Origin of the sequence: Paenibacillus auburnensis (assembly GCF_927798115.1) — a bacterium.
GTDB classification, from domain to species: Bacteria; Bacillota; Bacilli; order Paenibacillales; family Paenibacillaceae; genus Paenibacillus_AQ; species Paenibacillus_AQ auburnensis.
The window spans coordinates 115,343-199,042 of record NZ_CAKMMG010000011.1 but is presented as its reverse complement, the minus strand read 5'-3'; the positions used below and the strand labels follow the sequence as shown (position 1 = coordinate 199,042).

Genomic DNA, 83,700 nt, shown 5'->3' with positions numbered 1-83,700 from the left:
CGACTTGCATGTATTAGGCACGCCGCCAGCGTTCGTCCTGAGCCAGGATCAAACTCTCCAAATTGGTATTTAGAAAGAGCGATTGCTCATTTTGAAACATCTGACGAGAATTTGCATTCTCAAGATGAATTTCTAAAGCGTACAAGACGCTGTGAAAATCATCAGTTTTGGATCTCACCGAAGTGATTTCCGATACTCACTCGTTGTTCAGTTTTCAAAGATCAAATTCTCTTTTTCGTTATCGTTGCTTGTCAGCAGCGACCTTTATAATATATCATGCAGCCCTCGTTTTTGTCAACATCTTTTTTTGATTTCTTTTTTTCGTTGATCATCGTTTGCTTTGCAGCGTTACGATGTGTCGGAGGGACGAGTTATAATTTAACACAGTATTAACACAGGAGTCAACTCTAAATATTCCCAATGGTTATCAGCTCATTCTGATTAAGGGCAAATAAAAAAAGAGAGCGAACATCCTCTCCTTATCTTGGCCTATTAAGCTTAATTAATCCCCGGGTGAGCTGCTATATATTTATAGTGTGTATCGAACCGTATGGCCTTCAGAAGCATCATCCGCCCAAGAGGTGATTTCCCTAATCAGAGAACGGGATACCATCTTACGAAGCACGAGCGGCAATTCGGCTCCAAGCGGGCTAAGACCTGAATGCTGCAGCAGTTCTTTGATACTCCAGGACTCGTTGCGGCTCCCGAGAATATCCAGCAGCATCGTACAACAGTCAGACATCTTCGACATAATCGCAAATTCACAGGCAAGCAGAATGAGCTCTACTCTTTGCTCAAGCGTTTCGGTGCTGACCGTCAGCTCTTCATAAAGCTTGTGAACGGAGGTATTCAGGCTTTTAACCTGCTCCCAAACGGCCGGATCGGGAAAACATCCAGCTTCACTGACTTCAATCCGGGCCCAATGATACAAAGCTATAAGTACACAGTTGTATGCATCCATGGTAAAGCCTGCTTCACTGTAACGCTTAGACTTCACATACATATGCAGGAAGCGGGCAAATTCCATAAACAAGACCCGTTCCTTGAGCGGTCCCTGGAATTGTGTGATCTCCCGGCGCATCTCTCCCAAAATCCCTTTGGGATCCCAAATGACTTCCCCAGCTATAAGGCTGGTAAGGAGTTCATTATTATCGCCCGCCATCACAGCCCGCTCCAAAGCAGATATACCTACGTGTACAGACTGCGTTCGTCTCTCACCGGCTATGGTATGGGTTATAATCCGTTCTTTCTCTTGTTCCTCGTGCAGCATCAATACCACCATATCAAAATCGTGGAGCAGCGCGCTCTGAAATGGAGCATTGCCCTTCTGCCGCAAAGCTACGGCCCCCAGAACATTCTCATCGAATGTTTCTCCACTCAATAGGGTCAAATTGGATAGTTCCATACTTCCCTCCATCAAATTTGGCGATTTTGCGTCCAGTCAGTTATAATTCTCTTAAATATTAATATTCTACATATTCATGGCAGTTCCTTCTGGACGTCCGAACTATATTTTAGTTAGGAGCAAATAACTCATGAAGATGAAATCGGCTAAAATCAACGCTTTTCGCACTTGGGGATTACTGCTCACTATGCTTGGGATGGGACTCATGATTCTTGGAACGGCCGGAATTGTATTCTGGGGCTCAGCAGGTAAAGTATTTGCTGCGATAGGACTCGTTATCGGTCTGATCTCGATGATGGCCAGTCTGGCAATATACTTTTGGGCAGGTATGCTGTCTACGAGTGCGGTTCAGCTGGAATGCCCGGAATGCCACAAGCTGACCAAGATGCTGGGCAAAACCGACCGCTGCATGTTCTGCCACACCATCCTCACCCGCGATCCGGCACAGGCAACCATTACAGCAGAGCAGTTAGAGAGCCAGCAGCAATAATGAAATCGGCATTATGTAAGTGAATACCAAAAACAAGGGGCTCCGTTTCAGGAGCCCCTTGTTTTTTTTACAACCCCTATTTACTTATCTCCTGCAAAGCCTCCCACGCCTCAAGTGTTCCAAAGCTGCGGGTCCAGGAAGCTACTCCCCCAAGTCCAAATGACTTAGCGAGCTCAACTCTCGATTTCAGGGAGACCTTATCCTCAATCCAAATTTTGTGAAGAGCGCCGTCTTCCTTGTACTCGATATAGTTCTGGCCGGCGTCATTGTCAAACTTAGGCGTCAGTTTTTTCTCGGACAGAATCTCCTGAATGGCAGACATGCCAACAGCCTTAGAGCTGACTTTCGTCTCTCCCTTTTCCGTGGTCTCTGTCCAGATGCGGGTATACAACGGAACACCGAGAATCAGCTTCTCAGCCGGCACCTTATCTTCGTCAAGAATACGGCTTATAGAGCTCTCCACCCAAGGCAAAGATGCTACAGAGCCTGCTGTGGGGCTAGATGCCCAATGCTCGTCGTAAGCCATTACAATGAGAAAGTCCGCTACCGAACCAAGCGCTTTCCGGTCCAGGAACAATGACCACATTTCACTGTTTGACTTGGGTGTGACGTCTATGGAGACGATGAGGTTTTTGGCCTGGGCCATCGGCTTCAGCTCCCGCATAAACTGAGTGACATTCTCTCCATCCTTCGTATAAACGTTCTCGAAATCAATATTGATCCCATCCAGATCATACAGATCTGCATATTCCAGCATCTGAACGATCGTAGTCATCCGTTTCTCATAGCTTGATAACGCCTGCGTGGTAAGATCCGCCTCGAAGCTGTTGCTCAGCAGTCCCCACACCTCCATACCTTGCTTGTGAGCCCATTGCACATAGGCACTATCCGCCTGACTGCGTACATTACCCTTCACGTCTACAATCCTGAACCAGGTCGGGCTGACAACGTTAATTCCAGGCAGTTCACCGAATTTTGCAGGGTTAGGCTTGCGCTCATATACGGCCTCCCAGAACATGTTCACCGGTTTACCTTTCCAGCTGCGCTCTGCACGGGAAGGCTCTGATACCTTTTGTTCCACTGTCTTCTGCCCGTCTGCTGTAATGTCGCCAGCCTTCACATACCCGGCATAACCGCTGCTCATCTGCACATACAGCCAGTCCTCATTATCACTATTCCAGATTCTGACGGTTGTTCCGGGGGCCATATCCGCAATAATTGGAGCGTGAATTGTCGCTTCACTGCGGAGCGCCTTCGTCCGGCCGCCCTCCTCGCCTTTAACTGTGCCAAGTGGCACACTTTCTCCGGCAGTCATCAGCAGAACAGCACCTGTACTAGTATCTTCCTCAATTTCAAAGCCATACAATTCTTCAAGGGTATCGGCCGGAAGATACGTCACTCCATCCTGTTCTTCAGGAGCAAGCCGGAGCTGGATCGGCTTATTGTTCAGACTCGCGGAAGTTGAATCCTCTTGCATATACAGCAGGTCATTATCCGTAGAGAGAATAACCGACTTGCTGGCTTCCTCATACCGGATCGCCGAATCAACATACTTTTGTAAAAGGGGAAGCGGTAAAAGCAGACCGTCGCCGGTCCCTGCGGCTGAATAGCCGGTTAGTTCACCTTTAACGAACACAGGCTTCTCAAGGCTTTTCCAATCCGGATCGATATGCGCACGGTTTGGCAGTACATAAAAAACAATCCAATAGGCGGCTGCGGCAATAATAACAAGCCCTAATAAACGGCGAAAGCGACTTCCACGCTTGTTAATGCGTCCCTGTCTCTGTCTGCTATCCAAAATATATATCCTCCAAAACTATCAATAAATTTAAGTGCAGGTAGTCAATCTTAAGTATACGTTATGTTCATCCTTTTGGTTGCGCTAATCTGCTGGAAGACCAGACATTAAATGGCCGCTATACTCAATAAAAAAACGTGTGGCTTCCGTCACCGGATTCCGCACGTTATAAATTTGCCTATTAAGCTATGCTACTCTTGGTGCCTCAATGCCGTTTCTCGCTGCAGCATTTACAAACCCCGTACAATTCTAAGCGTAATCCATGAATTTTAAAGCCAGTCGCCTGTTCGGCAGAATGCTCCACCTCATGGAGTGAAGAATAACTGAAATCTTCGATTTTACCGCATTCTTGGCAGATGACATGATAATGATCGGACACATTGGCATCAAAACGGCTGGAATTATCACCGTAGGTTAATTCGCGTACCATACCGGCTTCCATGAACATTTTCAGGTTATTATACACTGTCGCCACACTCATGCTCGGAAACTGCGGCTCAAGCGCACGGTAAATATCGTCTGCCGTAGGATGATTCAACGCTTCCATCAGATACGTAAGAATCGCATGACGCTGGGGTGTAATACGGACACCGGTAGTCTTCAATTGTTCCAATGCATGTTGCACGCCACTACCCATCAATTCCACCACCTCTAAATTAAATACCATAATAAAATAACTATACTGCAATTGTAGAACCCGGATTTGAATGTTGTCAACGTGCCAAGTACATTATATTCATTATTATATAATAAAAATTACTTTTTTCAATATTTCCTCACATTTAGGTTGCTGTTCCCTTCAACATGCAGCTTAAACTCGCCGGTTCCTACTTCGCCGGAAATTGTCTTTTTATCGATGGTAAGCTCAGGGAAGTCCGAGTTAATATCCCCGTAGCCGCTTGATCCGTCTACTTTGTAATTCCCTGCCTGGGGCAGATACAGATCAATGTCTCCCACCGCGCTGTACACATCCCAGTCCCCGCCAAAAAACTCGGAGCGGATAGTAACTTTGCCGTTCAGCGATTCGGCGTGCAGCTTCGCTCTTGCACCGTCAATCTCAAGATTGCCGTTCTTGCTGGCAAGATTCACTTCATCTCCGCTGCCTGTTACCGAAATATTGCCTACAGCCGTAGACAGCTTCAGAGCTCCCGTAACATCCCAGGCATTCATCTTTCCGCCGCTGGTGGTCAAATCCACACTTCCCTGCACTGTCCGGGCACGAACCGCACCGTTCAGTGTTTTTCCCTTCACATTCCCGAATATGCGGTGCAGAATAAGCTGTCCGTTCCCCGTCTCCAAGGCAATATCCTCGATTGCCTCCACGTTCTGCAGCGTGATACCGCCATTCATCGTCCGGACATCCAGATTAAAGCGGCGGTCCTCAGGAAGCGAAATCTCAAGATCCATCCGCGGCTGCCGTTTGCCGGAGTCACCATAGGTTTTATATTGAGGGGTGATCTTTATGGTTGGCCCCTCGGTTACTTCTACGAAGGATTGCTCCGATATCGCTTCAGCCTGTGCCCCTTCCAGCTGGTCCACCCATACAGTGGCTGTAATCTCAATATCTTCTACTGGGGCACGATGAATGAGAATATCACCGTTGATGCCATCAACAGCAATTTTAGAGGTACTCAGTTCGACGGGTACAATCAGCGGAGCTTTTTCAAACCGGCTGCCTTTGGCTTCGCCGTAATCCACTGCCGCTACAGTAAGATTCATGCTGACCCGGTTCCATAAATGCAGGTAATGCTCTTGTTCCGCTACGATAAATACGCTGGCACCCAGTATAACCGCCGACAACAGTCCGCGCAGATCCATTCTTGCTCTCGGGCCTTTAGGCACAGAACCTCTGCGGCGCGCTAAAAAGGAAATGAGCAGATACTCCACACCCCATAACACAGGGATCAACGGCCACCATTTTAACAGTAGCATCATGTTATCCGCATCATTCCGCCAATCCAACAGCAGGATAATCCCCACCACCGTGAGCAGCACTGCTGCGGTATATCTGCCGACACGCCGGGGGCGCCGTTCATTGCTTTTGCGGATAATCAGCCCTTTGGCAATTTCACGTGCTCCCAGCCACAACCCCCCGCATATCAAAAGTCCTGCAATCACTGCACTCGCGTACATCTCAATGAATTGCTGGAGCCAGACCGGTTTTTGCCGGAAAAGGAACATCAGCGCTCCGCCAAACAGCAGCATGAGTCCAAAGGAAATACCCGGCTCGCTGATAAGGGCACGATGCCTAGAAGTTTTAGTTGTTGTTATTGGCAGTTCAGGATCGGTCTCCTCAGGGAAGCGAAGAATCCGGTCTACCGATTGCAGCACATCATACACATTATAGAAATAAATGACTGGAATCAGCAGGGCCAGTAAAATAAGCAGCGGCACATTAATTTGCATACCAATGGATGAGAAATACAGCATCGCCGCGATGTCCAGCAGTATGATGAAGATGAAAGAAATCCCTTTGCGGAGAAACCCGAAATAGAGATGTCCGGTTCCGGGAATCAGGGCCGCCAGCAGCCCGGCAATAAATTTGCGCTTGCGGGGGCGCTTTTTCTGGCGCGGAGGTATTATAGGGGGATTGGGCACCATGACAGATTCATCCTTCTGCTCGGAACTCATCTCGGGAGTCCTCCTTCCATAAAGTTTATGTTGTTTCCTGTTCAAAGCTTACCACTCCGATAAAATTCGATCAGTTCTACACCTGGAGCCACTTCCTCAACACCGGCAGGAATAAACCCATGCTTGGTATAGAGTGTAACCGCCGGAATATTGAGCTTGCCCGTAGATACAATGAACTGCGCCATCCGGGAATAATGCTGAAAAATAAATTCCAGCAGGCCTCCGGCTACCCCCTTGCGGAAATGATCCGGATGTACCATCATCCGGGTTACCGTCAATTTGCCCGTTGACTCTTCCAATACAGCAACAGCGCCCATCAGATCACCACTGTCGTCAAAGCAGCCGTAGAACTCCTCTGTAGACCCTGCCAGCATGTCTCTCGTCTCCAGCAGCGGCGGAATCTCGTTAAAGCCTATCAGCTCAGCTTCCAGCCGGTAGGCCTTGTGCTGCAGGCTCCAGAGCTCGCTTAAGATGAAGGCATCCTTCAGGTCCAGCTTAATTATTGTATCCATCCGTACAGTCCCCTTATATGCCGCTTCAGGGCCTGCCGTTGCCGACAAGCCCTGAAACTTGAGATCCTATAATAAATTACCCAAAAACCGGATCTAGCTGTTAAGCACTTCAGCCAGCAGCGTGTTCACCAGACCCGGATTAGCTTTACCTTTACTCTCTTTCATTACCTGTCCTACCAGGAATCCGATCGCCTTCTGTTTACCCGCTTTGTAGTCCTCAACGGATTGCGGATTCGCAGCTACGACATCTTCAACGATTTTTTTGATTGCACCTTCGTCGCTGATCTGCACCAGGCCCTTTTCCTCAACGATCACAGCAGGCAGCTTTCCGCTTTCCAGCATTTCTTTGAATACGGTTTTGGCGATCTTGCTGCTGATCGTACCGCCTGCAATCAGGCCGATCATTTCACCAAGCCCCTGTGGTGTAATCTTCACTTCCGATAATTCCAGATTGCTTCCGTTCAGATAAGCGAGCAAATCGCCCATCATCCAGTTGGCTACTGCCTTGGCATCCTTAGTATAGGCAAGGCTGCCTTCAAAGAAATCTGCCAGCAGCTTGGAAGACGTCAATACACCTGCATCATAGGCGGTAAGCCCGTATTCCTCACTATAGCGGGCCTGCCGCGCATCCGGCAGCTCCGGAATCGTCTGACGGATGGATTCTTTCCAGGCATCGTCAATATGCAGCACAATCAGATCCGGGTCCGGGAAGTAGCGGTAATCATGGGCTTCTTCCTTGCCGCGCATGGACAGGGTTTTGCCCTGGGCTTCATCCCAGCGGCGGGTCTCCTGTACCACAACACCGCCGTCATCAAGGATTTCCCCCTGGCGGAACTGTTCATATTCAAGGCCGCGGAGCACACCGCGGAAGGAGTTCATATTCTTCAGCTCGGCGCGGATGCCGAATTCCTCCTGACCCGCAGGACGCAGGCTGATGTTGGCGTCACAGCGCATCGAGCCTTCCTCCATCTTCACATCGGACACATCGCAGTACTGCATGATGGCACGGATCTTCTCCAAATAAGCACGGGCCTCTTCAGGCGAGCGCAGATCAGGTTCGGAGACGATTTCAATCAGAGGTGTTCCTACACGGTTGAAATCGACCAACGACGCAAAGCCGCCGTCCACATGGGTTAGCTTACCGGCATCTTCCTCGAGATGAAGACGGGTAATGCCAATCCGCTTCGTCTCACCGTTCACTTCAATATCGATCCAGCCGTTTAAGCCAATAGGCTGGTCGTACTGTGAAATTTGGTAAGCTTTGGGCGAATCGGGGTAAAAATAGTTCTTGCGGTCGAACTTGCTGACGTCCCCGATCGTGCAGTTCAGCGCCATCGCCGCTTTCATTGCGTATTCCACCGCCTGGCGGTTAAGTACCGGCAGTACACCGGGATGCCCGAGACAGACCGGACAGGTATGGGTATTGGGCGGAGCACCGAATTCCGTGGAGCAGCCGCAAAAGATTTTGGACTTGGTATGAAGCTCCACATGAACTTCCAGCCCGATGACCGTTTCGTATTTAGACATAAATGATCTCATCCCTTAAAAGTTTTGTGAGCCAAAAACGCTTATCCGGCGGGAATTACAGCTGTGGGCGCTCTTTATGATAGTCTGTATTTTGTTCAAAGGCATGCGCAACACGCAGCACGGTGCTCTCGTCAAATTCCTTGCCGATAATCTGAAGGCCGACAGGCAGCCCTCCGGCAAAGCCGCAAGGAATGCTGACCGCAGGAATACCGGCGAGATTGACCGGAATGGTCAGAATATCGTTCAAATACATCGTCAGCGGATCTTCCGTCTGAGAGCCCAGCTTAAAGGCAGTCGTCGGAGCCGTCGGCCCGATAATCACATCATACTTTTTGAAGACCTCATCGAAGTCCTGCTTAATCAAGGTACGCACCTTCTGCGCCTTCAAATAATAAGCATCATAATATCCTGAGCTCAGCGCATAGGTTCCCAGCATAATCCGGCGCTTCACCTCAGGGCCGAAGCCGCGGCTGCGGGAATTGTGGTACAAATCAAGCAGACCGCCGCCTTCATCGACGCGGACGCCGTAACGGACACCGTCGAACCGGGCCAGGTTGGAAGAAGCTTCCGAAGAAGCAAGCAGATAATACGTCGCTACCGCATATTCAGTGTGCGGCAGAGAGACCTCTTCCCAGACGGCGCCAAGGCCTTCCAGCACCTTCAGTGCCGAGAGTACCGTCTCGCGGACAGAAGCATCAACGCCTTCGCCGATATACTCTTTCGGCACCCCGATGCGCAGTCCGGAAATGTCACCGGTCAGTGCGCTGAGGTAGTCGGGAATATCAACTTTGGCCGAGGTGGAATCCTGGGCATCATATCCCGCGATCGCTTGCAGCACATAAGCGGAATCCTCAACGTTACGGGTAAGCGGGCCAATCTGGTCCAGTGAGGAAGCAAAGGCAACGAGGCCATAGCGGGATACCAGCCCGTAAGTCGGCTTAAGGCCAACCACTCCGCAGTACGAAGCGGGCTGGCGGATCGAACCGCCGGTATCCGAACCAAGTGCAAACAACACCTCTCCGGCAGCTACCGCAGCCGCAGAGCCGCCGCTGGAACCGCCTGGAACATGCTCCAGATTCCACGGGTTACGTACAGCCCCATATGCGGAATTCTCATTGGAGCCGCCCATGGCAAACTCGTCCATGTTCAGCTTGCCGATCGTTACCGCATCCGCCTGGCGCAGCTTGGAAACAACGGTTGCATCATAAATCGGCTGGAAATTATCAAGAAACTTACTGGCACAGGTAGTGCGCAGCCCCTTGGTGACAATGTTGTCCTTGATCCCGGCAGGAAGTCCAAACAGCAGGCCGCGCGCTCCACCGGAAGCCAGCTTGTCATCCAGCGCCCGCGCTGACTGGCGTGCCCCCTCCTCATTTAACGTTAGAAATGCGTGCACTTTATCGTCACGCTCTGCGATGGCAGCCAGCGATTGTTCGGTCAGCTCACTGACGGAAAGTTCTTTGTTGTGCAGCATGTTATGTAGTTCAGGCAATCGATATTGAAACAGGCTCAACATTCTTCCTCCTTTCGGTATAGTTATTCCAGTACAGCCGGAACCTTGAAGTGTCCGTCTTCGTCTTCCGGTGCGTTAAGCAGAGCTTCTTCCTGGGACAGGCTCTCCTTCACGACATCATCGCGCATGACATTGCTGACCTGCAGCACATGCGTAGTCGGCTTCACATTCTCCGTATCCAGCTCATTCAATTTCTCAGCATATTGTAATATAGCATTCATTTGTTCAGTAAAAGTAGCCTCTTCTTCCGGGCTTAGTTGCAGTCTGGCCAGCTTGGCCACATGCTGCACATCTTTGACAGTAATGCTCATAAGGAATATCCCTCCTGTTTAAAGGGCTAAAGCGCCCGGATAACGTTTTTAATTATATTGTAGAAGCCTGGACAATTCAATGCGCTTGTCATTTCAGGAGGCTGCCCTAGCACAACAGCCCCACCGAAGTGAGGCTGTCCGTCCTGCTCATTACTTTTATGTTATCATCTCATAATTTCTGTTTAAGCAAAAAGAAAAGGCTTATCCGTCCTGTTTAGGACGGTATCCGTTTCTGCGAGAAATAGAAGGATAATTTATAGCGTAAAACATATAAATTCTTATATTACAAAAAGGCCGGCTTTCGCCGGCCTCCCTTAAATCCAAGCACGAAGATTCACCTGTTTGATGAATTCCGCCTGGGACAAACCTTCTTTGGGTGCTGTTTCCGCTTCTTCCGTTTCCGCATCCTCGCCGTTCATTAGATGATGAAACAGCTTCTCATTGTGCGTCGACAAAGCATAATCGATCAACGCCTCGTGCGTAGCTCTCTCCGCTTCCGCTACCAGCAATTGTTCTTCCGCCTCAATATCCTCAGCGGTAACGTAAAAATTTCTGTTGGCCTGAGGGACACGGATGACGTAATCAAATGCATTGTCGGGATTGCGGTCATAAGCAATCAGGTAGCCGTAGTCTCCGATAGGAAGACTCTGTTCAAAAGCATCCGCAACAATGACAATTTTCTCTCCTAACCGCAGCATCGTCCTACCTCCTGCTTCAAAATCTATCAAGGTTCTACTTGTTTCAACAGTCTACTAAAAAAAGCTAGAGCTGTCCAGCAGCAGGAGGGATGTTTAATGAAAATTCACAAATATTTTCTGAAAACGAGCAGAAGCACCCGTTAACAGCCACAAATTTTGCATTAATCTTTCAGTCAGGCAATTTATTCCTGCCCATTAGCATTGAAGCGCCGGCAATACAAGCAAGAATCAGCAGTACGGCTGACAGTACCGGTCCAAACCAGGCAACACTGCCTTCCGTTAGCTGTCCGGCTGATAAATCAGGTAAAGCCGCCGGCAGCCAGTCAAAGTCCGACGGGAGCAGACTGTAGAGCAGTGACATGCCCGCTGCGGACAGGAGCGCAAGAAAGGCAGCGGCCGGCCCGCGCATAAAAGCACTGAAGAGCAGAGTTAATGAAACAGCACTAAGCAGCCATAAACTGTAAAGACCCGCAGCTGCCAGACAATCACTTACAGAAAGTGAACCCATTAGCTGTACGGTATAGTAACCTGCTGCTGCGGCACCAAGTCCTAGAGCGATAAAGAGCACAGTTAAATGTGCCGCCCATTTAGCAAAAATAATCACCGCCGGAGCAATCGGCTTGACCATAAGCAACTCAGCCGAGCCGCTGCTACGTTCCCCGGCCAGACTGTTCATGGCAGCCAGCGCAAGCACCAGCATGCCGATGGTTCCGTACTGTCCAAGCGCCTGTGCCATTACTGCAGCAGCACCCGGCATTTCATAGCCTTCCAGCATTCCGGGCGGCATATCTCCTGAAGCCTTGAGAATATCCGGAAGGTAATACGTAGTAAGCGGCTGCATAATGCCCAGAATAATGAACACTACCGGGATCCATACCAGCCGGTAGCTTCGTAGCGACTCCAGCATCTCCTTCGAGTAAAGCGTCCAGAACTTCCTCATGATCCCACCACTTTCATAAACAGATCCTCCAGTGTAGAGGATCCGGCTTCAAAATGCAGCAGCGGAATGTTAAGTCCGACCGCCTCCTGCAGTATGGCCCGGCGCGCCAATGCTACATCAGCGACATTAAAGACGGCTTTCCCGCCTGATATTTGCGAAGCTTGAATAAAGGGTTTCAGGGCAAGGCTCTCCAGCCATCCGGCTGCTGCACTTCCAGTCTCCACTGACAACCGGATCACTGGCAGGCTATATTGCTGACGGAGTTCTGACAGTTCTCCCTGCACTGCGATCGTACCCTGATTCATCAAAATAACGTTATCGCATATTTCTTCGGCATCGTGCAGCACATGAGTAGAGAAAATGACGGTGGTCTCCCCGCGGATTTCCCGCAGCAGCTCCATCACCTCCCTGCGGCCGATCGGATCAAGCGCCGAGACAGGCTCATCGAGCAGCAGCAGCTTGGGCCGGTGAACCAGCGCCTGTGCCAGGCCCAGACGCTGCTTCATCCCTCCGGAGTAGCCGCCTATGCGCCTGCGGCCAGCGGCGGCAAGGCCTACCCTCTCCAGGGCTGCAGCAGACACCTTAGCCGCCTCCCGGGAAGGAATGCCGCTCAGCTTGGCTGCGAAGACCACGTATTCCAGTCCGCTCATCCAGCGGTACATAGCCGGTGATTGCGGCAAATATCCCAGCTCCTTACGGTAATCGGTTCCCGGCAGGCTGCCGTTAAAAGAAATCTGACCCGCGGAAGGCGGCAGAAGCCCGGCAAGCATTCGCAGCGTTGTTGTCTTTCCCGCACCATTCGGACCCAGCAGGGCAACACATTGCCCCGCTTCGATTACAAAGCTGATGTTGTCTACGGAGCGTTGCTTGCCGTAGCTCTTGCTTAATCCAGTCACTTCAAGCAGCGTCATCAGCTTTCCTTCCTTCCAATTGTGAAATACGCTATGCTGCCCAGAAGGTTGCCGAAGAGCAATATAAGTACCCATAGCCACTTTGGCCCCCGGACCTGTTCCGCCTTAGCCAGAGAAAACAGTCCGATAATTGCCAGCAAAGCCTGTAAAGCCACCAACGGCCAAATCAACCCCCAGTTCACCTTGTCCATGTTTCCATACCCCCAAAGCCCTTTATTGTATTCTTCTAAGCAAGTTAAGATTATCTAGGTCAGCGCTTCTGCCCCGTTCTCCATCGGTCCGGTAAAATGACAACCAGGAGATAGACAATTATCGGAGTAGGCGCCCCGGTCAGTCCCCACAGACCCCAAAACCACGCCATCCTTCCTTTATCCCGCTTACGCGCATCGCGGAAAAGCCAGGTTCCCTGCAGAAGCAGCACAGCCGCGATACACGCCCACAGCCAATAAGGCACGTCCTGCAGCTCCTTCACCGTTCCCCATCCTCCCGTCGCTGTCTGAACCGAGTTACTGCATAGCCACCGAGTGCAGCGAGGGGAAAGGCTGCCTGGAGTATCCAATAGATTACAGGTGCATTGCCCAGAACAGTCAAGATGATCATGAGCAGGAACAAGGCCACAAACCAAAACAGCAGCAGTTCCTTACGGCTCTGATGGCGCCGGCGAAGGGCTTCCGCGGCAAGAAACTGCTCCACTGCCGGCAAGGATGGCGGGGAGATATCGTCATACTGCGCATCCAGGCGTTCAAGCCCGGCTGACAGCTTATTCAGCAGTTCCTGATCTATATCATTTCTCATCCTCTTTCAGCTCCTTTCGCAGTTGATGAAGACCTGCAGACACACGCGATTTAACAGTGCCGGCAGCAGTCTCAACAATAATGCCGATCTCCTCATAGCTATAGCCGTAATAATGTTTCAGCAGTACAGCAACCCGCTGGGGTAAGGGCAGCCTGGAAAGCGCATCAAGCACTTCACTCCACTCCATATTGCGGCTCTCAAACCGCCACCGGATGGCCGCCGCACCCTGCTCCTGGCGGAACCACTGCGTCTCCCGCTTCCAGCGCCGTTTACGGTCAATATATAACCGGGTAGCAATCGTGATCAGCCAGGAGGAGAACGACGAGGACCCGTTATAAGTACTGATCTTCTCCATGCAGCGCACCATGGTATCCTGGGCAAGCTCTTCCGCCAGAGAGGGATCCATAGTAGCTTTGATTAAATATTTGAACAAGAAGGTATAATGTTCCCGCAGCAGCTCAGCCAGCGCCGAAGCATCGCCCTGCTGCGCCCGCTTGATCAACTCCAGCGTCCCGTCGCTCATTGGCCCCTACATTCCCTTCTTCATTCATTCACATCTGTAATACGAACAGGTACAGCAAATCGTTCATTCACGGTCCAAATAATTTTGCAGTTCCCACAATCTGCGCCGCCAAGGCTGAATACTCCCGTGTCCGCCGGGAAACCTCCAGAAACACAATCTGCTCCGTGTCTTCTCACCGCCTGAAGCATCATTAACAACCGGGGGATAATATACGGTATCTTCAGCGCTCTCTCCCGTTGTTTTCTGCTGTCCCTGATCCAGACGATAGTATATATCGTTCTTCAATGCTCTGCCTCCCATACGAACTAAACCTGTGTATAAACAAAAAAAGAACGCAAACCGGGATTAATTTCCGCAGTCTGCGTGCTTCGCGAGGTAAATGTTACATTTAATTAACAGTATTGTAGCAACTTTGTATCTTTCTGTCCATCTCTATTTTCCCGCTTTTTGTCGCTTAGTATAGAATAGCCTCACTGCATAGGCACATAAGGGTTGTTCTGCCGCTCGAAACCGATGGTCGTCCGCGGGCCGTGTCCCGGGTACACCTTCACCTCTTCGTCCAGGCGGTAGAGCTTACCCCGGATGGAATCGATCAGATCCCGCTCCCGGCCTCCGGGCAGATCTGTGCGTCCTACACCGAGCTTAAACAGGACATCCCCGGAAAACAGGTCATTCCCGCACAGGAAGCTGACGCTTCCCGGTGAATGGCCCGGGGTATGAAATACACGGAAGGTAAGTCCGAGCAGCTTCAGGGTCTGACCCTCTGCAAGATCATATTCCGCAGGTAGCGTACTTATCGGAGATGAGGCATCCGGCCACATCAGTGAACCGTTCAGCTTGGGGCTGCCGAGCCATTCACTCTCCAAGGCATGCAAGTATACAGGGCAATTCTTCGCTTTGCGGATTTGATCCACACCGCCGATATGGTCAAAGTGGGCATGCGTCAGCAGGATCGCTTCGATTTCCATACCTTCTGTGGCACGCACAAGCGCAGCCGGATTCATGCCGGGGTCGATAATCACGCCGCGCTGCGGATCAGCTCCGGTTAACAGATAGGCATTGGTCTGGAGCGGTCCCAGATTATAGGAACGAATATTCAGCATACCGATCAGAAGCCGGAAATCAGGCTGCGCAGCTCTTTGGCAATAACCGCGTGTGACTCCGTTCCTTCCCCGTAGGCCTGCCCCATTGCCTTGCGTACCTCCGCGATTTTGCTCTCATAGTCGGCTGCTTCCCGGTCTGGGTTCTCCTGTTTAAACGTGCGCATCAGTGACTGCACATGTTCCGGACGGGGCCCCCAGTGACCCAGAACATAACCGCCGGTATCGGCAAAAATAACAACAGGCACGGATCTTCCGCCCATGGTCAGAAAATCATCCATAACTTCCTGGTTTTCTTCCAGAATCAGCACTTCAGTCTTGATGCCTGCGGTCTCCAGAATCCGGAACACGACCGGCACATTGCGCACAACGTCCCCGCACCAGTCCGCAGCCAGAATGAGCACGCGCAGGTCATCGCGGTGGTTCAGGCTCTCGAAATATTCACGGTCTTCCCCGTTGTCCCAGGCAAATTTCTCGTACCAGGACTCAAAGGCCTGCTGATTTTTGGTCATGCTCTCTACGAACTGGCGCGGAGTCAGGCCCTTACCAAATTTATGAGCTACATTCTGTTTCATACTGCACTACCTTTCTTTTTGGATTTGTACCATTTGAACAGGAAGTATACAACGATAATAGCAATTGCGGCCAGAATCAGCTCATGGGTATATTTAGCGGCGACCTCATCAATCGTCTCCCATTTATCGCCAAGGGTGTAGCCCAAATAAACAAAGAGGGTGCTCCACGGGAGTACTGCAAGTGTTGTAAGCAAGGTGAATTTACCCAGCGGCATGCGTGAAATTCCGGCAGGCACAGAGATGGCGTGACGGACAACCGGAATAAAGCGTGCGGTAAAGATGACACCAGTGCCGTACTTTTTGAACCATTCCTCGGAATGATCGATATGTTTTTTCTTGATAAAAATGTACTTGCCGTACTTCTCCAGCACAGGCCTTCCGCCATAACGGCCGATCCAGTATACAAAAATCTGGGCAATCACACCGCCAACCGTACCAAAAAGAATCGCTCCAAAAAAATTAATATCACCTTGTGAAACCAGATAGCCGCCGTACGCGAGCACAATTTCACTCGGAATCACTTCAATCATCAGCCCGATCATAATCCCAAAATAGCCAAGACTTTGAATCCATTCGAACAAATGCGAGATCAGATCAGAAATAAAGTGCATATGCAGCTCCTCCTCCCGTTTTATACAGAGTTTATCCGGCTGAGAACCCGGCCTTCCTCTGCTCTATGTACCCAGCTTCTCCTAGCCTATTCTAGCATATGCAGGGTTACGACTTCTACTTGAGGCCAAGCTGCGGCAGCCGCCTGCTTCTGAGTCTTTAAATATAATGCTGAGCCGTACCGGTCACGGATTGTTATCCCGGATAATGAAGGGCCAGATTCCTTGTCTGGAATACAGCTCCTTTGACTAAATGCATCCAGGTATTGACAGTTGATAAATTCAATGCGATTATACATTTAGATAATTATTTAAATATCGAAAGGTTGGATAGAGAATGAACGAATCTTTCAAGGCGCTCGCTGATCCAACCCGAAGACAGATTATCCGGCTGCTGCGTGAAAAGGACCGGACCGCCGGAGAAATCGCCGATTATTTTCAGATGACCAAGCCCAGCATCTCGCATCACCTCAGTGCCTTGAAGCATGCCGGTCTGGTACAGGATGAGCGCAAGGGACAGTTTATTGTATATTCGCTCGATACGACTGTGCTTGAAGAGGTGCTCGGATGGTTCCTGGAATTAACCGGCACAGGGAAAAACAGTTCTGACAAGGAGGACTAGTATTATGAAGGATTTCAAATGGAAATGGCAGGACACGCTGATTGTGATTTTCGGAGGGCTCGCACTGGGTTATGCACTGATCAATTACAGCAAACTGCCCGCGCAGCTCCCTTCCCATTTCAGCATTACCGGAGAGGTCAACTCCTATTGGCCCAAAGGCTCGATCATTGCACTTGGGGCATTTATGGGCCTTGTTTTTCCTATTGCTATGCAGTTCATCCGCCGGATTGACCCCAAGAGAGAAAACTACAGTAAATTTGAAAATGCTTATAAAATGATCCGCCTAGCTGTAGGAGTACTGTTCGATGCCGTCCTGGTGCTTTCTGTAGCCAAGGGCCTGGATGAGCATTTTGCGGCAGGTAAAATAGCTATATTGGCTATCGGTGTATTATTTATAGCACTCGGCAATTATATGCCGCAGATTAAAGATAACTATTTCACTGGCATCCGGACACCGTGGACGCTCGCAAGTCCTGAGGTGTGGCGGAAGACCCACCGGTTCTCCGGATATATGTGGACGATCGGCGGATTGCTGATTGTGCTTGGTGCTTTTATGCCGAAGAACCTATCTATCAGCCTGATTGTCACAGCCCTGCTGATCGCGACAATCATTCCCTACGTTTACTCCTGGCTTATCGCCCGGCAGATGAAGGTATGAACCGGCTTAAACGGATCCCGCTTGCAGCTGCTTGCTCAGCGTAAACCGCTGCAAGCAGCTCCTCCAGCTCCATATTCAGCATATCCGCCGGCTCGATATATTCGAACCGGCGGTCATTGTGCTGCCCCCCTTTACTACGCTCCTGTACTGCCAGCAGACGGTATTGCCTCAGCAGCTCCAACCCTGCAGAAGCGCTGGCGGCAGCTCGCTGCTGATCCCCCTTCACCAGATTCCGCCGCCCCAGCTCCAGCATGCCTTCTGCCGCTTTTGCCTGCTTGGCAGCATTAAAGCCGTCAAGCTGCAAGCTTCTCCGCACCCAGTATAGCGCCTTCCCCGGATCATCGCCTCCCATATACGACCCCGCCAGTGCCCAATGTAAACCGGGGTCCTCCGGAGCATAGATCAGACTGCTCCGCAGCAGATCTCTTCCCTGCTCTCCTGGAAGCAGCCCCGCGAGAACCACAGCAGCCTTGGAATCCCGCGGATTCCATCCAAGGGATTCCCGGAGCAGCGTTATCTGAGCCGCAGGCTCAGCGGTCCGGACTGCCTGACTGTACAATTTTTCGCCCATCCTCATCTGAAAGGAAAGCCAACTGAACGTCAGACAAATACAAATTAGGATTAGCCGCAGTCCCGCCCGCTTCACCCCCATGAAGCCGCGTATATGAGCTCGGCGGTTAAAGGCAGGTCGTAAGAGGACAGCGTGTGTTCCAGAGACGGCGGTTACGCGCTGCCGGGATTCGGCATGCGCCATCGCCAGCAGCAAAAACAGCAGCAGCCAGCTCAGGCCGTAGCTCCAGTCGAAATCGGCCGCGGCATGCAGGACAATCACCAACAGCGGAGGCAGCAGCCTTAGGGCGTCCCTGCCGGTCATCCAGACTGCTGCCAGCAGCAAGAGCAGCAGAACAGCAACACCGGCGATTCCGAGGTTCAACAGGAAGTCGAGATAACCGCTATGCACCTGGCTGCCTACGTAGGGGCGGGACTGGGTGGCGAGGTATGCGCTGTGCCACGTCTCGCCCCCCTGCCCCAGCCAGGGGGCTTCCCCCGCGAGCTTCCAGGCATCGCGGTACATCAGTCCGCGAGCACTGACCGTCGCAGATGGTCCGCTGATCCGCTCGCGCACTTGGCTGAGGACGGCGGTACCCGCCGCCGTCCAGAGCGCCGCCGCAAGCAGCAGCAGCGCGGCGCGGGTCCCGCCCGCTGCTAGCCGGCTGCGGCGGCACAGCCACAGGCCGGCAAGCAGCGCGCCGGCCCAGAACCCGGCCAGCAGCAGCAGGCCGGGCAAGGGCTCTACCGCCAGCCCGGTGCGGGCCAGCTGGCGGTAGAACAGCGCCGCGGCGGCTACGGGCGCGGCGCCGGCGGCAAGAAGCGGCGCGGCCAGCCGCCGCTTCCAGAGCAGGGCTGCGGCTGCTGCGCAGGCCGCAGCTAGCAACGCGCCGCGCGACTCGCTGAGGAGCAGCGCGGCGGCATACGGGAACAGAGGCAGCATGCGCAGCGGCTGCCTCGCGGCACGGAACGCGCGGTGTTCCCCGCGCGCGTGATGCCGTGCAGCGGCTTCACCGGGGGCGAGCGCAAACATCCGCTCCAGCAGAAAAACTGCCATCACGGCGCCAAAGGCGTTCGGGTACTGGAGCAGCCCGCCCAGCCTGGCCCCCGTCACACTGACCTCCGGCGATGCCGTATAGGCAACAGCAAAGCGGAGCGGCAGTCCGCCGCACACAGTCAGCAGAGCACTGAGGCTGATTGTTATTCCCAGCCCGTGCCAGACTACTGCTAGCAGCCGGAATCCCCGGCGGGTTCCCGCGCACAAAAAAGCAAAAAAGGCGAAGCTGGCATAGAGTCCCCAGCGCAGCAGCTCATTAACCGTGCCTTGCACGGATAAGGGGCTGTGCAGCAAATGAAAAGCATACAGTACAAGGATCAGCAGCGGACCACCCAGTACGATTTTCACCGCGGTCCCGCCGCTTTTGTATCCTCCATTGATATAGATTGAACTTGCGGCAATAGCAGCACACAATACAAACCATACGGCCAGCATGCCATACATCTCCCGGGCAAAAAACATCCCGCGCAGCAGGCAAGCGGCCGCCGCGGCCGTTATCACCAGTATTCCGCTCCCCCAAACCGCAACAACCTGCGGCCGTCCCATTCCCCTATTTCTCATCTCATTACTCCCGGATGGTCAAGTTGCTAATAAGTATTTCCAGATTCACCCTTAAGCAACAACAAGCATAGAGAAAACCCTGCACACAAACAAACAGGACAGCCGCCCCGCTTGGAGGCATGCTGTCCTGTACGTTATTATGCGATATTTTTATCAAATCCGCTTATGCATTACCCGTCCGGCTGTTCCGGCAGCCTTCAGCTCTGAGCCGTAGTCTCTACAGGCAGCAGGTCGGCGCAGACACGTTCAAGGTAAGGCTTGGCCCCCAGAAAATCGCGGAATGCGCAGTATTCGCGCCATTTGGCGGCATTGTCGCCGCCGGTGCTTTTGACGGCACGGATAAGGATATTCTTCGGGGTATGCTCCATATCGATGAATTCCAGCAGCTGGCTGCGGTAGCCCATAAGGTCCAGCAGTTTCGCCCGGATGGCATCAGTGGCCAATGCCGAGAAGCGTTCCTTCAGAATTCCATGCGACAGCAGCGGGCTAAGCACGTCATTCTCAATCTGGTTAAACAGCTCATGCTGGCAGCATGGTACAGAGAGGATGACCGAAGCGCCCCAGCGGACCGCTTTTTCCAGAGCAGCGTCCGTTGCTGTATCACAGGCATGCAGCGTTACAACCATATCCACCTGATCCAGCTCATTGTAATCGGCAATATCGCCCACCAGGAAGCGCAGCTGGCTGTATCCAAGCTTGGCTGCAAGCTGGCTGCAGTGCTCAATCACATCCGCTTTGAGGTCAAGGCCGACAATATTCAGCTCCCGCCGCTCGCGGACAGCCAGATAATGATACAGCGCAAACGTGAGATAAGATTTACCGCAGCCAAAATCAACAATCGTCAGCGGCCTTCCGGCCGGCAGATCGGCCAGCACATCCTCAACCATCTCCAGGAAGCGGTTGATCTGGCGGAACTTGTCGTACTTCTTGGCGAGCACCTTGCCTTCGCTGTTCATAATGCCCAGCTCGACCAGGAACGGCACCGGCTCTCCCTCATCCAGCACATACTGTTTCTTGCGGTTATGGGCTAAGTCAGGCGCCTCCTGCTTGCTGGCTGATTTCGTCAGGATCGATACCTTGTACTTTTTGCTGATCAGCACCTGGTAGTCCGCTTCCACGGTACACAACAGCGCCTGGCGGAATGTTGCCCGCAGCAGCGACATCATTTCTTCTGCAGCTTCCTCCGCAGGAATATTCCGGTGCTCAACCTTCGGTCCGGTATAGTAGGCAAACTGATAATGCAGCTTCCCTTTAAGCTCAACGGGTTTGACCTGCACCTTGGTGTAGGTCACCTCACCTTTGCTGCGCAGCTGACTTAAGGTTGCCGTAATTAAGGTGCGGCTGTTAATCACCTGCACTATTAATGTATTTAAAGATTCCACAGGGTACATCTCACTTTCGCAATTAAAAATGAAGAGCAGGCTCTCCTTAATATCATTATATTATAGCATGCCCGGCGTGCTTAGAGCAGATTCGTCTCTTGCCTAACGGCAGCGGTGAGCTTCTCCCACTCGGCCTGCCCCTGTCTTACTTCTGCCAGCGGCAGGCCGCCAAGCTCCAAAGCCTCCGGCGCCGTGAGCAGCAGCCGGCCGTAGAGTTCATGCCCTTCTGCCGCAACATCCTCGCCCTGCTCCCACAACCGGTACAAACTGTCTTCCGCCTTGGCATAGCGGCCAACAGATTCCAGATACGATAGCAGCAGCCGTTCTGTTTTGACCGGAAGCCGGTAAGCCTCAACTTCATTCAGAAGCTCATCGATTTCCTTCGTCATATGCATCAGATCCCGGTCGGCCCCATGAAGGTCAGCGTACAAAAACAGATGCAGTGACCGCATTGACCGGAACAGCGCCGCTTCGGTATTTCCTACTGCCGCATAAATGCTGCCTTCCTCCTTGAGCAGCCGGGCCACACCCTGCAGCTTGTCGGACTCAATGATGCCGCCTAACCGGTACATATCAATAATATCCTCTACGGATAAGGAGTTTAACAGACGGGAGTTGAGGCGGAAATGCCGGCCCAGCAGCTCATCTACTTCCCATAAGGCTTCTGTTGTTTTCTTTTCCTGCTTCAGCGCAAACACTTTGGCCACCATGGCCGTCATATCCTCAATCATCCGGACGATATAATCTCTTCGGAACATACTGTACACCCTCCCCGAGGCTGCGTCCTGTGCATATTTCCCAAAATAGCCGCAGTTACCAGATTATTAGATTGCCTTAAAATCATCTTAAACCATTCTATCCTTGTGCGCCACCGGAGGTCCCAGAGGTCGAAAAGCATCATCGTAAAGAAATTTGAAATCATTGACAGAAAAAGAAAACTGCCGATATAATGAGTTTAATCTAACCGATCTGGATTACAGATCGAACTATTATATAGATCATACGGATATAACCGACCCAGATAAGCGGATAAGGAGCGTTATGAACATGAAAGATCCAAAGATTGGGCAAACACAGGAGCACCAGGATTCTGAACAGCCGTATGATCGTTTCCTGCCTCCACTCTCCATCACAGAGGAGCAGAACAAACTGCTGGAAAGCGCACTTCGGATCAAAATCATGCATGCGCTCGCGGATGAGCCGCTGACCTCCAAACAGGTAGCCGAGAAGCTGCACAAGACCCCCGGCAACATCCACTACCATATTATCAAGCTGTTTGAAGGCGGGTTGCTGGAGCTCGTCCGTACGGAAGTCGCCGGAGGGATCATTCAGAAATTTTACCGCTCCAAGGGGACCTTCTTCCATTCTGAGAACTTTAGGGGCTTTCAGTTCCGCAATGAAGACAAGATTGAGCATTTCACAACCCGGCTGACCTTATCCTCCGCCGAGCTAGCCGCTTTTCAGCGGGAGCTCATGCAGGTGATCACCGCCTGGGAGTCCAAGATTACTCAGGGTGATGAGTACGGCATGGAGTTTATCATCGGGCGCCTGCCTCATACAGATTCTTCGTCAGAACCGGAGGTGAGTCCCTGAATGAATCCGGTAACTGCAACCGAATCTGCCAGCCGAAATCCCATACGGAACTTTGCCGCCCTGTTTGCGAATTCGCGTGCTTTCCCGTACTTGTGGCTGGGAAATCTGATTTCCTTCCTGGGCAGCTCGGTGACTATGGTGATTCTGCCTGTTCTGGTCTATTCCATTACTGGCTCAACGAAGACGATGGGCTTCGTAATGGCCATATATATGCTGCCCAACGTGATTATGCTGCCGATATCCGGTCATATTGTGGACCGCTACGACCGGGTCAAGATTATGATGGCGGTTGATATTGCCCGCTTCGTTATTATGGTTGCAATAGCTGTATTCTCATTGACCGGTATATTAAGCATACCGCTGCTGTACATATTCATGGGATTCTACGGCCTGCTTGACGGCCTTTTCCGGCCTGCATATTCTGCGACTCAGGCTACTGTGTTCACAGCCGATATCCGGATTGCAGCCAATTCACTAACCCAGATGAGCACTCAGACCGTCCGGCTGATCGGCCCTTCTCTCGGCGGGCTACTTGTTACACATTTGTCTGCAGGTATCGGCTTCGGGATTGATGCATTTACCTATGTAATCTCCCTCTACTGCCTGATCTATCTTCGCAAAGCACTGATGCCGAGATTGCAGCCGCAACACTCTGCTAACTCCATCCGCAACCTTGAAGCCGCTGCAGCCCCGGCCGCTGCCCCTAACTGGAAGGAGGATTTCAAAGAAGGCATTGCTGTGCTGCGCAGCCATCCCTGGCTCTGGATCACAATCCTTACCTTCTCCTTCTTCAATATCTGTTATGCCGGAGTCACCAGCATCCTTATTCCCTGGCTGTTCAAGGTTCATCACGGCTGGGCCCCTTATGTATACGGACTTGCCGTCACCTGTTCCGGTGCCGGAGCTATTATTGCAGGGCTGCTATACAGTCTGCGCCAGAAATGGACCCATCGGGGAATTATGGCCTACGGCGGCGTAATCCTCAGCTGTCTCGCCCTGTTCCTGATGCCGTTTATTCCGAATGCAGCGGCGGCTATCGCCTTATTCGCGGTAGAAGGCTTCGGTCTGATGATCTTCGGCCTAATCTGGGAAATCAGTCTTCAGGAGCTCGTTCCGCAGGAAGCCTTCGGGCGTGTAGCCAGTCTGGACCTGCTGGGTTCCTTCGCTTTACTGCCGGTCGGCTATATTGTGGTCGGCTGGCTGGCTGATCTTATCGGCGGCATTCCGACTATTGCGATCTTCTCAGGACTTGGATTGCTCTGTGCTGCCTTTGTACTCAGCATTCCGGCAATCCGCAAGTTTCAATAGAACGTTTACTACAAGTGCTAATAGAAAAAACAGAGCAGTAATTCCTCCTTAACGGGAGAATTTACTGCTCTGTTCGCTTGGTGACTATGTCTTATTTCTTGGTTACCGGTGCATGAACAAAATCCTTGATGACTTCGGCCAGACGTTCCGGTGCTTCATACATACTCATGTGCCCTACCCCGGAAATGGTCGCCTTGGTTACGTTAGCCTTGTCCGACGTAAAGGTTCGTTCGGCCGGCACCAGGGTGTCTTCTGCACCGGCTACGAGCAGCACCGGAAGTGCTGTCGCAGAGATCACATCACGGCGGTCCGGGCGTTCCCGCATCGCCAGAGCGGCACCTGCTGCACCTTGCGGCGGTGTCTTGTAGCCGATTTCCTTAGCCCGTTCCAGCAGCAGCGGCGCTGCTCCCGGGGCAAACAATCCGGGTACCAGACTATCCACAAATGCTGTAATCCCGTCGTTCTGAATAGTGCTGACACTTTTCAGGCGTTTCTCCTTCGCCTCGTCGCTATCCGGGTAGCCCGTGGAGTGAATCAGCCCGAACCCTTTCAGGCGGGAACCATGGCGCTGCGCAAAGGATAGTGTGATATAGCCGCCCAGAGAATGACCGAGCAGATACACATTAGAAATTTCCAGGGCATTCAGCAAGGAAAGAACATCATCTGCCATCTGATCAATGCTGTATGCACCCAGCGGAGCATCCGATGCCCCATGACCGCGCAGATCGGGAGCAATGACCCGGTAGCTGCTGCTCAGGAACGGAATGACCTGCTCAAAATACGCAGAGCTTCCACAGAAGCCGTGCAGCAGTACAATGACTTCGCCCTGCCCTTGATCACTGTAACAAATATTACTTCCTTCACAACGAACATTTTCCATGACGGCTTCCTTCTTTCTATGTAGTAACTCAATTCCGCATTGAGCTTATCTTAATTATTAATCAGATCACATCAACTTGAAACGAACCCGAAGCCTTTAGCCGCAGCCAGTGCAATCTGCTCAGCCATGACCATTACCCGGTACAGTGGTGTCGTCTGCAGCGTCCGGTACGGCCGCGGACCATTCACATCTACAATGGCAGCCAGACTGTAGTTCCCTACTTCAGGCAGGCTTAAGCCTACTGACTGTGCCGGACGCAGCGGCTGACTGGCAGCAAAATAAAAACCGAGTGCAGCAGGCGGTCCAAGGCAAGCATCAATAGCTATAATAAGCTGCCCCTCCGGGATCTCCGCCATTCGCCTGATGAGATTATCCGCATCACAGGGTGCCGGCATCGTGCCGATGACATGCGGAAATCCATACTCCAGTAACCTGCTGCCGGTCAAGGGACCCAGGGCATCTCCTGTGGACCGGTCTGTTCCGATACACAGAAAGGTGATGCTCTCAGCCGAATGCCGGGCTGCGATCTCCTGGAAGAAGGTACTCAGCTTGCCTGCATCCATTTTGATCCGTTTTCTGCTTTCTTGTTCCCTGATTGCCACCTCTCCTAGCCCCCTTTTCATGATGATACCTGCGGTTAATTCCCTTTAATTTAACATGATTTCAGATAGCAGACAAAAAAATGGTGTTTCCTTGCCCAGTCATGATAAAATACATCAGAAGAAACGATTGAATGACCTTCGCGGAAGAGCCTTTAAACCAAATCATCATACGCAGAAAGGACTGTTTGCACTCCATGGATTTAACACAGCCCAGCCAGGAAAATGTGGAATATATGATTGAGGGCATCAAGAGCAAGCTCAAAATGGCCAGCGCGGCAGCCATGCAGGCATCCGCTTTCTCGGTAGACAACTATGAGGATATACTTGATATTTATGAGGTAGCCATGGGCAGTGACAGGCTAAGCATCTCCCAGGTGGAGGCACTTGTATCCGAGCTTGGCCGCCTCCGGCACAAATAAGCACCCCGGATATGAACAGAAGCTCCCCGCCTTACGAACCCATCCGCTGGATGGCCATAAGGCGTGGAGCTTCTTTGCTGTTTGTAAGACTATTACTTCATCCTTACGGAAGATCGATTAGAAGGAATTCCGCTTCACCTTGGCTGCTGGTACCCTTCAGGGTCAGATCACAGCTTTTGCGGATACGGGCGGCATCGCCGGGCTGCAGGTGGAAAATGCCTTCGCTGCAGCTTACCTCCAGATGGCCGGAGATCAGATAAATATGTGTGCGCCTATCTTCCACCTGCGGATAATGAAGCTCCCTGTTCGTCTCGAGTACAGACAGGTAAATCGTGACGTCCTCTCCCAGCTCAAGTGCTCCTTCTGCACCCATTCCGGAAGCCACCGGCAGCATCTTATTGATTTTCATTTCACGGGGATAAAATTTCGCATCCCATGTCGGAGGAAGCCCCGGGCGGTCCGGAAGCAGCCAGATCTGCAGGAATCGTACCTCTTCACTGGCCGACGGGTTGGTTTCCGAATGATTAATCCCCGTCCCTGCACTCATGACCTGCACGCTGCCTGCCTGGAGATCGGCATGATTGCCGAGGTCATCCTGATGTTTCAGGACCCCGGAAACAACATAAGTGATGATCTCCAGGTCATGATGCGGATGTTCATGCATCCCTTGCTCCGGCTTCAGCTCATTATCATTATGGGCCAGAAGTAGGCCAAAATGCGCATTGCTGGGATCATCATAATCGGCAAACGAAAAGCTGAACTCACTGTGTATCCATTCTCTATTCGAAGTGTGGCGCTCTGCTGATGTAACTACTTTAATCATAATTTCTGCACCTCCAAAGATGTGAGTATCCTTATTCTTAAATAAGGGAGCTTCCCCCCGCTTTCTAGGGTGATAGGCGCTTTGATTATGTATTTCTTACCCCCTTCACTTCTCCGTCAATCATTATATTTTCAATAATATTCCAGCAAAACACGTTATCAGCTTTATAGGTCTTGAGCCGTTTTTTAGGGGATCATAATCTGCTATCCGAATATTTTGTAAAGTCCCAAATACCGCTGTTTACATGACAACAGCCTCTATTTATTCTCTAATCCTCCTCTATGCTTGGGTAATCTTTCCTATGCTGCTATGCTGTTTCAGCCTATACCTCAACGTTTATATACGAAGTAAGAACTTCAGGGCCATCCTGAACCCCATATTTTAATGAGGAGTGATTGGTGATGAATAAAGCAGAGACAGAATTCCCGGTAGAAAGCGGAAGCACTTTCTTCAAAGGTATCTTTATCGGAGGGTTGCTCGGAGCCGCAGCGGCGCTGTTGTTCGCACCTAAGCCCGGCCGTGAAATGCGCAGTGACTTGTCCGATAAAATCACGCTGGCTACTGACAAAACCAAAGAAGTTGCTGGCGTCGTAACCGACAAAACCAAGTCTATTGCCACTACTGTTGGAGAAAAGGCCACAGATCTGGCGAGCACGGTATCGGCTAAAGCCTCCGATATCCTCACCACAGTGAGCGACAGCAAACAGCAAATCGCGGCTACCTTGCAGGAAACCGGCAAAAAAATCGGGGACACTGTATCCGAGGCGTCTGGTGATATCGCTTCTGATGTCAAAGATGCCTCCGCCGATGTGGCCGAAGAAGCCACAAACTCTTCCAAAGAGGTTGCAGATGATGCTAAGGATGCCAAAGAGGAAGTTAAAGCCTCCTACAAGTCTTCCTACTAAACGGCTGTGACTTGCGGCTCAATTTAAATTTGAGAACAGCCAGCTCACTGCAGCTGGCTGTTGTTATGCAAAATGCAGCTTCATCGCTTAGGAATGAAGCTGCATTTTTATCAAAGCCTTTACAGGCTAAAGAAAGCGGGGAGACCTTATGGGAGATGCGGGCAGCAAGACCAAAGCATACGAAGTCGATGAGCATCCCTTCGAATTGCGTCATGAGGTCAAGCGTCTAAACGCACGGCTGGATAAAATCGCCGACTCACTGGAGAAATCGGAATTCAAGGATATCCTTGAGAATTATACGGACCCCAAAAAACGGATTATTACCAACCTTATGGCTGGCATATCCAGAGGTCTGGGATTATCGCTCGGTACCTTTGTCATTCTGGGTTTACTCGGCTACATCCTCAGCCTGTTCCTGGATGTACCTGTTATTGGCGAATACCTTGGAGAAATAAAAAAGTATATTGATGCGAACAGCTGACCTTCTTACCCTGGTTCCCCCCGCTTACAGCCCGATAACCGTACGGACTGCAAGCGGGGGGAATAGCTATGCCAGGAAGAATTGAACCGACACAAATAAGGACATGCCTGATCCGGAAGGATAGGCATGTCCTAATCTTGAGGACTAACGATAAGAATCAATAGGAAGAGTTCGCCATGATCTGTTTCAGCTTCTCTGTAGCCCGCTTCTGGATGCGCGATACACTCATTTGCGAGACACCCAGCTTCTGGGCGATAGCGCGCTGGGATTGACCATCCTGGAAAGCCAGCAGCAGCACCTGCTGCTCTTGTTCCTTAAGCTGGCCCAGCGCCTGTTGGAGATCCATACGTTTCTCCACAGTTTCATAATCGTTGGCATCCGAGCTGATCAGCTCGCCAAGTGTAGCACCTGTTTCCTCTTGCGAGAGAGGGGAATCGAGCGATACATAATGATAGCATTCCCGCCCGGCCAGCACTTCCACAGTTTCTTCAACGGTAAGATCCAGATAATGAGCAATTTCTTCTACAGCAGGGGAACGTTCCAGTCTGATGGTTAGCTCATCGATGGCCTGCTGAACAAGTGCCCCCTTTTCTTTAATCCGTCTTGGAACCTGTATGTACCAGGATTTATCCCGCAGGAAATTCTTCATATGCCCAATCATGCTTTTCATCGCATAAGGCTCGAAGGGAATTCCTAGACTGATGTCATATTGCTGAAGCAGTCTGATCAGCGCCATCTGTCCTACCTGGTACAGATCTTCATATAGATCCGGACGGTTGCGGGCAATTTTGCCGGCAGCCATCTTTACCATCGGTTCGTATTTACGGATCAGCACGGTGGCAATTTCATTATCTTTGGTCTGCTGGTATTCCCAGATCAGGCTTATCGCTTCATTCATGGACTCTGGGGGAGTCACTTTATCACTCATACTTTCTCCTCGCTGAAATTAAGCCGCTTAGTCAGGGTAACGACTGTCCCTCTCCCTGCTTCACTCACGACGCTAACGTCATCCATGAGTGCCTGCATAAGATAAAAGCCCAGTCCGCCTACCTCAACATCATTCAGCTCTTTATCATGCAGCGTCATGCGTGCTTCAGGTGTATCCATTCCGTCAAAGCTCTCCCCTTCATCTTTGACTGTAATGGATAAGGCACTTGGTCCTACTTCAAAAATCACATCGACAAGCCCGTCTTCCTGACCGTAAGCATACAGCACGGAGTTGTTACAGGCTTCCGAAACGGCTACTTTCATATCCTCAATGTCCTCATAGGTAAAGCCCATCTTCGAGGCAATTCCATATAAATTCAGTCTGACGATATCGACATATTCTGCGCTGGCGGGTAACTGAAGAACTACTTTTTGCACGTCATCACTCATCCTTAGTTCGATCCTTTCCTAGTGGGAATTCTCTTGGGGGGCAAAAAATTTGGAAATGCCGGTCATATCAAACAGTTTTTGAATTTGCGGCGGTACTTCTTCGACCGAAAACTTCACATCCATGCCGTGTCTTGCTTTGAGGATCGAGAGCAAAATCCCAATACCGGTGCTGTCAATATATCTCAAGTCTTGTAAATTAATAACGAGATCAAGCCCCGTATCTCCCACAAGCGGCTCCATCACCAGACGAAAATCTGGAGCGACGGATAAGTCGAGTTCTCCAATCAGATAAACCGTACATACATTGCCTTCAGTTTGGGTCTTTGCGTGGAACTTTTCGCTTTTATGTGTATTCATAGACAATCTCTCCTGATTAAGTGTTTTCTTTACCAATAACCCTAAAGGCCTAGTTTTGAAACAAAAAACGGACATCCTGCTATAAGGTAATTCCTGGATGTCCGTTAAAAGAGGGAGGCGTTCCGTTCTATATTCGGGTTGCCATGGGGAGCATAACGGATGATCATTTGCTTAATACTGCTCAACTTCAGCGGCTTGCTGATATATCCGTCCATCCCTGCCGCCTTACAGCGGCTCTGGATGCCCTCCATGACATTTGCCGTCATAGCGATAATTACTGCCTTCTCGGCAGACACGCCGCTGCCCTCGCGTATTCTGGCGGTGGCTGTAAGTCCGTCCATTACCGGCATCTGCAGGTCCATAAATATGAATTCATAAGCATTCTGATTTGCCAGCACCACTGCCTGGCTGCCGTCCTCAGCCACATCAGAGTCATACCCCAGCTTGTCCAGCATACTGACCATGAGGCGCTGATTAATCGGGTGATCATCCACGACAAGAGCTTTCTTCCGCGCTTTCGCCTTTTGAACTGCATCATGTGGCTCTTCCACTTGAAAACCTCTGGCCAGCTCATCTTCAGGCATCGACGCCTGAATGGTAAACACAAAGGTTGCACCCTTCTCCTCCATAGATTCGACGCGAATCTCCCCGCCCATCATCTCGACCAGAGACTTACAAATCGCAAGGCCAAGTCCGGTTCCCCCGTATTTGCGTGTCATCGAGGAATCCAGCTGGGAGAAGGGCTGGAACAGACGGTCACATTTCTCCGGCGAAATCCCGATTCCGGTATCCTTAACCGTAAATTCTACTATCACTTTATGGTCGGTGGAAGGCAGCCTGGAGGCAACCAGATATACACCTCCATGATGGGTGAATTTAACCGCATTGGCAATAAGATTCATAAGAACCTGCCGCAGGCGGGCCATATCCCCATAAATCAGCCTTGGCAGGCTCTGGTCGACGAAATAAGCCAGCTCCAGATTCTTTTTGCCGGATTCTGCAGAGAACAGGCTGAATACCTCTTGGATGGTGGTCTGGAGATCAAACAGCTGTTCCTCCATTTCCATTTTCCCTGATTCCATTTTTGTGAAATCAAGAATATCATTGATCACGGTAATAAGCGTGTCGGCACTTTTACGGATGATTTCCGTGTACTCTTTTTGGTCAGGAGCCAGATCGGTCTCCATCAGCAGGTCGATCATGCCGACGACACCGTTCATCGGCGTGCGGATTTCATGGCTCATCATGGCAAGAAACTCTGTCTTGGCATTGGCGGCAATTTCCGCGGCCTCCTTAGCTTTGATCAGCTCACCGTTGATTTTTTCCAGTTCCTGTGTTTTTTGCTGCAGCAGCATAGACTGCATCTGATGCTTTTTGTTCGTAATATGCATATTGACGAAGCCCTCAATTTTGGACTTCAAAATCTGCGGGATGAAGGGTTTGACCATATAATCAATTGCGCCGGCAGAATATCCCGCAAACAAATGCTCTGCTTCTTTGCTGTTTGCGGAGATGAAGATAATCGGAATATCCTTCGTCTTCTCACGGGCTTTTATTAATTTGGCGGTTTCAATTCCATCCATGCCTGGCATCTGTACGTCCAGTACAATCACTGCGAACTCATATCGTAATAAACTCCGCAGTGCTTCTTCACCGGAATTTGCTTTGACAAGCTTGTAATGCTGACTCTCAAGCACTGCTTCCAGTGCCAGCAGATTTTCAGGACGGTCGTCAACGAGCAGTATATGAATTGGTTCTTGAACCCCCATAGGCCCCTCCTATCCCGTTACTGATTTTTACGGTAGATTTTTTCTACTCTGTCCAGGGGCTCGTAGCTGTCGCTAAACCTGGTGAAATGTATAGATTCCTTGGAACCGAGTACCAGCACTCCGAACCGGCTGAGGCTTTCATGGAACAAGCCATGCACATGGTCGCGGAGCTCATCGTTGAAATAAATCATAACATTGCGGCAAAAGATAACATTGAATTCATTAAATGAAGTGTCTGTCGCCAAATTATGCTCCGCAAAAATAATATTTTTACGCAAGTAAGGCTGCAGAATCACTGAATTGTATTTCGCTGTATAGTATTCAGAGAACGCGCGGGTTCCCCCCGCCTCCATATAATTCTTAGTGTATTGCTTCATCTTGCTGATTTCATAAACGCCTTCTTTGGCTTGCTGCAGGGAGCGGGCATTCATATCGGTGGCATAAATACGCGCCTTGTCATAAAGGCCTTCCTCATGCAGCAGAATCGCCATCGAGTATACCTCTTCGCCTGTAGAGCAGCCCGCATGCCAGATCCGGATATACGGATAGGTTCTCAGCAAGGGTATTACCTTCTGGCGGAAAGTCAGGAAAAGGCCAGGATCACGGAACATCTCCGTGACAGGGATAGAAAGGCTGTAAACGAAGCGTTCGAAGCAGGCACGGTCATGCAGCACTTTCTCCTGCAGAGCGGAGATGCTTGGAACATTCTCGGCATGAACATGATGCCAGATACGCCGTTTCAGGGACGGCAGCGCATAATTTCTGAAATCATATCCGTACAAGCGGTGAACACCGTTCAGAAGCAGCTCAATTTCAATTTGCTCCAGCTCCTGTTTGCTTCCCGCGCTCTCCGACTGCTCTTCATATCCCCGTTCCATCGCTGTCATAGTTATCCCTACTTCCTTGATCCTTCCGTATTTCCCGGACTGGTGAATTGCTCTTGCTGTAAGCTATTACCCCAATTTTACACTTACGAATACAGCCAAACCCGCATTAACGAAAGAAGCTGGTCTGTACTGATCGGTTTCTTCATATAATCGGAGGCTCCGGCTTCAATACACTTGGCCCGGTCTTCCTTCATAGCTTTGGCTGTCAGGGCGATAATCGGCAATTTTTGATACTGCGGCATCTCCCGGATCCGGCGCATTGCCTCATATCCGTCCATTTCCGGCATCATCATATCCATAAGAACCAGATCGAAATCATTCTGTTCAATCATCATATCCAGTGCCTCCCGGCCGTTCTCTGCAAACTTAACCTCCATGTGATACCCTTCGAGCACGCTGGAGAGAGCAAAGACGTTACGGATATCATCATCTACGAGCAGAATTTTTTTACCTTCGAACAGTTCCTCCTTATTGTGCAGCTTTTGCAGAATTTTACGCTTATCTTCCGGAAGATTGGCTTCCACACGGTGGAGGAACAAGGTGGTCTCATCCAAAAGCCTTTCGGGCGAGCGGACATCCTTGATGATAATGGATTCTGCATACTTGCGTAGTCTTGTTTCCTCTTTGCTGTCCAGATCCTTGCCTGTATAAATTATGATCGGCAAATCATTCAATTCTTCATCGTCACGGATCTGATCCAGCAGCTCAAAGCCGGTCATATCATCCAGCATAAGATCAAGCACCATGCAGTCATATCTCTGCTTGCGCAGCTCACTCAGTGCTTCTTGTCCGGTGGATACCGCCGTGATGGCGACATCATCATGTCCGATAAGCTCCATAATGGACCGGCGCTGAATTTCATCATCCTCTACAATCAGCAGATGCTTCAGAGTGCTGGCAGTGTAATTCTCAATTTGCGAGAAGGCACGGTCCAGCGCTTGTCTGGAGGAAGGCTTTCTTAAATAAGCCATAGCTCCCATCATCAGCCCCTGCTTCACCTCATCATTGACGGAGATAACGTGCACAGGAATATGGCGTGTCTGTGACGCGCCTTTGAGCTCGTGCAGAATCGACCAGCCGTCCATAACCGGAAGCTGGATATCCAGGATAATCGCATCCGGCAAAAAGGATTTGGCCATTTGCAGTCCTATATCTCCCTGCAGGGCAACCAGGCCCTTAAAGCCGCGTCCGCGGGCCATTTCAAGCAAGATTTTAGCGAAGCTCACATCATCCTCAATGATCAGGATTACTTTATCTTCACCACTCAACCCTTCGCGGTCATCTTCCAGGCTGACAGGTGACAGCGGAGCCGGAATAACATCCCCGGTCTTCACCGGAAGCAGTTCCCCCACATATTCAGCCAGCGTTGCCGCTTCTTTGGCTGCTGCAGCCTCTACAGCTCCCGGAAGAAGACTGAAGTGCCCTTTGACAGGCAGATACAGGGTAAAGCTGCTTCCCTGTCCTTCACGCGACTCCAGCCCGATGGCCCCGCCCATTAAACGGGCTAGTTCGCGGCTGATCGACAAGCCCAGGCCCGTTCCGCCATATTTGCGGCTGGTTGTACCATCCACCTGCTGGAACGCTTCGAATACAATCTCCGTCTTGTCGGAAGGAATCCCTATACCGCTGTCCTTCACGGCAATAGCGACATAATCAAATTCGGATGGCAAATAGGCAGGCAGACGGCCAGGCACTGCACGGCTTACCGAGAATTCCACGAATCCTTCACTCGTAAATTTAAAGGCATTCGACAGCAGGTTGCGCAAAATCTGCTTAAGCCGATGACTATCCGTATATAAGGTGTCCGGCAGCGGCTCATCGAAGGATATCCGGAGTGACAGGCCTTTCTTAAGCGCTTGTGGAGCGAAATTCTGCTTCACGAAAACTTTGAGCTCAGTCATCGGGATTTCTTCGTAATTCAGCTCCATCTTCCCGGCATCGACCTTGGACAGGTCAAGAATTTCATCAATCATCTTCAGGAGATCGGCACCTGACATATAAATTGTATGTGCAAATTCCACCTGCTTCTCCGACAGATTTCCTTCTTTGTTCTCCGTGAGAAGCTGGGAAAGAATGAGCAGGCTGTTCAGCGGAGTCCGCAGCTCATGAGACATATTCGCCAGGAACTCCGATTTATACTTACTCGTAACGGCAAGCTGCATGGCTTGCTTCTCCAGCTGGGCACGGGCGTGTTCAATTTCGTCCTTCTTCTCCTCTACCTCCTGAACCTGCTCTTCAAGCGCCCGGGTTTTGGAGACCAGCTCGGTGTTGAAGTGTTCCAGTTCCCCCTGCTGCCGCTGCAGCAGCTCTTCGGAGCGCTTAAGCGCATCCGTCTGCTCCTCCAGATTCTCATTGGAACGGCGCAGTTCCTCCTGCTGGGTCTGAAGCTCCTCCGCCTGGCATTGCAGTTCCTCTGTAAGCGACTGAGATTCCCGCAGCAATTCTTCAACCACCATCCGGCGGTTAATATTGTTCAGGATAATACCGAGATTATTGGCAAGCTGGTGCAGAAGCTCACTGTGCAGTACAGTAAACGGTGTAAAAGACGCAAATTCGATTACACCAAGAAGCTCATCCTCAAAAAGCAGAGGATAAATTGAAATATGGTCAGGACGGGAATCGCCGAAGCCCGAGGATACGGAGATATAATCATCCGGTGCCTGGTTCAGCTTAATCACCTTCTTGTCCAAGGCGCTTTGCCCGACAAGACCCTGGCCTATTTCGAAGCTTGCCTTCACCTTGATCCCGGACTCACCGCCGTAGTAGCCTGTAGCCGTGAGCAGATTAGGATTATCCTTGTCCTTCAGATAGACCGCACCAAACTGGGCCCCAAGCACAGGCGTGAATTCACTAATGAAGGTCTGTGAGACCTGATCAAGCGAACTGACGCCGCGCAGCAGCTCGGTCACCCGGGCAATATTAGCATTCAGCCAAGCCTGGTCACTTTGAGCCTGGGCATAGGCCTTCTCCAGCTGCTGCTTCTGTTCAATGTCCTCTGCCATCCGCTGAAATACACGGGCTACTTCGCCGATTTCATCCTGGGAAGCCACCTTGATCCGGCGGATCGCCCGCATCTTGCCGTTCCCAAAGCTGGTAATCATCATGGACACCACATTAAGGCCGCGCGTGATGCTCGGAATTACCCACAAAATAACTCCCAGCCCAAGCAGCAGCCCGGTTATCATTATTAGGGTTACCATCTGAACCGATCGTTCATAAGCCTTCTGGGCGGCAGCACTTTCCTCATTCAACCGGTTGGCATTATAATTCGCCAGAGCATTCAGACTATCCAGCACCTCTTCCTGGATCGCTTGTCCCTCCACATTGCGGTAAGTATTCGCATTCTGGAAATAACCAGCCTTGAGCATTTCAAGCGCCTTATTCTGATAGTTTAGATAAGCGGTATACGCATTCTCAATCCGGTTCAGCAGTTCCAGCTCTTGTGCCGAGTTCTTCGAGGATAACATGGCTTTCAGATAGGCGTCTGCCTTAGTGACCTTATTCTTAATTTCAGTTTGCTGGGCCGCAACCGACAGTGTATCTTCATTTAGCATCGACGTTGTCAGAATACGTGCCATATCATTCACTTCACCGCGCAGTCCCGAAGTGGAGCGTCCTTTGCTTTCCCTGGCCTGGAAGCTATCCAGCTGATTGCTCATATAATTAAGCCGATCGTATCCAATCAGCGTCAGTGCCAGCATGATGGCCAGCATCGCACTGAATCCGATCAGCAGTTTGGCCTTGATCTTCATTCTTTATCCGTTCCTTCCTTAAGCGAGATCCATACCAGACACTTGTCGTCATCGCGCTCCTGGTTAGAGTCATCTACGAAGAAAACATCACGCATAGCTTCCTCCCGCCACTCATGCCCTCCGTTCAAATGCTCCGTCATAAACCTCAGCTGATCTTCCTGTTCCCCCTCAGCCATTTCCAGCAGCCCGTCGGTATACAGCACCAAATGCCCTTCCTCTTCAAAGCTGAGACTCTGGGGCAGAATGTCAATCCGGTCAAATAAACCGACAGGGTGGCAATTGCTCTCCAAGAGAACAGGCTGCTTAGTTTCTCCTTCGAAGAACAGCGCAGGAGGATGGCCGGCATTCACATAATCAATGCGCTTCATCCGGGTATCAATAACAAGATAAATCGCCGTAAAATAATACTGGACCAGCTGCTTCTCGATATACAGCTGGTTGAAGCGGCGGTTCAGCTCCTGAATCACCTTTTCCGGTTCTACATACGTAGTTACTGTATCTTTGAGCACAGAGGCCAGGAACATACAGAAAAGCGACGAGGAGATCCCGTGCCCCATCATATCGAGCAGAATCACGGCGTATCTGCCGTCTCCAAGCGGATACCAGGCATATAAGTCACCAGCCAGTTCAAAAGAAGGCTGGTAGATCGCATGAACTTCAAAGGTCTCGTCCATAACCGGCAGGCTGAGCACCGCATTCTGTACAAGCGCAGCCAGCTTCAGTTCATCCTGTATCCGCTGATCCCGCTCCTTATGCCAATCCTTCTCCCGCTTCAAACGGAGCGCCAGCCGGATGCGGGCCATCAGCTCCACCTTGTTTATCGGTTTCGTAACATAATCAACAGCACCTGCATCAAGGGCTTCCGCCAATTTCTTGGAGTCCCCCACGGCGGTAACCATAATAATAGGAATGTCCTTTAAATGATCGTACTGCTGGACTACCCGGCAAGCCTCAATTCCGTCCATCTCCGGCATCATCATATCCAGTAAAATCAGGTCAATGTCTGAAGCACGCTGGCGACCGTTCTCACCTTCGGCACCGATCCCCAACAGTTTCAGCATCTCTTTAGCGGACGAAGCCGTTATAAAATTCCGGTAATCTTCTTTTTTCAGGATTTCACGGATAATTATTACGTTAGTCGGATTGTCATCTACGATTAATATTTTCAAATACCTTCACCTCGCACGAATAGTAGTACTTCCGTAACAATCCATAGCAGTCTATCACTCTATGATACGATATTTAAACGGCCTCTTTCCAACATTGAATAAATTGGCAAATAAGTTAATGAGTGTTTCCTCATTCAACAAAGTAACCTCCAGCCCCACTACATTTTAGTGGGGCTGGAGGTTACGCTATTGTGCTATAGATCCGGCATGCCGGAGACCGGCTTTATTGTGGGTTTTTTTTGGCAATGACAAGAACCTTGCCCGAATCCAATTCCTTCTCGTAAAAGGTAGCTTCTGCGCTGCTAAAGCCTAACGCAGTGATTTTGAAACGCAAGGCATCCCCGCGCGAACGAAAGAGATTGGCAATCGCGCCAAATAACCCTTCTTCGCCTAAGCCGACCTCATTGATGTTCGCCGCATCAACAATACGAGTTTCACGGTCCTGATCGTGACTAATAACATAAATGTTATCCTTCGTATAGCCGCTGCTGCGCAGCCGGTTCACCTCTTCTATCGCCTGAACACCGTTTTCCAAAAGCTTGGCATACGACTGTGCACCGATTAAACTCATGAGATCACGCTCCTTACGCTTAGATTTGTGAGGTTTGTCTCTTTAAAGACAACTGATAGTTTATTAACCTCACTAGGAGCGTGTGAAACACCTCAAGAGGCGTTCGCATCAAATAAGTCAATTCCATCCCATTCACCGGAATGTGCATTGCGGTATATCTTCAGGGCAGCGCTGCCTCTGATATACACATCACCGTCTTCGGCAACATAGTCCGGCGTTCCAAGAAGCTCACCTACATTGCTATTGGCCGGGTCCAGTGCTTCCCCGTTCAGCTTCAGCCCATACTGTCCGGCCTGTGCCGGGGTGACATGAATATAAGTGACTACACCCTCACATATTCCGGCCGACATATCGGCGTATTGGTATTCCAGACATTCCTGCCACGGATCAGGGGCAATGTTAAGCGGCGTCCCCTTATCCAGCAGAAGCTCTTGCTTACTCATATAAAGCGAAGCTCCGGCTAAAGAATCAAAGCTGTTAATCCGGGGACTTGGAGCCACACTGTGTTCAAAGGCCAGGATCACCTCAGGCTGTACTGAAAAAAAAGCGGCAGGGACATGTTCCTGCTCCCCTGGGGAAGCAACATAAGAAGAAAGCAGACTAAGGAATAGAATGATAACGTTCATATGGCCGTCCCTCCTTTCCAGTTTCTAAGGTGCGCTCCTACAATGTGACTTTCACAGCCTTAATGACGAAATTTCTGCCAGATCGCTGCTGCCGTATCCACGCCTTTAAGCGCCATTGCTATTTTCCCCGGAGTTTTTTTGGCGTATGCGGCATCATAGGATGTCACCGTGCGTTCTTCGGCCGGGGTCAGCGGCTTTTCTTCTATAGAGACTGCTCCGGCCTTTGCCTTCAGCTCACGGGATTTGCGGTATTTCTCAATCACAGTGACCGACACCTGCTTGACCGTTAACGTCAGTTCATTCATGACATCCCCAAGATTTTTCACCGTATCCATAATCGGGTCAATCTTCTGAATTTTACCTTGAACATCTGCAGTAATGTCATTAGCATGCCGGACAGTCGTTTTAATCTCATAGGTAAGCTCATCTACAGTCTTCTGCACTTCCTGCAGAGTCTGGCTGACTTTGTCGAGGGATTCCTTTGCTGATTTTAAGGTTTTGATTAAAAAGAAGACGAGTACGGCGAATGCGACAGCAACTAGTGCCACGCTAAGATCAATTATCATTTCAAAAACCCCTTCCAAGTCATAAATTGTCGGCTGGCGTTGCCTTATTACTGCATAGTTACCCGTACTCAAGTAGGCCGAAACAAGATGTCAAGCGTCTTAAAGACCAGAGTGCCTGTCGTTGTTTCAAAGCGGTTAGACCCGTTTAAACAATGACTACACTACCCGATAGAGAGGATGAAATGACATGTTGAAATGGTCAGTAATTCTACTGGTAATCGCTTTGATCGCTGGTATATTCGGATTCTTTAATATCGTAGGAGCAGCAGTAGGGGTCGCCAAAGTATTGTTCTTCATCTTCCTCGTATTGTTTATCGTATCGCTCTTTACCGGACGCCGAGGAAGATCAATGTAACTTGTTTTACCTCAGTGTTCATAAGATAACTTCCAGTATTACTGGTACTACAAACCCGGAATCTCCACATGGAGTTCCGGGTTTGTTCTATGTATAAAGCAATCTCCCTCCATTCTTTGTATATCCTATTCACCATTCAGAACGTATAGCCCTTCCCGCCTCTTAATCACCATGATAAGCACGTCTCCTGAATGAAAGGAATACCGGGCTGTTCCGGCACATAAAAATAATTTTAAAGATTTATTTGGGCGGTTGGTTCAGCGCCTCCCCTTTTTGTTTACATGCTTATTAGCACATCACAACATGGAAAAAACCGCTAAACCAAAACCACACTAGGAGGAACCACAGATGAAAAAATTAGCCAGTTTTACAGTAGCAGTAGGTCTTTTAGCTTCCATTGCAGCTACGGCTTCAGCGGCAGAAGTAACCACTACCTCGACAGACGCAGCGACTGTAACCGGAAGTACCTACGGCACTCAATTCGAGACGATAATCACACCAGCTGACATTAAACCAGCGACTCCTATGATTATTTTAACAAAAGCTACTCCATTCCATTTCTCCACAGACAGCACAACTCCTGCTGGTTGGCTTAGTGCGCAGACTATTGACACTACCGGTGCCATTAAAACCGACGCATGGGGCAATGAATGGAGAGAAATCTATACCTGGCTGGGCAAAGCCTGGATCAAAGTTCCAGTATCTGCGTATGTAATTACTCCATAATAAAGTTCCGGAATGCAGCGACAACTAAAAACCTCCGGACTTATAGGTCCCGAGGTTTTTTGTCATGCCTATTACACAGGGAAAGCTGTCCCTTCAATAAAAATTCTACTGAAGGGACAGCCCTGTAAAAAACCGCTCTAGTTCACCCGTCACAAACTATACTGCTGCCGCTTCCCCTATACTTCTCTATAATCAGCGGATGACCGGGCCTCCGTAAAGGAAACGGTTCATCCAAGAAGCGCTTAAATTATCCACTCTTACTCCGCCCGAAGATACGGAATACGTATGCAGAATCTTTCCGTCTCCGAGATACATCGCTACATGCGAAATCCTCGCCGTAGATTTATCGATGCCTGCATAAGCAGCAGCCGAGCTGCCCTGGTAATCCATAAAGAACATCAAATCCCCGCGTTTCAGGCCGGAAATATCAGTAACCGTAGTACTGTTCTCCTGCACCCAGGTTCCTTGCTGCCGGGAATCGGCAGGCAGCTTCAAATTCGCTGCATCCATAAAGATCTGCCGGATGAAATCCGAGCAGTCAAAGGTACTGGTGTTGGTTCTGCTGGAGCCGTACTCATACGGAGTCCCCAGATAGCCCATTCCTGCAGCTATGACTTTTTCAATGACCGCCGGTTGGACCGGGGCTGGTGTTGGTACTGGTGTTGGTACTGGCGTTGGTACCGGCGTTGGTGTTGGAACCGGTGTTGCCGCTGCTCCATCCAGCTTGATAAACTGATCCGAAGAGCTAGTGTATCCGATTGTACCACTCGTAGTCTGTACTTTATACCAGTAGCTGTTTGTTTCTTCGAGTATAACCACCGGATCCTCTTTGTACAGATAGCCCAGCACTTTTCCGCTGCTTGACGGAGTTTCACGAAGCCTCACCGTCGACAAGATTACTGCAGTCTGCACAGGCGCCGGGGCTGGAGCCGAAATCACATTAATATACTGATCTCCAGAACTCGTATACCCCACATCGCCATCCGCCGTTCTCACTTTATACCAATAGCTGTTTGTCTGTTCAAGTATAACAACTTGGTCGCCTTCACTTAAATATTTCAGCACGCTTCCGCTTGTGGAAGGGCTTGTACGCAGACGGACCGAAGATTGAATAACACCTGTTAATGTAGTTGATGCCGCGACAGACGGACTCGAAGCCGCGAACGCCTGCTGCGGACTGAACACTCCCCAAGATATTGCCAGTGATGCCGAGATCAATACCGATGCTGCCAGCTGCTTATGTGATCTGATCATAGCGTTCCCCCGCTTAGCATGATGAGAACTCAACAACGGCGCGCGCTACAATTGTTGCTTTCTGCCCTCATTATAGGCGCAGGCGGGAATTGGAACATGCTCCAAATTTCACAAAAAAGTTTGCCACTTTATGGTAAGTAACAGGTCTATAGTCTTGATTCCTCCTTGTATTTGGTGGAAATTACAGCTAATTAGAAAAAAATAAGGGGCTTAGGATTTAGGCTCAACATGAATCTGCACATTCATGATATTATGCCGGCTGCTCATCCGCTCTTCGATAGAGTCACTGATCTGGTGGCCCTCCATAACGCTGATGCTGGCATCTACTTCCACCACAACATCGACCAGTACATGATTGCCATGAACACGGGCTTTGATATCCTTAATGCCTTCTACACCCGGGGTTCGGGCAATCGTACTGCGCAGATCCAGCAGCTGAGCCTCATCGAAGCCATCGGTCAACCGGTAAGTGGAATCACGGAAAATATCCCAGGCTGTCTTGGAAATCAGCACACCTACAGCCACCGCGGCAGCTGAATCGACCCACGGGAGACCAAACTGTGCACCAACAATTCCCACTGCCGCCCCGATACTGACCATAGCATCCGAGAAATTATCTTTGGCGGCGGCCATAAGTGCACTATTATTAATCTGTTTAGCCAGCCTTTTGTTATAAATATATACCCCCATCATGGCGATGGCACACACTAAGGCCACTCCGGCAGACCAAAGCTGCGGGATCGCCTTCGCCCCTTCGAACAAGGACCGCACCGCTTCCACAATAACCTGAATACCGACCATCGCCATTATAAAGGAAGCCAGCAGCGCAGCTACCGTCTCCGCCCGGAAATGTCCGTATGGATGATCGGAATCAGGCGGCTTCCGCGAGATACGCAGCCCGACCAGTACCGCGATTGATGCGACGATATCCGTCAGGTTATTAAAACCGTCGGCAAGCAATGCGCTGGACCCAAATAAGTAACCGCTGATCAGCTTGAATGCTGACAGAACCAGATAAGCGGCAATACTGACCATGGCCCCGCGTTCACCCTTGCGTATGTCTTCGTAAATATCGGCCACTTGCTGCCACTCCCTCTTGTTCGATTTCTTTGCACAATCCACTGGGGTATTTCATTCTTTGAATTATTCTTGCCCTTGTGGCGGCATTTAAAAACAATTAGAATGAGGTAAAGGACTTGCTTCATAAGGGGGTTAACATAATGAGCGAAAATAATGAGAAGCCTAAAATCAATCTGGCGGATGCGATCCGCCAAAAGCTGGAACAGAAAAAGCAACAATCTTCCAACAAACCCGGTTCTTCGTTCCAGGCAGGTTCCGCGAAACCGCTGAAGAGCCAAAACAACAAAAAGCCTAATAATCAACGCCGCCGCACTGGCGGTTCATAGGACTTTTGGTCCGATTACAGGTAATGAACATAAACGGCTGCGTTATCCCTCGGGGGATGACGCAGCCGTTTTGCATGAACTCCTAAAAGTTCTTTCCATTATGATTAAGCTTCAACAGGATACATGCGCTGGCGCAGTTCCTTAATTTCCGGATTCTCCAGGTATTCATCATAGCTCATGGAGCGGTCGATGATGCCAGTCGGAGTAATCTCAATAATACGGTTGGCAATGGTTTGAATAAACTGATGGTCATGGGAAGTGAACAGGATGGTTCCGTCAAAATCAATCAGTCCGTTATTGAGTGCTGTGATGGATTCCAGATCCAAGTGGTTGGTAGGCTCATCGAACACCAGTACATTCGCACCGTTCAGCATCATTTTGGCCAGCATGCAGCGGACCTTTTCTCCCCCGGAGAGCACGCTTGCCTTCTTCAGCGCTTCTTCACCGGCAAACAGCATCCGGCCCAGGAAGCCGCGCAGGAACGTCTCGTCCTGATCCTTGGAGTATTGGCGCAGCCATTCCACCAGGTTCAAGTCAACACCGTCGAAATATTTGGAATTGTCTTTCGGGAAATACGCCTGGGTGGTGGTAACTCCCCATGTGTATTCGCCGGCATCCGCTTCCTTCTCACCCATGATGATATCAAACAGCAGCGATTTGGGCTGAGAATACGGGCCTACGAAAGCAATCTTGTCGCCTTTATTCACCACAATGCTGAGTTCGTCCAGCAGCTTCTCGCCGTCAACCGATTTGCTTAGGCCGCTGATCGTAAGCAGCTGTTTGCCGGCTTCGCGTTCAGGCTTGAAGTTGAGGAACGGGTATTTACGGTTGGAAGGACGGATATCGTCCAGCGTAATTTTCTCGAGCTGCTTCTTACGTGAAGTCGCTTGCTTCGACTTGGAAGCATTCGCCGAGAACCGCTGGATGAACGCCTGCAGTTCCTTGATCTTGTCTTCCTTCTTCTTATTGGCATCACGCTGCAGCGTCTGGGCCAGCTGGCTGGACTCATACCAGAAGTCGTAGTTGCCGACGTACATCTGAATTTTGCCGAAGTCGATGTCCGCAATATGTGTGCAGACCTTGTTCAAAAAGTGCCGGTCATGGGATACGACGATAACGGTGCCTTCGTAATCCATGAGGAAGTTCTCCAGCCAGCCGATCGATTCAAGATCCAAATGGTTGGTAGGCTCATCGAGCAGCAGGTTGTTCGGACGTCCGAACAGGGCCTGGGCAAGCAGCACCCGTACCTTCTCGTTGCCGCTGAGTTCGGCCATCTTTTTGTCATGCATTTCACGCATAATGCCCAGACCAATCAGCATGGCCGCAGCATCAGGCTCAGCATCCCAGCCGTTCAGCTCAGCGAATTCACCTTCAAGCTCGCCGGCGCGCAGTCCGTCTGCTTCCGTGAAGTCACTTTTGGCATACAGCGCATCCTTCTCCTTCATAATTTCATAAAGGCGGGTATGCCCCATAATTACCGTTTCCAGCACCTGGTATTCATCGTACTCGAAATGGTTCTGCTTCAGGATTGCCAGACGCTCGCCGGGGGTAATATGCACGTCTCCGATGTTTGCTTCAATCTCGCCGGACAAAATTTTGAGGAAAGTAGATTTGCCGGCGCCGTTTGCCCCGATGAGGCCATAGCAGTTGCCGGGTGTGAATTTTATGTTTACATCTTCAAATAGTGCGCGTTTTCCGTAGCGGAGTGTTACGCCGCTTGTGCTAATCATTAAGCATTACCATCCTTTTCACTTAGGGTTTCGGCTCATTATAGCATAAAATCAAGGCGAATAGCCCGCAAGATCGCTGCGGAACCTGCGGTTTCGGCTTAAAATCTGCTGTTATTTCATTATTGCCCCGAATAGCGGTCCTCCGGATGCACTACAAGCGTTTCACCGTAACCCAGCGTACGTATCCGCTCCGGGCTGATTCCCTGGGCTTCCCGGGCCAGCTCCATCCGGTCCAATGCTTCCCGCGCCGTATCATCAGCCAGCCGGAAGGTGCCAAAATGCATCGGGATCATCAGCTCCGCCCCCACATCGACAAAGGCCTGCACGGCCTCTTCGGGATTCACATGCTGCGAATTCATGAACCATTCCGGCTCATAGGCCCCGATCGGCATCAGTGCAATGTGCAGCTTAAACCGGCTGCCGATCTCCTTGAAGCCCGGAAAGAAGCCGCTGTCTCCGGCAAAATAAAGGTTCGGCGGCAGCTTCCGCTTCTGCCCGTCCCCTTCACCTCCCGGGTGCTTCTGGGGTTCAGCCGGTTCAAGTACATACCCTCCCCAGTGTGAGCTGTTGGTGTCAAACGGCGTCCGCCGGGTCCAATGCTGGGTCGGTACGAACGTCAGCTTCACCGCCCCGAGCGTCAGCTCCTCCCACCATTGCAGTTCATGGCAGTTTGGAAAGCCCTTGCGGAGCATTTTCCGTTTCAGCCCGGCCGGTACGACAATCGTGGTTCCCGCCTTATAGAGTTTACGGATGGAGGCGATGTGCAGATGATCATAATGGGAATGCGAGACAAGGATCAGATCCACCGGCGGAACCTCATTCAGCGGTATGCCCGGCTCTCCGATCCTTTTCTCAAAGCCAAGCCGCCTTGCCCAGATCGGATCGGTAATAATGTTCATGCCTTCATATTGTAGAAAAAAAGTCGAATGCCCGATCCAGGTAATCGTCGTATCCAGCCGGTTCTCAGCCAGATAAGACAGCCTGGGCGGGTGATTCGGTACTTTATAGGTATAGTCCTTCTTCTTGCTCCGGCGTTCTTCACGCCACTGGCGGAATTCCTTGAGCGTTTTATCTGTACTGACGTTATCTATATTATTGTATTTTACTTTAGCCATAACGGCATCTCTCCTTCATTGCGTTCAGTACAAATTTTACCCATTTTACATCCGGCTTAAGCTGGGTAAGACGTATCCCTTTTGTATTCCGCCCGTACTATGATGTAAAATGCGGGTAAAGACTACGGTGTTTGTACCGTTCAAAAGGGGAGCCTAACGTATGAAGATCACATTTATTGAACCGACTCCAAGTCCAAATACGATGAAGCTTCATCTGGACGAAAGCTTGGAGCCTGGAATACGCAGGACCTATACACCGGAAAGCCAGCGCAGCGCCCCTGCCTGGGCTCGGGATATGCTAAACATTCCCGGAGTAATCAGCATCTATCACGCAGCTGATTTCGCCGCGCTGGAGCGCAAAGGCAGCGCCGACTGGGCGGCGATTCTCCGTGAGGTCCAGAGCCGTTTCGGTGCTGAGGGGCTTAGCGCCGATTTCAACCTGGCAGATGAAAATGCAGGTGCCCATTTCGGGGAGTCGCAGGTCTTCGTGCAGATGTTCCGCGGCATTCCGATCCAGATCCGCGTGAAGACCGGCGCTGCTGAGGAGCGCATCGCCCTCGCCGTCCGCTTCACCCAGGCGGTGACCGATGTGGCCAGCGCCGTATTGATCAAGGAGCGCAAGCTCACCGATTACGGCGTGCGCTACGGCGAGCCGGCCGAGATCGCACGCGAGGTCGAGCAGGAGCTGGAGGCGGCGTATCCGCAGGAACGCCTCGACTCCCTCGTGCAGCAGGCTATCGCGCACGGAACCGCCGGCGAGTTCGTCGAGCACCGGCAGAAGAAGGAACAGGCCGAGCTGCTGCAGGACCTGCAGGACGAGGACTGGCGCGTGCGCTACGCCGCGCTGGAGGATCTGGCGCCGACGCCAGCGCTCCTGCCGGAGCTGCGCACGGCGCTGCACGACCCCAAGCTGCATATCCGCAGGCTTGCGGTCGTGTACCTGGGCGACATTCGCACGCCTGAGGCGATGGAGCTGCTCTATGAGGCGATGGCAGACAAGGCTCCGGCCGTGCGGCGCACGGCCGGAGACACGCTGTCCGACATCGGCGACCCGGCGGCGACGCCGGTCATGACCGCGGCGCTTTCGGATCCCAGCAAGCTCGTCCGCTGGCGGGCAGCACGGTTCCTCTATGAGGTAGGCACTGCAGAGGCTTATGACGCCCTAAGCGTTGCGGCCGACGACCCGGAATTCGAAGTGGGCCTGCAGGCGAAAATGGCGCTGGAACGGATCGCCTCCGGCGAGGAAGCCGCCGGGACCGTTTGGCAGCAAATGTCGGAACGCCGGCGCACCTGACACACTCCTGCCGTAATTTGTTATTGCATGAGCCTCATAAGTTGCATTATACTAAACCCTGCTAATGTTCATAATTGTATAAAGATAGCCTCATCATACCTAAGATGAGGTAGAGGTCGCGAATATTATAAGTACGCGCGCTGAGACGTTAAGAGCCGTCAATGAAGCCGCCGAAAGGAATATCCGCCGAAGTCTGTGCCGCTGCTCTTCATGCTGCACAGACTGGGGCCGTTGCCGAACAGGCACGGAACTGTCACAGTGTACCGCGGGTCTCACGTCCAGCGGATACTGCACTGTGTTGCGCTATCTTAACAGGGAGTATGATGCGGAGCCGTATTTTCAGGAAACCGCAGATCCGTCTGCGGTTTTTTTGCGCCTACAGGATTTGCCGCCCCCTTAACCGGGGCGGCAGCGTACACCACTCCCCTTCATGAACAGCAACATTCAGATCAACTCAGAAGGAGTGTCTTATTCATGCAAGCAACGCAAGATAATCAGCAGTCCGGCAGCCGGAACGGGCCCGCTCTGCGCAAAACATTCAAAGCCAGACATCTAACGATGATCGCCCTGGGCGGCTCGATCGGAACCGGGCTGTTCCTGGCCAGCGGCGGCGCCATTGCCTCTTCCGGACCCGGAGGAGCCCTGCTCGCTTATGCGGCTGTCGGAATTATGGTCTATTTCCTGATGACGAGCCTTGGTGAGCTGGCAACGTACATGCCCGACTCCGGCTCCTTCAGCACTTACGGCACCCGCTTCGTCAGCCCGGCCTTCGGTTTCGCTATCGGCTGGAATTTCTGGTATAACTGGGCCGTTACTATAGCTGCCGAGCTTTCTGCTGCAACAGTTATCATTAAATACTGGTTCCCTGAGAGCTCCTCCACGCTCTGGAGCCTCTTGTTCCTGCTGATGATGTTCGGCTTGAACTTCCTCTCTTCGCGCGGATACGGCGAATCGGAATACTGGTTTGCGATTATCAAAATCATCACCGTTATTGTCTTCCTCGTGGTCGGTGTACTGATGATCTTCGGGATTATGGGCGGAGAGAAAATCGGCTTCAGCAACTTCCAGCTGGGCGGCAGCTCCTTCCACGGCGGCTTCTTCGCATTCGTCGGCGTCTTTATGGCCGCCGGCTTCTCCTTCCAGGGAACGGAACTGGTCGGCGTAGCCGCCGGAGAAAGCGAGAACCCGCGCCGCAATGTGCCGCTGGCTATCCGCCAGGTCTTCTGGCGCATTATGATCTTCTATATCTTTGCCATTCTCGTCATCGGACTGGTAATTCCGTATACGAATCCGGATCTGCTCCGCGGCGGCATTGATGATATCGGCGTCAGCCCGTTCACCATCGTCTTCAACAAAGCGGGCCTGGCTATTGCTGCATCAGTAATGAATGCTGTCATTCTCAGCTCCGTATTGTCAGCCGGTAACTCTGGTATGTATGCTTCCACCCGCGTCTTGTACGCAATGGCCAAGGACGGCATGGCCCCGCGTGCACTGGGCAAGCTGAACCGCCGCGGCGTACCTGTAGGCGCACTGCTCGTAACTACCGCAGTCGGCATGCTGGCCTTCCTTGCCTCATTCTTTGGTGACGGCGCCGTTTACAATTGGCTGCTTAACGCCTCAGGCATGTGCGGTTTCATCAACTGGCTGGGCATAGCCGTCTGCCATTACCGTTTCCGCCGCGCCTTTGTGAAACAGGGCCACTCGCTGGATGAGCTGCCTTACCGGGCCAAATGGTTCCCGTTCGGCCCGCTGTTTGCCTTCGCGCTCTGCCTGATCGCTGTGCTTGGCCAGAACATGGGTGCCTTCACCGGGGACAGTATTGACTGGTACGGTGTTCTGGTCTCTTATGTCAGCCTGCCGTTGTTCTTCTTCATCTGGGCCGGCTACCGCTGGTTTAGAACAAGCCGCATTATTCCGCTGGAAGAATGCGATCTCAGCACAAATGCAGAATAAGCACGCTCAACAAAAAGGATGCTCCTTTGCCTACCCGGCGCGGGAGCATCCTTTTTTATTCATATAGCCTTATTTCCAGGTCACATACACCTTAAGATCGCCGGTATTATCAAAAGCCGAGCTGCTGTAGGACAGCTGGTTCAGTCCCAGCTTATACAGCTCCTGCAGGTCATTCTTAAGCCGCTGCTCGCTGCCCCGGTAACGGAACAGCATGGACTGTTTGCCGGAGCCAACGGCCGCCCTGGCAAGCTCCTTCAGTTCTGCGGCAGAAGTAACGACCTGATCTTCTTCATACAGCCTGTAGTCCAGCTGGTCCTGAAGCTTCTGATACACTGACACGTTCTGGCCGCCACGGCTGACCAGTTCAGATAAAGTCTGGGCATAGCCCACAGAAGCTGCCGGATAAGACTTGACCCAGCTATGGTCGCGGCGCATTTGCGCATCTGTTCTCATATAATACACCGTGCTTACTCCATCTTCCGTACTAGGCGTGGGATCATCCCAAGTCGTATCCAGATGATACCAACGACCGTCCAGCTGCACCAGATTCCAGGCATGGGACTGCGATACGCCTCCCTCCGGTCTTGCTTTACCTTCAACTATTTTATTAGGTATGCCTGCACCAAGCAGCAATTTATAGGTAAGCAGAGAATAGCCCTGGCATACTGCGCTGCCGCTTTGCAGCCCTTCGTAAGCCGTATATTTACTATAGGTGTTGTCATATTTCAAGTTCAGCACGACCCAATCGTGAATGACCTTAACCTTCTGATGATTATCCATCCCAGGTGTAATGATCTTTTGCAGAATTGCTTTTACCTGCTTATTCACATAGGCAGTCTGCTGCAGGGTCTCCCTGTATTCCACCTGCACCGTTACATTCGCAGAGCGGCTGCTCCCCCGGTATGAGAAAGCGTAACTGTCTATGATGTAGTACAGATAGGGATCGCTGCCCATCGCCTGGTCAATGGCGCTTTGCACCTTCGGCTTACTGATATTGCCCTCGTAGGTGAAAGTGATGTTCTCTCTGCGGTTATTCATTGCCCCGGTCAGCCTTTGGGCCATTTCACTTACAGAGTGAAGTGACGACGATGCCGCGGCGGCATACGCCTGCCCCCAGCCATAGTAAGCCGCAGGCGGCAAAGCTGCGAACAGCATCATCCCTCCCAGCATGGTCTTCATCAGCGACAAACGTTTCTTTCCCATTTCTCCCCCGTGCCTCCTGCGAACTTCGAATAGCTTTTCCACATCATTTGTACTCTATATTAGATGCCGGAAATTGCTTCCGCACAACCATAATATTACTCATTCTGTTTGTAACAATACGGGGGACAGAAATCCCCATCTCCGTATACGCTATATTGTTAATATCGGTCCGGAATGCCCGTTAAATAAGCCTTTCCTGCCTGCCAGCTATTTCAACATTCTCATGCTCCCTTTCCACAAAAAAAACCGCTCCCGCGCAGATCATCTCTACGTATGGAGCGGATTTGATTCACTTTTGGTTATCCTACGCCAGTTCCTTCACTTCCGTCAAACCGTTATGAAGTAAGCTTCTCCGGCTTTAACCGGCAACGGATGTTCCGCCCCGACTAGAGAGCCGTCAGGAAGCTGAATCTTCAGCCCGCGCGGATATACCAGACGGCATTCTCCATCGCGCGACGCGGTAATCCGTGCAGATACCAGCACATGATCCTGCCATTCGAGGTCCACTTCATACCCTCCGCGTGCCTTAATTCCGCTGATTTTGCCGGTTTTCCAGGCGTTCGGCAGGGCCGGTAACAGAGTGATTTCACCAAGATGGCTCTGCAGCAGCATCTCCGCTATCCCGGCGGCAGCGCCGAAATTGCCGTCAATCTGAAACGGAGGGTGGGCATCGAACAGGTTAGGATAGGCCGAGCGGGACAGCAGCGTCCGGACAAAACTGTAGGCCGATTCGCCTTCCTTCAGCCGTGCGTAGAGGTTGATCAGCCAGGCACAGCTCCAGCCGGTATGTCCGCCCCCCGAGGTAATCCGCTTCGCAAGCGACAAACGGCTGGCTTCGAGCAGTTCCGGTGTATCCCGTTCATTAATCAGATCTCCGGGATACAGACCATATAAATGAGATACATGACGGTGCCCCGGTTCTGATTCTTTGAAATCCTCGATCCATTCCTGCAGACGTCCGTCCTCACTAATTTGCAGCGGCATCAGCCGGGACAAGACCTCCTCCAGCTGAAGCTGAAACTCGTTGTCCTTCTCCAGAATCTGTGCTGCCTGCACGCAATGGCTGAATAGCTCACGGATAAGGGTCAGGTCCATTGCCGAACCCATGGAGATACTGCAAGGCTCACCTTCTGCTGTTACAAACCGGTTCTCCGGAGAAGTAGACGGATTGGTTAAGAGCAGACCCTCCGGTCCTTCCACCAGCCAGTCCAGCGCAAACAGCGCCGCCCCCTTCATCAGCGGATAAGCCGTTTCCTGTAAGTAGGTGGTATCCGGATTATAAGCATAATGCTCCCACAGATGACGGCTCAGCCACACGCCGCCCATCGGCCAGAAGGCCCAGCTGGCATCCCCGCCTGACGGCACAGAGCTCCGCCACAGGTCAACATTGTGATGGGCTACCCAGCCGCGGGCGCCGTAGTGCACTGCCGCCGTTCTGGCTCCGGTCTCACTGAGCTCCCGGATCAAATCAATAAGCGGCTCATGAAGCTCGCTCAGATTGCCCACCTCTGCCAGCCAGTAATTCATCTGGGTATTGATATTAGTCGTATAATTGCTGTTCCAGGGCGGTGTCACATGCTCGTTCCAGATCCCCTGCAAATTCGCTGCCTGTGAGCCGGTACGGGAGCTGCCCATTAGCAAATAACGGCCATACTGGAACAGCAGTGCCTCAAGCTGAGGATCCTCTTGTCCAGCCTTATAGGCGGCCAGCCGCTCATCTGTCGGACATTCAGCCGCTTCCCAGCCTCCGAGGTCAAGGTCTACCCGCCGGAAGAGCGCCTGATGATCGGCCGTATGCCGCTGTTGCAGCTCTTCATATGTCATCGCTGCCGCCGCTGTCAGCCGCTGTACACAGCTCTCCGCAGGGCTCAGAAGCACCGCTGGCCTTGCCTGACGGCTGCTCTTCAGGTGGGCGGCTTTGCGCTTCAGCTCCTCATAATCCGAAGCAGCAGCAAGCCGCAGCTGCACCTGATCGGCCCCGGAGATGACAAGCTTCCCGTCCCGGAATTCAACCCGGCCTCCCGAAGTGAAAACCTGAAGGTGCAGCTCGAAGGCTATACCCAGCCCCTCCTCATATTGAATGGCGTTCGGATGGTCCTGATGATAGTTGTCGGCAATGTGCGTAGGGCAGCGGCCTTCCAGAACCAGTTTCCCTTCTCCTGCTTCCTTCACGGCATGCTGAAGAGGGCTGTTTAGGGTAAGCGTCAGATTTAATCCGCCTTTAGTTTCACTTGTTTCCTGTATGACTAACACACCGTCAGGGGCGCTGATCCAGGCCTCACGGGTAAAGGAGCCGGCTTCTGTCTGAAAGGTTACCGTGGCAATGCCGCTGTCCAGGTCCAGCTCCCGGCTGTATCCTGTGCAGTTCTCCGCCCCCGGCTGTTCCAGATAAAGATCACCAAGCGGCATATAGGCTTGACCGTTCACACCGAGCATCCGGGCATTAACGAGCTTTTCCGCTTCAAGATAGCTGCCTTCCGATACCAGACCGCGTACCTTCTTCAAATAGCGGAGGGCCTCGTAATTATTCGTGTCCCGGGGGAAACCTGACCATAGCGTATCCTCATTGAGCTGGAATTGTTCTCTTGCCGTACCGCCGAACACCATGGCTCCCATATGTCCGTTTCCAAGCGGCAAAGCTTCTTCCCAGATAGTTGCAGGCTGCTTGTATTTTAATTTCCAGGGACGCTCTGCTAATCTCTCATGCTTCATGCTATAACCTCCATACGGATTCAATATACAGCAAAAGACCCTGACAAATGTCGGGTCCTTGCTGTTGCATTAGTTTTGTTTAAGAGGGAGGGCCGCTGCTTACAGCTGTTTGCCAGTCCACAGGGATACTCTCTTTTTAACAAGTTCAGTATATTCCTTTTCCATGTCTTGAGCACCGGCTTTGTCGAGCTCAGCCAGGAATGCATCGTAAACCTTGTCGAAGTCTGCAGGTTTGGACAGGATCGCTTCAGGAATACGTTTGCGGATAATATCTTGAGTCTTTTTGAAGATAACCTGGTATTGACCGTCAGTTGGAACCGGCATGTTGTACAGAGCGCCCCATTCTTTAGTAGGGAATGCATCTTCACCAGGGAACAGATCTTTCCAAGTTGTAGCGTTGTAAGCCTTCAGTGATTCTTTTTCAGCATCGGAGTACGAAGCTACGATTTGTTCAGGGAAGTTCGTAGTATAGTAGTTGCCTGTGGAATCCTTCACGCCGTCACCATAGTGTGCACCAAAGATATTGTACTGGCCGATACCAGTTTCTTTTGCAAAGTTAGCGGCATCATTGGATTTTCTGTCTTGAATATCAGCAGGGATTTCACGTTTTCCATCAGCATTTACAGTGTACTGTTTGCCTTCTACACCCCAGTTTTTCAGGATCTGGGCTTCTTCAGAAGACATCCAATCCAGCCATTTAATGATGCGGACAGGATCTTTAGCAGCGGTTGTGATCGAAATACCGGCAGCATCAATACCTGTAGTCTGGAAAGAGTGGTCTTTGTACTGATCGGACAGGGTTACAGGGAAGTGAGCATAAGTATACTCGTCTTTACCTGCTGCCTTCAGAGCATTTTCACCATCTTGGTATTCCCATTCCTGGGAGATCAGACCGAGTACGCGGCCGCTGGCCACTTTAGCTTTGTATTGGTCATCTTTTTGTACGAAGGTATCTTTGTCAAGCAGACCTTGAGCGTACATGCCGTTCAACCAACGGAAATATTCTTTTTCTTCAGGGCGTTTGTAGTGAAGCTTAGCTTCATAAGTTGTAGGATCTACATAATATTCACCATCATCCGGTGCGCCTGTTGTCAGGAACGCAGGGTTGGTAACGGTGATCATGATTTTCCAGTCATCCGCATTCAGTGTGAGCGGAATGGTAGGCTGTCCATCGGTTTCCGGATGCAGAGCTACATAATCCTTCAGCACTTTCTCATAGTCTGCCAATGTTTTTACTTGCGGGTAGCCCAGCTCTTTCAGCACGCGGTGCTGAATTTCAAAGCCGCCGCCAGCGTCGAAGGATTGTTGGTCAACCCCCATGTTTGTAGGAATGGAATAGATTTTTTGATCATCATTGCTGTATTTCAGACGGTTCATGTTTTCGCCATAGATTTTCTTGAGGTTCGGAGCATACTTGTCGATCAGATCGGTCAGATCAAGAATCAGGCCGGCATCCACCAGGGTACCGAGGTTCCCTTTCGCAAAGATCATATCCGGCACGTCACCGCTGGCAGCCATCATCGCGATTTTTTGGTCGCCGCCGCCGCTGCCTACGTCAAATTCCGCATCCAGTGTTACGCCTGTCTTTTCAGTAATAACTTTACCTACATCATCCTGCATTTTGTTCCAGTTCGGACTGGCATCCGCACCAAAGAATGTGAATGTAACAGGGCTTGTATCCATAGCTTCATCTGCTGGTGCGCTTGCTTCCGCATTGTTGCCTGTGTTTGCTGGTGCATTGGTAGCAGTGCTGTCAGCTGCATTATTATTGTTGTTACCGCCACAGCCTGCGATCAGCATAGAACTCATGAGCATAAGTGTAAAAGCGGTTTTAATGCTCTTGCTTTTCATTTGATATCCCCCTTGATAATTTGTGTAATTGATCTATGCATATCAGGTTAAACCTGAATATACCATTGTTAGCGCTTGCAATATAACCATAATAATAAATTTCGTATTTCCAATTTTTGACGAATAAGCCGGGACGCTGTTTCTGACTGGCAACTTGCCTGCCAGAAATACGTCCCTTTTATTCAAGCCCTGACCAGCAGGGGATTAAGCTTTTACAGCACCGAGTGTCATACCGCCTACGAAATACTTCTGCAGGAACGGATACACTACAAGGATAGGTACGGTTACTACAATGGTAATTGCCATCTTGATCGACTCAGGCGAGATTTGCGCCATTTGCTGCGCCATATCGTTGGCATTCACCATGCCGCTGCCCTGATTGGTAGATGATAATACCTTCATGAGCTCATACTGGAGCGTGGTAAGATGCGGCTTATTGCCGTTGTACAGATAAGTACTGAACCATTCATTCCACTGTCCTACTGCCAGGAACAACGCAATCGTTGCCAGAACCGGCTTACACAGAGGCAGGATGATCTTGTAAAAAATCACAAAGTCGTTGGCTCCGTCCAGCTTGGCGGATTCCTGAAGAGCGAACGGCAGCCCGTCCATAAAGGACCGGATGACGAAGACGTTGAAGGCGGAAACCGCACCCGGCAGGATGTAAATCCAGAAGGTACCGATCAGGTTCAAGTCTCTCATCAGAATGTACATTGGCACCATACCGCCGGAGAAATACATTGTCAGGGCCAGGAAATAAGAGACAAACTTTCTGGCTCTGAACTCCGGACGGCTGAGCGTAAAGGCCAGCATGGAAGAACTCAGGAGACCCAGTAGCGTACCTGTAATGGTACGGAGTACAGATATTTTGAAGCCTTGAATCAGGCCGGTATAGCTGAAGATACGCTGGTAATTCTCAAGCGTCCAGGCTCTTGGCCAGATATAGATGCCGCCCCGAACAGTGTCTGTAGATTCGTTAAAAGAAATCGCCAGTACGTTCAGGAAGGGATACAACGTCACGATCATGATTAGTCCAAGAGCAATGTATAGAAAGATGTCGAATATACGCTCACCTTTTGACATTTGAAATGCTTTGCCACCCACTTAAGATCCCCTCCTTTACATAATGCTTTCTTTAGTAACTTTCTTCATTACACCGTTAGCCACAAGCAGCAGGATTACACTGACTACCGAAGTGAACATACTGATTGCCGTACCGTAAGAGAAGCGGGCTATCTGGATACCATACTTAAGCGCATACATATCCAGCACTTCCGAATAATCGGTTACCATGTTATTGCTGAGCTGGAACTGTTTTTCGAAACCGATTCCGACAAGATGGCCAATCGACATAATCAGGAGTACAGTAATGGTGGTTCGGATACCCGGTAAAGTAATATTGAACATCTGCTTGATTCTGCCTGCACCGTCAACTTTGGCTGCTTCATACAGCTCTTTGTCGATGCCTGTGATCGCTGCCAGATAGATAATTGCATTCCAGCCTGTTTCTTTCCAAAGGTCGGCGACCGTCAAAACTCCCCAGAACATCTTGGCCTTGGCCATGAACTGAATCGGTTCATCAATGACATTCAGCCAGATCAGCAGATCATTGACAATCCCGCCATCGATCGAGAGTGTCTTGTAGACAATCCCGCCTACAACGACCCAGGATACAAAGTGAGGCAGGTAGGAAACAGTTTGAACTGTTCTTTTAAATACATTGCCCCGCAGCTCATTGAGCATTACCGCGAACAGGATGGGTACAACGAAACCAAATATCAGACCCAATAGGCTCATTGCGAGTGTGTTTCTCAGAACAAGGTAGAAGCGTTCATCATGGAAGAGTTCTTTGAAGTTATCCAGTCCGACCCACTTCTGCTCAGTAAAGGATTTCTTCGGTTTATAATTTTGGAACGCCATCAACCATCCCCATAAGGGCACGTAGCTAAAGATGAATACCCAGATCACGAATGGAAGAGACATCAGATATAAGTACTTTTGCTGCAGTACGCTTTTCCAAAATCCACTATTCCGTTTCGTAGGTGGGTTGGGGGTTACGCTTTCATTTGCTGTAACACCGTTTTCAGTGAGCGCTTTCACGTCCATTATTCCCCCTTCGTTTTTATATTCATATCATACCTCAGCAAAATGTAAGCGAATACCCGACAGATTTCACGTAAAATCATATACAAATTAGACATTGAAACAGCAGCCGGGGAACTACTGTTTGTAATCGCTATCATGCGGGATGGAAAAGGCTATTTCCGTTCCCTTACCCTCTTCGCTTGTAATCTTCAGGCCATGCTGTTCCCCGTAATACAAGACCAGTCTCTGATGCACATTGCGCATACCGATCCGGCTCCGCTGCTCTTCTTCCGCCTGGGCAATTACCCCGCGCAGTTCAGAGAGCCGCTGCTCTGACATCCCTGCCCCGTCATCGATCACATATACCTGGATCTCATTGTCGATCAGCTTTACACTGACTTTCACATGAACGGGTCCTTCTTTATTCTCTAGACCGTGGACGACCGAATTCTCCACCAGCGGCTGAATGATCAGCGGCGGAATCAGAATCTCTGAGGCCTTGGTGTCAAAATCAATTTCATACATCAGTCTTTCCTCATAACGGAATTTCTGAATTTCCAGATAGGAGCGGATCATTTCAATCTCCTCCTTGAGCGGAGCCCGTTCTCTGCCGACTTCGAGGTTCTTGCGCATCAGCTTGCCGAGCAGCCTGACAATATTCGCTATTTCCTTCTCACCCTTCAGGTGCGCATTCATCCGGATCGATTCCAGCGCATTAAAGAGAAAATGCGGATGAATCTGGCTGGCCATCATTTTTAGTTTTATTTCCCGTTGGGCGATCTCCAGCCTGCTGTTCTTCTCATTGCTCTCAATGACCTGGCTGATCAGCTGGTTGATGCTCGACACCATATAGTTGAATTGGCGCGACAGCTGCCCGATCTCATCTGTGCCGTCAATACGGGAGACAACGTTTAGATTACCCAAGGCCACTTGATTCAGCTGGCGGCTGAGCCGGAGCAGCCGGTTGGTTGTCAGCAAAGAGATCGTATAGACCATCACAAGGGCCACCAGCAATACACCGCTGATAATCAGCAGCCCAAGAATGCTTACTTTATTCGCGTCGCTGAGTATACTTTTGGTTTCGAATACGGAAATGATCTTCAGCTTGCTGATACTGAGTGCAGGGGTAATCTCATCAACGATAACGTAGGAATCGGCCCCTTTGACTTTCGTTTGGATAACATTGCCGGAATGGTGCTCCAGATCCACTTCAATATCAAATGAGTCCAGCGTCGTCCCGACCAGCTTCGGATTCTTTGCAGCCACGATATAGCCTTGCTCGTCTGTAATGATCGTCTCGAACGGTTCCTGGGACAGCATGTTATTCAGTTCATCCTGATTCACCTGAACCATGATAATTCCGATCTTGTTGTATTCCGGATAAGCTACCTGGCGGAGCAGGCTGAGTTTGTTTATGCTCCCCTTAGTGGTACCGATAAAACCCTCTTTGTCGTCAATATAGAGCCAGTAAATCCCTTTGGTTTCCATAACTTTTTTATACCAGAAACTGGATTCCTTCTCCGGAGTCAGCGGCGTAATCGACAGGTTGTTGACGAGTGTCGGATTGTCGATAAAAAAGCGGATGTTGGCGATTTCGCGGTACTGTAAAATGTAATCCTGAAAATCGGTATAGTCCATATAGGCCTTAGTAAGTTCAAGGATGTTCGGATACTGCCTGTTCACAAGCGTTTCCAGATTATCATCAAAAAACAGAAGATTGGAGATATCCGTAGGTACACGGAGCTTGGCCGACATCTGGCTTTTGATCTTCTCGACGTTATTTGTCGCCTGATCAATGGCCCGGTCCAGGGCTGCATTCCGGAAATAGCTGATCAGAATAATCCCGATAATCAGCACGGGAATCATGACAACCACAACGTAAAACAACATCAGCTTATACTTCAGCTTCATATTATTGATCATGCTTATTAGCTGCTTAATCTCAATCCCTCCATCCCAAATCATTCTCCCGAAAAATGTCAAACAGGCTGCTCCCTCATCCGCCAGCAGATGGGGAACAGCCCGTCTATCATAATCCTAGAATCCATGTTCAGCAAGCCCTACCTGCTCACTGCTCCTTGCGGAAGGCGCTTGGAGATACACCTACATATTTGCGGAATTTCGCGTTGAAATAATCGGCATTCATGTAGCCGACCCGTTCGGCTACCTCGTATACCTTCATGCCCTGCGTGAGAAACTGCTTGGCTTTCTCAATTCTCACCTTGTCCAGATAAGTGTTAAAATGCTCGCCGATCTGATTCTTGAACATTTTGCCGAGATAAGCACTGTTATAGTTAAAAATCTGCGCAAGCATTCCCAGCTTCAGGTTCTCGTTATACCGGCGCTGAATCAAATCCGTAATCCGCTTAATCTCGTCGCCCCGTCCGCCGGTATTCAGCTGCTTGGCGATATGTTCCAGATAATCGGCTACCATGCTAAGGATATCACTAAGATAATAGCTGTTGTACACTTCACTCGCAGGAGAGGCATTCTCGCTGATCAACGTGCGGACATCGGGATTCACGGCCTCCAACCGGGCAATCGTACTGCTTACAATCCGGATCAGATTGTCTTTGATATAGGCCTCCTCATGTCTGGTCTCAACCAGCTTGCAGATAATTTGCCTCACTAGCGGGGACAGTACCTCAGTGCTTCCTGTCTCGACCGCCAGCAGAAGCTCCATTTCTTCATCGCGTTCAGAATCAGTAAGCTCCCCGGGCTCCTCCACTGCTTCTGCCCACTGCTCTACTGCCCCGTCGACCAGAATCTCCCTGCGTCCGAAAAAGGCCTGCTCCAGCAGCTCCCGCGCAGCAGTATAAGATGCGGCAGCCTGTTCCGGCTCCGCCGCCGCTCCGCCGGATGCAGCATAAAAGTCCAGTCCTTCTTTGGCTATAAGCCTGTTCAATTCCTGCCACAGTGCCGTACGGGCAGCTTCATCTTTCAGAGGCTCCTTCAACAAAAATCCTAGAAACGGAGGCAAACTGAAAAAGATTGCCCTCTCCGGCGGCAAATAGCGTTCCAGCAGGCTCCGGACCCGCTCTTCCCTTCCGTCCTCCCCCTTAAGGGGACGCATCAGCTGGAGCAGAATAACCTCACTTTCCCCCTGCAGGCCAAGCCTGGATGCTGCTTCCGGGACGGTTATATCCTCGCTGCCAGGCTGAAGCAGCCCGCGCAGCCAGGCTTCATGATGGCTTACCTCAGCTTCCGTCTGCAGCTTGCTGAACTGCTCTTCCCGTTCTATCGTTACCCGGAGCTCCTGCAGATAAGAGATCAATTCCTCCTCATCCACCGGTTTCAGTAAATATCCGTCGATATGGCAGGAAATCGCACGTTTAGCATATTCAAAGTCCGCATAGCCGCTAAGAATCAGTACATGGCAATTGGCGTTTTGTTTACGAAGTTCTGTAATTAGCTCCAGACCATCCATTCCCGGCATACGGATATCGGCGACGACCAGCCCGGGAGCAAAGGTATGGAACTTCTCAAGCGCCTCGAATCCGTTCGCCGCCGTTGCCACTACGGTATAGCCTTCTTCTTCCCAGGGGATCAAGGTCCGCAGCCCTTCCCGCAGCTTGGGCTCATCATCAACAATCAGCACTTTTATCATCAGTCTTCAACCCCCTTTAACGTAAAATCCGGAAAGGATCTTAAGTCCTCTCCGGAATCCGCGAGTGATCATCATTCCGCTTACCGGCGGGTGCTTACTTACGGTATGCCGCCAGCTTGTCGTTCAATTCACGGGTCTGGCCGTATACTTCCTGGTAAAGAGCGAACAATCCGTCATAAACCGCCACCTGCTCCGCATTCGGTTTGAACACTTCTGCCGGACGGATGAAGGCTTCGGCGCATTCGCCCAGCGAGGCGAACCAGCCGCTGCCGTATGCAGCCAGCATCGCGGCGCCCATCGCGGGCCCCTGTTCGCTCTCCAACTTAATAATTGAAGCACCAAAAATATCCGCCTGCATCTGCAGCCAAGCTTCATTCTTGGCACCGCCGCCGATCGCGACAATCTCCGTAATTTCCTTGCCGGATTCACGTACAATTTCAATAGATTCGCGAAGCGAGAACGTAATTCCTTCAAGCACGGAGCGGGTAAAGTGTGAAAGTGTGTGCCCGGAGTCCATGCCGATGAAGCTGCCGCGGATATTCGCATCCGGATGCGGAGTGCGTTCACCGCTGATATATGGTGTAAACAGCAGTCCGCCGCTGCCTGCTGGTACGGAAGTCACTCCCTGCAGCAGTTCCTCAAAACTCTTCTCAGCAGCAAACGTTTCTTTAAACCAGGTAAGGCTATGACCTGCAGCCAGGGTAACACCCATTATATAGAAGGCATCCTTCTCACTGTGGTTAAAGAAATGCACTTTGCCTTCCAGATTAAGATCCTTATTAGTCTCGTAGGAGAGAACTACACCTGATGTGCCAATACTGCACATCGTCCGTCCTTCACCAAGAATTCCCGCACCCAGTGCGCCGCAGGCATTGTCGGCTCCGCCGGCGAATACCTTCGTGGATGTAAGCAGTCCGGAAGCTTCCGCAATCTCCGGCAGCAGCGTTCCAGTCTGTTCGAAGGATTCTACCAGTCTTGGACACAATGAAACCGGCAACCCGAAGGCTTCGGCGATTTCCGCACTCCATTCCTTCGCACCAACGTTCAGCAGCAGTGTTCCGGCGGCATCTGAATAATCCATAGCGTAATCACCGGTTAACCGGAAACGTACATAGTCTTTCGGCAGCAGGAATTGGTGTGCCTGGGCCAGAACCTCCGGCTCGTTCTCCTGAACCCAAAGGATCTTCGGCAGTGTGAACCCTTCCAGTGCCTTATTTCTGGCGATGTCGATCAGCTTCGTTCCAAGCGTCTTCTCAATTTTGCGGCACTGTGCTGTAGTTCGGGTGTCATTCCAGAGAATAGCCGGACGCAGTACCTTGCCTTCACTGTCCACGAGTACAAGCCCGTGCATTTGGCCGGAGAAGCTGATTCCGTCTACCTGTGACGGATCAACGCCCGATGTCTCGATTAGGCGGCGCAGGCTGACGAGTGTTCCTTTAACCCAATCCTCCGGATTCTGTTCACTCCAGTTGGGCTGCGGTCTGCTAAGCGGATACGCTTCCGAGTGCTCAAAAGCTACTTTCCCTTGCGGATCAACCAATACCGTCTTTACCGCGCTCGTTCCGAGATCGACACCGATTACATATTTCATAGTTATCATAGTCCTCCTATTAGTGCTGCTTCTAATTATTACCCTGTTTTCAATATAAAAAAGGGGGCTGCCGAAGAATGCTCTCTTCAGCAACCCCCGTTGCGTTAGTGATCCATGAATTTACGGACAGTGCCGCAAATCCGGTGTAGTCTTACTCAGCTGTCAGGATGTACTGGTTCAAAGTCGCTCTGAGCATCTCTTGACGTCCGGATTGGTTCGGACGCGGAGTCTCATTGTTGAGAGCATAGTCAGCCAGCGAAGCCAGAGTTGCTTTGCCGGATACGATATCAGCGCCTACGCCTTCAGTGAAGCTGCTGTAACGTTTAGCAATGAAGTCGTCGAATACACGGTCTTCAATCAGCTTAGCGGCAACTTTCAGACCCTTAGCATAGATGTCCATACCGGAGATGTGTGCCAGGAACAGGTCCTCAGGCTCGAAGGAAGGACGGCGTACTTTGGAGTCGAAGTTGATACCGCCTTTGCCAAGTCCATCGTTCTTCAGCACTTCATACAGGGTCAGGGTAGCATCGTAGATGCTTGCAGGGAACTCATCAGTATCCCAGCCCAGAAGCGGATCGCCCTGGTTCGCATCCAGCGATCCCAGCATGCCGTTAATGCGTGCTACACGAAGTTCATGCTCGAAAGTGTGGCCTGCAAGGGTTGCATGGTTAGCTTCAAGGTTCAGCTTGAAGTGTTTATCTAGGTTGTACTTCTGCAGGAACGCGATAGTAGTTGCTGCATCGAAGTCGTATTGGTGTTTAGTAGGTTCTTTCGGTTTAGGCTCGATCAGGAACTGGCCTTCGAAGCCGATTTCCTTAGCGTAGTCTACAGCCATGCTGAACAGGCGGGCAATGTTGTCCTGCTCCAGGCCCATATCTGTATTCAGCAGAGTTTCATAGCCTTCACGGCCACCCCAGAATACATAGTTGTCAGCGCCCAGACGTTTACCAACTTCCAGACCTTTCTTAACCTGTGCAGCTGCGTATGCATACACATCAGCGTTGCAGGTAGAGCCTGCACCGTGCATATAGCGCGGGTTGGTGAACATGTTGGCAGTATTCCACAGCAATTTTTTGCCGGAAGACTTCATACCTTGTTCAAGGATGTCTACGATGGTATCAATGTTGCTGTAGAACTCGCGCAACGATGCGCCTTCAGGAGCGATATCCACGTCATGGAAGCAGTAGTACTGCAGGTCCATTTTTTCCATGAACTCAAATGCTGCTTCTGCACGGGCTTTTGCCTTGTCAATCGTGCTCAGCTTATCCCAAGAGCGTACTGCAGTTTCAGCACCGAACGGATCGGCGCCGCCTGCTGTTAATGTATGCCAATAAGCCATTGCAAATTTCAGGTGCTCTTCCATAGTTTTGCCGGCTACGATTTCTTTAGGATTGTAGAATTTGAATGCGTAAGGGTTAGTGGAACGGCTTCCCTCGTAAGAGATTTTGCTCACTGATTCAAAATAAGCCATTTGTAAAATCCTCCTCTATTATGCTTCGCCCGCAAGCAAGCGTTTACAGCATCATCTTAACACATCTTTCTGACTTTGTATATTGGTTAAACAAAGTTTTGAAAAACTTTTTTTGTGTCTGTTGTTTGTCCGCATACCCGGAGGAAACCTCTCTCCTCCTCCCGGTCTGCCTAATTATATGAACATAAAGTACCCCTTGGCCGCAGTACCTATACGTAAGCTTACAGACCAGGCTCCAGGCTCTATTCTATATATCAAGCCCCACTGCCTGTTGCTTTTTGGCGAACATCGCTCTAGACTAAATGGCATGTATCAATGAGAACGTTGTCAAAAAGGAAGTGTGCTTCGTGAAAGTTACAGGTGACCAGGCGCTGGTCAAAAAGATCAATAAATCGATTATTCTACATACGATCCGCATGTTCTCCCCGGTCTCACGGGCCAAGGTGTCCGAAATGACCGGCCTCAACAAAGCAACCGTATCGAATCTTGTTGCCGAGCTATGCGGCCAGGAGCTTGTCACTGAAGCCGGACCCGGTGAATCCAGCGGAGGTCGCAAACCGCTGATGCTGCATTTCAATGCGATGGCTGGAAGTGTAATCGGCATTGAGCTGCGGGTAAAACAGCTTACGGCCGTATTATGCGACCTCGGCGGCGGTATTCTGCAGGAACTGGATTACCGGCTGGAGGCCCATGATTTTCCTTATGTACTGGAGCAGATGAAACGCATCATCGCGGATCTGATCGCCATGGCTCCGCCTTCCCCGTATGGCATCGTAGGGATTGGTGTAGGGGTTCCGGGGATGGTTGACGAGCACGGCGTTGTGCTGTTTGCACCTAACCTTGGCTGGGAGATGATCGATCTGCGGTCCATCCTGGAAAACTCGTTTTCAGTACCGGTCACGATCGACAATGAAGCAAATGCGGGGGCACAGGGAGAGCTGAATTTCGGTGCGGCACGCGATGTCCGCCATTTGCTCTACATCAGTGCGGGGTCAGGGATCGGCTCGGGGATCATCATCGGCGGGGAGCTGTATAAGGGTGCCCGCGGATATGCAGGAGAGACCGGCCATATGACCATAGAGGCAGAAGGCAAGCCCTGTAGCTGCGGCAGCCGCGGCTGCTGGGAACTGTATGCTTCGGAGAAGACCTATGATAATTCAGGGCTGACGCTGCCTGCACGTACGACCCGGGAACTTGTCCGGCATGCACGCAGTGGACAGGAGGATGCCTTGCGCCACTTCTCGTCCATGGGGGAGTATCTGGGAATCGGGGTAACCAACCTCATTAACAGCTTCAATCCTGAGCTGATTGTTATCGGCGGAGCCTTATCTGAAGCCGAGCCGTGGCTTGGCGAGCCGCTGCGCAGAGTGGTAGCCGAGCGTACGCTTCCCTATCACAAGCAGCAGCTGGAGATTACCTTCTCCAAACTGGGCAGCCGCGGAACGATGATTGGTGCCGGTTTCTCGGCCGTGATGCATTTTCTCGGCAATATCCGGGTTACACTCTGAACAAATTGACGTAAAATCGCCGCAAATATAACTGCATAAGGTGCAGCAAAACACTTTCAAATCCATTATAATAAGGTTGCGTAAGTGTGACATATATCACACCACCCTTTTTGTTCTGAAACGGAGAGTGAGCCCATGACCTATGTTGACACATCTGATATTTCTGCGCAGATGTTCATCACTGTGCTGCTGCTTTTACTCATTATCGCCCCTTTAATCAGCCTCGGCGTACTGCGGATGTTCCAATCGAAGAAGAAATCGGGATTTATGCTTATCTTTAGCGGTATAGCTGTTTATGCCATCTTTCAGGTGGTTATGTCCATTACCCACGTTTTTTAAGGATCTACCGAAAACCCAATGCCTTTGGCTGTATAAAAAATAGCCGGACCTCTTTCAAGTCCGGCTAACTTTTATACGGTATGCTGCATCGCTCAGCTTACATTCTGCTCTGTGCTGCAGCGCCTACGGACAGAATGCAGGCAAAGCGCTCAACTCCGGGATATTTTTCGCCCAGGCTGGTAACGGTAAATCCGGCACTTCTGTAAAAGCCCACAGCCTCATGGTCAGTCTCTGCAGTAATCGTTTCAATTCCTGCGGTTCTGCTGATCTCCGTAATCATTCCTCTGCCAATCCCTTTTCCCCGCCACTTCGTCTGAACCGCAAGATGTCTGATTTCTAATGCTTGCTCACTCTGCCGGATAATCCCGGCTAATCCTGCCAATTCACCATCTACAAAACAGCCGAACAATTCCTTGGAATCCTCTGTATTGTAGCTGTTTATTTCCTGCCCGATCACCTCGCCGTCAGCCATCATGCACAGAGCCAGCAAGTCTTTCACCGCATCAACATTCCAATAATCCCTTAAGCATATTAACAAGGCCAACGACCCCCTATCTGTTTCATTATCCATTTATTTATATATAATAACGTGTCCGGTAAGCGCAAGTACTATCGTTCCAAAAAATCCGAACATAAAGACCGCCCCCGTTCAGGAAGCGGCCTTATTAAGGACTCTATATAAGCACGTCGTGTATTAAACAGTCGCCAATGCTTTGGTAAATTGGGTTTTGTTCATCCCTACAATTTTGAAATCGCCGATGACAGTTACAGGCACCGCTCTGAGGCCCATATCCCAAACCTGTTGTGCAAAATCATCGTTCTGCTCGATGTTGCGTTCCTCGTAGGATACACCCTGCTCGCTCAGGAAGCTTTTTACCTGGCGGCAATGTGGACAGTTGGTTGAAGTGTACACAATTACGTTTTCCATTGGTTGATTCCTCCTAAAAGTTTATTTTCAATGAAATCTATTGTAGCACCGGAGTACCTTATTCACCAAATAAGGGGTTACAGAATTACTGCGCTGTGTTCCAGGCTTTCAATATATTTCTCAGCGTCCATTGCTGCCATGCATCCGCTGCCGGCTGCCGTGATAGCTTGTCTGTAACGGGTATCCTGCACGTCGCCGCAAGCGAATACTCCAGGGATGTTAGTCTCGGAAGTGCCCGGATTAGTCACAATATATCCATTCGCATCGGTAGTGATTTGTCCGCCCAGGAAAGCTGTGTTCGGATGATGTCCAATCGCTACAAATACGCCGCTGGCTTCAATAATTTCTTCTTCACCTGTTAAATTATTCAGCACCTTAAGCCCGTTTACACCTTTGTCACCGGAGACTACTTCCAGCGGAGTGCGGTTCAGGCCCCAGGCAACCTTGGCGTTGTCACGGACACGATCCTGCATGATCTTCGAGCCACGCAGCTCTTCGCGGCGGTGTACCAGTGTTACTTTGGAGGCAAAACGGGTCAGGAAGCCAGCTTCCTCAAGCGCAGAATCGCCGCCGCCGACAACGACAATTTCCTTACCGCGGAAGAAGAAACCGTCGCAAGTAGCGCAGGTGCTGACACCGCGTCCGATATTATCCTGTTCACCGGGAATCCCGAGATATTTCGCTGTAGCGCCAGTGGAAATAATCAGGGTATCGGTCACGAATGTCCCCATTCCCTCCACTTCAAGCTTGTACGGGCGTTCTCCCAGCTCCACACTGTTTACCCAGCCTGTAATGAATTTTGCGCCGAAACGTTCTGCCTGCTTACGCATATTGTCCATGAGCTCCGGTCCCATAATCCCTTCAGGAAATCCCGGAAAATTCTCAATCTCTGTTGTAGTTGTCAGCTGTCCACCCGGTTGGGGACCTTCGATCACCAGCGGATTCAGGTTGGCCCGGGCCAGATAGATCGCAGCAGTCAGCCCGGCAGGTCCGGTACCGACGATAATTGATTTATACATGATTATATCCTCCTTGAGATGGACGCATAGACGTCTAATCTGCGGTTTCTTAATTAAAATAATTATAATGTAGTACTTATTATGATCATCTCAAGGGAATATGTCAATATGCCAGACACGTATGAATCGGCCTTTTTTGTGAACAATTCAATTTTGAACAACCTATTTTTCGAAATCGCCTTTTAGAGGACTTTTCTGAAGGAATCAGCGCAGCAATCGTAGCCCATTCAGAATAACAAGAATCGTACTCCCTTCATGGCCGACCACTCCAAAAGGAAGGGCAATTCCCTGCAAAAAATTGCTTAATATCAGGGTAAGGATCACCGTTACCGCAAAAATCATATTCTGCTTCACAATCCGCTGGGTACGGCGGGCCAATTCAATCGTCGAAGCAATCTCCTCGATATTATCATTCATTAATACCACGTCGGCGATTTCAAGCGCTGCTCCGCTGCCCTTCATGCCCATGCCCATCCCAACTGTAGCCGTAGCCAGCGCTGGCGCATCATTCACCCCGTCGCCGACCATGATGACATGGCCGTATTGTTCACGCAGCGCCTTAATATGGGTCACTTTGTCCTCCGGCAAAAGATCGGCAAAAACAAGATCGACTCCCGTTCTTCCGGCCATTACGGCTGCAGTGGCTTCACGGTCCCCCGTCAGCATCGCTACCTTAATCCCCAGCTTCTGCAGCTTCCGCACTGCGACTTCCGCCTGCGGACGCACCGTATCCTGCAGAGCAATCATGCCGGCAATATGATCTCCTTCCAGAATCAGTGAAACGGTCTTCCCTTCGCTCTCCAGCTGTTTGCGTACCGCTTTCCAGGACGCATGGCGCTCTCCCTCCACTGCCGCAGCAGCTTCATCCAATACATTGGTTTTACCTATTCTCCACAATCTGCCGTTAATCCAGCCTTCAATCCCCCAGCCGGTCACGGATTTGCTCTCATGGGTGCTGTACAGCTCCACCCGCTCCTCCTCCGCCAAACGGACAATGGCTTCCGCCAGCGGATGGCGTGACAGCTTCTCAATCGAGGCACTGACCGCCAGCAGCTCATCCCGGCTGTACCCTTCTCCGGCAATAAAATCAGTGACCTGCGGAATCCCCTCAGTCAGCGTCCCCGTCTTATCAAAAGCAACCACCGTTACCTTCGCCATATTCTCCAGGTGTACGCCGCCTTTGAACAGGATACCTTTGCGCGCGCTTTTGGAAATGGCCGACAGCATGGCGGGCATAATGGACGAGACCAGGGCACACGGAGAGGCGACAACCAGGAACACCATTGCTTTATAAAAAGTATTGCTCCAGCTCCAGTCCAGCACAAACGGCGGCAGAACAATCAGAATAACCGTTACGAGGACAACAACACGGGCATAAACCGCCTCCAGGCGTTTAATGAACCGCTGTGAATCCGGTACTTCGGTTTCCGCTTCTTCAACCATTTTGATGATCTTGGCAAAAAGCGTATGCTCAGCAGCAGTGGTCACTTCGATATAAAGCGGCCCTTCCCCGTTAACCGTTCCTGCGAACACTTCGCTTCCGGTTGTCTTCTCAACCGGCAGGGATTCACCTGTAATCGAAGCCTGATTGACTGCCGACTCTCCCCGGTAGACCTTGCCGTCTGCCGGAATAAGCTCACCCGGACGCACCAGCAATAAATCTCCGACAGCCAAAAGATCAATCGGCACCTCGCTCATGGCCCCCTGCTCAATACGTACAGCCGTAGCCGGCTTCAATGCCATCAGCGAAGAAATGTCTTTTTTGCTGCGCTCCATAGTATAGCTCTCCAGCGCTCCGCTCATGGCAAAGATGAAGATCAGCATCGCCCCTTCATTCCAGTAGCCGATGGAGGCGGCACCTAATGCGGCAGCTATCATCAGCAGGTTGACATCGAGATCACGATCTTTAACCAGCGTCTCTACACCTTCCTTCGCCTTGATCCACCCGCCTACTGTATAGGAGATAACATAAATCAGCACGGAGAGCACTTCCGACCATCCGCTGACAGCCCAGGCGATAAGCATGAGCAAGCCGCTGCCAAGCGCGGCCTGCATTTCCCGGTTGCTCAGCATGGCACGCGGATCAAAGCGCCGCGGCTTCGGGGTCCGCGGCTGCTGCGCGTTGCCTTGGCGGGCTATCGGTTTTGGTAGTTGTTTGGATGTTGCTTGCATAATAAAATCACCTTCCTGTTTGTAATGAAGAGCATAAGTGAGAATTAGCAACTGACTGAGAGAGCCTGACTGAGAGACTTACTGAGAATGAGAGCCATTATTAAAGCCCTTAAAATGACACATGCTGCCCCGGCTCAGCCGGGACAGCATGATAAATGAGAATGATAATCATTGTTGCAATAATGCAAATATATTTCCTCAGTGCAACTTATACCTATACTATACCACTTTCCGCCGGAAAGTAAACCCGGAGACAAGTCTGAATTTGAGCGGCTGTATCCATTGATATGAGGGGCGTGCGGTGCGTGCGGGGCGTGTGAGACGGGTAAGACGAGTAAGACGAGTAAGGCGTGTGAGACGAGTAAAGCGTGTAAGGTGTGTGAGGCGTGCCAGGCTTGTCCAGCTTTACGCCGGCATACCGGGGAAGTGAAACAGCATTCTAAGTGTACTTATGTGCAGATTGGGCGGGGAATGCGGGGCCATATCTGGTGATCCTGGAACTTTAATTGCAGGCTGTTCAATTAAAAATAGCGGAATCCCGCCTATTCGCAGGATTCCGCCTAAATAAGTGTGCAGAATGCAGTTATTTCTTGAAGATCATGAAAAATCAGTCGTATAGATGTACAAAGTACAGTTATTTCTTTAAGATCATCAAAACAATCGTAAAGCTGTACGAAGTAGTTATTCTCAGCGGCCTATGGACGACCCAGAGTAATCTGAGCCTGAGGGCCGCGGGTTGTTTGCCCCGGGAGACTAGTCTTCAGCGGCAGGTTCCGCCAGCCAGCGGACAGTAACAGGGAGCTAAATGACTACAGCCATCCTCCGGCGGCTGTATCCGCATTGTCCTGCCGGGCCATCCAGGTCAGGCAGGCCGCCCGGAGCAGCGCTTCGGTCCGCAGGCCCGCGCTGCAAAAGATCCCGCTCATGCCGATCCGGTACAGATCGGCAAGCGCCCCCGCCGCCGGTGCCCCCGCGGCGAGTACCACCGCCGCCGGCTTCACGCGCCGCACGGCGGCCAGGGCCTCTCCCGCCGAGCGGGCAAAGCCCTCGGCGGTAAGCTCTTCCGGCGCGGCAATGTCCGCCGCGCCGTCCAGCACCAGGAAATCGGCGATACGCGCGATTTCCCCCGCGGCGGCGGGCTGGACACCCGGGGCGACCAGCGCCCCGATGCTGCACGCCGCCGCGTAAGCGTGGCCGAGGGTCTGTTCGGCCACGTCCTCGATGAATTCGCGTTTCACCGCGAATTCGGCAGCGCTGGCGGGATATGGCGCCAGCAGATCGATGCGGCTGTCTCTGCCCAGCCGCTGATTTGCCGCCACGGCGGCAAACAGGGCTTCGAGCTGGACATCGTGCAGCTCAGCCAGTTTGGCGGGCGCTGCGGCAAGCTCCTGCGTATAGAGCAGAGTGACGGCCGCCCAGGCGCCATCCGCCGATTCCAGCAGCGCTGCTGAAGCGGCCCGCAGCCGGTAATAAATCCGCTGAAGGGTGCGTTCAGCCTGGAATTCATCTTCACTGTTCAGCCAGCATTCATACAATCCGGCAAGCTCAGGGGTATGCAGCCACTCCTCACTCCGGATGAGGCAAGGTCCTCCCGGAAGTGAACCCGCCTCATCCCGGAATATCGGCCGGTCTTCGGCTCCCTCACGCAGCACCAGGAAGGCCGGGCGGTCTCCTGCCCGCCTCATAAAATCCCGTTTGGGCGCTTCCGCTCCCGCGCTCCGTCCCGCTTCGGTGATAAACTCCGCAGCAGCGGAGGCTACAGATGCGGCCTGGCTCATTTCCGCTCCTATCGCCCGGTCCCCAGCATTATACTTGAACGGGCGCTCCATATTGTTCCGGTTTTGATTCTGCTGACGTTCACCCTTCATCACCGCACCCACCTTTTTTTGGCTTTGGATTGCCGGCACCTATTCCTGTTACAAGCTGTACCGGCATGTTACAAACCTTCTGTTTATAAATACGGGGGCCGGCCTTGAAATATGCAAGCGGTATCAATGGAGTCTGATATTTACGGTGCAGACGGCGGAACAATACTCCTTCCAAACAACAAAAAAAGCCCCCTCCGCAAGCAATCCCGGCTCTAAGTCAAGAAACGGGACTGCTCTCGAAAGAGGCTTATAGGTTAAAATACTGTGTCTGCTGATCCCGTCTTACTGCTGGCTTGCAGCAATAGCCTGTTCGAGATCATACAGGATATCATCAATGGATTCGGTTCCGATGGACAGGCGCAGGAGCTCCGGAGTTACGCCGGCAGTGATTTGTTCTTCATCCGAAAGCTGCTGGTGAGTGGTGCTCGCCGGATGAATAATCAGCGATTTCGAGTCTCCTACATTGGCCAAATGGGAGAACAGCTTCACATTCTCAATCAGTTTGACGCCGGCTGCAGCCCCGCCCTTAATTCCGAAGGTGAGGATCGCGCCCTGGCCCTTCGGTAAATATTTTTGGGCAAGCTCATAAGACGGATGGCTCGGCAAGCCGGAGTAGCTCACCCACTCTACATCCTTATGGCCTTCCAGGTATTGCGCCACTTTGAGCGCATTCGAGCTATGGCGTTCCAGGCGCAAATGCAGGGTTTCCAGCCCTTGCAGCAGCAGCCACGAGTTAAATGGTGAGATCGAAGCGCCTAAATCACGCAGCAGCTGCACGCGGGCTTTGATAATATAGGCAATCGGCCCGACCGCTTCCGTGTACACTACGCCATGATAGCTTGGGTCCGGCTCGGTAAGGCCGGGGAATTTGCCGCTCGCTTTCCAGTCAAATTTACCTCCGTCCACGATAACTCCACCGATTGATGTGCCATGGCCGCCGATAAATTTGGTAGCCGAATGCACCACAATATCCGCTCCGTGCTCAATCGGGCGCAGCAGATACGGACTCGGGAAGGTATTATCGACAATCAGCGGAATTCCGTGCTCATGGGCGATCGCTGCCACGGCTTCGATATCCAGTACGTTCCCCTGAGGGTTGCCGATCGTTTCGGCATAGAGCGCCTTCGTCTTATCCGTAATAGCCGCCCGGAAGTTCTCCGGATTGTCGGAGTCCACAAAATTCACTTTGATTCCAAGCTTCGGCAAGGTGGTAGAGAACAGATTATAAGTTCCGCCGTAGAGGCTGGCAGAAGATACGATTTCATCGCCTGCACCAGCAATATTCAGCACAGAGAAGGAAATTGCCGCCGCCCCTGACGCTGTCGCCAGCGCACCTGCCCCGCCTTCAAGCGCAGCAATCCGCTGCTCGAACACATCGGTGGTCGGGTTCATCAGGCGGGTATAGATGTTGCCGAATTCCTTGAGCGCGAACAGATTGGCGGCATGCTCAGCATCCCGGAATCCGTAGGAAGTGGTCTGATAAAGCGGTACGGCACGCGATAGTGTAGTTGGGTCAATCTCCTGGCCTGCATGAACAGCTAATGTTTCAAACGACAGCTTGCGGTCTTCTGACATTGGTATTTCCTCCCCTGTAATGGCAATTGGTAAACCTTAACAATCTTGAATTGTAACTATTCTCTCACAAACGATGTTATTTGGGAAGAGGAAATTCTCATTATTCCGGTGTGTTTTATTACAGTTATAGTATACGCTTACATTAATACCCCCGCCGAATAGCCAGTCTAATATGTATGTACAAAAAAGCGGAGGAACAAAAAATTTTGTATCCCCCGCTTGTCCATCCTTTCAAAATACAGACGATTAGTAGCTGCTCTGGCTCTGCTCGCCCTTGGCAATGGCTACGCCGCCGCTCGTACCGATCCGGGTTGCCCCCGCTCCGATCATGATCAGCGCATCCTCACTGCTGCGTACACCGCCGGAGGCTTTGACGCCGATATCAGGACCAACTGTTGCCCGCATCAGTGCGATATCTTCCTTCGTAGCGCCTCCTGTGGAGAATCCGGTCGAAGTCTTCACAAAGTCTGCCCCGGCTTCTACCGCAAGCTTGCAGGCGCGGACCTTCTCTTCTTCGCTCAGCAGACAAGTCTCAATAATCACCTTGGTCAGCGCTTTGCCGCGGGCTGCATCTACAACAGCAGCGATATCGCGTTTAACCAGTTCATTATCACCGTCTTTCAATGCACCGATGTTGATAACCATATCCACTTCCCCTGCACCGTTTGCGATCGCATTGGTGGTTTCGAAAGCTTTGGTTTCCGGTGTGGATGCTCCCAGCGGGAAGCCGATAACGGTACATACTTTTACTTCAGGCGTATCCTTCAGCACTTCATGGGCCACTGCGACCCAAGCCGGATTCACGCATACAGAAGCGAATTTATAAGTTTTGGCCTCTTCCGCAAGCTTGATGATATCTTCCTTACGTGCGTCCGCTTTTAGCAGCGTATGATCAATGATCCCGGATATTGTGTTTTCACTCATTATTAATTCCTCCATGGTTGTAGATGTTCTCATTCCTTGTAATCATACCAATAGTGGACTGCTTTGGAAAGCAGAACAGGGGATGCGTCAGCATCCCCTTGAATTGTTTGTTTGGTGAAAGAGTACTATTCACTATTTATAATTACTTCTGCGTCAGTGACTCAATATCAATAAAAGGTGTGGCCCCGCCTGTTACCGTCGGCAGCACGCCGTTCCATTTCTCCAGCGCTTTCTCCTGAACCTCGATCTGCTTCAGCTGCACCAGTTCCGGTGTAACCTCCTGCTTCTTAAGTCTTAGGGATTCTGCTTCGGCCTGTGCCTGGGCAATCTTCTGTTTCGCCTCAATCTCAATCCGCCGGAGGTCATTTTCTGCCTTGAGCGCCTGCTGCTGGGCAACCTGCTTCGCTTCAATGGACTGGTCGAATGCATCCGAGAATTTGAAATTCACAATGTTAATGTCATTTACAACGAGGTCGTATTTGGCCAAACGTTTGGTCAAGAGATCGCTGATCTCTCCTGCCACCACATCCCGCCGCGTGATCAGATCCTCAGCCGGATATTTGGCGGTTACTTCTTTGACAATCTCCTGAATCGCCGGATTGATAATCACCGCATCGAAGCTGCCTCCGATGTTGTTCATCAGATTGTATGCAGAATCTTTATTGACGGAATAGTTAACTGCCACATGGGTGGAGACGGGCTGCAGGTCCTTGGAGGATGCAGAGGTATCCGTCTCCGCTTTGGTCACCTGGGTGTTGACTTGTATGACACTCTGGAAAAACGGAATTTTCAGATGTATGCCCGGAGATAACATATTATTGTTGAGTTTGCCGAAGGTTTTGTAGAGTCCGATGTGTCCGTACTGCACTGTTGCAAAGGAATTGGCGGCAATCAGTACCACTACCAGCAACACTGCCGCGATGCTGATGATTTTCCCCGGCTTTGCCTGTTTTAATTTTGGATTAACTTCCATGATCGTGTCCCCCTAATTGATGCGCATTTTGGAATTGTTATCCTTTTATACGATGGCATAGCTGCTGCGGTCGCAAAGATTTTATTAAGGAAACTTTAACGATTCATTCGGCCCGGGGCATCGCGGGAATCAACCCTTCCGGAATGAGCTGGTACTCTCTACCTTGACTGTCCCCCATATCCGAAGCGACAACTATTAGGTCGTCTCTGAGCATCACAGAATCCGCCTGTAAAGCATCGTTTAAGTCCGCTACTTCAGCATGGCCGTTATGCCAGCGGTAAATATAGACGGTCATTGGGGTGCCATGCGCGGAGACCGCTTCAGGAGTTCCATCCCGGTCAACATCCGCTTCACGGGTATGTCCGGTGTCCACCCGGAGCACTCCGGCCGGCGTTCCCGCTTCATCTATTGTGTAGTAGCTGCTGAGCGATAAATTCGCCCCCAGCCCGCCGGTGATTTTCAGCTTCAATCCGGTGAACAGGGAAGACACTTCGGCAGTAATTTCCTCCGGCTTACGGTAATTGTACGTACCGACAGAACCGAGGCTGTAATGCCCCTTGGCAGTCCCGAGATCAGCATAGACGTAGTCCTCATCCCCCGGTTTGGTGTAGAACGTGATCTGTACTCCGCCGAAATTCTCCAGCCACTGCCCGGAGATTGTCACCGAATCCTTGGGGATTCCGTTCCAGGCTTCCGGGGTGGGAATATCCTTTTTTTCCTGCCAGTTCAGCCGGACCAGCCCTGCGGCCTGAACACCGCCGGGAAGTGAGGATTGCCCGGTCACCACCCCCCGCTCCATATCTATACCCTGGAAGGTAAAGGCCCGCTTCCACTCCTTGCCCCCGTTACCCGTTGAGTACAGCACGGCTGGATCGTCAGGGCTGCCGGTCACAAACCATCCGTGCTGATCGTCTGCCATCGCCAGCTTTGCCGGTGAATATCCGGGAAAAGACTGCTCCCCGTCTGTCCAGTTCTTGCCGCCGTCATGGGTCCAGCCCACTGTGTTGGCATTATCACAAGGGGAGCAGTAACCGCTCATATAGGCTTCCTCACTGCTTAGGACAACGAGCATGCCTGGAGCGGCACCGTTATTGGCCGGAATCTCGTTAACCTCATCCACCGCAAACCCCGGAGCCGGTCCTGCCCCCGCTGTCCCATGGTTCAGTACAGTTCGCCAATGCTTGCCTCCATCTGACGTATGGAACAGTGAATACGCCGTCTGGTGCATCCCCGAGTCGCCGATACATTCGATCCAGGCATCGTCCGGACCTGTGGAGCGGATAACAGCACCGGTCAGGGAAACCGTCTTGCGCGTCAGTACGGTTCTCCATGTTACGCCGCCGTCCGTCGTCCGCTGGAAGGCGAAATCATTGTTTGAAGCGCTGGTTACCGCCCAGCCGTTCAGCCGGTCATAGTAATAGGCATCGCCAACCAGGTTCTCCGGCTCAGGGAGACTGGACCATGAGCGCCCCCCGTCCGTTGTCACCGCAGATCCGCTGAAGCCGAGATCCGGCGAAATAAAATGCAGGTAGCTCAGGTTCGGGGCAGATCCTGTCAGCGTCCAATGCGCTCCGCTGTCTTTGGTTCGCAGCAGGCTCCCTGTGTCCAGCTCTGCCCAGGCATGCTCGTTATCCAGGGTGAACAGGCTCAGCACCGTCCCCTGGCCGGTGTACTGCACCTGCCAGTCCGCACCGCCGTTACCGGTGCGGGCAATCCAGCCCTTGCCGCCGATCCAGCCGGCGTCCGGCCCGGTCATTCCCAGCGCGCTGATGCTGCGGATCGGGACCCCCGGCTGCGCAGCACTGCCGGCTGCCGGGGTTGCCGCCGCCGCTGTGCCGGACAGAGGCGGAGCGGCGCTGGCTATCGCAGCCGCTGCAGGCGGCGAAGCTGCGGGGGATGATTCGGCGGCCTCCCCGCCGGAACTCCCGCAGCCTGTCATGACCAGGAGCAGCGGAACCAGCAGCGCTGCCGCGGTTTTTCTCAGGATGACAACAAACATAGCTATATGCACCTCTACTTTACCGGAATCTATTGTCTCTATATAGAAAAGTATAAGCAGCTTCAGACAGCCAGAGGTAACGGTATAGACGCCTGCGGGTTAAAATCTTGTTGTAATTTCCTGGATTTATATTTATTGCATAAAAAAAACAGCCCTCTCCTAAGAGAAAGCTGTGAATAGATTTCTTATTGCTGTTACAGATGGCCGCCGGACAAAGCAAGCCCGAGCCGGTTGACCAGACGCGTGCTTTCTTCGTTCAGCCCGGTAACCTTCACCTTTTTGCCGAGTGCTTCATATCTGCTGATTGTCTTGGCAATGGCGCCGGCAGCCGACTGGTCCCATACATGCGAATGGGTAAAGTCGATGATAACCTGTTCAGGATCGCCATCATAGTTGAACTCATGGACGAAATGGCTTGTCGTACCGAAGAACAGCTGCCCGGAGACCGTATACGTTGCCGTATCTGCGGCCATGTGAACACTCAGGTGAATCGATGCTATTTTCCAGGCAAACGACAGCGCGCTGAGCAGAACCCCAAACAGAACTCCAATCGACAGATTATCTGTAGCGACCACTGTGACCACCGTTACAATCATGACTAATGCATCACTGAGCGGAACACGGGCCAGAGAAGCCAGCGAACCCCATTCAAAGGTACTGATGCACACCATAATCATCACTCCGACCAGAGCACCCATCGGAATCTGCTTCACCACATCGCCGAGTACAAGAATAAGCAACAGCAGGAAAATCCCGGAGACGAAGGTGGAGAGACGGGTTCTTCCGCCTGACTTCATGTTGACCATCGACTGGCCGATCATCGCACAGCCTGCCATGCCTCCAAAGAAGCCGGTAACGATATTCGCCAGCCCCTGCCCCTTCGCTTCCCGGTTCTTATCGCTTCCGGTACCGGTAATGTCATCGATCAGGGTTGCGGTCATCAGTGATTCCAGCAGACCTACCACTGCCAGAGATAAGGAATACGGCAGAATAGTGAGCAGCATATCAAAGGTAAGCGGCAGCTGTGGAATATGGAACAGCGGTAGTGCAGAGGTTAACTCCCCCATATCTCCCACGGTCTTCACGTCCAGACCAAGCACGATACTCAGTACGGAGACAATGATGATAGCAACCAGTGCTGACGGCACTGCCTTGGTAAAACGCGGAACTGTATAGATAATCACAAGTGTCAGTGCTACCAGGGCATACATGACCCAGCCTTGTCCTTTGAAATGCGTGAGCTGCGCCATAAAAATCAGGATGGCCAGCGCGTTGACAAACCCGGTCATGACCGGCTGCGGCAGGAAGGTAATGAACCTGCCCAGCTTCAGCATCCCCATCAGGATCTGAAAGATTCCGCAGAGGATCGTGGCGGCGAACAGATATTCAATGCCGTGGTTCAGCACTAGGCTGCCGACAAGCAGCGCCATCGCACCGGTTGCCGCCGAGATCATCCCCGGTCTGCCTCCGGCAATAGCAGTGACAATTGCGATGCAGAAGGAGGCATACAGGCCCACCATCGGACTGACTCCAGCCAGAAGGGAGAACGCGATTGCTTCCGGGATCAGCGCGATTGCCACCGTCATCCCTGACAGAATGTCGCTCCGGGGATTCAACAACCAGCCGTTATTCATATTATTTTGCTTCAAAATGCGGTTTCCTCCTGTGTCAGTTAGGGTTAATGGGACATTTCTCTAATGCCCCGGTCCGGTGCAACTCCAATGCAACCCATTGTACCCGACACGCCTTACTCTCCACAAAAGTTCCACATATGCTTGTAAGCGGTTGTTTGGGACTTATCCTCGTGATTGCTGCGAATATCTTAAAAATTCGATTGTTTTAAATTAACGGAACAACCCGGAGGCCTTAACCTCACTGAAGAAGGTGTTGAACTCCTCAATGTTCAGCTGCTGCGCCGCATCGGAGAGTGCTGTAGCCGGATCAGGATGCACCTCTACCATAATCCCGTCGGCTCCGGCAGCAAGTGCGGCTTTCGCACAAGGAATCAGGATATCTTTGCGTCCGGTGGAATGGGTAACATCGACCAGTACCGGCAGGTGGCTCTCCTGCTTAAGAATCGGCACCGCTGAAATATCGAGCGTATTACGTGTCCATTTCTCATAAGTGCGGATCCCCCGCTCGATCAGCATAACCTGCGTATTTCCGCGTGACATGATGTATTCAGCGGCATGAAGGAATTCCTCCATCGTTGCAGCAAGGCCCCGTTTCAGCAGGACCGGTTTATTCAGCTCACCGGCGGCTTTCAGGAGTTCGAAGTTCTGCATATTGCGTGCACCGATCTGGATGATATCCACATAATCCAGTGCAGGCTCAAGATGGGCAGGATCGACGATTTCACTGATCGTCAGCAGGCCGTATTCGTCCGCCGCTTCGCGGAGGATACGCAGGCCGTCCATGCCCAGCCCCTGGAAATCATACGGGGAAGTCCGGGGTTTGAATGCACCGCCGCGCATTACTTTAATCCCAGCTTTTTGCAGCGCCGCTGCTACAGTGCGGGTCTGAAGCTCGCTCTCTACGGAGCAAGGTCCGGCTACCATCACCGAGGACAGGCCGCCAATCGTAATATCGCCCGGCAGGACAATAACGGTGTCCTCCTTGCGTGTTTTCCGGCTGACCAGCAGGCTTTTCTTATGTTCATCAGACTGCAGATCCAGAGAAGCAGCGAAGATTTGTTTGAAGAGGCTGCGGATTGTTCCGCTTGTGAAAGGCCCTTTATTGCTCGCTACAAGCTTCTCCAGCATCGCTTTTTCACGTTCCGGATCAAATTTCGGCACGCCCTGCTTTTCTTTTACAACTCCAATTTCCTGAACAACCTGGGCACGCTCCGAGATTAACTCCAGCAGCTGTCCATTGATTTCATCCAGACGGGCTCTCAGCCCATCCAATTCCACGTTAGTCATTACCTTCCACTCCCTCTTGTCAATTTAGTGATCTATGAACGCAAAAAGGCCCCCCGTCGCAAGGGACGAGGAGCCGTGGTACCACCCTTATTTAGAGATTAACCCGAAATACGAGGCGCGGAGAGTGGAAAGCTGCTACTTCCGGCCAGGATTAACTCTGTCTTACACCCGGTAACGCGGGGCGCGGGCCTCCCTACGCATATCTGCTGCAGCAAATACTTCAGGGGCCGACTCGGAAGTGAACTTCGGCACTAAACGTCTCATGAGGGTGCTCTCAGTCTCCGGCACGCCTTCCCTGTTAAGATCCGTACATAGCACTTACTCTCTTCGTCATCGTCGTTAGAGAATATTTCGGCACGTCTTATGTGCCGGTTTCTGCTATCTTAATCAAAATACTCACATGATGCAAGGGGATATTGCACCGTTTCACAGCTTTAATGCAATAAATTTACCTGGAGCATATTTATTCTCCGAAAAATTTCGCAATCAGATTCGTAACCGCCTCACTGCGCAGCGGTTTGCTGATATATTCATCCATTCCCGTCTCCAGACATTGTTCACGGTCACCCTTTAGCGCATTGGCCGTAACAGCGATAATCACCGGCTGCTTGTCCGGAGCAAGCGTCCGCCTGATTGCCGCTGTCGCTTCCAAACCGTTCATTCCGGGCATCTGCACATCCATAAAAATAAGATCATAATCGGTACTGCCCGTCATCTCCACCACCTGCAGGCCATCCGCGGCCACATCCACGGAATACCCTCGCTTCTCCAAAATTTTACGCAGCACGATTTGATTAATCTCGTTATCCTCCGCCACCAGGATCCGTAAGTTGCGGCTGACTGGGCCTGAGCCTGCAAGTAAAGTTCCAAACGTGTCGGCGGAAGTATCGTTTCTCAGGCGGAGCTTCACCGTAAACTCAAAGGTCGCTCCCTGCTTCACACTGGTGTCCAAGCCGATGGCTCCCCCCATCAGTTCAACCAGCTGCTTCGCAATCGCCAGGCCGAGACCTGTGCCCTCATGACGCCGGCCCATGAAATGATCCAACTGCACAAACGGCTCAAACAGCTTGTCTGCAGAGTCTTCAGGAATGCCAATTCCGGTATCCGCAACCGTAAAATGCAGTGTAACCTGTCCGCCTGTCTGAACCAGGCTTTGGACTTTAATCGTTACACCTCCGGTATAAGTGAACTTAATCGCATTGCCAACCAGATTCAGCAGGATCTGTTTTAACCGTTCCCCGTCACCAATCACCATCTTGGGTATAGCGGGATCTACAAAGACCTGGATCTTCAGCCCTTTAGCCTCTGCCTTATGCTGTAGAAGTTCAAGAACGGAATCTATACATTCCTCCAGCACAAAAAGATCCTCATGAAGAGCCGTTTTGCCGGCTTCATTCTTGGAGAAATCCAGAATATCATTAATGATATTCAGAAGGGTGTCACCGCTCTGCCGGATGATCTCCAGATACTCCCTCTGGGTAGACCCCGGCTCACTGATATCCAGCAGTAAATCGGTCATCCCGATCACACCATTCATAGGGGTACGGATCTCATGGCTCATCATCGCCAGGAACTCACTTTTTGCACGGTTCGTGCTCTCGGCGGTTTCCTTGGCAATTAGCAGCTTTTTCTGTTCCGTAATGTCCTTAACGATGATATAAAAGCCTACCGTAGCATTATTGATGATGATCGGAGCAATAGTAGTCAACACTTCGACCGTATGTCCGTCCTTGTGCCAGACTAGGTCAATATTCCTTTCCTTGCTGCTGTTTCCGCTGGTATAGCCGAGCACATCGTCAACATGATGATCCCCGATGATCCGGCCTACACTCTTGCCGGCCAGCTCAGAGACGGAGTAGCCTGTCAGCTGGCAGGCCTGATCATTGCAGTTGATAATATTGCCCTCTAGATCCAGTGAAATAATGGCATCATGATTGTATTTCTTAAGGGAGGTGTAGCGTTCAATAGATTCCTGCAGCTTCCGCTCAACATTTTTGCGCTCGGTGATGTCCCGGCCTACAGCAAGCACACTTGGGCTGTCCGGGTCATCCACTATACGTAAAGTGAATTCAATCCACAAGTATCGCCCGTCAGCGTGAAGAACCCGCAGTTGAATACTCCGGAGTTCAGATACTTGCGGAAGGCTTAGGGTGGCACGATCCTCAGGATGGATCAGGCTGCGGATATCGCGTCCGATCAGCGCCTCCGGTTCATAGCCCAGCACTTCCTTGACCGACGGTGAGCAATACCGGCAGATATTGTCGGGTGTGGCGTAATAGACCACATCACTAATATTCGCGGCAATCAGCCTATACAGCTCGTCAGGCGAGGGATAACGATTCTGGGCTTTTGCTTCGGCCGGAGGTTCCGTCAGGTGAATAATATAATACAGTTCTGCACTTGTAGAAGGATCTCTGATAAGTGCGGTATGCAGCAGTACGGGAACCGGCATGCCTTTGCCATGAACCATCCTAATTTCGCATTCAAAAAAGGGAACTCTGCTTGCTTTCAGAGCCCCCATCTTCCTGCTATGTATCTCCACAGAATCTTTGTACAGAATCTCCCTGAAATCATGCCCCAGGAGTTGTTCTTCTTTATATCCAAGCATCGAGACTACAGACGGATTGATGCTCGTCCATTTGAGGTCGAGGGACAGAAAAGCCATTCCGCTGATACCCGTTCGGTATACTTCTCCAAAATACTGCTCTTTCAACATCTGATCCACCGCCCGTTTTGTGGAGTAATGAAAGCAATTCCATTATTTAAAAACTGTAATATTAATATCTTGCATATCCGGGCGAAAGTCAAATGCTATTAAATGGAATAAAATACCTGTTTACCAGAAAGAAAATCCCTGCAATGTGAAATGCATACTTTTGCTGCATTTTCTTTAATCCAGCCGTTGCGGTTAGAATCATGAATGAAAAAGAGATAACTGATGAAAATGTCCATAAAGATTTGCCCTTCTATGTAACGAAGCTGCTCATATTGAAAGTTTGTCTTAGACGCATAGCCTTCCAAAAAGGTATGCCGAAATTCACTTGGGAGCATAGAGGACGCACTGCCGAGATCAAACAGATAATATCCGTAGCCGGAGAATCCGAAGTCGATGTAACAAGGACCCTCAGGAGCGACAATAATATTTCCGAGCTGAACATCGGCATGGATGATCCCCCACTCCTGCTGGCCATCCAATTCACGGAGTTGTCCTTTCACGCATTCCAGAACCTCTCGAATGATCCCATAATGCTCTTCACTGTACAGGCCGGCTTCAACACCATATTGAAGCTCTTCGATAGCGATGTCTATCCGCTCAGCACCGTATACTGGCCTGCTCAGTGCAGGATGTACCGACTCGCGTGAAAACCTGTGAAGCTCCGCCAGCCGCTCGCCCAGTGCAAAAACAATCTGCGGGGCGTTTTCTTCCTCCAGGGTAAGAACAGCACCTTCAATCCACTCCAGCAGAGTTGCATAGCAATCCCCAAGCTCACTTCCGGTATAGGCTGTTACAAACTGCCCCAGGCGACCCGCGACCGGCTTCTGCACAGGCAAAAGATTGCTATGGTCTAAGCCCAGAAGGATGTACATCTCGGACTCTAATCCTTCAAGCGTATGCTGTATACCAAACAGGCCCGCTGTTGCCGGTTTGTGAATACGGAGCAGGTAGGTCCTATTGCTGTCTTTATCCTTTACCTTAAACGTAATATTCTCATTATGTCTTATGAATTCTATTTCCGGATCAGTTATTGAATATAGTAAAAGCACTTCAGCTGCATGATGGTTCATGTCATTAACGATGTTGAATTCCATGATAAATCCCTCATCCCTGAATTTTCCTTTTAATATATCATGTAATGTTTCAGGATTATA

The 83,700-nt window shown here is 51.2% G+C and carries 76 protein-coding genes, 1 rRNA gene and 1 riboswitch; of the genes, 15 read left to right on the top strand and 62 right to left on the bottom strand.

Annotated features, from left to right (window positions below):
* Positions 1-64: ribosomal RNA gene (locus L6H70_RS25630) — 16S ribosomal RNA — on the bottom strand; the annotation flags it as partial.
* A gap of 465 nt (positions 65-529) precedes the next feature.
* Entirely contained in the window at positions 530-1,381 is an 852-nt protein-coding gene (locus tag L6H70_RS25625) for a nucleotidyltransferase-like protein (RefSeq protein WP_236337022.1), read from the bottom strand.
* Between the two features lie 154 nt (positions 1,382-1,535).
* Between L6H70_RS25625 and L6H70_RS25620 the strand changes: the two genes are divergently transcribed.
* Positions 1,536-1,895, top strand: a complete 360-nt coding sequence (locus L6H70_RS25620; RefSeq protein ID WP_236337021.1) for a DUF2614 family zinc ribbon-containing protein — start codon at positions 1,536-1,538, stop codon at positions 1,893-1,895.
* A gap of 76 nt (positions 1,896-1,971) precedes the next feature.
* On the opposite strand, the gene L6H70_RS25615 is transcribed toward L6H70_RS25620, so the two are convergent.
* The 18 genes from L6H70_RS25615 to uptA form a co-directional block, all read right to left on the bottom strand.
* Positions 1,972-3,693 carry a glycosyl hydrolase family 18 protein gene (locus L6H70_RS25615; protein WP_236337020.1) on the bottom strand — a complete coding sequence of 574 codons (1,722 nt, stop codon included), beginning with the start codon at positions 3,691-3,693 and terminating at the stop codon, positions 1,972-1,974.
* Positions 3,694-3,898: 205 nt separating this feature from the next.
* The gene (perR, locus tag L6H70_RS25610; protein ID WP_054943413.1) at positions 3,899-4,330 is read right to left on the bottom strand and encodes a peroxide-responsive transcriptional repressor PerR; all 432 of its coding nucleotides are present in this window, start codon (positions 4,328-4,330) and stop codon (positions 3,899-3,901) included.
* Between the two features lie 128 nt (positions 4,331-4,458).
* On the bottom strand, positions 4,459-6,324 hold the full coding sequence (locus L6H70_RS25605; RefSeq protein WP_236337019.1) for a DUF4097 family beta strand repeat-containing protein: 1,866 nt from the start codon (positions 6,322-6,324) through the stop codon (positions 4,459-4,461).
* A 41-nt stretch (positions 6,325-6,365) separates the two neighbouring features.
* Entirely contained in the window at positions 6,366-6,836 is a 471-nt protein-coding gene (locus tag L6H70_RS25600) for a GNAT family N-acetyltransferase (protein ID WP_236337017.1), read from the bottom strand.
* Positions 6,837-6,929: 93 nt separating this feature from the next.
* Positions 6,930-8,375: an Asp-tRNA(Asn)/Glu-tRNA(Gln) amidotransferase subunit GatB gene (gene gatB / locus L6H70_RS25595; protein ID WP_236337015.1), complete on the bottom strand. Its 1,446-nt coding sequence runs from the start codon at positions 8,373-8,375 to the stop codon at positions 6,930-6,932.
* A gap of 43 nt (positions 8,376-8,418) precedes the next feature.
* A complete protein-coding gene (gene gatA / locus L6H70_RS25590) occupies positions 8,419-9,876 on the bottom strand; it encodes an Asp-tRNA(Asn)/Glu-tRNA(Gln) amidotransferase subunit GatA (RefSeq protein WP_236337013.1) in 1,458 nt (485 codons plus the stop codon).
* 23 nt (positions 9,877-9,899) lie between these two features.
* A complete protein-coding gene (gene gatC, locus L6H70_RS25585) occupies positions 9,900-10,187 on the bottom strand; it encodes an Asp-tRNA(Asn)/Glu-tRNA(Gln) amidotransferase subunit GatC (RefSeq protein ID WP_054943416.1) in 288 nt (95 codons plus the stop codon).
* Between the two features lie 314 nt (positions 10,188-10,501).
* On the bottom strand, positions 10,502-10,885 hold the full coding sequence (locus tag L6H70_RS25580; protein WP_206102031.1) for an ATPase: 384 nt from the start codon (positions 10,883-10,885) through the stop codon (positions 10,502-10,504).
* Positions 10,886-11,054: 169 nt separating this feature from the next.
* Positions 11,055-11,825, bottom strand: a complete 771-nt coding sequence (locus tag L6H70_RS25575; protein WP_236337012.1) for an ABC transporter permease — start codon at positions 11,823-11,825, stop codon at positions 11,055-11,057.
* The gene (locus L6H70_RS25570; protein ID WP_236337010.1) at positions 11,822-12,736 is read right to left on the bottom strand and encodes an ABC transporter ATP-binding protein; all 915 of its coding nucleotides are present in this window, start codon (positions 12,734-12,736) and stop codon (positions 11,822-11,824) included. Before L6H70_RS25570 ends, L6H70_RS25575 begins: the two co-directional genes overlap by 4 nt.
* On the bottom strand, positions 12,736-12,927 hold the full coding sequence (locus L6H70_RS25565; RefSeq protein ID WP_236337009.1) for a PLD nuclease N-terminal domain-containing protein: 192 nt from the start codon (positions 12,925-12,927) through the stop codon (positions 12,736-12,738). The genes L6H70_RS25570 and L6H70_RS25565 overlap by 1 nt, the downstream gene beginning before the upstream one ends.
* 59 nt (positions 12,928-12,986) lie before the next feature.
* On the bottom strand, positions 12,987-13,208 hold the full coding sequence (locus tag L6H70_RS25560) for a hypothetical protein (protein WP_054943421.1): 222 nt from the start codon (positions 13,206-13,208) through the stop codon (positions 12,987-12,989).
* Positions 13,205-13,531, bottom strand: coding sequence for a YxlC family protein (locus tag L6H70_RS25555; protein WP_236337008.1), 327 nt, complete (start codon positions 13,529-13,531; stop codon positions 13,205-13,207). Before L6H70_RS25555 ends, L6H70_RS25560 begins: the two co-directional genes overlap by 4 nt.
* On the bottom strand, positions 13,521-14,054 hold the full coding sequence (sigY, locus tag L6H70_RS25550) for an RNA polymerase sigma factor SigY (RefSeq protein ID WP_236337007.1): 534 nt from the start codon (positions 14,052-14,054) through the stop codon (positions 13,521-13,523). The genes L6H70_RS25555 and sigY overlap by 11 nt, the downstream gene beginning before the upstream one ends.
* A gap of 63 nt (positions 14,055-14,117) precedes the next feature.
* Positions 14,118-14,339 (bottom strand): hypothetical protein, encoded by a 222-nt coding sequence (locus L6H70_RS25545; protein WP_236337006.1) that lies wholly within the window; start codon positions 14,337-14,339, stop codon positions 14,118-14,120.
* Positions 14,340-14,524: 185 nt separating this feature from the next.
* On the bottom strand, positions 14,525-15,157 hold the full coding sequence (locus L6H70_RS25540) for an MBL fold metallo-hydrolase (protein ID WP_236337005.1): 633 nt from the start codon (positions 15,155-15,157) through the stop codon (positions 14,525-14,527).
* Positions 15,158-15,162: 5 nt separating this feature from the next.
* The gene (locus tag L6H70_RS25535; RefSeq protein ID WP_236337004.1) at positions 15,163-15,729 is read right to left on the bottom strand and encodes a thioredoxin family protein; all 567 of its coding nucleotides are present in this window, start codon (positions 15,727-15,729) and stop codon (positions 15,163-15,165) included.
* Positions 15,726-16,340: an undecaprenyl phosphate transporter UptA gene (uptA, locus tag L6H70_RS25530; protein ID WP_206102040.1), complete on the bottom strand. Its 615-nt coding sequence runs from the start codon at positions 16,338-16,340 to the stop codon at positions 15,726-15,728. Before uptA ends, L6H70_RS25535 begins: the two co-directional genes overlap by 4 nt.
* A gap of 334 nt (positions 16,341-16,674) precedes the next feature.
* Here uptA and L6H70_RS25525 point away from each other — a divergent pair, with 334 nt between their 5' ends.
* Positions 16,675-16,959 (top strand): autorepressor SdpR family transcription factor, encoded by a 285-nt coding sequence (locus L6H70_RS25525; RefSeq protein WP_054943427.1) that lies wholly within the window; start codon positions 16,675-16,677, stop codon positions 16,957-16,959.
* Between the two features lie 4 nt (positions 16,960-16,963).
* Positions 16,964-17,617: an SdpI family protein gene (locus L6H70_RS25520; protein WP_236337003.1), complete on the top strand. Its 654-nt coding sequence runs from the start codon at positions 16,964-16,966 to the stop codon at positions 17,615-17,617.
* Here the strand turns inward: L6H70_RS25520 and L6H70_RS25515 are convergent.
* From L6H70_RS25515 to L6H70_RS25505, 3 genes are all read right to left on the bottom strand, one after another.
* Complete coding sequence (locus L6H70_RS25515) at positions 17,592-19,784, bottom strand: O-antigen ligase family protein (RefSeq protein WP_236337002.1); 2,193 nt, start codon at positions 19,782-19,784, stop codon at positions 17,592-17,594. The genes L6H70_RS25520 and L6H70_RS25515 overlap by 26 nt on opposite strands.
* Before the next feature lie 197 nt (positions 19,785-19,981).
* Positions 19,982-21,175 carry a class I SAM-dependent methyltransferase gene (locus L6H70_RS25510; RefSeq protein ID WP_236337001.1) on the bottom strand — a complete coding sequence of 398 codons (1,194 nt, stop codon included), beginning with the start codon at positions 21,173-21,175 and terminating at the stop codon, positions 19,982-19,984.
* Positions 21,176-21,246: 71 nt separating this feature from the next.
* A complete protein-coding gene (locus tag L6H70_RS25505) occupies positions 21,247-21,924 on the bottom strand; it encodes a DUF6483 family protein (RefSeq protein WP_236337000.1) in 678 nt (225 codons plus the stop codon).
* A gap of 289 nt (positions 21,925-22,213) precedes the next feature.
* Here L6H70_RS25505 and L6H70_RS25500 point away from each other — a divergent pair, with 289 nt between their 5' ends.
* Positions 22,214-22,759 carry a winged helix-turn-helix domain-containing protein gene (locus L6H70_RS25500; RefSeq protein WP_236336999.1) on the top strand — a complete coding sequence of 182 codons (546 nt, stop codon included), beginning with the start codon at positions 22,214-22,216 and terminating at the stop codon, positions 22,757-22,759.
* A complete protein-coding gene (locus tag L6H70_RS25495) occupies positions 22,760-24,067 on the top strand; it encodes an MFS transporter (protein ID WP_236336998.1) in 1,308 nt (435 codons plus the stop codon). It begins immediately after the preceding gene.
* Between the two features lie 91 nt (positions 24,068-24,158).
* On the opposite strand, the gene L6H70_RS25490 is transcribed toward L6H70_RS25495, so the two are convergent.
* Positions 24,159-24,947: an alpha/beta fold hydrolase gene (locus L6H70_RS25490; RefSeq protein WP_236336997.1), complete on the bottom strand. Its 789-nt coding sequence runs from the start codon at positions 24,945-24,947 to the stop codon at positions 24,159-24,161.
* A gap of 71 nt (positions 24,948-25,018) precedes the next feature.
* Positions 25,019-25,549, bottom strand: coding sequence for a spore protease YyaC (gene yyaC / locus L6H70_RS25485; RefSeq protein WP_236336996.1), 531 nt, complete (start codon positions 25,547-25,549; stop codon positions 25,019-25,021).
* Positions 25,550-25,743: 194 nt separating this feature from the next.
* On the opposite strand from yyaC, the gene L6H70_RS25480 reads away from it, so the two are divergent.
* Complete coding sequence (locus L6H70_RS25480) at positions 25,744-25,968, top strand: DUF1128 domain-containing protein (protein ID WP_206102049.1); 225 nt, start codon at positions 25,744-25,746, stop codon at positions 25,966-25,968.
* A 103-nt stretch (positions 25,969-26,071) separates the two neighbouring features.
* Here the strand turns inward: L6H70_RS25480 and L6H70_RS25475 are convergent, their stop codons facing one another.
* Complete coding sequence (locus tag L6H70_RS25475; protein ID WP_236336995.1) at positions 26,072-26,791, bottom strand: pirin family protein; 720 nt, start codon at positions 26,789-26,791, stop codon at positions 26,072-26,074.
* Between the two features lie 401 nt (positions 26,792-27,192).
* On the opposite strand from L6H70_RS25475, the gene L6H70_RS25470 reads away from it, so the two are divergent.
* Positions 27,193-27,696: a YtxH domain-containing protein gene (locus tag L6H70_RS25470; protein ID WP_236336993.1), complete on the top strand. Its 504-nt coding sequence runs from the start codon at positions 27,193-27,195 to the stop codon at positions 27,694-27,696.
* A 148-nt stretch (positions 27,697-27,844) separates the two neighbouring features.
* The gene (locus L6H70_RS25465) at positions 27,845-28,177 is read left to right on the top strand and encodes a DUF5665 domain-containing protein (protein WP_206102052.1); all 333 of its coding nucleotides are present in this window, start codon (positions 27,845-27,847) and stop codon (positions 28,175-28,177) included.
* 157 nt (positions 28,178-28,334) lie between these two features.
* On the opposite strand, the gene L6H70_RS25460 is transcribed toward L6H70_RS25465, so the two are convergent.
* The 10 genes from L6H70_RS25460 to L6H70_RS25415 all read right to left on the bottom strand — a co-directional run bounded on the left by L6H70_RS25460 (position 28,335) and on the right by L6H70_RS25415 (position 39,251).
* Positions 28,335-29,105 carry a sigma-70 family RNA polymerase sigma factor gene (locus L6H70_RS25460; RefSeq protein WP_054943437.1) on the bottom strand — a complete coding sequence of 257 codons (771 nt, stop codon included), beginning with the start codon at positions 29,103-29,105 and terminating at the stop codon, positions 28,335-28,337.
* Entirely contained in the window at positions 29,102-29,554 is a 453-nt protein-coding gene (gene rsbW / locus L6H70_RS25455; RefSeq protein ID WP_236336990.1) for an anti-sigma B factor RsbW, read from the bottom strand. The genes L6H70_RS25460 and rsbW overlap by 4 nt, the downstream gene beginning before the upstream one ends.
* A gap of 18 nt (positions 29,555-29,572) precedes the next feature.
* Entirely contained in the window at positions 29,573-29,911 is a 339-nt protein-coding gene (locus L6H70_RS25450) for an STAS domain-containing protein (protein WP_236336988.1), read from the bottom strand.
* Between the two features lie 104 nt (positions 29,912-30,015).
* Complete coding sequence (locus L6H70_RS25445; RefSeq protein WP_236336987.1) at positions 30,016-31,680, bottom strand: response regulator; 1,665 nt, start codon at positions 31,678-31,680, stop codon at positions 30,016-30,018.
* Positions 31,681-31,697: 17 nt separating this feature from the next.
* Positions 31,698-32,567: a CheR family methyltransferase gene (locus L6H70_RS25440; RefSeq protein ID WP_423802882.1), complete on the bottom strand. Its 870-nt coding sequence runs from the start codon at positions 32,565-32,567 to the stop codon at positions 31,698-31,700.
* An 83-nt stretch (positions 32,568-32,650) separates the two neighbouring features.
* Positions 32,651-36,319: a response regulator gene (locus L6H70_RS25435; protein ID WP_236336986.1), complete on the bottom strand. Its 3,669-nt coding sequence runs from the start codon at positions 36,317-36,319 to the stop codon at positions 32,651-32,653.
* On the bottom strand, positions 36,316-37,488 hold the full coding sequence (locus L6H70_RS25430; RefSeq protein WP_236336985.1) for a SpoIIE family protein phosphatase: 1,173 nt from the start codon (positions 37,486-37,488) through the stop codon (positions 36,316-36,318). The genes L6H70_RS25435 and L6H70_RS25430 overlap by 4 nt, the downstream gene beginning before the upstream one ends.
* 223 nt (positions 37,489-37,711) lie before the next feature.
* Positions 37,712-38,059, bottom strand: coding sequence for a YflT domain-containing protein (locus tag L6H70_RS25425; protein ID WP_236336984.1), 348 nt, complete (start codon positions 38,057-38,059; stop codon positions 37,712-37,714).
* 92 nt (positions 38,060-38,151) lie between these two features.
* Positions 38,152-38,685 carry a hypothetical protein gene (locus L6H70_RS25420; protein WP_236336983.1) on the bottom strand — a complete coding sequence of 178 codons (534 nt, stop codon included), beginning with the start codon at positions 38,683-38,685 and terminating at the stop codon, positions 38,152-38,154.
* Between the two features lie 59 nt (positions 38,686-38,744).
* Positions 38,745-39,251 carry a DUF948 domain-containing protein gene (locus L6H70_RS25415; RefSeq protein WP_236336982.1) on the bottom strand — a complete coding sequence of 169 codons (507 nt, stop codon included), beginning with the start codon at positions 39,249-39,251 and terminating at the stop codon, positions 38,745-38,747.
* Between the two features lie 187 nt (positions 39,252-39,438).
* On the opposite strand from L6H70_RS25415, the gene L6H70_RS25410 reads away from it, so the two are divergent.
* On the top strand, positions 39,439-39,606 hold the full coding sequence (locus tag L6H70_RS25410) for a DUF1328 domain-containing protein (protein WP_082452101.1): 168 nt from the start codon (positions 39,439-39,441) through the stop codon (positions 39,604-39,606).
* 348 nt (positions 39,607-39,954) lie between these two features.
* Positions 39,955-40,332, top strand: coding sequence for a hypothetical protein (locus L6H70_RS25405; RefSeq protein ID WP_236336981.1), 378 nt, complete (start codon positions 39,955-39,957; stop codon positions 40,330-40,332).
* Between the two features lie 192 nt (positions 40,333-40,524).
* On the opposite strand, the gene L6H70_RS25400 is transcribed toward L6H70_RS25405, so the two are convergent.
* Together L6H70_RS25400 and L6H70_RS25395 are read right to left on the bottom strand one after the other, a co-directional pair.
* Entirely contained in the window at positions 40,525-41,586 is a 1,062-nt protein-coding gene (locus tag L6H70_RS25400; protein ID WP_236336980.1) for a C40 family peptidase, read from the bottom strand.
* A gap of 210 nt (positions 41,587-41,796) precedes the next feature.
* The gene (locus L6H70_RS25395; RefSeq protein ID WP_236337029.1) at positions 41,797-42,621 is read right to left on the bottom strand and encodes a cation diffusion facilitator family transporter; all 825 of its coding nucleotides are present in this window, start codon (positions 42,619-42,621) and stop codon (positions 41,797-41,799) included.
* A 185-nt stretch (positions 42,622-42,806) separates the two neighbouring features.
* Between L6H70_RS25395 and L6H70_RS25390 the strand changes: the two genes are divergently transcribed.
* Positions 42,807-42,992, top strand: a complete 186-nt coding sequence (locus L6H70_RS25390) for a hypothetical protein (protein ID WP_054943450.1) — start codon at positions 42,807-42,809, stop codon at positions 42,990-42,992.
* 104 nt (positions 42,993-43,096) lie between these two features.
* Here the strand turns inward: L6H70_RS25390 and L6H70_RS25385 are convergent, their stop codons facing one another.
* Both L6H70_RS25385 and L6H70_RS25380 read right to left on the bottom strand, forming a co-directional pair.
* Positions 43,097-44,722, bottom strand: a complete 1,626-nt coding sequence (locus L6H70_RS25385; RefSeq protein ID WP_054943451.1) for an ABC-F family ATP-binding cassette domain-containing protein — start codon at positions 44,720-44,722, stop codon at positions 43,097-43,099.
* A gap of 119 nt (positions 44,723-44,841) precedes the next feature.
* Positions 44,842-45,837, bottom strand: coding sequence for an MBL fold metallo-hydrolase (locus L6H70_RS25380; protein ID WP_236336979.1), 996 nt, complete (start codon positions 45,835-45,837; stop codon positions 44,842-44,844).
* A gap of 160 nt (positions 45,838-45,997) precedes the next feature.
* Between L6H70_RS25380 and L6H70_RS25375 the strand changes: the two genes are divergently transcribed.
* Positions 45,998-47,131 (top strand): virulence factor, encoded by a 1,134-nt coding sequence (locus L6H70_RS25375; RefSeq protein ID WP_236336978.1) that lies wholly within the window; start codon positions 45,998-46,000, stop codon positions 47,129-47,131.
* Positions 47,132-47,233: 102 nt separating this feature from the next.
* Positions 47,234-47,445: riboswitch (Lysine riboswitch) on the top strand.
* A 160-nt stretch (positions 47,446-47,605) separates the two neighbouring features.
* Positions 47,606-49,084: an amino acid permease gene (locus L6H70_RS25370; RefSeq protein WP_236336977.1), complete on the top strand. Its 1,479-nt coding sequence runs from the start codon at positions 47,606-47,608 to the stop codon at positions 49,082-49,084.
* A 69-nt stretch (positions 49,085-49,153) separates the two neighbouring features.
* Here L6H70_RS25370 and L6H70_RS25365 read toward each other — a convergent pair whose 3' ends face one another.
* The 9 genes from L6H70_RS25365 to xylA form a co-directional block, all read right to left on the bottom strand.
* Positions 49,154-50,287, bottom strand: coding sequence for a transglutaminase domain-containing protein (locus L6H70_RS25365; protein WP_236336976.1), 1,134 nt, complete (start codon positions 50,285-50,287; stop codon positions 49,154-49,156).
* A 327-nt stretch (positions 50,288-50,614) separates the two neighbouring features.
* Positions 50,615-52,999, bottom strand: a complete 2,385-nt coding sequence (locus L6H70_RS25360) for a glycoside hydrolase family 95 protein (RefSeq protein ID WP_236336975.1) — start codon at positions 52,997-52,999, stop codon at positions 50,615-50,617.
* Positions 53,000-53,098: 99 nt separating this feature from the next.
* The gene (locus tag L6H70_RS25355) at positions 53,099-54,850 is read right to left on the bottom strand and encodes an ABC transporter substrate-binding protein (protein ID WP_236336974.1); all 1,752 of its coding nucleotides are present in this window, start codon (positions 54,848-54,850) and stop codon (positions 53,099-53,101) included.
* 204 nt (positions 54,851-55,054) lie between these two features.
* Positions 55,055-55,954 carry a carbohydrate ABC transporter permease gene (locus L6H70_RS25350; RefSeq protein WP_206102070.1) on the bottom strand — a complete coding sequence of 300 codons (900 nt, stop codon included), beginning with the start codon at positions 55,952-55,954 and terminating at the stop codon, positions 55,055-55,057.
* Positions 55,955-55,969: 15 nt separating this feature from the next.
* A complete protein-coding gene (locus L6H70_RS25345; protein WP_236336973.1) occupies positions 55,970-56,956 on the bottom strand; it encodes an ABC transporter permease in 987 nt (328 codons plus the stop codon).
* 114 nt (positions 56,957-57,070) lie between these two features.
* Positions 57,071-58,858, bottom strand: a complete 1,788-nt coding sequence (locus tag L6H70_RS25340; RefSeq protein WP_236336971.1) for a sensor histidine kinase — start codon at positions 58,856-58,858, stop codon at positions 57,071-57,073.
* 145 nt (positions 58,859-59,003) lie between these two features.
* A complete protein-coding gene (locus L6H70_RS25335; protein WP_236336969.1) occupies positions 59,004-60,542 on the bottom strand; it encodes a response regulator transcription factor in 1,539 nt (512 codons plus the stop codon).
* Positions 60,543-60,636: 94 nt separating this feature from the next.
* Positions 60,637-62,133 carry a xylulokinase gene (gene xylB, locus L6H70_RS25330; protein ID WP_236336968.1) on the bottom strand — a complete coding sequence of 499 codons (1,497 nt, stop codon included), beginning with the start codon at positions 62,131-62,133 and terminating at the stop codon, positions 60,637-60,639.
* A gap of 151 nt (positions 62,134-62,284) precedes the next feature.
* Positions 62,285-63,604, bottom strand: a complete 1,320-nt coding sequence (xylA, locus tag L6H70_RS25325) for a xylose isomerase (protein WP_236336967.1) — start codon at positions 63,602-63,604, stop codon at positions 62,285-62,287.
* A 347-nt stretch (positions 63,605-63,951) separates the two neighbouring features.
* On the opposite strand from xylA, the gene L6H70_RS25320 reads away from it, so the two are divergent.
* Both L6H70_RS25320 and L6H70_RS25315 read left to right on the top strand, forming a co-directional pair.
* Entirely contained in the window at positions 63,952-65,112 is a 1,161-nt protein-coding gene (locus L6H70_RS25320) for an ROK family transcriptional regulator (protein ID WP_236336966.1), read from the top strand.
* Between the two features lie 135 nt (positions 65,113-65,247).
* A complete protein-coding gene (locus L6H70_RS25315; RefSeq protein ID WP_236336965.1) occupies positions 65,248-65,451 on the top strand; it encodes a hypothetical protein in 204 nt (67 codons plus the stop codon).
* 97 nt (positions 65,452-65,548) lie between these two features.
* On the opposite strand, the gene L6H70_RS25310 is transcribed toward L6H70_RS25315, so the two are convergent.
* From L6H70_RS25310 to L6H70_RS25250, 13 genes are all read right to left on the bottom strand, one after another.
* A complete protein-coding gene (locus L6H70_RS25310; RefSeq protein ID WP_236336964.1) occupies positions 65,549-65,989 on the bottom strand; it encodes a GNAT family N-acetyltransferase in 441 nt (146 codons plus the stop codon).
* 156 nt (positions 65,990-66,145) lie between these two features.
* A complete protein-coding gene (locus L6H70_RS25305; protein ID WP_054943465.1) occupies positions 66,146-66,379 on the bottom strand; it encodes a glutaredoxin family protein in 234 nt (77 codons plus the stop codon).
* A 77-nt stretch (positions 66,380-66,456) separates the two neighbouring features.
* Positions 66,457-67,398, bottom strand: coding sequence for a thioredoxin-disulfide reductase (gene trxB / locus L6H70_RS25300; RefSeq protein WP_236336963.1), 942 nt, complete (start codon positions 67,396-67,398; stop codon positions 66,457-66,459).
* Between the two features lie 204 nt (positions 67,399-67,602).
* On the bottom strand, positions 67,603-69,570 hold the full coding sequence (locus tag L6H70_RS25295; protein WP_236336962.1) for a heavy metal translocating P-type ATPase: 1,968 nt from the start codon (positions 69,568-69,570) through the stop codon (positions 67,603-67,605).
* A gap of 809 nt (positions 69,571-70,379) precedes the next feature.
* Complete coding sequence (locus L6H70_RS25290) at positions 70,380-71,438, bottom strand: hypothetical protein (RefSeq protein WP_236336960.1); 1,059 nt, start codon at positions 71,436-71,438, stop codon at positions 70,380-70,382.
* Positions 71,439-71,720: 282 nt separating this feature from the next.
* Positions 71,721-73,013 carry a homocysteine synthase gene (locus tag L6H70_RS25285; protein ID WP_236336958.1) on the bottom strand — a complete coding sequence of 431 codons (1,293 nt, stop codon included), beginning with the start codon at positions 73,011-73,013 and terminating at the stop codon, positions 71,721-71,723.
* A 246-nt stretch (positions 73,014-73,259) separates the two neighbouring features.
* The gene (gene deoC, locus L6H70_RS25280; protein ID WP_054943471.1) at positions 73,260-73,937 is read right to left on the bottom strand and encodes a deoxyribose-phosphate aldolase; all 678 of its coding nucleotides are present in this window, start codon (positions 73,935-73,937) and stop codon (positions 73,260-73,262) included.
* Positions 73,938-74,079: 142 nt separating this feature from the next.
* Positions 74,080-74,910, bottom strand: coding sequence for a prohibitin family protein (locus L6H70_RS25275; RefSeq protein WP_236336957.1), 831 nt, complete (start codon positions 74,908-74,910; stop codon positions 74,080-74,082).
* 103 nt (positions 74,911-75,013) lie between these two features.
* The gene (locus L6H70_RS25270) at positions 75,014-76,909 is read right to left on the bottom strand and encodes a WD40/YVTN/BNR-like repeat-containing protein (protein ID WP_236336956.1); all 1,896 of its coding nucleotides are present in this window, start codon (positions 76,907-76,909) and stop codon (positions 75,014-75,016) included.
* Positions 76,910-77,103: 194 nt separating this feature from the next.
* Entirely contained in the window at positions 77,104-78,543 is a 1,440-nt protein-coding gene (locus L6H70_RS25265; protein WP_236337028.1) for a SulP family inorganic anion transporter, read from the bottom strand.
* Positions 78,544-78,753: 210 nt separating this feature from the next.
* The gene (locus L6H70_RS25260; RefSeq protein WP_206102086.1) at positions 78,754-79,830 is read right to left on the bottom strand and encodes a bifunctional 3-deoxy-7-phosphoheptulonate synthase/chorismate mutase; all 1,077 of its coding nucleotides are present in this window, start codon (positions 79,828-79,830) and stop codon (positions 78,754-78,756) included.
* Between the two features lie 463 nt (positions 79,831-80,293).
* Entirely contained in the window at positions 80,294-82,546 is a 2,253-nt protein-coding gene (locus L6H70_RS25255) for a PAS domain-containing hybrid sensor histidine kinase/response regulator (RefSeq protein WP_236336955.1), read from the bottom strand.
* A gap of 98 nt (positions 82,547-82,644) precedes the next feature.
* On the bottom strand, positions 82,645-83,640 hold the full coding sequence (locus L6H70_RS25250) for a phosphotransferase enzyme family protein (protein WP_236336954.1): 996 nt from the start codon (positions 83,638-83,640) through the stop codon (positions 82,645-82,647).
* Positions 83,641-83,700: the final 60 nt, after the last annotated feature.

What these genes read in the sequence shown, in the direction of transcription:
- L6H70_RS25620 (WP_236337021.1), top strand. Translation starts at nt 1,536, where the DNA reads ATGAAGATGAAATCGGCTAAAATCAACGCTTTTCGCACTTGGGGATTA.
- perR (WP_054943413.1), bottom strand. Translation starts at nt 4,330, where the DNA reads ATGGGTAGTGGCGTGCAACATGCATTGGAACAATTGAAGACTACCGGT.
- L6H70_RS25605 (WP_236337019.1), bottom strand. Translation starts at nt 6,324, where the DNA reads ATGAGTTCCGAGCAGAAGGATGAATCTGTCATGGTGCCCAATCCCCCT.
- L6H70_RS25600 (WP_236337017.1), bottom strand. Translation starts at nt 6,836, where the DNA reads ATGGATACAATAATTAAGCTGGACCTGAAGGATGCCTTCATCTTAAGC.
- gatB (WP_236337015.1), bottom strand. Translation starts at nt 8,375, where the DNA reads ATGAGATCATTTATGTCTAAATACGAAACGGTCATCGGGCTGGAAGTT.
- gatC (WP_054943416.1), bottom strand. Translation starts at nt 10,187, where the DNA reads ATGAGCATTACTGTCAAAGATGTGCAGCATGTGGCCAAGCTGGCCAGA.
- L6H70_RS25580 (WP_206102031.1), bottom strand. Translation starts at nt 10,885, where the DNA reads ATGCTGCGGTTAGGAGAGAAAATTGTCATTGTTGCGGATGCTTTTGAA.
- L6H70_RS25575 (WP_236337012.1), bottom strand. Translation starts at nt 11,825, where the DNA reads ATGAGGAAGTTCTGGACGCTTTACTCGAAGGAGATGCTGGAGTCGCTA.
- L6H70_RS25570 (WP_236337010.1), bottom strand. Translation starts at nt 12,736, where the DNA reads ATGACGCTGCTTGAAGTGACTGGATTAAGCAAGAGCTACGGCAAGCAA.
- L6H70_RS25565 (WP_236337009.1), bottom strand. Translation starts at nt 12,927, where the DNA reads ATGGACAAGGTGAACTGGGGGTTGATTTGGCCGTTGGTGGCTTTACAG.
- L6H70_RS25555 (WP_236337008.1), bottom strand. Translation starts at nt 13,531, where the DNA reads ATGAGAAATGATATAGATCAGGAACTGCTGAATAAGCTGTCAGCCGGG.
- sigY (WP_236337007.1), bottom strand. Translation starts at nt 14,054, where the DNA reads ATGAGCGACGGGACGCTGGAGTTGATCAAGCGGGCGCAGCAGGGCGAT.
- L6H70_RS25540 (WP_236337005.1), bottom strand. Translation starts at nt 15,157, where the DNA reads ATGCTGAATATTCGTTCCTATAATCTGGGACCGCTCCAGACCAATGCC.
- L6H70_RS25535 (WP_236337004.1), bottom strand. Translation starts at nt 15,729, where the DNA reads ATGAAACAGAATGTAGCTCATAAATTTGGTAAGGGCCTGACTCCGCGC.
- uptA (WP_206102040.1), bottom strand. Translation starts at nt 16,340, where the DNA reads ATGCACTTTATTTCTGATCTGATCTCGCATTTGTTCGAATGGATTCAA.
- L6H70_RS25525 (WP_054943427.1), top strand. Translation starts at nt 16,675, where the DNA reads ATGAACGAATCTTTCAAGGCGCTCGCTGATCCAACCCGAAGACAGATT.
- L6H70_RS25520 (WP_236337003.1), top strand. Translation starts at nt 16,964, where the DNA reads ATGAAGGATTTCAAATGGAAATGGCAGGACACGCTGATTGTGATTTTC.
- L6H70_RS25515 (WP_236337002.1), bottom strand. Translation starts at nt 19,784, where the DNA reads ATGAGAAATAGGGGAATGGGACGGCCGCAGGTTGTTGCGGTTTGGGGG.
- L6H70_RS25510 (WP_236337001.1), bottom strand. Translation starts at nt 21,175, where the DNA reads ATGTACCCTGTGGAATCTTTAAATACATTAATAGTGCAGGTGATTAAC.
- L6H70_RS25505 (WP_236337000.1), bottom strand. Translation starts at nt 21,924, where the DNA reads ATGTTCCGAAGAGATTATATCGTCCGGATGATTGAGGATATGACGGCC.
- L6H70_RS25500 (WP_236336999.1), top strand. Translation starts at nt 22,214, where the DNA reads ATGAAAGATCCAAAGATTGGGCAAACACAGGAGCACCAGGATTCTGAA.
- L6H70_RS25495 (WP_236336998.1), top strand. Translation starts at nt 22,760, where the DNA reads ATGAATCCGGTAACTGCAACCGAATCTGCCAGCCGAAATCCCATACGG.
- L6H70_RS25490 (WP_236336997.1), bottom strand. Translation starts at nt 24,947, where the DNA reads ATGGAAAATGTTCGTTGTGAAGGAAGTAATATTTGTTACAGTGATCAA.
- L6H70_RS25480 (WP_206102049.1), top strand. Translation starts at nt 25,744, where the DNA reads ATGGATTTAACACAGCCCAGCCAGGAAAATGTGGAATATATGATTGAG.
- L6H70_RS25475 (WP_236336995.1), bottom strand. Translation starts at nt 26,791, where the DNA reads ATGATTAAAGTAGTTACATCAGCAGAGCGCCACACTTCGAATAGAGAA.
- L6H70_RS25470 (WP_236336993.1), top strand. Translation starts at nt 27,193, where the DNA reads ATGAATAAAGCAGAGACAGAATTCCCGGTAGAAAGCGGAAGCACTTTC.
- L6H70_RS25465 (WP_206102052.1), top strand. Translation starts at nt 27,845, where the DNA reads ATGGGAGATGCGGGCAGCAAGACCAAAGCATACGAAGTCGATGAGCAT.
- L6H70_RS25460 (WP_054943437.1), bottom strand. Translation starts at nt 29,105, where the DNA reads ATGAGTGATAAAGTGACTCCCCCAGAGTCCATGAATGAAGCGATAAGC.
- rsbW (WP_236336990.1), bottom strand. Translation starts at nt 29,554, where the DNA reads ATGAGTGATGACGTGCAAAAAGTAGTTCTTCAGTTACCCGCCAGCGCA.
- L6H70_RS25450 (WP_236336988.1), bottom strand. Translation starts at nt 29,911, where the DNA reads ATGAATACACATAAAAGCGAAAAGTTCCACGCAAAGACCCAAACTGAA.
- L6H70_RS25445 (WP_236336987.1), bottom strand. Translation starts at nt 31,680, where the DNA reads ATGGGGGTTCAAGAACCAATTCATATACTGCTCGTTGACGACCGTCCT.
- L6H70_RS25440 (WP_423802882.1), bottom strand. Translation starts at nt 32,567, where the DNA reads ATGACAGCGATGGAACGGGGATATGAAGAGCAGTCGGAGAGCGCGGGA.
- L6H70_RS25435 (WP_236336986.1), bottom strand. Translation starts at nt 36,319, where the DNA reads ATGAAGATCAAGGCCAAACTGCTGATCGGATTCAGTGCGATGCTGGCC.
- L6H70_RS25425 (WP_236336984.1), bottom strand. Translation starts at nt 38,059, where the DNA reads ATGAGTTTAATCGGTGCACAGTCGTATGCCAAGCTTTTGGAAAACGGT.
- L6H70_RS25420 (WP_236336983.1), bottom strand. Translation starts at nt 38,685, where the DNA reads ATGAACGTTATCATTCTATTCCTTAGTCTGCTTTCTTCTTATGTTGCT.
- L6H70_RS25415 (WP_236336982.1), bottom strand. Translation starts at nt 39,251, where the DNA reads ATGATAATTGATCTTAGCGTGGCACTAGTTGCTGTCGCATTCGCCGTA.
- L6H70_RS25410 (WP_082452101.1), top strand. Translation starts at nt 39,439, where the DNA reads ATGTTGAAATGGTCAGTAATTCTACTGGTAATCGCTTTGATCGCTGGT.
- L6H70_RS25405 (WP_236336981.1), top strand. Translation starts at nt 39,955, where the DNA reads ATGAAAAAATTAGCCAGTTTTACAGTAGCAGTAGGTCTTTTAGCTTCC.
- L6H70_RS25400 (WP_236336980.1), bottom strand. Translation starts at nt 41,586, where the DNA reads ATGATCAGATCACATAAGCAGCTGGCAGCATCGGTATTGATCTCGGCA.
- L6H70_RS25395 (WP_236337029.1), bottom strand. Translation starts at nt 42,621, where the DNA reads ATGGTCAGTATTGCCGCTTATCTGGTTCTGTCAGCATTCAAGCTGATC.
- L6H70_RS25390 (WP_054943450.1), top strand. Translation starts at nt 42,807, where the DNA reads ATGAGCGAAAATAATGAGAAGCCTAAAATCAATCTGGCGGATGCGATC.
- L6H70_RS25385 (WP_054943451.1), bottom strand. Translation starts at nt 44,722, where the DNA reads ATGATTAGCACAAGCGGCGTAACACTCCGCTACGGAAAACGCGCACTA.
- L6H70_RS25380 (WP_236336979.1), bottom strand. Translation starts at nt 45,837, where the DNA reads ATGGCTAAAGTAAAATACAATAATATAGATAACGTCAGTACAGATAAA.
- L6H70_RS25375 (WP_236336978.1), top strand. Translation starts at nt 45,998, where the DNA reads ATGAAGATCACATTTATTGAACCGACTCCAAGTCCAAATACGATGAAG.
- L6H70_RS25370 (WP_236336977.1), top strand. Translation starts at nt 47,606, where the DNA reads ATGCAAGCAACGCAAGATAATCAGCAGTCCGGCAGCCGGAACGGGCCC.
- L6H70_RS25365 (WP_236336976.1), bottom strand. Translation starts at nt 50,287, where the DNA reads ATGGGAAAGAAACGTTTGTCGCTGATGAAGACCATGCTGGGAGGGATG.
- L6H70_RS25360 (WP_236336975.1), bottom strand. Translation starts at nt 52,999, where the DNA reads ATGAAGCATGAGAGATTAGCAGAGCGTCCCTGGAAATTAAAATACAAG.
- L6H70_RS25355 (WP_236336974.1), bottom strand. Translation starts at nt 54,850, where the DNA reads ATGAAAAGCAAGAGCATTAAAACCGCTTTTACACTTATGCTCATGAGT.
- L6H70_RS25345 (WP_236336973.1), bottom strand. Translation starts at nt 56,956, where the DNA reads ATGGACGTGAAAGCGCTCACTGAAAACGGTGTTACAGCAAATGAAAGC.
- L6H70_RS25340 (WP_236336971.1), bottom strand. Translation starts at nt 58,858, where the DNA reads ATGATCAATAATATGAAGCTGAAGTATAAGCTGATGTTGTTTTACGTT.
- L6H70_RS25335 (WP_236336969.1), bottom strand. Translation starts at nt 60,542, where the DNA reads ATGATAAAAGTGCTGATTGTTGATGATGAGCCCAAGCTGCGGGAAGGG.
- xylB (WP_236336968.1), bottom strand. Translation starts at nt 62,133, where the DNA reads ATGAAATATGTAATCGGTGTCGATCTCGGAACGAGCGCGGTAAAGACG.
- xylA (WP_236336967.1), bottom strand. Translation starts at nt 63,604, where the DNA reads ATGGCTTATTTTGAATCAGTGAGCAAAATCTCTTACGAGGGAAGCCGT.
- L6H70_RS25315 (WP_236336965.1), top strand. Translation starts at nt 65,248, where the DNA reads ATGACCTATGTTGACACATCTGATATTTCTGCGCAGATGTTCATCACT.
- L6H70_RS25305 (WP_054943465.1), bottom strand. Translation starts at nt 66,379, where the DNA reads ATGGAAAACGTAATTGTGTACACTTCAACCAACTGTCCACATTGCCGC.
- trxB (WP_236336963.1), bottom strand. Translation starts at nt 67,398, where the DNA reads ATGTATAAATCAATTATCGTCGGTACCGGACCTGCCGGGCTGACTGCT.
- L6H70_RS25295 (WP_236336962.1), bottom strand. Translation starts at nt 69,570, where the DNA reads ATGCAAGCAACATCCAAACAACTACCAAAACCGATAGCCCGCCAAGGC.
- L6H70_RS25290 (WP_236336960.1), bottom strand. Translation starts at nt 71,438, where the DNA reads ATGAAGGGTGAACGTCAGCAGAATCAAAACCGGAACAATATGGAGCGC.
- L6H70_RS25285 (WP_236336958.1), bottom strand. Translation starts at nt 73,013, where the DNA reads ATGTCAGAAGACCGCAAGCTGTCGTTTGAAACATTAGCTGTTCATGCA.
- deoC (WP_054943471.1), bottom strand. Translation starts at nt 73,937, where the DNA reads ATGAGTGAAAACACAATATCCGGGATCATTGATCATACGCTGCTAAAA.
- L6H70_RS25275 (WP_236336957.1), bottom strand. Translation starts at nt 74,910, where the DNA reads ATGGAAGTTAATCCAAAATTAAAACAGGCAAAGCCGGGGAAAATCATC.
- L6H70_RS25270 (WP_236336956.1), bottom strand. Translation starts at nt 76,909, where the DNA reads ATGTTTGTTGTCATCCTGAGAAAAACCGCGGCAGCGCTGCTGGTTCCG.
- L6H70_RS25265 (WP_236337028.1), bottom strand. Translation starts at nt 78,543, where the DNA reads ATGAATAACGGCTGGTTGTTGAATCCCCGGAGCGACATTCTGTCAGGG.
- L6H70_RS25260 (WP_206102086.1), bottom strand. Translation starts at nt 79,830, where the DNA reads ATGACTAACGTGGAATTGGATGGGCTGAGAGCCCGTCTGGATGAAATC.
- L6H70_RS25255 (WP_236336955.1), bottom strand. Translation starts at nt 82,546, where the DNA reads ATGTTGAAAGAGCAGTATTTTGGAGAAGTATACCGAACGGGTATCAGC.
- L6H70_RS25250 (WP_236336954.1), bottom strand. Translation starts at nt 83,640, where the DNA reads ATGGAATTCAACATCGTTAATGACATGAACCATCATGCAGCTGAAGTG.